We start from the raw sequence: 115,343 nt of genomic DNA on the forward strand, positions 1-115,343 counted from the left end.
GCCGTTGTTCTCGCCGATCCAGTTCCCCTCGTAGGCCTCCTCGGGGGTGTAGACGTCGAACGGGCCCTTCTTCGCCCGCATCAGGATCCGCTGGGCCCGAGGCCGGCGGACCCGAGGCCGGCCGGTGCAGCCGGTGGCGACCGCTGCCCGAGATCAGCGGACGGCCGGGTCCGGCGCCGGGAACAGGGCCGGCAAGAACCCGGGCGACGGGCACGCAGCAGAACGCCGTCTGGCCGCCCCGCACCACGACTCGGGCGCGGCGGCGCGGGAGCCACTGGTACCGGGGGCGGGCGGTGCGGCGTACCGTCGCGGTCGTGGACGAGGGCGACGGCCTGGAGTGGCGGGAGCGGCAGCGACGGGCGGTGCGGGCGCACGCGGCGGCCGACGAGCGGCGCCGGGCGGCCGAGCAGGCGGAGGCGGCGGAACTCGTGGCCTGGTTCGTCGCCGAGGCGATCCGGCGCGGGCTGCCGACGGAGCGGCTCACGGCCCGGGCCTACGACGGTCGCGGCCGTTACCGGACGCGGCTGCGCGGCTGGTACGTCGACCGGGCCCGGACCCGGGCGGTCGACGTGGACGGGCGGTTCCACCTGCTGACCGTGTCGGGCAGCCTGCGCGCCCGACTGCTCGGGGCCGAGCCGCAGCCCAGCCCGCCGCCGCTGGTCGTCGGCGCGGGTGGCCGGGACGGCGAGTCCATCCCGCTACGAACGCTGCTCACCCGCCGGCTGAACGGCGGTGACGAGGGGCCCTGACGGGGGTCAGCGACGGGCCCGGCCGGGCCGGTGCCCGGGGCCGCGCCGGGCCAGGTACCACCACCACGACTGCTGCACCACCAGCGTGACCAGGCCGGCGAGCACGATCGCGCAGAGGTTGATCACCAACTGGAGGGCCGAGCCGGCCGCCTCGTGCCAGACGCCGTACGCGGCGGCGACGGCCACGTTCGCGGCCGCCGGCACCGTGGTCACCGAGATCAGCACCCCGACCAGGCTGCCGGACTTCTTCGAGGTCAGCGAGAGCATGCCGGCCACACCGGCGAGCAGGCCGACCACCCAGGAGAGCGCGTCCGGCCGCCAGATGAAGTCCGTGAGCGGGCGATCGGCCAGCAGCATCCCGCGGTCGACCAGGCCGGCGGCGGTCAGCGCCCAGGTGCTGAGCACGGTGACCACCATGGCGACGAGGAAGCCGACCACCAGCGCCTGCACCGACCGGGTGATGACCGGCAGCCTGCGGCGCAGCAGCGCCACGCAGAGCGCGGCCAGGGGGCCGAACTCGGGACCGACGACCATCGCGCCGACGATGAGGATCGGCTGGTCGAGCAGGACGCCGATGCCGGCGAGCATGGTGGCGACGGTGATCAGCACGAGGTAGGTGGCGGACAGTTCCGTCTGCTCGCCGGTCTTGGCGGCGATCTCGTCCCAGACCACCGCGTCCGCGCCGCTGCCGGGCGCCGTCCGGGCCGCCCGGTCCGCCGCCGCGGAGATGGCCAGCTCCACGTCGTCGGCCGCGATGGCCCCACGTGCCTCCACGCCGAGCTGCCGCAGGTCGCGCAGCACGCCGTCGGCGCTCTCCCGGACCACGTCGCAGAGGATGAGGTCGCCCTCGGGCTGGCGGGCGGCGCCGGCGAGCACGGCCAGATGGGTCACCCCGCAGTCGGCGGCCAGCAGCTCGGCCACCGCGGCGGACTGGTCCGGTGGGGCGATCACCCTCAGGTGCAGCACGGCCCTCCCCCTCGCCCTGTCGACGGTCGGGCACTCTACTGCCGGTCGGGCCGGACGGAAGGTCACGTCTTGGTAGCCGGCCGAGTCCTGTCGGACGGTTGGGCGGTTGACCTGTCGGGATCAGAACCTGGTGTCGCGATTCTGGCCTCTTGACGCTTTCATGCCTGATACAACCTGTCTGTTCCATGATGACTCGATTGGCTGGGAGGTCGACAGCGTGCATGGTTCCGTGAACGCGCCGGGGGATCTGGCGGAGCGGCCCCGACCGGAGGGCCTCAAGCGGGCCATCGACCTGGCGGCAGCCGTGGTGCTGCTGGTGCTGACCGCGCCGCTCGTCCTCGTGGTGGCGGCGCTGGTGGCCACGGGGCTCGGCCGGCCGGTGCTGTTCCGGCAGCCCCGTGCCGGCCGGCACGGCCAGGTGTTCGAGCTGGTCAAGTTCCGCACCATGCTCCCGCCCGATCCGCGGCGGGGACGGGTACGCGACGGGGACCGGCTGACGCCGCTGGGGCGGTTCCTGCGCTCCACCAGCCTGGACGAACTGCCGACGCTGTGGAACGTGCTGCGCGGCGACATGAGCCTGGTCGGCCCCCGCCCCCTGCTCACCGAGTACCTGCCGCGCTACTCCCCCACCCAGGCCCGCCGGCACGAGGTCAGGCCGGGCGTCACCGGGCTGGCCCAGATACGTGGACGCAACAGCCTGGGCTGGGGGGAGAAGCTGGACCTTGACGTCTGGTACGTCGACCACCGCAGCCTGCGGTTGGACCTGTCGATCCTCGCCGCGACCGTCCGCACCGTGCTGCGCCGCGAGGGGATCTCCGCGGCGGGCTCGGCCACCGCGCCCGAGTTCCTCGGCACGCCCTCGCCCGTTCCCGCCGTGCCAGGCCGGGAGGCCAACCTGACCGTTCCCGCTGGAGGTGGCCGATGAGCCGGACGATCCACCTGTCCCCGCCCGACGTCGGGCCGCTGGAGGAGTCGTACGTCGTCGCGGCCCTGCGGTCCGGCTGGGTCGCGCCCGTCGGGCCGGACCTCGACGCGTTCGAGTGCGAGGTCGCTGCGCGGGTGGGCACCCGCGGGGCCGTTGCCGTGAGTTCCGGCACGGCCGCGCTGCACCTGGCGCTGCTCGGGGTGGGGGTCGGGCCCGGGGACGCCGTCATCGTGCCGACGCTGACGTTCGTGGCGACCGCGAACGCGGTCCGGTACGCCGGCGCCCGACCGGTCTTCGTCGACTGCGACCCGCACACCGGCAACGTCGACGTCACCCTCGTCGCCGAGCTGATCCGAAACCTGACCTTCCGGGGCCAGCGTGTCGGGGCGGTCGTCCCGGTGGACCTCTTCGGCAGCTGCGTCGACTACACCGCGCTGCTGCCGGTCTGCGACGCGGCGGGCGTCCCGATCGTCGAAGACGCCGCCGAGGCCCTCGGCGCCACCCATCGCGGCCGGCCCGCCGGCTCCTTCGGCCAGGCGGGCATCCTCTCCTTCAACGGCAACAAGATCATGACCACGTCGGGCGGCGGCATGCTCGTCTCCGACGACACGGCCCTGCTGGCCCGGGCCCGTCACCTCGCGACCCAGGCCCGCGAACCGACGCCGCACTACGAGCACCGCGAGACGGGCTACAACTACCGGCTGAGCAACCTGCTCGCCGCGCTCGGCCGCGCCCAGCTCGTCAGGCTGGACGGGATGATCGCCCGGCGCCGGCAGCTTCGCGACCGGTACGCCAAGCTTTTCGCCCCGGTCCCCGGCGTACGCCTGATCGGCATGGAGGACGCGGGCTCCAACTGCTGGCTGACGACCATCGTGGTCGATCCGGATCGGTCCGGGTGGCGGGCCGCCGACCTGGCGGCCCACCTGGCCCTGCGGGACATCGAGACCCGACCGGTCTGGAAACCGATGCACCTGCAACCGGCGTACGCCGCCGCCGAGCGTCTCGTCACCGGCGTGGCGGAGCGGTTGTTCGCCGACGGGCTGGCCCTGCCGAGCGGCAGCGTCCTTGACGAGGCGCAGATCGGCCGCGTCCTCGCCGCCGTGGACGAGTTCCTGACGGTGCGGGCGGGGGCGTCGACGGCGTGACGATTCCCCTGGTGGTCGTCGGCTGCGGTGGCCACGGCCGGGAGATCCTGACGATCGCCCGGGCGACGGACGCCGCAGCCGGTCGGCGGCGCTGGCGGCTCCTCGGGTTCGTCGACGACCGCCCGTCCGAGGAGAACCTGAAGCGGGTGCAGCGGCTCGACGTCCCCTACCTCGGCGGAGTCGCCTGGCTGCGCGACGCACCCCCGGAAACGCACCACGTCATCGGCATCGGCGACCCGCGCGTCCGGCGGGCCGTCGCGGGGCGCGTCGACGCGTACGGCGTGCCGGCGGCGAGCCTCGTGCACCCGGCGGCGACGATCGGGCCGGACACCGTGCACGGTCCCGGCTTCGTCGCCTTCGCCGGGGCACGCGTCACCACGAACGTCACCGTCGGCCGGCACGTGCACCTCAACCAGAACGCCACCGTCGGCCACGACTGCACCCTCGCCGACTTCGTGTCGGTCAACCCACTCGCCGCCGTCTCCGGCGACTGCCACCTGGCGGAGGGGGTGCTCGTCGGCACGACCGCAGCCGTGTTGCAGGGCCTGCGGGTGGGCCGGCACAGCACCGTCGGAGCTGGCGCCTGCGTCGTCCGGGACGTGCCGGACGGCGTCGTCGTCAAGGGCGTACCCGCCCGTTGACCCGACACGACCTCGACTCCTTGGGCAGAATTCGGTCATCAAACCTGAAAACCCCCAAACATCGCTTTCGGACATGTATCAACTAAAGGAGCTCAAAGCTCCTTCCGCCCCGCGGCGGAAGCGGTCGGAGACGGACAGGGAGCACATATGCCGCCGGAGACAGAGACGACCCGACTCAGCGATCAGGGGTCACACCGGTCCAGGGCGCGCCGCCGGACCATCGGATTTCTCGCCACCGACAGCACCGCCTGGGTTTGCGGGTTCGTCGCCGCGGTCTGGTTTCGTTACGAGTTCGACCTGACGTCCGACCAGCTCGCGCGCGCCGTCGCCTGCGGCGCCCTCGCCGCCGTCGTGCACGTGGCCGTCGCGGCGGTGCGCCGGATCTACTCCGGACGCCACCCGCTGGGCAGCCTCCAGGAGGTGCAGGGGGTCGCCGGCACCGCGGCCACCACCGCCGCGATCCTGCTGGTCGGGCTGCTCCCGGCCGGCGTACGGCCGGTGCCGGCGAGCGCCCCGCTGGTCGGGGGTGCCCTGGCGCTGCTGTTCATGCTCGCCGCCCGGTTCACCTACCGGCATCGCCGCGACCTCGCCATGCGACCGGACGTCCGGTCCTCGAACCCGGTGCTGCTGTTCGGGCTCGGCGACGCCGGGCAGGGACTGCTGCGGGCCATGCTCAGCGACCCACGCGGGCGGTACCGGCCCGTGGGCGCCCTCGACGACGACCCCGACAAGCGGGACCTGCGCATCGGCGGAGTACGCGTGCTCGGCGGCCGGCGGGACGTCGCGGAGGCCGTCCGGCGTACCGGTGCGACGACCGTGATCTTCTCCGTCGCGAACGCCGACGCCGCGCTGATCCGGCAGATCCGGGAGGCCACGCTGCGGACCGGGGCGGCGTTCAAGGTGCTGCCCCCCGTCCGGGACCTCGTCGACCACCGGATCGCCGTCACCGACGTCCGCGACGTGCAGATCGGCGACCTGCTCGGGCGCCGGCAGGTGGTGGCCGACATGCCGATGAGCACCAGCGGGCTCACCGGCCGACGGATCCTGGTCACCGGCGCCGGCGGCTCCATCGGCTCGGAGCTGTGCCGGCAGGTGATGAAGGCGGACCCGGGCGAGCTGATGATGCTCGACCGCGACGAGTCGGCCCTGCACGCCCTCCAGATGTCACTGGCCGGGCGGGCCCTGCTGGACGGTCCCGAGCTGATCCTCGCCGACCTTCGGGACGACGAGGGGATCCGACGGATCATCCGCGAGCGCCGGCCGGAGGTCATCTTCCACGCCGCCGCGCTGAAGCACCTCACGCTGCTCCAGCGGCACCCCGGCGAGGCGGTGAAGACGAACGTCTGGGGCACGCTCTCCGTGCTCGACGCCTGCCGCGACGTCGCCCGGTTCGTCAACATCTCCACCGACAAGGCGGCCGACCCGATCAGCGTCCTCGGCTACTCGAAGCGGATCACCGAACGGCTGACCGCGCACGCCGCCTCCCGCTTCCCCGGCACCTTCCTCAGCGTCCGCTTCGGCAACGTGTTGAGCAGCCGTGGTTCGGTGGTGACGGCGTTCCAACGGCAGATCGAGCTGGGCCGACCGCTCACCGTCACGCACCCCGAGGTGACCCGCTACCTGATGACGGTGCAGGAGGCGGTGCACCTGGTGTTGCAGGCCGCCGAGATCGGCCGCGACGGGGAGGCGCTGGTGCTGGACATGGGCGAACCGGTCCGCATCGCCGACCTGGCGCGGCAGATGGCCGAGCAGGCGGACAGCAGCGTGCCGATCGTCTACACGGGGCTGCGGCCCGGCGAGAAGCTGCACGAGGACCTCCTCGGTACCGGGGAGGTCGACACCCGGCCGCTGCACCCGCTGGTCTCGCACGTGGCGGTGCCCGCGCTGGACCCGATGGAGGTCAGCGGCCTCGACCCGTACGACGACCCCGAGAAGGTCGTCGCCCAGCTCGCCCAGCTCTGTGCCCACCCGACCGGACCTGTCCACGCCGCCTCGGTGCAGGTTCCGTTGTCCCGCTGAAGTCTCCCCGTGGACGCCGCCGACCCAGCCGGGTCGGCGGCGTCCAGACGTCTAGGCCTACTACGGGCCCGCGGCGGTCCTGTCGGGACGGGGCACGAGAAGGCCGGCGACCGGAGCTCCGGTCGCCGGCCCTGTCGTACCTCAGCGGCGGATGCCCGCCCAGTCGTGGTGCCGCCGAACGGTGGAGAGGACGAAGTCGACCACGCGACGGGAGGTGTCCGGGACCCGGTAGTCGACCGGGCACGGCACCCCCTGGGCGGCGACCTGGTCCACGGTCACCTCGACCGCCTCGACCACGCCCTGCGGGTCGAGCCCGGTCATGATGATCCCGCCGGCGTCCAACGCCTCGGGACGCTCGATCGACTCGCGCAGCGTCACGGCGGGGAAGCCGAGGATCGCGGCCTCCTCGCTGATCGTGCCGCTGTCGGAGAGCGTGCAGTAGGCCCTGGTCTGGAGGTGCACGTAGTCGAAGAGGCCGAACGGCTCGTGGAACGCGATCCCCTCCAGGGCGGTCGCGTCCGGCGCCAACGCCTCCAACCGCTTGCGAGTACGCGGGTGCGTGGAGACCAGCACCGGATACCCCCACCGGTCACGGACCGCCCTGAGGCAGTCGAGCAGACGCTGGAGGCGGGCCGGCTGGTCGACGTTCTCCTCGCGGTGCGCGCTGACCACGAAGTACCGGCCGGGCGCGAGGTCGAGCTGGCGCAGGACCGCCGACGCGGCGATGTCCGACCGGTAGTGCTCCAGCACCTCCCGCATGGGCGAGCCGGTGTGCAGGATCCGGCGCGGGTGCAGCCCCTCGGCCAGCAGGTTGCGCCGGGCGTGCTCGGTGTAGACCAGGTTGAAGTCGGCGACGTGGTCGACCAGCCGCCGGTTCGTCTCCTCCGGGACGTTCAGGTCGAAGCAGCGGTTGCCGGCCTCCATGTGGTAGACCGGCACCCGCATCCGCCGGGCCATCAGTGCGGCGATGCAGCTGTTGGTGTCGCCGAGCACGAGCAGCGCGTCCGGCCGCTTCTCGGTGATGGCCGCCTCCATGCCGACCAGCACGCCGCCCAGCACGCGACCGAGCGACGAGGTGTCCACCCGCAGGAACCGGTCCGGCTCGCGCAGCCGCAGCTCCTTGAAGAAGACGTCGGAGAGGGTGCTGTCCCAGTTCTGCCCTGTGTGCACCAGCAGGTGGTCCACCGTGTCGTCGAGCCGGGCGATCACCCGGGACAACCGGATGATCTCGGGTCGGGTGCCGACCACCGTCATGATCCGGGTCATGCCCGTCCTCTCTCTGCTGCCAGCTTGCTCATGATGTCCTCGAACTGGTCCACGCCCACCCGCAGCGACATGCGCTCCTGATAGACGCGCCGGGCCCGCAGACCCAGCTCCGCCCGCGCCGCCGCGGACTCGGCCGCCGCGACGGAGAACCGCGCGGCGAGCGCCTGCCAGTCCCCCGGCGGGGAGACCAGCCCGACGCCGGTCGAGCGGACCAGGGCCGCGGCGTCGCCGCCCACGGAGGCGATCACCGGGGCGCCGCAGGCCAGGGCGGCCTGCAGCTTCGACGGGATGCTGCCGCGCAACGCGGGCAGGTCGCGCAGGCAGACGAGCTGCCAGTCCGCGGCGGCGTACAGCTCGGCCATCTGCTCGGCCGGGCGCCGGCCGACGAAGCGGACGTTGTCGGCGCCGAGGTCTGCGGCGAGCCGCCGGGCGGCGTCCTCGTCCGCGCCGGAGCCGACCAGCACCAGGTCGATCCGGTCGCGGGCGGCGGCCGCCGCCCGGATCGCCGTCTCGATGCCCTGCAACAGGCCGATGTTGCCGGCGAACATCACCGTGCAGCGTCCACGGTGGCCGAGCGCCGCGCGGGCCGCGTCGGTGGCCGGCACCGGCCGGAACAGCGCGTCGTCGGTCCAGTTCCACACCACCCGGACCCGGGCCGGGTCCGCGCCACGGGCCACCACCAGATCGGCCATCGCCGGCGAGATCACCACGACGGCGCTGGCCAGGCGGTACGTCGCGCGCATCAGCGCGGCGATCCCCCGCTGCAACGACCGGCCGGCCCGGCCGGTCGGCGCCATGCCCGACCCGAGCACGGACTCCGGCCACAGGTCCTGCACGTGGAGCACGATCGGCGTACGCCGGGCCGCGCGGGCGATCGCCGCCGCGGCGAACGAGGTGGGCGGCGGGTGGTAGACGTAGGTGACGTCGGCGCCGGCCAACCAACGGACGCCGCCCAGCGCGCTGCTGGCCCCGAAGGAGAGGTGGCTCAGCGCGCGCCGGGCGGCGGACGTGTCGTGGCTGGGATAGGCGGGGACCCGCCGGACGGTGACCGGGCCGTCAGCCTCGGTGTGCCGCCAGCGTTGCCGCCAGCCAGGGAAGATGCGGCCGTGCGGGTAGCTCGGGAAGGTGGTGAGCACCCGCACCTCGTGGCCCCGCTCCGCCAGCTGGCGCGCCAGGTTGCCGGGGATGAACACCCCTTCCGGCGGGTACCACTGGCTGACCAGGCCGATCCTCACGCGTCGACCACCGGCTGCTCCGCCCGGGGACCCTCCACCGGCTCGGGCCAGGTGTCCGGCCGGCCCGGGTCGAACACCTCGTTCGTCCAGAACATGGTGACCAGCTCGTCCAATCCGGTGTTGACCAGCTTGTGCACCCACATGGTGGGCATGTCCACCAGCACCGGCTCGTCGCCGGAGACGGGAAACCGCACCACCTCGGTGTCGCCGACCCTGCGCAGGCTGATCTCGGCCGTGCCGTGCAGCACGACGAACCGCTCCATCTTGGCCAGGTGGAAGTGCTCGCCCCGGGTGATGCCGGGACGGGTCGTGGAGCAGAAGGTCTGGCCGCCTCCACCGTGCGCCTTGACCGTCTCGACCAGCTCGCCCCGGGTGTCGGCCCGGCGCGGCAGCGCCAGCGGATAGTGCGCGGGGAAGCAGTGCGACCGGTACGTGTTGAACAGCCGGACGTCGTGCCGGTCCAGCAAGGCCGGGATCTCCCCCGTCCGGTAGGTGGCGGCGACGTCGGCGAGCCGGTCGGCGAGGGCCCGCACGCCGATCCGCAGCGCCGGCATGGCCGGATCCCACGATCCCCCGGCCGGAACGCCGACGAGTCGGGCCGCCGCGTCGGTGACGTGCACCAGGCTCAGCTCCCGGTCGGCGTGCACCTCCGGCCGGCCGCCCTCGGCGAGCAGCCGGCAGAAGGTTGCGACCGCGGAGTTGTAGAACGGCCGCCCGTGTTCCCCGTACAGGTTCGGCAGCAGGACGTCGTCGACCGGCAGGCCCGTGTCGGCCAGGATGCCGGCGGCGGCGGCTTTCGCGTCGCCGTAGGGCGTGCCGTTGCCGGCCTGCACCGAGTTGGCGAAGACCACCGTCCCGGGCGGCGTCGGGCAGTGCTTGAGACCCTGCGCGAGCTGGGCGGCGAGCTGCACGTTGCCGGCGGACACGTCCGCCGGCTCGCCCCGGTTGACCCCGGCCAGGTGCAGCACCCGGTCGACCCCGCCGACCTTCGCCGCGACCCGCTGCGGGTCGGCCAGTTCTGCCCGGGTGACGACGACCGGCTCCGGCCAGCCGAGGACGCGCAGCAGCACCCGTACGTGCCAGCCGAGGAAGCCGCCGGCTCCGGTGACCGCGAGCCTCAGCATGCCAGCACCGGGTCCCGCAGGGCCAGCTCCGCGCGCACCTCGGGCAGCGTCTTCAGCAGCTCGATGATCTGCGGTACGCCCATCCGCGGCGCGTTGGCGGAGTTGAAGTCCTCCGTCGGCCCCTGGCCCAGCTCACCCTCGTCCACGTAGAGCGCGTAGTTCAGGTCGCGCGCGTCCAGCGGCACCCGGAGGAAGTCGCCGAAGTCGTCGGCCTGGGCGAGTTCCTCCCGGCTGGCCAGCGTCTCGTCCTGCTTCTCGCCGTGCCGTACGCCGATCACGTCGAGCTTGGGGGGCACGTCGAACAGTTCGCAGACCGCCTCGGCCAGGTCGCCGATCGTGCAGGCGGCGGCCTTGCGGACGAAGATGTCGCCGGGCCGGGCGTGCTGGAAGGCGTGCTCGACGAGTTCCACCGAGTCGGCCAGCGACATCAGGAACCGGGTCATCCCCGGGTCCGTCACCGTGGGCGCCCGGCCCGCCTTGATCTGCTCGATGAAGAGCGGGATCACCGAGCCGCGCGAGTACATGACGTTGCCGTACCGGACACAGGAGACCGTGGTGGCGCTGCTCGGGTTGTTCCGGGCGTGCGCCTGGGCCACCTTCTCCATCAGGGCCTTGCTCATGCCCATCGCGTTGACCGGGTAGACGGCCTTGTCGGTGCTCAGCACGACCACCGACCCGACCCCGTTGCGCTCCGCGGCCTCGACCACGTTGGCGCTGCCCAGGACGTTGGTACGCACCGCCTCCAGCGGGAAGAACTCGCACGAGGGCACCTGCTTCAGGGCCGCCGCGTGGAAGATGTAGTCGATGCCGCGGCTGGCCCGCAGCACCGAGTCGTAGTCGCGCACGTCCCCGACGTGGTAGCGGACCCGGTCGTCGCCGAGCACGCGGCGCATGTCGTCCTGTTTGGCCTCGTCGCGGCTAAGCACCCGGACCTCGCCGACGCCGCGGTCGAGGAGCCTGCGCACCATCGTCTTGCCGAAGGAACCCGTGCCGCCGGTGATGAGGACCCGGCGGCCGGTGGTCGAATACGTCACTGGTTGCTCCCCGTCTGGCTCGTAGCAGATCTTGTTGCCGGTGCGGCAGGTCAGCCGGCCCGCCGGCCACACCACGGGCAACGAGTCCAGGCAGCCGCAGAAACGCCCAAAACACTCAAAGAAGCACCGTCGAGCCCAAGAAGGTTGCCGCAGGCCCTCGCTCCCCGGCCATGCGAAACAGTGACGGTACGAAATTCGTGAAAGTCCCAATCGGCACCACAGAACCTGGTAGGACTCAGACAGCGTCTTTCCCACGCATTTGTGGTCTCTGTTGGCGCCCCATCGGTGCACGTCGCCGCACCCCGACAGCCTCGCCAAGACATAGGAGCACCATGCTCGACAGCAGTCCCGAGCCAGCACCGACGCAGGCGGGCTTCCCACCCCTGGACGAGCCGTACGAGCCGGGTGGACGACTCGACATGAAAGCTCTGATCGCCGTCGAAGCACGGTTCGCCCGGACGCCGGATGGCGCGATCTGGACGCGAGAAGGGCCGGGGTACGGCTTCTTCACCCGCTACCTGTCCGCATTCGCCGAGGTGGTGGTGCTCGCGCGCGTGGCGGAGGTGCCCTCCATGCCGCCGGACTCACATCGAGTGGACGGGCACCGCGTGCTCGTGCGGCCGATACCTCACTACCTCGGGCCCTGGCAGTACGTCCGCCGTCGAGCGGCAGTCGTTCGCGCACTGCGCGACGCCGACGACCCGCATGCGGTCCTCATACTGCGTGCGCCCACGGTACTGGGCTCGCTCCTGGCTGCGGCGCGGGAGCGCTCGGGTCTGCCCTATGCCGTCGAGGTCATGGCGGACCCGTACACGGTCTACGCACCGGGCGTCGTCAGCCATCCCCTCCGGCCGTGGTTGAGGTGGCGTCACACGACGTTGTTGCGGCACCAGTGCCGCACCGCGGTCGGAGTCTCCTACGTAACGGAGCGGTACCTGCAACGACGGTATCCGGCCGGGAAGAACGCCGTGACCGCGGCGTACTCGAGCGTGGAGTTGCCACCGGACGCTTTCGTGACCGAGCCTCCTCAGCTCGTGCAACGCGATGAGTACGTCGTCGTCTCGGTCGGCTCGGTGGAGATGCTCTACAAGGGCATCGACACCCTGATAATGGCTCTTGCTCGACTCGTCGCGGCGGGATTGCCGGTGCGGTGCGTCCATCTGGGAACGGGCCGGCAACAGGCCCGGTTGGAGCAACTGGCCACTCAGCTCGGCGTGCGTCACCGGATCGATTTCGTCGGATCCGTTCCCGCGGGAGCGCAGGTCCGGCGATACCTCGACCAAGCCGACCTGTTCGCGATGCCGTCGCGCACCGAGGGCCTTCCCAAGGCATTGATCGAGGCGATGGCTCGGGGTCTACCTGCCGTCGGATCCTCGGTGGGAGGCATCCCCGAGCTTCTCGCGAGTCAGGACATCGTTGCTCCGGACGACCACGTCGCCTTGGCCGATGCGATAGGGCGTCTGCTCAACGAACCAGCACGGCGAGCCCAGGCTTCTGCCCGCAACCTCACTCGCGCCCGCGACTTCTCCGAGGAGACTCTCAGACGACGGCGCGACGTCTTCTATCGAGCCTTGGGCGACGCCACCGCCAACGGTCACGGCTCGTCGGACCAGCGCCGCACCCGCGAGACCTCGCGTCGTGGCGCGTCGACCGTGTCCACCTCGAAGGGGAACTAGTCTGATGACGATCCCTCCGACGTTCGGTCCCGCTGTCCTTGTGACGGAGGACCAACGACGAACCTTCCCTCCCCCCTTTCCGCATCACGCTTCTCAGCGACGCGAAAACGGCGCCGGCACAGGGCGACGACCGAACGGGCTGTTTCCCGCCAGAGAACTCCCGGGACTGGTGTTGATCTGTGCGGTGGCCTTTGTTGCCGCCTGGTCGCCGAAGCTGGCCGCCACCTACGGTGGCGCAGCCGCAGTGATCGCAATCCTGGTCAGTTGCCGTCTGCCGCGCCTCCGCCTCGCCGATGTCCTGGCAGGTCTCACCGCCGTGTGGGCCCTTGCCAGCACGATGCTCGGCACGGTCGACCCCTCGATCACCTGGTGGCTCGCCTACCTGTACGCCTCCGCGTGCCTGGTCTTCATCGCAGCCCGACACGTCGTTAGCAACAGGACCCACCTCCTTACCGTGGCCTTCGCCCACCTGGCCGGTTGCGCCGCCACATCTGTCACGTTGATCCTCGGCGCCCGCAGCAACGCCGACCACCGCGATGCGCTCCTCGACTACAACATCCGCTACGGCGTGGACGGCATCAACATCAACTACACCTCGTACACGTTCGTGACGGGGGCGGTGCTCGCAGTCGCCCTTCTTCGGGTCGGTCTGCGGTCGCACGTCATACGAGCAACGCTTGTCGGAGCCCTCCTGGCATTCGTGTACGGCGTTCTGCTGACGGGATCCAAGGGCGCCACGCTCGGGCTCATCCTGGGCGCGTCGTTCCTCGCCCTGACAGCGATCAGCTCGCCGCTGGCGTGGGCGGTGGCACGCCTTTGCGTTCCCGTGCTGATCCTCCTGGTTCCGTTCACGGCCGCCAGCAGATTCAGCGCAATCGCGCAACGGCTCGACACCCTCTTCGGCCGCGAGACCGGTGACCTGTCCGGCAGACTCGAGGTGTGGCCGCTCGGCGTATCGGCGTGGATGGAGCAACCCTTCACGGGGCTCGGCCCCGGAGTCTTCCGCATGGTCAACCCGTTCCAGATCGGCCCGCACAATCTGCTTCTCGCCGTAGGCACCGACCTCGGTCTGGTCGGTGTTCTCCTCTACGGCTCAGCCGTCGCCGCAGCCCTCGCCGCAGCCGCCCGACAAGCGGGACACGTCGGCAGGATAGCGGCCGGCCTCTTCGCGATGAGCCTGCTGCCGATCTGGATGAGCGGCCACTGGGAGTACGCGCAGGGCTCGTGGCTGGTGCTCGCGCTGCTCTCCTCCGTGGCGATCGCGACAAATAGAACCGGGCGGAAACCCGGGCGGCATCGGTCTCCGACGGCTCGGGGACAGTTCGCGGCAGGCACCGCCCGCCAAGCGTGAGTCGTTCTCCGACGCGCCACTGACGGAGACCTGGCCGGCTCGGAGCCGGGCGGACGACCCGCGACATCGGCTGCCCGCGCGGTTTGGTGACCACTTCCGCCGTCAGGGGCGGGCCGACTCCAGGAGCGTGGCGAGCCGAGGAGCGTAGGCTCGGTAGTCGAACGAATCCAGCGCCTGCACCCGGGCGGCTTCTCGCATGGCCTCCCGCTGCGTCCGGGTCAGCTCCAGCGCGGCGTGTAGCGCAGTGGCCAGTTCCGCTTCCGACCAGCCGTCGCACACCAGGCCCTCGACGCCGTGACGCAGATAAGTGCCAAGATCACTGGTCAGGTTGGCGATCACCGGTGTGCCGTTGGCGAGGCTCTCACAGAACTTGGTGGGGAACCCAGCCTGCGCGAACCGCTCGGGTCGACGCAGAATCACGCTGAAGTCGGCGTCCCGTAGGGCCAGCGGTACCTCCTGCTGGGCCAGCCGACCCCGCACGTCGACTCCCTGCGGGAGGCGGCCGAGGCCCGCCAGGTCCCGTACCTGCGTCACGGTAGGGCCGTAGACCCGCAGTTCGATCGCCGCGCCCCTTCGCTCGATCCGGTCGACCGCGCGGACCATCGTGCCCAGCAGGTCCTTTCGGCCTGGCGTACCGGAGTAGACCAGGGACAGGTCGACCCGCTGCCGAGGGGCCGCCGGGCCGACCCGCAGGGTGCGCACGTCGAGCGTCGGCGGCACCCGGACGACGTTCGTGCCGAGCTGCCGGTAGTAGTCCTCGAGATAGGAGCTGATCGCGATGATCCCGGCGCAGCGCGGGTAGAAGTACCGCATGGCCGTCTCTGAACTGAGATGCAGCGGGCCGAGGAAACCGCCCCGCAGGTGCCGGGGGTCGTACCACTCGACCACGTCGGCCAGCAGCGGCACCGCGTGCCGCCGACACCAGCGGCGCAGGTGAAGCATGTACTGCGCCGCGCCGCCATAGACGACCACGTGCGAGGGAGGCGTCGGCTGGGCGTCCAACCAGTCCACGGTACGCCGGCCGAGCCGCACGGCGAAGTGCACGGTCCGGGCCAGGAGCGAGCCGCCGGCCGAGGTCGTCTCCCCGAGCCCGAGGTACGAGACGGAGCCAGGCCCGTCAACGCCCTCCAACGTGGTGACCACTCGGGGGCTCTCCTCACCGCTCGCGACCACCACGTGGTACCCCGCGTTGGCGAGGGAGCCGGCGATACCGAAGACGCGCCGGGATCCGGGCTGTCCCCAGGGAAACTGGAACGGGCCGACGTACGCCACCCAGTCCCGCCGGCGAACCGTGGACTCACCCATCTTGGCCCTCCCGGTCGGTCGGATCCTTGCCGGCGCCCGCGCCCGTACCGCTGGCCTCGCCCAGGAACTCGGCGAACCGTCTGCTCAGCGTCTCCCGGCGGTGGTGCCGGCGGGCGTGATCCAGGCCGTTACGTCCCCAGGTGTGGCGCAGGCCGGCGTCCCTGAGTTGGCGCAGGGCCCGCGACAACGGCTCCGGGTCGTCCTTCCCCACCACGACACCGGCCTGCGCGTCGGCGATGTGCCGCATGGAGGCAACCTCGGCGGGCCCGAAGCCGAGGATCGGCCGCCCCGCAGCCAGGTACTGCGGGATCTTCGTGGACAGCGAAAGCCGCGTGTACCGCCGGTGGGCGGGCGCGAAAGACTCGACGTGCACGAGCACGTCCGCCGTGTGCAGGACCTTGGGCACCTCGTCGCTGTGCAGCCATCGGTCGAGGCGCACCGACCGACGTCCGCCGAACGCCTCCCTGAACTGCGACAGGTCGTGCTCCGGCGCGTATACGGTAAGCCGGAGCACGGGCGGCTCCTCTTGGGCCGACCGGTCCAGCACCTCGGCGATCCGCGCCAGCGTCTGCCAGCGGCCCAGATGCAGTCCGCCGACGTAGACCAACTCCACCGGCCAGGACGACGGCCGCCCGGTGTCGTCCGGCGGGCCGTCCGCGAAAGCGGTGTCGTCGACGCAGTTGGCGAAGGCGCCAAAGGGAATGCCGTACTGGCGTTGGTATTCATCTGCCATCGGCTGGCTGATGCACATGCCGCGGGGCGCCATCCGCACTGCGGCGCGCAGCGTGCGCAGCAGCGACGCCCGGGCCAGCCCGAACAACTCACCGGAGCCGTAGTTGGTGCTCGGCCAGTCGTCCATGAAGTGTGGTACGAGGGGAACCCCGAGATCACGGGCGATCCGCACGGCCAGCCTGTTCACACGGACGCTGCCCAACAGCGAGTAGACCAGGTCGGGCCGATGCCGGCGCAGCCACGGCGCCAGGTCGTCGGGGAACCGGCTCGGGGTCAGGTCCGCCGCGGCCCGCAGCTGAGTCATGAGCCGAGAGGAGCTGCCTCGACGCGCGGCTGCCGTTCCGCCTGACGCCGCGACGGCGCCGGTCGGCCCGCCGACCGCGCCGAGCACCCTGCGCAACGCGTGGTCGACGGGGAAGTTCCGCAGCCCGAAGTGGTAGAACGACGCGCATACGTCCGCGGAGCGGACTCCCTCGACGGTGTGCACCTGAGCGAGCCGGTCGACGGGCCATCCCTGGAAGAGGTTCGACAGAGTGATCCCCTCGTTCGTCGATCGACTGAACGGTTTTGCTCCCACCACCAGCACTCGTGGGTAGTCGTCATCGAGCCGCACGCGCCACCTCCGGGTCTGCCGTCGGCGAGCTGGACATTCTCAGTGCCTTCCGGTAGCCGTAGATGGCGGCGGGCAGCACCGTGACCAGATAGGTGGCCACGGCAACGTACGGCAGCGCCGTGATCCCCCACCGGGTCGCGGCCCACCACTTACCGACCAGGGAGACGACCAGGTACGCCACCCAGCCGAGCAGTTGCGGTCGGACCAGGCCCATCGCGTTCTGCACCATGAATCGGGGCGAAATGCCGGCAAGCAGCACCCACCACAGCGCCAGACCACCGAGGAGCCACCGGTCCCCGCCCAGGGGAACGGAGAGCCAGGCGGAGAAGAACGGGCCGCCGACGATCACCAGACCGACCGAGGGCACCAGCGTGACGGCCGTGGAGATCAACGTCATCCGACGTACGGTCCGGTAGACCCAGGCCAGGTCGCGCCGGGCGAGGGCTTCGCCGTTGGCCGGCCACAGCGGCACGTTCACCAGCCCGACCAGCATTCCGGCCTGCGCCAGAACCTTGGCGGGCACGGCGTACGCCGTGACCTGCTCCAGCCCCAGTGTCCGCGCGATGATCAGGGTGTCCGCGTTGTTGGCCGCCGACATCACGACAGTCAGCACGAAGAACATCCCACTGAGTCCGAGCAGGCCCCGGGCGAGACGCCGGTCCACGAGGCTGAACCGGGGGCGGATCTCCGGCATCCGGTATCCGTACACCCACACGGAGTTGGCGAGGTTCGTCAGGAGCGGACCGATGACTGCCGCCCCGACCACCACGACGGGCGGCTGCCCGGACCACACCGCGAGCAACACGAGCGGCAGGGCCAGCACGCTGCCCGCTGCCTGCCACATGTTGCTTGCCGATACCTGCTGAAAGGCGTACTGGACGCGGGTTATCAGCGACAAGGGGATGTTCAGCAGGATGGCGGTCAGGCCCACCAGGACCATGCCGCGAACCTCTCCAGGACTCATGTTCCCCGGCAGCCCGAGCAGGGACGACCACGGCAGGGCCGGAGCCGTCAGCCAGAGCAACGCACACAGCGCCGCCGCCACCGCCAGGATGAGGAGGTACGCGCTGGAGAGGTAGCGGCGCGCACCTTCGCTGTCGCCGGTGCCGTGGCACAGGGTCAGCTTCGTCATCAGGCCGTTGCCGAGGCCCAAGTCCGCGAAGGCGGCCATGCCAGCCAGCGCCAGCACGGCGGACCACAGGCCGTAACGCTCCGATCCCAGGTAGGAGAGGGTGACGGGGATCAGCAGCAACGGGACGACGACCCCGATGGCCCGGCCGAGAACGGCGGTGGCGATTCCGGAGGCGAGACGGCGACTCCGGGCCGCGCCGTCCCGGTCCGCAGAGGACGGGTTCGGTGGCTCGCCGGTCGGGACGTCGCGGTCGAGGGTCCTGGGGGGTGTGGGGAGCATGGCCAAGTTCAGTGACGGACCAGAACGCGGTCGGACATCCAGTCGACCGTCGCTTGGAGTCCTTCCCGCGTGGTGTACCGACGGGGGGAAGGGAAGAGCTCACGCAGGCGGGTCGAGTCGGCCTGGGAGTCACGCACGTCTCCCGAACGCGGTGGCTCGTGCACCCGGTCGAGCGGGCGCCCCAGCACGGACTCCAGTTCCGCCACCAGGTCGAGTAGTGAGACCCGCTCCCCGAAGGCTAGGTTCACCACGTCGGGCGCCGAGACCCGCCGGACAATCGCATCCGCGATAACCGAGGTGACGCTGCCGACATAGGTGAAGTCGCGGGTCTGCCGGCCATCGCCGTGAATCCGCACCGGTTCGCCGACCAGCGCCGCCGACACGAATCTCGGCACCACTGCGGCATACGCATGGTGCGCGGCCTGCCGGGGGCCGAAGACATTGAAGAAGCGGAACGCCAGTACCGCTTGGTCGTAGCAGGAGGCGTGGGCGAGGGCGTAGGCCTCTGTCGCCAGCTTCGACACGGCGTACGGGCTCACCGGCATCGGCCGGAGCGCTTCCTGCCGGGGCAGGACGGGGTTGGCGCCGTAGACGGACGACGACGAGGCGACGATGACGTGCGGAACATCGTGCCGCCGTACCGCCTCCAACACCATCAGGGTGCCGGTCGCGTTGGCATGGTGACTGGCCAGCGGATTGTCGATCGACCGCGGCACTGACCCCAACGCGCCCAGGTGCACGACGCAGTCCGCGCCGGCCAGCGCTGCGTCCAGCACCTTCGCGTCCAGAACGGTGCCACGCAGCAACCGGACCGGCAGGTCGGTGAGGTTGTCCAGCGACCCGGTCGAGAGGTCGTCGACGGCCACCAACTCGTCCATCAGCGGGTTGTCGACCAGCGTATGGAGCAGATTGGCGCCGATGAAGCCAGCGCCCCCCGTCACGACTACCTTCAACGATGTTCTCCTCGCCTACCCCGCGTCGTGTCGACCCGGAGCGCCGGGTCCGTCTCCTGGAGACAACGAACAGGGTCTGCGCAGGTCACGGCGGGGACGCTGGGCAACCGGGCAGCTCCTGAAAGGCGCGGTCACCTCCCGGTACACCCACCGACCGGCACACCGGTGTGATGAGCTGTACGCATGGACCGCACCCTGCTCGGGCTGGTGCTCCACCCCACGCGGGACGCCTCCGAGATCGTCGAGATCATCGCCGACTGGGCGGCTCGGCACCGCACCGACGTCGCCGTGCGTCTCGAGGACCAGCACCGGGTGCCGCCGACGGTGCAGGCGGTTCCCGCCGCCGAACTGGCTGCGCGCGTGAGCGCGCTGATCAGCGTCGGCGGGGACGGCACCATGCTCGGCGCGCTCCGGTCGCTGGTTCGCGATCCGAAACCGGTGCTCGGGGTGCACCTGGGCCGGCTCGGGTTCTTGGTCGAGGTCGAGCCGCACGAGCTGCCGGAGGCGCTCGACCGGCTGGCCAACCGCGACTTCACGGTGGAGGCACACAGCTGCCTGGTCTGCGATGTCTGCGGGGACGACGTCGTGGCGTTCAACGACGTCGCGCTCGTCCGCCAACCCGGCTCCGGCTTCGTCACGGCCTCCCTCGCCGTGGACGGCCAGCAGTACGGCTACTACCGCTGCGACGCGCTCGTGGTCAGCACTCCGACCGGATCGACCGCATACAGCTACGCCGCTGGCGGCCCGCTGGTGTCCCCGGCCACCCAGGCCGTGGTGGTCACCCCGTCGGCGCCGATGGCCGGCATCTCCCGTTCGCTGGTGCTGTCCCCGGAGGAACGGATCCGGCTGGAGCTGACGCCCGACTCCGCTCCCGTGGCGGTGGAGATGGACGGCCTGGTGATCCGGGAGGCGGCCACTGAGGGCACGATCGACGTCAGCTACCGCCGGGAGGCGGGGCTGGTGGTCCGCCTGGATCCGCGCCGGTACCAGGAGCGCAATCAGCTCAAGCTCAGTCTGCTGGACCTGCCGCTGCTGCCCGACCAGCTGCGCGAGCTGCTCCCCGAAGGGATGCGCGAGCAGCTCAACCGCCGGGAGCTTCCCCCGCCTCGCTGACCGCGCCGTCAGACCCGTCAGCCGGTCACGATGCCGTAGATCTTCTTGATCGCCTCGGCCTTCGCCTGCGCCGGCAGATGACCGACCCGCAGGGACTTCGCCTTGAGCCGATCGAGGTACTCGTCGGTGGTACGGATCGGCCGGGCTGGGACGCCCACCGCCACGGTGTTGTCGGGTATGTCGGTGGTGACGACGGAGCCCGCGCCAATCACACACCGGTCGCCGATACCGACCCCCGGGAGGATGAGCGACCGCATCCCGATGTAGACGTCGTCGCCGACGGTGATCGGGGCGGTCCACTCCAGGTCGGGATGTTCCTTACGAAGGATGAGCGTCCCGCCGTCATGGGTGACGAACTGCACGCCGGCCGTGATGTGGACGTTGTCGCCGAGCGTTATCAGCCAGGGTTCGGAGCCGAACATGCCCAGGCTCATGCCGTAGAACGTCACCCGGCCCTTGAGGTTGACGCCGATCATCCGGGCATAGGCCTGCGGATCTCGGGCGGCGACCCACCGGCGCCGGATCATCCGGGCAGCGGTGCGAAGAGGTATGGACACTGCTCTCCCTCGGCTCGGAGCCCGGTGTGAACACCAGAGCTAACGACCCGCGCGGAGTTGGGTGATGTGAGTCGCCCGGTCAGGCCTTCGCGAGGACCTCGGTCACCAGGTCCTTCGCCTCCTGCTGGATGCGTTCCAGGTGCTTCGGCCCCTGAAACGACTCGGCGTAGATCTTGTAGACGTCCTCGGTGCCCGACGGCCGGGCGGCGAACCAGCCGGACTCCGTGGTGACCTTGAGCCCGCCGATCGGCGCGCCGTTGCCCGGCGCGGCGGTGAGGGTCGCGGTGATCGGCTCGCCGGCCAGCTCGGTGGCGGTCACCTGCTCCGGCGAGAGCTTGCCGAGCACCGCCTTCTGCTCCCGGGTCGCCGGCGCGTCGATCCGGGCGTACGCGGGCGCGCCGAAGCGCTCGGCCAGCTCCGCCCAGTGCTGGCTCGGCGTGCGGCCGGTGGTGGCGATGATCTCGGCGGCGAGGAGGCAGAGCAGGATGCCGTCCTTGTCGGTGGTCCAGGTGCCCCCGTCGCGGCGCAGGAACGACGCGCCTGCGCTCTCCTCGCCGCCGAAGCCGACCGCGCCGTCGAGCAGCCCTGGGACGAACCACTTGAAGCCGACCGGCACCTCCAGCAGCGGGCGGCCCAGGTCGGCCGCGACCCGGTCGATCATCGAGGAGGAGACCAGGGTCTTGCCGACCGCGGCGGCCGGGCCCCAGTTCGTCCGGGTGCGGAACAGGTGGGCGATCGCCACCGTGAGGTAGTGGTTGGGGTTCATCAGGCCGCCGTCGGGGGTGACGATGCCGTGCCGGTCGGCGTCGGCGTCGTTGCCGGTGGAGACGTGGTAGTCGGCGCGGGCCGCGATCAGCGAGGCCATCGCGTTCGGCGACGAGCAGTCCATCCGGATCTTGCCGTCGCCGTCGAGGGTCATGAACCGCCAGGTGGGGTCGACGGTCGGGTTGACCACGGTCAGGTCCAGCCGGTGCCGCTCGGCGATCTCGCCCCAGTAGGCGACACTCGCCCCGCCGAGCGGGTCCGCGCCGATGCGCACCCCGGCGTCGCGGATCGCGTCGACGTCGATCGCCGCCGGCAGGTCGTCGACGTAGCCGGCGAGGAAGTCGTACGACCCGGTGGTGTCGGCGGTCCGGGCCCGCGCGTACGGGATCCGGCGGACCTCCTTCAGTCCGTCGGCCAGGATGGCGTTGGCCCGGTCCTGGATCCACTTCGTGACGTCGCTGTCCGCCGGCCCGCCGTGGGTGGGGTTGTACTTGAAGCCGCCGTCGTCGGGCGGGTTGTGCGACGGGGTGATCACGATGCCGTCGGCCAGCCCGCTGGTGCGCCCCCGGTTGTGGGTGAGGATGGCGTGCGACACCGCCGGGGTGGGCGTGTAGCCGTCCCGGCTGTCCAGCAGCACGGTGACCTCGTTGGCGGCGAGCACCTCCAGCGCGTCCACCGCGGCGGGGGCGGAGAGGGCGTGGGTGTCGCGGCCGACGAACAGCGGGCCGTCCAGGCCCCGCTCGCGGCGGTAGTCGCAGAGCGCCTGGGTGACGGCGAGGATGTGGTCGGAGTTGAACGCGTTGCGCAGGCTCGACCCGCGGTGGCCGGACGTGCCGAAGGAGACCTGCTGCGCCGGGTCCTGCGGGTCGGGGTGCTCGGCGTAGTAGGCGGTGACCAGCCGCGGCACGTCGACGAGGTCGGCGGGCTGGGCGGGCTTGCCGGCCCGGGGATGACTGCTCACGGTTCCACCTTCTGTCCCTTGCCGATCACCACGATGCCGTTGTCCGAGACGGTGTAGCGCTGCCGGTCCTTCTCCAGGTCGACGCCGATCTCGGCTCCCTCGGGCACGACCACGTTCTTGTCGAGGATGGCCCGGCGGACCACCGCGTGCCGCCCGATGTCCACCCCCTCCATCAGCACCGCGCCGTCCACGTGCGCCCAGGAGTGCACCTTCACCTTCGGCGACACGACCGAGTTCTCCACGAGCGAGCCGGAGATCACCGCGCCGGGCGAGACCATCGAGCCCACCGCCCGGCCGACCCGCTCGCCCCACTGGTGCACGAACTTCGCCGGCGGGTACGGCGGCTGCTCGGTGTAGATCGGCCACTCGAAGTTGTAGAGGTTGAACACCGGGTGCACGTTGATCAGATCCATGTGGGCGTCGTAGAAGGAGTCGAGCGTCCCCACGTCGCGCCAGTAGCCGCGGTCCCGGTCGGTGCTGCCCGGCACCTCGTTGTCGCGGAAGTCGTAGACGTTGGCCTCGCCCCGCTCGACCAGCATCGGGATGATGCTGCCGCCCATGTCGTGCTTGCTGGTCTTGTCCTCCGCGTCGCGCTCGACCGCCTCGCACAGCGCCTTCGTGCTGAACACGTAGTTGCCCATCGAGGCGTAGATCTGGTCGGGGGCGTCGGGCAGGCCGACCGCGTCGGTGGGCTTTTCGCGGAACGCCCGGATCCGCCGGCCGTCCTCGCCGACCTCGATCACGCCGAACTGGTCGGCCGTCGACAGCGGCTGCCGGATGCCGGCCACGGTGACCCCGGCGCCGGAGGCGATGTGGTCCTCCACCATCTGCCGCGGGTCCATCCGGTAGATGTGGTCGGCGCCGAAGACGATCACGTGGTCCGGCTGCTCGTCGTTGATCAGGTTGAAGCTCTGGTAGATCGCGTCGGCGGAGCCGGCGAACCACCACGGGCCGCGCCGCTGCTGCGCCGGCACGGGGGTGACGTAGTTGCCGAGCAGCGTCGACATCCGCCACGTCTTGGTGATGTGCCGGTCCAGCGAGTGCGACTTGTACTGGGTCAGCACGACGATCTTCAGATAGCCGGCGTTCGCCAGGTTGGAGAGGACGAAGTCGACCATGCGGTACATCCCGCCGAACGGGACGGCCGGCTTGGCCCGGTCCGTGGTGAGCGGCATCAGGCGCTTGCCCTCTCCGCCGGCCAGGACGATCGCGAGCACCTTGGCAGCCATGTTCCGACGCTAACCATCCGCCGGGGACTTCACCACTCGTACGGGCACACTTCTGCACTAGGGTGCGGGGGATGACGGACTCCGCGCACCTTCGCGTCGACCTGCTGACCCGGGAGTACCCGCCCGAGGTGTACGGCGGCGCCGGGGTGCACGTGGAGTACCTGGCCCGTGAGCTGCGCCGGCTCGCCGACGTGCGGGTGCACTGCTTCGGCGCGCCGCGCACCGAGCCGGGCGTCACCGCGTACGCCGAACCGGCGGGCCTGGGCGGCGCGAACGCCGCGCTGCGGACGATGGGCGTGGATCTGGAGATGGCGGCGGCGTGCGCCGGCACCGACGTGGTGCACAGCCACACCTGGTACGCCAACCTGGCCGGGCACACCGCGAAGCTGCTGCACGGCGTGCCGCACGTGGTGACCGCGCACAGCCTGGAGCCGCTGCGGCCGTGGAAGGCCGAGCAGCTCGGCGGCGGCTACGCGCTCTCGTCCTGGTGCGAGCGCACGGCCTTCGAGGCCGCCGACGCGGTCATCGCGGTCAGCGAGGGGATGCGGCGCGACGTGCTGACCGCCTACCCGGCGGTGGACCCGGACCGGGTCCGGGTGGTCTACAACGGCATCGACACCGACGAGTACTCCCCGGACCACGGCACCGACGTGGTGGACCGGCTCGGCATCGACCCGGCCCGCCCGAGCGTGGTGTACGTCGGACGGATCACCCGGCAGAAGGGGCTGCCCTACCTGCTGCGCGCGGCGCGCGACCTGCCCGCCGAGGCCCAGCTGGTGCTGCTCGCCGGCGCGCCGGACACCCCGGAGATCGCCGCCGAGGTGGAGGCCCTGGTGGCCGAGCTGCGAGCGGGCCGCTCGGGCGTCGTCTGGGTGGCCGAGATGCTGCCCAAGCACGAGGTGATCCAGGTGCTCACGCACGCCACGGTCTTCGTCTGCCCGTCGGTCTACGAGCCGATGGGCATCGTGAACCTGGAGGCGATGGCCTGCGAGACGGCGGTGGTGGCCACCGCGACCGGCGGCATCCCGGAGGTGGTCGTCGACGGCGGGACCGGGCTGCTGGTGCCGATCGAGCAGGCCGCCGACGGCTCCGGCCGGCCGCTGGACCCGGGCCGGTTCGTCGCCGACCTCGCGGCCAGGGTCAACGAGGCGCTGGCCGACCCGGGGCGCGCCACGGAGTTCGGGCTCGCCGGCCGGCGCCGGGCCGTCGAGCAGTTCTCCTGGGACGCCGTGGCGCGGCGGACGCTGGAGGTGTACCGGTCGGTGGGCGCCGCCGGCTGAGCCGCGCGGGAACTGATCTCGCGCAGTAGGTTGGCGGGGTGACTGGACGGTTTCCGATCGAAGACGTCTCCCCCGTCGTCTCCTGCGGTCGCTACCCGGCCAAGGCGGTGGTGGGCGAGCCCGTACCGGTGTCGGCCCGCGCCTACCGCGAGGGGCACGACGCGCTCGGCTGCAACGTGGTGTGGCTGGGCCCCGACGGGCGGGGCCGGCCGTTCACCCGGATGCGCCCCGGCGAGCCCGGCCAGGACCGCTGGCACGCGGTCATCCGCCCGGACGCGGTCGGCGAGTGGGTGTTCACCGTCGAGGCGTTCCAGGATCCCTACCTGACCTGGCAGAACGCGGTCACCAAGAAGCTGGCCGCCGGCCAGGGGCCGGCGGAGCTGGCCAACGACCTCGCCGAGGGCGCCCGGGTGCTGACGGCCGCCGCCGCGCTGGTGCCGGCGGGCGACGTCGACCGGGTGTCGGCGGCGGTGGCGGCGCTGCGCGACGACCGGCTGCCGTTGCCCCGGCGGGTCGCTCCGGCGCTGGAGCTGGCCGGCCTGCTCTGGGAGCACCCGGTCCGGGAGCTGGTCACCACCGGCGCGGAGCACCGGCTCTGGGTGGACCGCCCCCGCGCGCTCTTCTCCGCCTGGTACGAGTTCTTCCCCCGCTCCGAGGGGGCCGTCCCGGCCACCGTCGACGCGCCGGCCCGCTCCGGCACGTTCGCCACCGCCACCGAGCGCCTGCCGGGCGTCGCCGCGATGGGCTTCGACGTGCTCTACCTGCCGCCGATCCACCCGATCGGCCGGGTCAACCGCAAGGGCCGCAACAACTCGCTCACCGCGGGGCCGGACGACGTCGGCTCGCCGTGGGCGATCGGCGCCGCCGAGGGCGGCCACGACGCCATCCACCCCGACCTGGGTACGCCGGAGGACTTCCGGGACTTCGTCGCCGCCGCCGCCGAGCAGGGCCTGGAGGTGGCGATGGACCTGGCGTTGCAGTGCGCGCCGGACCACCCGTGGGTGACGGAGCACCCGGAGTGGTTCACCACGCGGGCCGACGGCAGCATCGCGTACGCGGAGAACCCGCCGAAGAAGTACCAGGACATCTACCCGCTGAACTTCGACAACGACCCGGAGGGCATCCGGGCGGAGATCCTGCGGGTGGTGCTGCACTGGGTGGGCGAGGGCATCCGGATCTTCCGGGTGGACAACCCGCACACGAAGCCGTTCGACTTCTGGCACTGGCTGATCGCCGAGGTGAAGAAGGTCGAGCCGGACGTGCTCTTCCTCGCCGAGGCGTTCACCCGGCCGGCGATCATGCACGGCCTGGGCAAGATCGGCTTCACCCAGTCGTACACGTACTTCACGTGGCGCACCTCGGCGGCCGAGATGCGGGCGTACTGCGAGGAACTGGTCGCGGCGGCCGACCACATGCGACCCAACTTCTGGCCGAACACGCCGGACATCCTGCACTCCTCGTTGCAGCACGGCGGCCCGCCCATGTTCAAGATCCGGGCCGTGCTGGCCGCGCTGCTCTCCCCCTCCTGGGGCATGTACGCCGGCTACGAGCTGTTCGAGCACGTGGCCCGCCCCGGCGCCGAGGAGTACCTCGACAACGAGAAGTACGAGCTGCGCCCGAGGGACTGGGCGGGCGCGCAGGCGCAGGGCCGCTCCCTGGCGCCGTTCATCGCCACCCTCAACCGGGTACGCCGGGAGAACCCGGCCCTGCACCAGCTCCGCAACCTCGTCTTCCACGAGATCGACAACCCGGCGCTGCTCTGCTGGTCCAAACACGACCCGGACACCGGCAACACGGTCGTCGTGGTCTGCTCGTTCGACGCGCAGGGCGTGCAGTGGGGCAACACCACGCTGGACATGCCGGCGCTCGGCTTCGACTGGCACGACCGGTTCACGGTGCACGACGAGCTGACCGGCGCCAGCTACGACTGGGGGCAGCACAACGCGGTACGCCTCGACCCGTACCTGCAACCCGCGCACGTGCTGACCGTGCGGCGGCCCGCTCCCCCGGCCGGCCCGGCGGCACAGGCGCCGGCGGCGCAGGGCCTGACCGTCGAGAACGTTCCCGACGACCTCTCGGGCGGCACCGCCCCCACCGTTCCCGCGCAGGAGGACGACCCCCGATGGACGAGTTGATCGCCGGCGCGACGCACGACCCGCACGCCGTCCTCGGCGCGCACCCGGCCGACGGGCGGACGGTCGTCCGCACGCTGCGCCGCGGCGCCGCCGACGTCGCTGTCCTCGTCGACGGCCGGCGGCACCCGATGCGTCGGGTGCACGACGTCGGCGTGTTCGAGACCACGGTGCCGGGCGAGGTGCTCGACTACCGGATCGAGGTCGACGGCGGGGTGCACGACGACCCGTACCGCCATCCGCCCACGGTCGGCGAGCTGGACCTGCACCTGATCGCCGAGGGCCGGCACGAGCGACTCTGGGAGGCGCTCGGCGCCCGGGTCCTCGACGAGGGCGTCGCGTTCGCCGTCTGGGCGCCGAACGCGCGCGGCGTCCGGGTCGTCGGCGACTTCACCGGCTGGGCCCCGGACGACGGCTGGCCGATGCGCTCGCTCGGCGCCAGCGGGGTGTGGGAGGTCTTCGTCCCGGGCGCCTCGGCCGGGGCCCGCTACAAGTACCGGATCCTCGGCGCCGACGGGCACTGGCGCGACAAGGCCGACCCCCTGGCGGCGTACGCCGAGGTGCCGCCGGCCACCGCGTCGGTGGTGCACCGGTCCACGTACGAGTGGGGCGACGCCGCCTGGCTGGAGCGGCGGGCCCGGCGGCAGCCGCACCAGGAGCCGATGAGCGTCTACGAGGTGCACCTGGGCTCCTGGCGTCCCGGGCTGGGCTACCGGGAACTGGCCGAGGAGCTGACCGCGTACGTCACCGGGCTGGGCTTCACGCACGTGGAGTTCCTGCCCGTGATGGAGCACCCGTTCGGCGGCTCCTGGGGCTACCAGGTCACCGGTTACTTCGCGCCGACGTCCCGGTTCGGCGACCCGGACGACTTCCGTTACCTGGTGGACCGGCTGCACGCCGCCGGCGTCGGCGTGCTCCTGGACTGGGTGCCGGCGCACTTCCCCAAGGACGAGTGGGCCCTCGCCCGCTTCGACGGCACCCCCCTCTACGAGCACCCCGACCCGCGCCGGGGCGAGCACCCCGACTGGGGCACGTACGTCTTCGACTTCGGCCGCCGCGAGGTGCGCAACTTCCTGGTCGCCAACGCGCTCTACTGGTGCGAGCAGTTCCACGTCGACGGGCTGCGGGTGGACGCGGTGGCGTCGATGCTCTACCTGGACTACTCCCGCCCCGAGGGGCAGTGGGCGCCGAACGTGCACGGCGGGCGGGAGAACCTGGAGGCGATCGCGTTCATGCAGGAGGTGAACGCGACGGTCTACAAGCACCACGCCGGGGTGGTGATGATCGCCGAGGAGTCCACCGCCTGGCCGGGGGTCACCCGCTCCACCGACGACGGCGGGCTCGGCTTCGGTTTCAAGTGGAACATGGGCTGGATGCACGACACCCTGCTCTACACCTCGAAGGACCCGATCTACCGGCAGCATCACCACCACCAGCTCACGTTCTCCCTGGCGTACGCCTGGAGCGAGAACTACGTGCTGCCGATCAGCCACGACGAGGTGGTGCACGGCAAGGGTTCCCTCGCGGGCAAGATGCCCGGCGACACCTGGCAGCGGCTGGCCACCGTCCGCGCCCTGCTGGCGTACATGTGGGCGCACCCGGGCAAGCAACTGCTCTTCATGGGCTGCGAGCTGGCCGACGACCGGGAGTGGAGCGAGGAGCGGGGGCTCGACTGGCACCTGCTGCACGACCCGGCCCGGGCCGGCGTGCAGCGCCTCGTCGGCGACCTGAACACGGTCTACCGGGACACCCCCGCGCTGTGGGCGCAGGACACGGACCCGGCCGGGTTCCGGTGGATCGCCGCGGACGACGTCGCCAACAACACCGTCTCGTTCGTGCGGATCGCCCCCGGCGGCGCGACCCTGGTCTGCGTGGCGAACTTCTCCGCCCGTCCGCTGTCGGACTACCGCATCGGGCTGCCCGCCGGCGGCACCTGGGCGGAGGTGCTCAACACCGACTCCCACCACTACGGCGGGTCGGGGGTGGGCAACCTGGGCGAGGTGCACGCCGAGGACCTGCCGTGGCACGGCCTGCCGGCGTCCGCCGCGCTCCAGGTGCCGCCGCTCGGCGTGCTCTGGCTGCGTCGGGACTGAGCGCACGACGCTTCCCCCGGGACGCCGTGACGTCCCCGGGGAAACGGCGCGCTCAGAGCCGGGTGATCCGGACGGCGTCGGCGACGACGTAGCCCTGCGCGCTCGTCCACCGGCTCACCCCGACCACGGGGCGCTCCCCCGCGGCGAGCTGGTAGGTGCCCAGCACCCGCCACTGCCCGCCGCCGGACCGCTGGTCGACGGTGACCGTCACGGTCCCGTTCGCCGTCGCCACCAGGTAGGGCGTGGCGCTGTTGTAGCCGGGGTCGGCCGGGTACCAGACCTCGACCCGGTAGCTGCCGGTGGCGGGCAGCGCCGCGCTGAACCAGGCCGGGTCGCTGACCGCCTGCGGGTTGGCGTACCGGTAGTTCGCGCCGTACCGCGCCGAGGAGTACGACGAGGTGCCCCAGGTGGCGGCGGCGGTGAAGCCGCCGGCGGTGGCGTTGTCCACGACCACGCTGAACGTCCCGCCGGCCGCCGTCACCAGCCGCACGTTGCTGGCCGCGCTCTCGTGGTGCAGCCGGTCCAGCGCGGTCACCAGGTACCGGTACGTGCCGCCGGCAGCGGCGGTGGCGTCGGTGAACGTCCCGGTGCTGCCCGAGGCGCGGACGGTGCCGAGCAGGTGCCGGCCATCGGCGAGGTCGCAGGGGTCGACCGCGCCGTCGCCGGGCAGCCGGTACACGGCGTACGCGGTGGTGCCGCCCGTGGCGCCGCGCTGCCAGCTCAGGGCCACCCCGCCGGTGCCGCGCACCGCCGAGGTCAGGTTCGGCGCGGCGGGCGCGGCACCGCCCAGCCCGGCGGCGAGGGGCACCAGCGCCGGCCGGCGGTAGTGGTCGGCCACGAGCCGGCTGACCGCACCGATCCGGTCGGCGCGCACGTCCTTGGCGCTGAACTGGATGTCGCCGACGACGCGGGGGTACGCGCGGTTGACCGTCAGGTGGTCGGTCAGCTCGGCCGGATCCTGCCAGGCCGCGTCCTGCCCCGCCGCGCCCGCGCGGTAGGTGCCCTGCCCGACGAGCAGTTGGACGTCGGTGCCGCTCACCGTCTCGGACCACCAGCGCACCAGCTCCGCGTAGTCGGCCGCCGGGTGACCGATGTGCCAGTAGAGCTGCGGGGCGATGTAGTCGACCCAACCCTGGCGCACCCAGCGTCGGGTGTCGGCGTAGATCGCGTCGTACGACTGGAGGCCGGTGGTGCGCGAGCCGAGCGGGTCGGTGCCGGCGTTGCGCCAGATGCCGAACGGGCTGACCCCGAACTTCACCCACGGCTTCGCCGCGTGGATCTTCGCGTCCATCTCCTGCACCAGCAGGTTCACGTTGTTGCGCCGCCAGTCGGCGATGCTGCCGAAGCCCGCGCCGTACTGGGCGTAGGTGGCCTGGTCGGGGAAGGCGACCCCGCTGACCGGGTACGGGTAGAAGTAGTCGTCCCAGTGCACCGCGTCGATGTCGTAGCGGCGAACGGCGTCCATCATCGCGTCCTGCACGAAGGCGCGGACGGCGGGAATGCCCGGGTTGTAGTAGAGCTGGCCGCCGTAGGCGACCGCCCAGCCCGGGTTCTTGCGGGCCGGGTGGTTGGCCGCCAGCCTGGTGAGGTCGGTGTGGTTGGCCACCCGGTACGGGTTGAACCAGGCGTGGAACTCCAGGTTGCGGGCATGCGCCTCGGCCACCATGAAGGCCAGCGGGTCGTAGCCGGGGTGGGTGCCCTGGGTGCCGGTGAGCCACTGCGACCAGGGCTCGTACGGTGACGGCCAGAAGGCGTCGGCGGCGGGGCGGATCTGCACGACGACGGCGTTCATCCGCTGCTGGCGCGCCAGGTCGAGCCAGGACCGGTACTCCGCCTGCTGGGCGGCCGGGGTCAGCCCGGTGCGGCTGGGCCAGTCGATGTTCGCCACGCTGGCCATCCACATGGCCCGGGACTGCCGCTTCGGGGTGGCCGGATCGGTCACGCAGGCCGTCTGGGCGGCCACCGGCACGGCGGGCCGGGAGACGGGGGCGCCCGTGGGGACGGCCGCGCCGATCACCAGGGTCGCTACCAGCGCCAGCCCGGAAAGGAATCGACCATAGCCTCTGCGCACGAAAATATATTCAGCCCTGTCGAGCAACTACGCAAGTATCCTTCACGGCCTTCACCGTTCGGGGGTCGCCCCCGCAGCCCACGGCGAGGATCGCCCCGCACACCCGGTTCGTCAGACCAGGCCGGCGTCGCGCAGCAGCTTCCACAGGCCGGCGCCGTCGGGCGCGGAGAGCCACTTCTGCCCCACCGGCCCCGCCGAGGAACTGCCGGCCGGGGCGGGCATGCTACCGGCCAGCACCGCCTGGGTGGGCGAGAGCCGGCGGATCGCCACCCCCGCCACGTTCTGCGGGTGGGCGGCGGCGAACTCGCGGTAGATCTCCGGGTCGTGCTGCCCGTCGTCGCCGACCAGCAGCCACTTCACGTCGGGGAACTCCTTGGCCAGCCGGGCCAGGGTGACCCGCTTGTGCTCCCGGCCGCTGCGGAACCAGCGGTCCGCGGTCGGCCCCCAGTCGGTCAGCAGCAGCGGCCCGGCCGGGTAGAGGTGCCGGGACAGGAACCGGGTCAGCGTCGGCGCGACGTTCCAGGCGCCGGTCGACAGGTAGAAGACCGGCGCGCCGGGGTGCGCGGTGGCCAGCCGCTCGTAGAGCACCGCCATGCCGGGCACCGCCGCCCGGGCGTGCTCGTCGAGGACGAAGGTGTTCCAGGCCGCGAGCAGCGGGCGGGGCAGCGCGGTCACCATGACCGTGTCGTCGATGTCGGAGAGGATGCCGAAGCGCACCTCCGGGTCGAGGATGCGCACGGGCGCCTCGACCGGCTCGGCGTCCGGCAGGCTGATCCGCACCGCGCCCCACCCCGGCGACAGGTCCGCCTCGACCACGGTGTCGACGAAGCCGCTGCGGTCGGCCTGCGCCTCGTGGCGCACCCCGCCGGCCTCGACGCTCACCGTCACGTGCTTGGCCGGCAGCGTGGTGAAGCTGCGCCAGCCGCGGACCTTCTCCAGCCGGCCCCGCTGGCGGGTGTCCGGCCGTCCCAGCAGCACCCGGCACATCACCCGCACCCAACCGGGCGCGCCGTAACCGGCGTACGCGATGATGTTGGTCCGCCAGCCGGTGCGCCGCAGCCGACGCTCGACCAGCGCGTGCACGGCGTCCTCGATCCGCGCGGCCCGGTGCAGGTTCGGTACGGCCAACTGGCCAGCGGGAGTGGGTGGCACGTCAGCAACCCTGCCACAACCCGGCGACCTCGGCCACGCGAGGCGATCTTCACCGGCCGCCGGCTGCGCCGATCCGCCCCGCCCGGCCCTGGCGGCGTGTAACACTCCGGTCGGGACGACGACGGGGGCGTTGGTCGTGTCGCAACCAGTACGCAAGCGTGGGCGGTGGCGCCCGCAGCTCGACCGGCCGGCGCTCGTCGCGCTGCTGTTCGGGCTCGCCGGGGTCGGCTACCGGCTGGTGCTGACCCTGCACACGGTGCCCGTCTCCAACAGCGACGAGGCCACCTTCGGGCTGGCCGCGATGCACATCGCGCAGGGCCGCGAGCTGCCCGTCTTCCTCTACGGCCAGCGCTACATGGGCGTGCTGGAGTCCTACCTGGCGGCGCCGCTGATCGCGGTCGCCGGGCCGAGCTGGCCGCTGCTGCGCCTGCCGCTGCTGCTGCTCTACGCCGTCTTCCTCTGGCTGATCCACCGGCTGACCCGGCGGATCTGCTCGCCCTGGTTCGCCGCCTTCGTCGTCGGGCTGCTCGCCCTCGGCGGGGAGCGGGTGGTCCGGGACCAGTTGACCGTGGTCGGCGGCCGGCCGGAGGTCAAGGTCGCCGTGCTGCTGATGCTGCTGGTCGTGGTGGGACTCGCCCGGGGCACCGTGCGGCACCGCCGGCTGGCCGTCGGGCTCTTCGGCCTGCTCGCCGGGGTGGCCGCCTGGTCGGACTGGCTGATCCTGCCCTACCTGGGGGCGGCCGCGCTGGCGCTGCTCTGGGTGGCCCGCCGGGAGCTGCTCGGCTGGGCCGGGGCGCTGCTGCTGGCCGGGTTCGCCGTCGGGATCGCGCCGATGATCCGGGACAACCTGGTCGCCCCGCCCGGCGAGGACTCGCTGTCGGTGTTGCGCGAGGTCAGCACCCGGGCCGGGCCGACGCCGCCGTGGATTCGGCGGCTCGACGGCGGGCTGTTGGAGGGGGTGCCGCTCGCCGCCGGCCTCTGCCCGGTGGACGGCTGCTCCCGCTGGCAGGGGTGGTTCGGGCTGCTCTACCCGCTGCTGCTGGTGGTCGCCGCCGCGCTCGCCGTGGTCGCGTACCGCCGGGCCGCGGGTGCCCCACCCGGCCGCCGGGTCGGCCCGGTGGTGCACCTCGCGCTGGTCGTGGGCGCGGCGCTGACCCTGCTGTCGTACGTGCGCAGCCCGCTGGCCGCCACCAGCCCGCTGGACAACGCCCGGTACCTGTCGGTCCTCCAGCTCTCCCTGCCGGCGGTGCTGTGGCCGCTCTGGCTGGCGGCGGTCGCCTGCTGGCGGGGCACCGTCGGGGCGCTCGGCCGGCTGGCCGGGGCGCTCGCCACCGCCGTGCTCGCCGCGCTGACCGCGACCACGCTGGTGGTCACCGTGCAGTTCGCCGCCACCGGCACCGAGGCGTCCCGGGTCGAGGAGCGGCAGGCCCGCGAGCTGGCCGACCGGCTCCGCGCGGGCGGCCCCCACGAGGTGTACGGGGACTACTGGACCTGCAACCGGCTGATCTTCAACACCGACGAGTCGGTGGTGTGCGCGGTGCTCGACGGCGAACTCACCCCGGGGCAGAACCGCTATCCCGCGTACTGGCGGCAGGTGGGGCGGGCCGACCGGCCCGGGTACGTGCTCGCGGCCGGCTCGGCGGCGGAGCGGCGGCTGCGCCGGCTGCTCGGCGACCGGGCCGACGCGGCGCTGCTCGCCGAGGTGGGCGGGTATCGCGTGTACCACCCGGAGACGCCGGTGCGGCCGTGGCGGTAGGGACGGGCCGTACGCTGGCCGGGCCGGCGCGCGGGCGCCGCGCCGAGGCGAGGAGTCACCGATGCTCATCCTGCTGCCGCCCTCCGAGGGGAAGGCCGACGCCGGCACCGGCCGGCGGCTGGACCTCGCCCGGCTCTCCCTGCCGGAGCTGACCGGCGCCCGGGAGGAGGTGCTGGCCGCGCTGGTGGCGCTCAGTGACGGCGGCGACGAGGAGGCGGCCCGGGCGGCGCTGGGGCTCAGCGAGGGCCAGCGCGGCGAGCTGCGGCGCAACGCCCGGCTGCGGGCGGCGGCCACCGCCCCCGCCGACCGGCTCTACACCGGCGTGCTCTACGAGGCGCTCGACCTCGCCTCGCTCCCGCCGGCCGCGCAGCGGGCGGCCCGCCGGTCGGTGCTGATCAGCTCGGGCCTCTGGGGCGCGGTACGCCTCACCGACCGCATCCCGCCCTACCGCTGCCCGGTCGGGGCGCGGCTGCCCGGGGTTGGCGCGTTGTCGGCGTACTGGCGGCGGGCCCTCGCGCCGGCGATGGACGCCGCGGCCGGCGCCGGGCCGGTGCTCGACCTGCGCTCCGGCGCGTACGCGGCCACCTGGGCGCCCCGCGGCGAGGTGGCCGCCCGCACCGTGACGGTCCGGGTGCTGCACGAGCGGGAGGTCGACGGCGTGCCCGTCCGGTCGGTGGTGAGCCACTTCAACAAGGCGACCAAGGGTCGGCTGGTGCGGGACCTGCTGACCGCGGGCGCCCGGCCGCGCTCGGCCGACGGGCTGGTGGCCGCGTTGCGCGACCTGAAGTACACGGTGCTGGAGCAGCCCGGGCCGTCCCACCGGCCACGCCAGGTCGACCTGGTCGTCACCGAGTTGTAGGGCTGCCGCAAGATTTCCTCAAGGCTGGGGCGGATCGGTTTCCCCGTCGGCGTCTTCGGGCCACCGTAGGGGGACCCCGACGCCGACAAGGAGTGCCTGAGTTGGCTCCCGAACCGATCCTGCTCGACCGGCCGCGCCTCCCGTCGACCCCGCCGCCGCTGGACTGGCTGACCCTGGCCGACGCGTTCGAGGCCGCCTGCCTGCTGCGCTGCATGCCCCCGCCGGCCGTCGCCGGCGCCCGCCGCCCGGTGCCGCACCACCGTCCGGCGACCGTCGAGTTCAACCGGGAGGAGGCCGCCCTGCGGTTCCGGCAACTGCTCGGCCGGTTGGACGTCCCGATCGAGCACGAGGTGACCGTCGGCGGGCTGCGCCGCCGGTACGAGCTGCACCGGCTCTCGGTGCCCCCGGCGGACCGGCCGGCGTACGCGCGGACGCTGGAGGCCGGCTGGCGGCAGGGCCGGCGCGAGCTGCTGGGCGGCCCGGTCCCCGGCGCGTCGACGGCGCGGCGGGTGTGGCGGCCCCGGCTGGCCGCGGCGGCCTGGCGGGCCGCCCTGCTCGCCGGGGGGCGGCACGTGCGCCGGCACATCCTCGGCGTCCGGCTCACCGACCGGGAACTGGCCGCCGTCCTGGTGCGCGGGGCCGCTCTGCTGGACGTGCCGGCGCTGCTGCGCCCCGGCACCGGATGCTTCCTGGTCTGCGTCGCCGACGGCCCGGACCGCGAGCGGATCCTGCACAGCGCCGCGCTGGAGCCCGCCCGGGCGGCCGAGCCGGCATGATGGGCGGATGACCGCGACCGGCATCGTCCGTGAATTCCACGCCGACGAGGGGTGGGGGGTGATCGACGGCGACGACGTGCCCGGCGGCTGCTGGGCTTCTCCGTCATCGAGACGCCCGGGCACCGGGCGCTGACCGCCGGGGAGGTGGTGTCGTTCGAGGCGGAGCCGGTCCGGCAGGGCGGCCACCCGCACCGCGCGGTCCGCGTCTGGCGGGGCACCGGCGGATCGCCCGGGACCGCCGTTCCGGCCTCGGTCGCGTACGGCAGCGAACTGACCCTCACCGTCGACCCGGCGCCGGGGCCGTAGTCCGACCGGTGGGCCGCGGGTTGCGGTGACGCCCCGCGCGGCGCAGAGTGCAGCCCGTGAGTCGAACCCGGTCCTGCCGCGCCCGCGCCGTGCGCCCGTCGTCCTGGTTCCGGCATGGCCGCCCGGCGGCGCTGCTGTCGCTGCTGCTGGTGGTGACGCTGCCCGGCCTCGCCGGCTGCCAGGACTCCCCCGAACCGCCGGTGCGGATCCGGATCGCGACCGGCAGCCCGACGGCGGTCTACCACGCCTTCGGCCGGTCGCTGGCCGACATCCTCAACCGGGAGATGCCGAACGTCGAGGCCAGCGTGGTGGTCACCGCCGCCTCGGCGGAGAACGTCCGGCTGGTCGGCTCGGGCGAGGCCGAGCTGGGTTTCACCCAGGCCGACGTGCTGCCGGCCGCGCCGGCGACGCACCCGTCGGTCGTCGCGGTCGCCCGGGTCTACGACGACCTGCTGCATCTGGTCACCACCGCCGGCGGGCCGGTCCGCAAGCTGGCCGACCTGGGTGGGCGGCGGGTCTCCGTGGGCGCCCCCGGCTCCGGCACCGAGATCACCGCCTCCCGGCTGCTGGAGGTGGCGCGCCTGGGCGGCGACCGGGTGCACCGGGAGCGGCTCGGCCTCGACGACTCGGTGGCGGCGCTGCGGGCCGGCACGATCGACGCGTTCTTCTTCTCCGGCGGGCTGCCGGTCAGCGCGGTGAAGCAGCTCGCCGACGACAGCGCGACCCGGATCGTCGACCTCGGCGAATGGACAGAGCTGCTGCGCGGCAGCAACCCCCAGGTCTATGTCTCCCGGGACGTCCCCCGCTCGGTGTACGGCACCGACCCGGTCACCACCGTGGCCAACCCGAACTTCCTGATCGTCCGGGCCGACCTGCCGGAAGCGCTGGTCCGGGAGGTGACCCGGCTGCTGATGGAGCGCCGGCAGGAACTGGCCGCGGCTCATCCGGCCGCCGGCCGGATGAGCCCACGCTCGGCCATCGCCACCTCCCCGCTGCCGCTGCACCCCGGCGCCGCCGGCTGGTACCGCGCCGCCAAGCCCTGACCCTGGCGGCCGACCGCCGGCCGGCGGCGGTCACGGGACGCCCGGCCGGCGGGCGATCAGGAGGACCTCGGTCGGACGGCGGCGACGTCGCCCGGGCGGAGCGTCACCCGGTCACGGCGTGCCGCGGCCCGGCGGGGACCGGTGCGGCGGGCGCGTCGACGGGCGACGCGGGAGCACCGGCGGGGACCGGCTCGGCCGGATCCGTCGGGTCCCCCGGATCCGTCGGGTCCCCCGGGTCTGCCGGGTCCGCCGGCCGGGTCGGGGCCGGGAACCAGAGGCCGGCGACCAGGCCGCGCGGCTCGCCCCGGCGCATGGTGAGCCGCCCGTCCGAGGCGTCGACCAGCACGGCGACGATGGCGAGGCCCAGCCCGGCGCCGTCGACGTTCTGCACCTCCGGCGCCCGCCAGAACCGCTCGGTCGCCTGGCCGAGCTGGCTCTCCGTCATGCCCGGGCCGGTGTCCCGGACCTCCAGCGCCGTGCCGCCCTCGCGGTGCCGCACGGTCACCGTCACCGCCCCGCCGTCGCCGCTGAACTTCACGGCGTTGTCGATCAGCGCGTCCAGGGCCTGGTCGATGGCGGTCGGCACGGTCCGCGCGTACGCCGGGGAGTCCTCCGCCGCGAGCCGGAGGGTGACCGCCCGGTGCCGGGCGAGCGGCTCCCACGCGGCGACCCGGGACGCGGCCACGGCCGCCGCGTCGACGGTGACCCGCTGGTTCTCCCGCCGCTCGGCGCGGGCCAGGGTGAGCAGCGCGTCCAGCACCAGGGTGAGCCGGTCGGTCTCCTCCAGGGCCAGCCGGTGCTCGGCCTGGCCGTCCGGGTCGGTCAGGCTCAGCCCCAGCTCCTCCACCCGCAGTCGCAGCGCGGTCAGCGGGTTGCGCAGCTGGTGGCTGGCGTGCGCCACGAAGGCGCGCTGCCGGTCCATCACGTCGGAGACGACGTCGGCCATGTGGTTGAAGCTGGCCGCCAGCCGGCGCAGCTCCGGCGGGCCGAGCCGGTGCTGCACGCGGGCGCCGCGGTCCCCCTCGGCGATCTCGTGGGTGACCGCGTCCAGCTCGGTGACCGGGCGCAGCACCCAGCCGGCCAGCCCGAACGCCGTGAGCACGCAGGCCAGGACGGCGAGCAGCCCCGTCCCGGCCAGCACCAGCCACCAGACGGTGACCGCGCGCCGGACCGAGTCGGTCGGGGTGGTGGTGACCACCGCACCGAGCACCTCACCGCCGTCGTTGATCGGCACCGCCACCACGATCGGCCGGTCGACCCACGGCCAGACCGACTCCGGCCCACTGGCCTGCTGGCCCGAGAGCGCGGTGTCCAGCGCCTCGCGGGTCCCCGCGGCCGGCCGCCAACTCTCGGAGGCCGCCACCGTGCGGCGATCCCGATCGACCACCGCCGCGCCGATCCCGTACAGGTCGTCGTAGCTGCGCAGCTCGTTGTCGAGCGGGCCGGGGGTCCCGCCGCGCAGCGCCGGACCGGCCAGCGAGGCGAACCGGGTGGCGTCGGCGAGCCGGTCGGCGCGTACCCGGTCGGTCTCCCGGGTCGCCAGGGTGGCCGCCAGCGGGGTCTCCAACGCGATCAGCACCAGCACCATCAGCAGCAGGTAGCTGATCACCAGCCGACGTCGCACGGCATCGCCTCACTCGCCGCGCAGCCGGTAGCCGACCCCACGGACAGTCTCCACCAGGCCGGGGTCGCCCAGCTTGCCGCGCAGCGACCCGACGTGCACCTCGACCGTGTGCCCGTCGCCCCAGGTGGTGCCCCAGGCGTCGAGCAGGATCCGCTCGCGGGGCACCGCCACCCCGGGCTGCCGGGCCAGGGAGAGCAGGACGTCGAACTCCTTGCGGGTCAGCGCCACCGGCCGGCCGGCCACGGCGACCGTCCGCGCGGCCACGTCGATGCGGACGGGGCCGGCCTCGATCAGGTTGCGCTCGGGCACCGTGTGCGCCGCGCGGCGCAGCACCGCCTCGATGCGGGCCTGGAGCTCGGTCATGGAGAAGGGCTTGACCACGTAGTCGTCCGCGCCCAGCCGCAGGCCGAGCACCCGGTCCCGCTCCTCGCCCCGGGCGGTCACCGCGATGATGCCGAGCTGGCTGCTGCGCCGGCGCAGCTCGCGGCACAGGTCGGTGCCGTCCCCGTCCGGCAGGGTCAGGTCGAGCAGCACCAGGTCGCAGGGGGCGGCGGAGAGGGCGGCGGCGACGGTCGCCGCGTGCTCCACCTCGTACCCCCGGCGGGTGAGGGCGGAGGAGAGCGCGGCGGCCACCCGACGGTCGTCCTCGACCAGCAGGATGCGCACCCGGGGCCCCCATTCGTCGGTGTGTCGACCCCGAATGGTGACAGAAGCCGGCCGGGAGCGGGAGGGTAGGCCCCGCGTCGACCGCCGTGCGGACGGCGGCCCGGCCCCTCTCCGGCCCCGCCGGGAGCGGGCGGCGGGCCCGGGTCGGAGCCCGGACACCCCCACCGAGAGCGGCGGCGGCGCGGGCGGTACCGCGGAGAACCGGGCCGGTTCTGCGTAGGCTGCCGGGGTGATCTACAAGCTGCTGACCACCGTCGAATGGGACGACGCCCTGGCCGCGGGCCACTTCGCCGGCACCGCCACGGACGCGCAGTCCGGGTTCATCCACCTCTCCGGGCCCGACCAGGTGGTCGAGACGGCCCGCCGGCACTTCACCGGCGCCACCGGGCTGACCCTGCTCACCGTGGACCCGGCCCGGCTGGGCGACGCGCTGCGCTGGGAACCGTCGCGCGGCGGCGCCCTCTTCCCCCACCTCTACGGGCCGCTGCCGGTGCCGGCGGTGGTGGCCGCCGACGCCCTGCCGGCGGACGTGCCGGTCGCCGACGCCGTGGCGGAGCTGCTCGACTGAGCGGTCGATATGCTACGCCGAGTCCGCGCGCCCCGGCCTCACTCTCCGTGCCCGGGGCCGGCGCGGCAGCCCGGACCCGCGCGGGCGGCCGCCCCTCCCGGCGTACGCCGAACGCGGGTCACCGACGGCGCCCGGCGCGCCCTGCGACCCATGCGAGTTGAAGGATGACTGACAGCAGTTCCCCGTCCCCCTCGGTCTTCGTCCACCCGACGGCCGACGTCGAGGAGGGTGCCCGGGTCGGCGACGGCACCAAGGTCTGGCACCTGGCCCACATCCGGTCCTCCGCCCAGGTGGGCGCCGGCTGCGTCATCGGCCGCAACGTGTACGTCGACGCCGGCGTCACGGTCGGCGACCTGGTCAAGATCCAGAACAATGTCTCCGTCTACCAGGGGGTGACCCTGGAGGACGAGGTGTTCGTCGGGCCGTGCGCCGTCTTCACCAACGACTTCCGGCCCCGCGCGCAGAACCCGGACTGGAAGATCACCCCGACGGTGGTCCGCCGGGGCGCCTCGATCGGCGCGAACGCGACCCTCGTCTGCGGCATCGAGGTCGGCGAGTACGCGATGATCGCGGCGGGTTCCGTGGTGACCAAGGACGTGGCGCCGTACCAGCTCGTGGCGGGCAACCCGGCGCGGCCGAAGGGCTGGGTCGACGAGCGGGGCGAGGTCGTCTCCCGGGACGTGGACACCCCGCCGCAGCGGCAGGGCTGACTCCGACGAGAAACGGCGGTGGACGGGCGCTCCCGTCCACCGCCGTCGCGCGTACGCGCCGGTGCTCAGCGGCAGAGCCGCGCGATCTCCTCCCGGAACCGCTCCATGGGGTTCGCCTCGGCCGGGCCGAGCAGGTAGGTCTTCAGCTCCCGCCGGGCGTCGGTCATCGGGTCGTCGCCGGCCCGGGTGACGGACACGATCTTCTCCAGCTCGCCACAGTCCCGGGAGAGCAGGTACGCCGCCCGCGACGTCGGGTACTCCCGGCGGAACTCGTCCTCCGGCAGGCCGCCCGGGTTCGCCACCACGTACGGCCGCTGGCTCTGGACGAAGTCCGAGACCACACTGGACACGTCGCTGATCAGCAGGTCGGTCTGGTTGAAGCAGTCGAACAGCGCCGGCGTCCGGCCGGTGACCACGAGGTGCCGCGTGCCGTCCAGGGAGGTCGCGTCCGGGTCACCGCCCGCCGCGCGGATCCGCTCCACGATCCGCTCGTGCACCGTCTTCGCCTCCTTGGCGCGGGAGCCGGTCAGCGGGTGCGGCTTGTAGATGAGCCGGACCGCCGGCGCGGTGGCGAGCAGCCCCTTGACGATCCGCTCCCCCATCAGCACCAGCGAGGTGTGGTACGGATCGTCGTCCAGCCACCCCTCCCAGGTCGGGGCGTAGAGCACCGTGAACGGCCGGTCGACCGACTCCGCGCCGAACGTGTGCACCCCGGCGAGCTGCGGCCGTCCGATCTCGACGATGTCGGAGTCGAGCACGCCCACCCCGGCCCGGGCGTACCGCTCGCGCCCGGCCAGGCCGGCGACCCACACCTCGTCGTACACCTTGCTGTACGGGTTGACGCTGGCCTGCTTGTCGCTGTCGCCGTGCCCGACGAAGACGTGCTTCATGCCGGGCTCGCGGAGCATGTGGATGTTCGCGCCGACGTTCGCGGCGTAGAGCGCGGCGCGCACGCTGCCCAGTTCGAGGTTCATGAAGTCCACGCCGGCCGGCACGCAGATCACCGGCAGCCGGGTGTCGGCCAGATCGAGGAACGCCTCCTTGTTGCGCAGCAGCACCACGCCGCGCTGGTCGAGCGCCTCGGTCGGGGCGAGCCACATGTTGGCCTGGTAGACGTCCTTCGCCGGCCCCGCGAAGTAGAGGGCCACCTCCGGCCGGTAGCTGTCCAGCCAGCGCTGGACGGCGGGCAGCAGCGGGCTCTGGCCCATCCCGCGCCCGCGCAGCCAGGTCAGCGCGACGATCCCGCCCACCAGCGCGGCGGCGAACACGGCCACCACTCCCGCGCCGATCACCGGGGCGGCGTTGCCGAGCACCGCCGCGAACACGGCGGCCGGCGCCAGCACCACGTTGACCAGGGCCAGCCGGTCGCCGGCGAGCCAGGCCGCCCAGTCCGGCGGGCGGGGTGCGGCCCGCATCGGGCCGAGGTCGATGTTGCGCACCAGCGCCGACAGGGGGTTGCGCCGGTCGATCATCGTGGCCAGCGCGCCGGCGAAGACCGAGATCAGCCAGACGGTCGACGGCAGCACCAGGACCAGGCTGAGTTCCCACGCGCTCGGCCGGACCTCGGCGACCACCAGCAGGACGACCGCGAGGTCGCGGGCGAGCTGCCGGTAGTCGCCCCGCAGGCCGACCTTCTCGAGCAGCGTGTGTGTGGCGGGCGACCAGCGGGCGAGCGCGTACTCGCCGGCGAGCGCGGCCAGCCCGGCGACGGCGAAGACGCCGATCCAACCGAGCGCGCCGGCGGCGAGCATCACCAGGTAGGCCAGCAGCAGCAGCGCGCCGCGGGCGGCGACTCCCGCCGGTCCCATCAACTTGCCGAACAAGGACTAGCTCCCTACGAGATCGACGACTGGCTCACCGACCGTCACTGGCGCCGTGACGGCAGCGTTCCCCGCTTCGGCGACCGTCGGCGCCCGGACGCCACCGGCGCGCCCCGGCGGAACGCGACGGGACGGAACAGCGGTCGCGGCGACCCGCCTGTCCGTCCATCGTCGCTGACCAGCGACGGCACCGGCGCCCGCGGCCACCCGCCACCACGCCGGTGTGACCTTAACGCGAAGGAACACGCCGGTATCGCTCGGGTACCGCCACACCGGGACGATTTGGTCCCTCCTGGCCACAGCCGTCACGTCGGCGGGATGATCCACCGCAAAAGCGACGCCGGTGACGACGCGTCGCCGACGCCGGGTTCGCCGGGTCAGCGCGGCGGGCTCCCGTTCCTATACTGGTCCGGCCGCTCGCCGACCGGGTGGCCGCACGGGCGGCCGCACCTCGGCTCCGCGCACCAGCCGCCGCGGGGCAACCGCGAGTTCCGTTCGAAAGGATCCACGGTTTGACCAGCCTCATCGCGCTCGCCGTCGCCGTCGTGCCCGGCGCGCTGCTCGGATTCGCGCTGCCCCCGGGACGCTACCGGTGGGCCACCTGGGCCGCCGCCCCGGCGTTGACCCTGGGCCTGGTCACCCTCGCCATGACATGGCTGCCGAAACTCGGGCTGCCGGACGGTCCGCTGGCGGTGCTCGCCGCCGAGGTGCTGCTCGCCGGCCTCGCGGTGCTCGCGTCCCGGCTGGTGACCCGCGGCCTGGTCGAGCCGGACGCCGCCGACCGCACCGCCACCGTCGACGGCGACGCCGCCGGGCGGCCGACCGACGCCGGGTGGCGGGCGCGGATCACCCGGCTGCGGCTGCCGGCGGTACGCCCCGGCCGCGCCGACGTCCTCGGGATCGCCGTGCCCGCCGCGGTCAGCGTCGCCTTCGGCTGGCTGATGCTGGGCCGGCTCGTCGCCCCGCCCGGGTGGGACGCCATGAACCACGGCTTCCTCACCCGGCGGATCATGGACACCGACAGCGTGCTGATCTCCTCGGCCTGCACCAGCGGTTCCACCGATCCGGCGCTGTCCTGCTCCTTCTACCCGCTCGCGGCCAACGTGGCCTGGGCCCAGGCGGCGGAGATCTCCGGCGGGCGGATCAGCACCGTGCTGAGCGCCTGGTCGATCCTCGTCGGGCCGCTCGCGCTGGTGGCGGCCGTCTACGCCTGCGTCCGGGCCCTCGGCGGCAGGCCGGTGGTGGCCGCCAGCGCCGCCGCCGCGCCGGCCGTGCTCGGCCCGATGTGGATGTCGGTGATCACGGGTCGGATCACCGAGCAGACCGCCCCCTGCATGGCCGGGGCGATCGCGCTGCTGATCGCGCTCGCCGTGCGTGGCGCCCACCCGGTCCGGCTGGGCCTGCTCGCCGGCCTGTGCGGCGCCGGGATCGTCATGACGCACACGTACGACGTGCTGTTCATCGCCGTCCTGGCGATCGGCATGCTGCTGGCCGTACGCGGCCGGTGGGTGCTGCGCCGGGTCGCCGCGTCGGCCGGCGCGATGGTGCTGGCCGCGCTGGTGCCGCTGCTCCCGCTGCTCGGGGTGCTGGCCGGCGCCAACGGCGAGCGGCTGTCCAACCCGCCCGCCCTGCTCGGCAGGTACGGCGACTCGTTCGAGTACTGGGTCACCGACCCGCAGCGGTACGTCCTGTTCGCCTACCCGGGGGTCGGCGGCGCGGACTTCCAGCTCAGCGAGCCGACGATCCAGGTCGGCCTCTGGCTCGTCATCCCGTGCCTGCTGCTCTCCCCGCTCTGCCTGGTGCTGCCGCGGCTGCGGTGGGCCCGGCCGTGGTTCGCCGCCGGCGTGGTCTGGACGGCGATCGGGGTGTGGACCGCCGCGTCCGACTCGACGGCCGCGATGACGCTCTCCAGCCTGTGGTACGGCGTCCGGGAGCGGGTCCGCTCGATGATCTTCCCGGTGTACGGGCTGCTGGCGGTCGCCGGCGCGGTGGTGCTGGGGCTGGCCGTGCAGTGGCTGCTGACCCGCGTCGCCGCGAAGGCCGGGGCGCTGCGCGGGTCGGAGGCGCCGACGGCGGTCGCCGCGGGGGTGCTGGTGGCGGTGCTGCTCGGCCTCGCCGCGGTGCCGGCGAGCTGGCAGCCGCTGCGCGGCGCGTTCAAGGGCCGGGCGCCGGTGGGCGCCTCCTACGAGAAGGCGTACGAGTGGCTGGCGGAGAACAACCCGCCCGGCGCCACCGTCGCCTACGACCGGCACCACGAGTTCATCACCTGGGCCTACGCCGACTACGAGGTGCCGCTGCTGTTCGGCATCCCGCCGTTGCCCGGCCTGCCGACCGAGAACTACGAGCGGCGGTGGGACGCGTGGAACTGGCTGGTGAACAACGCCGACGCCCGGCCCGCCGGGTGCGAGGTGCGCCAGTTCAACATCTCGTACGTGGTGGTCGGAAAGCGGAACATGCCCGGCGCCTGGGACAAGCACTACGAGCGCGAGCGGCTGGAGGCCAGCGACCGGCTGGAGCTGGCCCACACGATCGGGCGGATCAGCATCTACCGGGTCACCGAGGCCGGCCGGAGCTGCGCCACCGGGGGCTGAGCGCGACGGGCCGGAGGACGACGAAGGGGCGGGGCGACCGTGGTCGCCCCGCCCCTTCCGTGTCGGTCCGTCAGCGCCCGTTGTCGGCGAAGAGCCGGCCGACCACCCGGTGCGCGGGCAGGATGCGCTGCCGCTCCACGTCGGCGTCGGCCGTGCCGGCGACGATGTCCAGGAAGTGGTCGAGCTGGGCGGCGAGCGGCTCCCGGTTGGTGAGCAGCTCCGGCACCTCGATGATGCTCTGCTGCCGGTAGCCGCGCCCGTCCGGCGTGGCCGCGTCCGACGAGACGTGCCGGTAGATGGTCACGTCCTTGCGGATCAGGTCCGCCTCGATCAGCCGGTCGACCTCGCTGATCACCAGCGTCCGCACCTTGCGCTGCCCGATCCGGCTGGCCGAGACGTTGGCCAGGGCGCCGCTGCCGAAGTTCAGCACCGTCTCCGCCACGTCCTCCGCCTCGGCGAGCGAGTCCGGGTGGAAGTGGCCGAAGGTGCCCCGGACCCCCACCGGCTCCTCGCCGCCGAACGCCTGGATCGCCAGGTCGACGTCGTGGATGAGCAGGTCCCAGGCGACCCCGGTGCGGATCCGCGGCGCGTACGGCGAGTGCCGGGTGGCGGCCAGGTGCACCGGGCGGTCGACCAGGGCGAGGGCGGTCAGCACCGCCGGGTTGAACCGCTCCAGCAGGCCGCACAGCAGCGGCACGCCGCGCTTGCCGGCGGTGGCCACGATCTCCTCGGTCTCGGCGAGGCTGCCGCAGACCGGCTTCTCGATCAGCAGCGGCTTGTCGGCGGCGAGCACCTGGTCGGCGAGGCCGTGGTGGAACTCGGTCGGCGCGGCGATCACCACGGCGTCGACGTCGGAGAGGTCGTCGGCGTTCGGGGCCCAGCCGGCCCCGTACCGCTCGGCGATCTGCTGGCCGACGGAGCGCCGGGGCTCGATCACCCGGGCCAGCTCGGCCCGGTCGGACTGGGCGATCACCCGGGCGTGCAGCGAGCCCATCATCCCGGTGCCGACCAGGGCGAAACGCAGCTTGGCGGTCATGCGCCCACCGCCGCGCGGACGGCCTCGACGACCTGGTCGACGTCGCTGTCGGAGAGGTGGTGGTGCACCGGCAGCGAGACGCACTGGCGCACGACCCGGTCGGTCACCGGCGCCGGGTCGGCGACCACGCGGGGGTGGTCCCGGTAGCAGTCGTAGTCGTAGACGGTCTTCGGGTAGTAGATGCCGCAGCCCACGCCGCGCTCGGTCAGCCGGGTGATCACCTCGTCGCGGCTCACCGGAGCCTCGTCGGTGACCAGCACCGTGTACTGGTGCCAGACGTGCGAGCGGCCGGGCAGCTCGGTCGGCAGGCGCAGCCCGGGGACGTCGGCCAGGCCGGCGGAGAGCCGGGCGGCGTTGTCCTTGCGGCGCTTGACGTTCTCGCCGTACGCGGCGATCTGCGGGATGCCCAGCGCGGCCTGCAGGTCGGTGAGGCGGTAGTTGTGCCCAGCCACCTCGTACTGGTAGCGCTGCCGCATACCCTGGTTGCGCAGCACCCGCAGCCGGTCGGCGAGGCCGGCGTCGTCGGTGGTGATCATGCCGCCCTCACCCGTGGTGAGGTTCTTGGTGGCGTACAGCGAGAAGGTGCCGAGCCCGAAGCTGCCGGCGCCGCGCCCGGAGATCGTGGCACCGAGCGACTGGGCGGTGTCCTCGACGAGGCCGAGGCCGTGCTGCCGCGCCAGCGGGGCGATCGCGTCCATGTCGGCGGGCTGGCCGTACAGGTGGACCGGCATGAGCACCTTGGTGCGCGGGCCGACGGCGGCGGCGAGGGCCTCCGGGTCGACGCAGAAGTCGTCCTCGCGGATGTCGGCGAACCGGGCGGTGGCGCCCGCCTCGAGGATCGCGTTGAGGGTCGCGACGAAGGTGAAGGGACTGGTGACGACCTCGTCGCCAGGCTGGAGGTCGAGCACCTGGAGCGCGGCCACGAGCGCGGTGGTGCCGTTGTTGACGGCCACCGCGTGCTCGACGCCGACCAGGTCGGCGAACTCGCGCTCCAGGCGGGCCACCATCGGTCCCTGCGCGATGACGCCCGAACGGATCACCTCGACCGCCAACCGTTCGGCCGCCTCGTCCAGCTTGACGACGGAAATCGGGATCACAAGCGCTCTCCTTGGGGTGTGGGGCAGCGTGCAGACGGTAGCAGCGCGCGAGGACCCCGGCACATCTGGACCGCCCCGGCGAGAACCCGCGCACGCCCGGCGACGGCCCGACTCGCCGACCGGGCTGGGTTCGTGGTACGCCCCGCGCTGCGCTAGTCTCGGCGAATTGTGCAGGCGACCCCAACGGGTCAGGGCGACGCGGAGGCAGGACGGCCGTGGCAGAGACCGCGACGCAGGTCGAAACGGTGACCGCACCGGCCGAGCAGGCCGGCGCGGCGAAGGGTCCGTCCCGCTGGCTCTCGCTGGGCGTACGGGTCGTGGTGATCGCGGCGATCGCGGCGGGCATGACCTGGAGCGTCGTCAGCCAGTGGCCGGACGTCCGGCAGACCTGGCTCGACCTGGCGTGGCCCTCGGTGGTGCTCGCCGTGCTGGCGGTGCTCGCCGGGATGTTCGCCAACTCGATGGCGTGGCGGGCCGCGGCGGAGGACCTGGAGCACCGGGTGTCCGTTCCCGCCGCCCTGCGGATCTGCATGGTCGGGCAGCTCGGCAAGTACATCCCGGGCAGCGTGTGGGCGTACGTCCTGCAGATGGAGCTGGGCCGGCGGGCCGGGCTGCCGCGCGCGCGGGCCTTCCTGGCCACGCTGGTCGCGCTGGGGCTCGGCGTGGTCGCCGCGCTCGGCGTCGGCCTGCTGAGCCTGCCCTCGCTGCTGGACGCGACCGCCGAGACCGGGGCCGAGTACGCCGAGCCGGTCCGGGTGGCGCTCTACATCGTCGCCGTGCTGTTCCCGATCGCCCTGATCTGCGCGATCCCGGCGGTGCTCACCCGGCTGATCCAGATCGTCCTCAAGGTGCTGCGCCGACCGCCGCTGCAGCACCGGCTGACGCTGCCCGGCGTGCTGCGGGTGGTCGGCTGGAGCGCCCTGGGCTACACGCTGTTCGGCGTGCACCTGTGGCTGCTGGCCAACGCCCAGGCCGCTCCCGGCGTCGGCGGCCTGCTGCGCAGTATCGGCTCGTTCGCCATCGCGATGACCGTCGGGATGTTCGCCTTCCTCTCCCCCTCCGGGCTCGGCGTCCGGGAGGCCGTGCTGGTCGCCACCATGGCGCCCTTCCTCGCCGGCGCCGGGGGCATCGGGGCGGCGACGGGCATCGCGCTCGCCTCCCGGCTGATCTTCACGGTGGCCGACCTCCTCGCCGCCGGCATCGCCGCCCTGTCCGGGGTGCGGCAGCTCCGTCGGGGGACGCCCGACGAGGCCGCCCCCGACGAGGCGGTCGCCGTCGAGCAGGTTCCGGCGCCCCGCTCCGCCGCCGACCCGGCCGCCGCGCCGGTCACCACCCGCTGACGCCGCCCCGCCGGCCCGTGCCCGGCGGACACCGTCCCGCGAAACGCCGGTGCCCCCGACCACTCTCGTGGTCGGGGGCACCTTCTCGTCGTACGGTCAGCGGCGGCGGGCGGCCGCCATCTCGCCGAGCACCTCCAGGTGCCGGTGCAGCACCCGGTCGAGGCTGAAGCGCTCCCGGATGAGCGACTGGCCGTTGACGCCGATCTGCTTGGCCAGGGCCGGGTCGGTCAGCGCGGCGATCAGCCGCTCGGCCAGGCCCGACACGTCGCCGGGCCGGCAGAGCAGGACGTTCTCGCCGTCGCGCAGCGAGATGCCGGGGAAGTTGTCCGCCCGTGCGGGCGCCACCACGGGCACGCCCGCCGCCATCGCCTCCAGGGTCGCCGTGCCGAGGCCGAGCCCCTGCTCGTGCGACTCCACCGTCGCGGCGGCCAGGTAGTCGGGGATCTCGCTCTTGGCCACCTTGCCGGCCGCGATGACGGCGTGCTCGACGCCGAGCGCCCGGGCCCGCTCCGCGAACACCCCGTAGTAGACCTGGCCGCAGATGAGCAGCTTCGCGTCCGGCACCTTGGCCAGCACCTCGGGCAGCGCCTCGACCAGCGCGATGCGGTCGCGCAGCGGGATCACGTGCCCCACCGACAGGATCACCGGCGAGGTGCCCAGGTCGTGCCGCTCGCGGACCCGCTGGGCGTTGCCGCCGACCACCCAGTCCGGGTCCACCCCGACCGGGATCGGCACCAGGCCGGAGTGCGCGCCCCGGTAGCGGTCCTCGATGTACTCCTGCATGAGCACGTCCATCACCACGAGCCGCGGCTTGGACCGCCACATGAACGGCTTGACCATGGTCGCGTCCAGCCCGCGGAACACCTTCGCGTAGCGGGCCTGCGGGTTCTCCAGCCGGGTGTGGATCGACAGCAGCGCCGGCACCCCGCGCTTGCGCGCGTAGAGCGCGGTCGCCCAGGTCAGGTCGAAGAACTGGCCGTGCTGGTGGATGACGTCCGGCCGGAAATCGTCGAGCAGCTTGCGGACCCGGCGCAGCAGGCTGGGCCGGGTGGTGAACGAGATGTCGAAGCTCACGGCGAGCCGGGTCTGCGGCAGCATCCACGCCGGCAGCCGGACGATCCGCAGCCCGTCGCGCTCCTCGACCGCCGGGGCGTCCTGGTAGGCGGCCGTGAGCACCAGCACGTCGTGCCCCTCGGCGGCGTAGCCCTTGGCGAGCGACTCGGACAGGTGCGAGCTTCCGCCCGCGCGCGGCGGGAAGAAGTTGTTGACCACTGCGATACGCACGGGAGGGGTGCTCCTAGCTCTCCGCTACAGGGACGAACCGGACATCGCCGCCGTCCAACTCGACTGTGGAGACCACCCGGGCGGGGACCCCCGTCACGACCGCCCCCGGTGGCACGTCTCTGGTGACCACGGCCCCCGCGCCGACGACCGCACCGTCACCGATGGTGACGCCCATCATCACGGTCGCGTTCGCCCCGATGAACACCCGGTCGCCGATCACCACCGGCGCCCGGTCCACGGAAGCATGGGCACGCCCCGACACGCAACGCCGGGCGGTGGAGTGGGTGTAGATCTGCGCGCCGCAGCTGATGTCGCAGCCGGCGCCGATGGTCAGCCCGCCGGAGCCGTCGATGACGGTGAACGCGCCGATCCACGTGCCCGCGCCGATCACCGGCTCGCCGATCACCCACGCGTGCGGGTTGTACGGGTTCGCCGGGAGCCCGTGCGACGACGGACCCCCGGCGGACGGCGACTGGGTCACGCGACCTCGGTCTTGATGAGGTCGGTCATCCCGTCCTCGACGGCGATGGTGGGCTCCCAGCCGAGCACCTCGCGGGCCCGGGTGATGTCGGCGGCGCGCCGGCTGACCAGCACCTCGCGCGGGTTGAACTGCGGCTGCACGTCGACGCCGACAGCCTTGATCAGGATCTCGGCGAGGGTCGCGATCGAGGTGTCGATGCCGGTGCCGATGTTGACCGGCACGTTGCCCTGCTCGGCCTCCATCGCCGCGACCACCGAGCGGGCGATGTCGTGGACGTGGATGAAGTCCATCGACTGCTCGCCCTTGCCGTCGATGACCGGCGGCTCGCCGTTCTTGAGCCGCTTCACGAAGTGGTTGATCACCGAGGTGTAGTAGGCGGTCGGCTTCTGGCCCGGGCCGTAGACGTTGAAGAACCGCAGGGCGATCCAGTTCAGGCCCTTGCTGCGCTGGTAGAAGCCGAGCAGGTCCTCGCCGGCCCGCTTGGAGATGCAGTACGGGGTGAGCGGGTCGAGCCGGTCGTCCTCGTGCATCGGCAGCTTCTTCGGGTCGCCGTAGACCGAGGCCGACGACGCGAAGACCAGCCGCTTGACGCCGTGGTCGGCGGCGGCGGCGAACACGTTGTGGTTGCCGACCATGTTGATGTCGATCGACTCGTACGGGTCGGCCTGGCTCTTGTTGATCGAGACCGCGGCCAGGTGGATCACGTAGTCGCAGCCCTTCATGGCCGCGTGCACGGCGCCGCCGTAGCGGACGTCCTGGTCGATCAGCTCGACGTCGCCGGTGGCCACCAGCTCCGCGACGCGGTCCCGGTCACCGCGGAACATGTTGTCGAAGATGCGGACCTTGTAGCCCTTCTCCAACAGCATCGGCACCACGTGCAGGCCGATGAAACCCGCGCCTCCGGTGATGAAGACGGTCTGCTTCGACATGGCGGAGCGTGTCCTTCCTTGGGGAGTCAGCGGCTGGTGGCCGCGGTGTTGACGACGTCCACCAGCGTGGCCGCGACGGTCTCGACCTGGGCGTCGGTGAGGTTGGCGTGCATCGGGATGGCCAGGTGCCGGGCGAACAGGTCCGCCGAGACCGGGCAGGGCGTGCTCTGGCCGTAGAGCGGCTGGACGTGTGAGGCGTACGTGCCGAAGGTGCACTGCACGCCGCGCTGCCGCAGCGCCAGCGCCACCGCGCCCCGGTCGACGGAGGGCGCCAGCGTGACGACGTACGACTGCCAGGGGTGCTCGCGGTCGGGCGCCTCGTACGGGGTGGTGATCAGCTCGTGGTCCTTGAGCAGCTCGCCGTAGCGGGCCGCGGTGCGGCGCTTCGCGGCCAGCAGGTCCGGCAGCCGGTCGAGCTGGGCGAGCATGATCGCCGCGGAGATGTCCGAGAGCCGGTAGTTGTAGCCCAGCTCGGTGAAGGTCGGAATCGGCAGGTTCGACAGCTCGGCGCGGGTGAGCGCCCCCTCCACCCCGTACGTGTGCAGCTTGCGGGCGTGGGCGGCGAGGTCGTCGCGGTCGGTGACGTAGGCCCCGCCCTCGCCGGCGGTGATGCCCTTGCGGCCGTGGAAGCTGAAGGTGGCGACGTCGGCCAGGCTGCCGGCCGGCCGGCCCTTGTAGGTGGCGCCGGCGGAGCAGGCGGCGTCCTCGACCAGGAACAGGCCGTGCTTGTCGGCGATGGCGCGCAGCTCGTCGTAGTCGGCCGGCTGCCCGAACGCGTCGACGGCGATGATGCCGACGGTGCGCGGGGTGATCGCGGCCTCGACGGCGGCCGGGTCGACCGTCCAGGTGTCGGGCCGCACGTCGGCGAAGACCGGCGTGGCGCCGGTCCACATCACCGAGTGCCCGGTGGCCGGGAAGGTGTAGTCGCCGACGATCACCTCGTCGCCCGGCTTGACACCGAGCGTGATCAGCGCCAGGTGCAGCGCCGAGCCGCAGTTGCTGGTGGCGAGGGCGTGCCGGGTGCCGACGGTGGCGGCGAAGCGCTCCTCGAAGCGGCGGCAGGTGGGCCCGGAGCCGGCGAGCCAGCCGGAGGCGAAGACCTCGGCGATGGCCGCGAGCTCCGCCTCGCCGACCGTGGGCTGGCCGAGCGCGATGACCTCAGACATGTGACCCCCAGAGTGATGGACCCGGAGCAGTCTAGGCCAACCGGGCGGGTCGTCCGCGAGTCGGGCACGCGGGACGGCTTGGTTACCATCGGTCGCGGCGTCGGCAGGGGAGATGAGATGACCAGGTTCGTGGTGGTGGGTGGCGGCATCGTCGGGCTCGCCGTGGCACACCGGCTGATGACCGACCGGCCCGGGGACCAGGTCACCGTGCTGGAGAAGGAGGCCGGCTGGGCGGCCCACCAGACGGGGCACAACTCGGGCGTCATCCACGCCGGCGTCTACTACAAGCCGGGCAGCCTGAAGGCCACCATGTGCAAGGCCGGCAGCGCGTCGATGGTCGAGTTCTGCGAGCAGCACGGGCTCGCGTACGACATCTGCGGCAAGCTGATCGTCGCCACCGACCCGGAGGAGCTGCCCCGGCTGCACGCCCTGCACGAGCGGGCCACGGCCAACGGCCTGCCGGCGCGGCTGATCGAGGCCGCCGAGGCGGCCGAGTACGAGCCGCACGTCGCGGCCGTCGCCGCGCTGCACGTCGCCTCGACCGGCATCGTCGACTTCGGGGCGGTCTGCCGCAAGCTCGCCGAGCTGCTCGCGGCGGGCGGGGCGGAGCTGCGCACCGAGACCGAGGTCACCGGCGTGGCCACCCGACCCGAGGGCGTGGTGGTCAGCACCACCAGGGGCGAGGTCGTCGCGGACGTGCTGGTCAACTGCGCCGGTCTGCACGCCGACCGCATCTCCCGGCTGGCCGGGGTGCCCACGCCGGTGCGGATCGTGCCGTTCCGGGGCGAGTACTACGAGTTGGTGCCGCAGCGGCAGGGCCTGGTGCGGGGGCTGATCTACCCGGTGCCGGACCCGCAGTTCCCGTTCCTCGGGGTGCACCTGACCAAGATGATCGACGGCAGCGTGCACGCCGGCCCGAACGCCGTGCTGGCGACCGCCCGGGAGGGCTACTCCTGGGGCCGGATCAGCCCGCGCGACATCTGGGACGAGCTGACCTACCGGGGCCTGTGGGCGCTGGGCCGCCGGCACTACCGCTACGGGCTGACCGAGGTGGCCCGGTCGTTGTCGAAGAAGCGGTTCGCGGCGAGCCTGGCCCGGCTGGTGCCGGAGCTGACCCCGGCGGACATCGTCCGGGCCGGCGCCGGCGTCCGAGCCCAGGCGATCCTGCCCGACGGCGGGTTGGTGGACGACTTCCTCATCGTCGAGGCGGACCGGCAGGTGCACGTGCTCAACGCGCCCTCCCCCGCCGCCACCAGCTCGCTGGAGATCGCCCGGCACATCGTCTCCCGGCTGCCGGTCGACGCGCCGCGCTGACCCCGGCGGTCAGGCCGGCGTGGCGTCCGCCGCGCGGGGGCGGGGCACGCCGGCGCCGGCGCCGAGCCCGATGGCCACCGCCTCGACCAGCGTGTCCAGGTACGCGTCGGTGAGCGGGGTCCGCGCGATCGCCAGCCGCCAGTAGAGCGGGCCGACGATCAGGTCGACGGCCGCCTCGGGGTCGGTGTCGGGCGGCAGCTCGCCGCGCTGCACGGCGCGGCCGATCAGCCGGCCGCCGATCTCCTGCTGCCGCGCCCGCAGCACCTGCTGGAGGGTCTGGTCGATGGTCGGGTTGCGGGCCGCCTCGGCGAGCAGGTCGGGGATGATCTGCGAGGCCAGCGGGTGCCGCAGCGCGTGCGCCACGACCTGGAAGAGCAGTTGGAGGTCGCCGCGCAGGGTGCCGGTGTCCAGCGCCGGCAGCTTGCCGGTGGCCGCCGCGGCGACGATCTCCAGCACCAGTTCGAGCTTCGAACTCCAGCGCCGGTAGATCGCGGTCTTGCTCACCCCGGCCCGACGGGCCACCGCCTCGATGGAGAGCCGGCCGTAGCCGACCGCGGCGAGCTCCTGCATCAGCGCGCGGCGGATCGCCGTGGTGATGTCGTCCCGCAGCACCGCCGCGCCGGCCGGCGCCCGCCTCTTTCCGGTCGTCACCTGGAGCTCGTCTCGGCTGTCACGAGGAACAATGTAGCGCAACGACGGTACGGTTGCGTCCCGACGTGTTTCGGACTACTGTCCACGCAGCGGCGAGGCGGCGCTCCCCGCTTGGTTCCATCGTCGCGCCTCATCCGTCGTCACGAAAGATCGGAGCGCCCATCCCATGGCCAACACCGCGCTGGCCGACCCCGACTCCGGCCTCACCCAGGCGCAGCTGGCCGCCCGCCACGGGCTCCGGGTCGCCGGCGAGCGGCCGCCCCTGGGCGAGTACGCCCGGCGGCTCTGGCGCTACCGGCACTTCATCGCCGCGTACGCCAACGCGAAGCTCGTCGCGTCGTTCAGCAACGCCCGGCTCGGGCAGCTGTGGCAGGTGCTCACCCCGCTGACCAACGCGGCGGTCTACTACCTGATCTTCGGCGTGGTGCTGAAGCAGGACAGCATCCCGAACTTCATCGCCTACCTCTGCACCGGTCTGTTCATCTTCAACTTCACCCAGACCGCCGTGCAGAACGGCACCCAGTCGATCACCGGCAACCTAGGCCTGATCCGGGCGTTGCACTTCCCCCGGGCCTGCCTGCCGCTGGCCGTCACGGTCACCCAGTTCCAGCAGCTCCTCGGCTCGATGGTGGTGCTCCTCGCCATCGTGCTGGTGACCGGCGAGCCGATCACCTTCGCCTGGCTGCTGCTCGTCCCGGCGATCATCCTCCAGGCGGTCTTCAACGCCGGCCTCACCATGACGGTGGCCCGGATGGGCGCGAAGCTGGCGGACCTCAAGCAGGTCATGCCCTTCGTCCTGCGCACCTGGATGTACGGCTCCGGCGTGCTCTACAGCGTGGCGCTCTTCGAGGAGCAGCTGCCCGCCTGGGCCTCCCGGCTGGTCGAGTTCAACCCGGCGCTGGTCTACATCGAGCTGGCCCGCGTCGCGCTGCTGGAGCAGGCGCCGCTGCTCAGCTCCTCCGTGCTCCAGCTCTGGCTGGCCGCGGTGGGCTGGGCGATCGTGATGGGCGTCGGGGGTTTCATCTACTTCTGGCGGGGCGAACAGGAGTACGGCCGTGGTTGAGCAGTTCGAGTCGTCCAACGACGTGACGGTGACGCTGCCCCGGGTCCAGGACCGGGTGCCGACCGTGGTGGTCGACGACGCGCACGTGATCTACCGGGTGCACAAGGGCGGCGGCGGGGGCGGCGGCCCGGTCGGCGCGCTCAAGCGGATGGTCAGCCGCACCTCGGCGCCGAACATCCGGGAGGTGCACGCGGTCAAGGGGGTCAGCTTCACCGCGTACCGGGGCGAGGCCATCGGGCTGATCGGCAGCAACGGCTCGGGCAAGTCGACCATGCTGCGGGCGATCGCCGGCCTGCTGCCGGTCAACCGCGGCGCGGTCTACACCCAGGGACAGCCCTCGCTGCTCGGCGTGAACGCGGCCCTGCTCAACGACCTCTCCGGCGAGCGCAACGTGGTGCTGGGCTGCCTGGCCATGGGGATGCCGCCGGCGGAGGTGCAGCGGCAGACCCCGGAGGTCATCGAGTTCTCCGGGATCAACCAGCGGGGCGACTTCGCCTCGCTGCCGATGCGCACCTACTCCTCCGGCATGGCGGCCCGGCTGCGCTTCTCCATCGCCGCGGCCAAGAAGCACGACGTGCTGCTCATCGACGAGGCGCTCGCCACCGGCGACAAGGGCTTCCGCAAGCGCAGCGAGCAGCGGGTGCGGGAGCTGCGGGAGAGCGCCGGCACGGTGTTCCTCGTCAGCCACCAGCTCTCCTCAATCAGGGACACCTGCGAGCGGACGATCTGGCTGGAATCGGGCGTCCTGCGCATGGACGGCCCGACCGACGAGGTCCTGCGGGCGTACGAGGCGTTCGCCAACGGCAAGTAGCGCGCCGGACGGCATCGACGGAGATGCCGGCGGACCGCGTCGTCCCGTTGGGGCGACGCGGTCGGCGCGTTAAGGTTCATCCGGTCGCCGCGCGGGCGGAACCGTCTGTTCACGCACCCCTGAGAGTGAGGATTCGGCAATGACGCAGGACCACACCACTGGCCCGGACGCCACACCGGAGACCCCGGCGCCGTGGCGGCCCTCGCGGACGGTGGCGGTGGTGCTGGCCGGCGGCACCGGGACCCGGCTGGGTCTCGGCATCCCGAAGCAGCTGCTGAAGATCGCCGGCAAGCCGATCATCGAGCACACCCTGGCGGTCTTCGAGGCCGCCCCCGAGATCGACGAGATCATCGTGCTGATGGCCACCGGCCACGTCGCCGAGGCCCAGCAGATCGTCGACAAGGCCGGCTTCCGCAAGGTCACCAAGGTCATCGAGGGCGGCGACACCCGTAACGCCACCACCCGCATCGCGCTGGACGCGGTCGGCGAGGGCGACTGCAACATCCTCTTCCACGACGCGGTGCGGCCCCTGGTCAGCGGCCGGATCGTCCGGGAGTGCGTGAACGCGCTCTGGACGTACTCCGCGGTCGACGTGGCCATCCCGTCGGCCGACACGATCATCCAGGTCGACGAGGACGACTGCATCACCGACATCCCGGTGCGCTCGTCGCTGCGCCGCGGCCAGACCCCGCAGGCGTTCCGGTCGGGCACGATCCGCGAGGCGTACCGGATCGCCGGGGGCGACCCCCACTTCGCCGCCACCGACGACTGCGGCGTCGTGCTGCGCTACCTGCCGGGCACGCCGATCAAGGTCATCGACGGCTCCGACGAGAACATCAAGGTCACCCACCCGGTCGACGTGCACCTCGCGGACAAGCTGTTCCAGCTCGCCGCCGCGCAGGCCCCCCGGGTCACCGACCACCGCAGCTACACCGAGGAGCTGACCGGCCGGACCATCGTCATCTTCGGCGGCAGCTACGGCATCGGCCACGACCTGGCCGAGCTGGCCCGCCGCTACGGCGCGCAGGTCTTCCCGTTCAGCCGCTCCAGCACCGGCACCCACGTGGAGCGCGCCGCGGACGTCGAGGCGGCGCTGAAGACCGCCTTCGAGGCCACCGGCCGGATCGACCACGTCGTGGTCACCGCCGGCATCCTGGAGAAGGGCGCCCTCGTCGAGATGGACGAGGAGACCATGGACCGGGTGCTCCAGGTCAACTTCGTCGGGCCGGTCATCGCCGCCCGCCAGTCGTTGCCCTACCTCCAGCAGACCAAGGGCCAGCTGCTGCTCTACACGTCCAGCTCCTACACCCGGGGCCGGGCCCAGTACGCCCTCTACTCCTCCACCAAGGCGGCCCTGGTCAACCTCACCCAGGCGCTCTCCGACGAGTGGGCCGAGTTCGGCGTACGGGTCAACTGCATCAACCCCGAGCGCACCGCGACCCCCATGCGCACGAAGGCGTTCGGCGAGGAACCGGAGCACACCCTGCTCGCCGCCGAGACCGTCGCCCAGGCCTCGCTGGACGTGCTGATCTCGGACCTGACCGGTCAGGTCATCGACGTGCGCCGCGCGCCGGGCGAGGTGCCGGCCCAGCCGGTGCCGGGGCAGGCCGAGCGGGCAGCCAGCCCGGCCAGCGCCGGCTGACGCGGGTCTCGGGCCACGGCGGGGAACGGAGCCGACATGCGTGGTGACCTGGTCCGGAAGCTGATCGCCCGCGCCCTGGCCACCGGCCTGGCGGTGCTGGCGTTCCTCGTCGTCGCGCTGACCGGCGCGACCGGCTGGGGGCTGGGGCTGGCGGTGGCCGCCCTCGCGGCGGCCGCCTGGGAACGGCGGGTCCGCCCGGGCGCCGACAGCGCCGCCGAGACCGCGCTGGTCGCGGCGGCGGTCCTGGTCGGGTACGCCCGGCGCCTCGACGCCGGTTTCGACCCCGCGCTGGCCGCGACGGCGCTGGTCCTGCTGGGGCTGGTGCTGCTCGTGGGGCCGCTGCGGGACGCCGGCGGCCTGGAGGTGCGCGCCGCGAACCTGCCGGTGCGCACCTGGACGCCCCTGGTCGCCGCACGCCTCGGCGACGCCCTGCTGGGGCTGCTCGCCGTGGTGGCGGCAGCCGCCGCGGCGACCCTGCCGGCCGGTGTGGCACTGGGCGCCGTCGCGCTGGTCGCCGCCGGCGCCGGGGCCGTCGGGCTGGACCTGGCCCGGCGGCGGTTCCGGCCGGGGGCCGGCGGGTCGGCGGTCTCCCGCGCGCTGCGCCGGCACCAGCCCGAGTTCCTGCTCCACTTCTCCGCCCCGCCCGGCTCGGAATACCAGGTCACCATGTGGCTGCCGTACCTGGAGCGGATCGGCCGGCCGTTCCTGGTCATGGTGCGGGAGCCGGAGTTCCTGCCCACCGTCGCCGCGGCCACCACGGCGCCGGTCGTCTACTGCCCCACCACCAAGGCGATGGACGAGGCGCTGGTGCCGAGCCTGCGGGTGGCGTTCTACGTCAACCACGGCGCGAAGAACAGCCACTGCATCCGCTTCACCCAGCTCACCCACGTCCAGCTGCACCACGGCGACAGCGACAAGGCGCCCAGCGCCAACCCGGTCTCCGCCATCTTCGACCGGATCTTCGTCGCCGGTCAGGCCGCCGTCGACCGGTACGCCCGCGCGGGCGTGGACATCCCGGCGGAGAAGTTCGTGGTGGTCGGCCGGCCGCAGGTCGAGTCGATCGAGGTCCGGCCGGAGCCGGTGCGCGGCCTGCCGAACCCCACGGTGCTCTACACGCCGACCTGGACGGGCCACCACGCGGACGCCAACTACTGCTCCCTGCCGGTGGCCGAGGCGCTGCTGCGCGGGCTGCTGGCGCGGGGCGCGACGGTGATCCTGCGGGCCCACCCGTACACCTCGCAGAACCCGGCCTCGGCGCGGCAGTTGGGCCGGCTCACGGAGCTGCTGGCCGCGGACCGGGCCCGGAGTGGCCGGCAGCACGTCTTCGGCGCCGCCGCCACCCGCGAGCTGACCCTGACGGAGTGCGTGAACCGCTCGGACGCGCTGGTCTCCGACGTGTCCGGGGTGATCTCCGACTACCTCTACTCCGGCAAGCCGTACGCGGTCACCGACATGGGCGACGAGGGCGACCGGTTCGCCGAGCGGTTCCCGCTGGCCGGCTCGGGCTACGTGCTGCGCCGCGACATGTCCAACGTGGACGAGGTGCTGGCCGCGCTGCTCGACACCGACCCGCTCGCCGCCGCCCGCTGGGCCACCCGGAGCCGCTACCTGGGCGACTTCCCGGCCGAGTCGTACGCCGAGGCGTTCCTGGACGCCGCGCGGCGGCAGCTCGACGCGGACTGGAACCCGCCGACGCCGCGCGCCGTTGGCGGGACCGGCCTGCCGGTCGAGCCGGACGAGGCGACCCTCTCCGCCACCACCTGACCGGCCGGCACCTCGCGGGTCAGCGGTACGGGTCGACCAGCTCCAGGACGGCCTCGGGGGCCTCGACGTGGGCGTTGTGGCCCAGGCCGGGCAGGGTGGCGACCGGCACGCCCAGCTCCTTGAGCTGGGCGTCGGTGACCATGGGGTCGTGCTCGCCGCGGGCCAGCAGCACCGGCACGTCCGTCGCCGCCAGCAGGGTCGGCAGGTCCGGCTCCCCCACCCCGAACGCGGCGGGGTCCATCGCCAGCCGCCAGCGGCCGTCGACCTGCCGCAGCCCGGCCTCGACCACGGGGTGGTCCGGCGCGAAGAGCCCGGTCAGGCCGGCCACCCGCAGGTACCGGCGGGCCGCCTCGTCCCGGCTGGCGAACCAGGTCACCGGCCGGGCGGCCAGCTCCCCGGCCTTCGCCAGCTCGGCCGGGGACCAGACGGCCTTGATGCCGAGCCCGACCACGGCGTCGACCGGCAGCCCGGCGCGGCGGGCGGCCAGCGCCAGCCCGACCACGCCGCCGAGGGAGTGCCCCAGCACGACGAGCCGGTCCCCCGCCGCGAGCCCCGCGGCGATCCGGTCGGCCAGCCCGGCGAACGAGTACGCCGACAGCGGCGGCGACCAGCCGTGGCCGGCGAGGTCCGGCGCCAGCCACCGCCCCGTCCACCGGCGCTCCAGCAGCGGCGCCCAGGGCAGCCACACGTCCCCGGTCGCGCCCATGCCGTGCAACAGCAGCAGGACGCGCCGGCCGTCCCGGTCACCCGATTCGTCGACCATAGGCCGCAGTGTGCCACCCGCCGTACGCCCCGGCGAGGGCCGTGACCCGGAGACGACATCGGGCGCCGGCTCCCGGGGTGGGGAGCCGACGCCCGACGGGTGTCTTTGTCAGGCGGAGTAGCCGCGGGTGGCGGCCCAGTTCGCCAGGGCGATGGTGGACATCCAGTACGACGCGGTCGCCGGGTTCGCCGAGTCGGCGATCTTCACCAGCCGGCCCTCGTCCTGGTAGCCCACGACGGCGATGTAGTGGCCGCCGGGGAAGGAGTGCCAGCCGCCGTCGGTGTCCGTGGCGCTGCCGGCGACGTTGACCACGACGCCCCGCCCGTCCGTGATGGCGGCGACCACGTCGGCCTGGAGCTGGTCCATCTGCGCCGGGGTCGCGGCACCGCCCGGGATCATCCGGGTCCGGTACGGGTCACCCTTCACCGTCGCGTTCAGCACCCGGGTGGTGTCCTCGGCCGAGTCGGTGCCCATCTCGTCGGTGCCCAGCTGGGCGCCGAGGGCGTCCTGGCTGCGCGCGATGCCGGCGGCGCTGAGGGCGTGCCGGACGGCGGCCGGACCGCAGTTGTAGAAGGTGGTCTGGGCCTGGTAGTCGTAGTCCAGGGACTTGGACTTCGGCGGCTCCGGCTTGCGGGTCAGGTCCGGGTTCGGGGCGGCGCTGGTGGCGCTGGCCGACGGAGCGGCGCTGGACGCGGCCGGGGCGCCGGCCGACGGGGCGGTCGCGATGCGGGCGTCGCCACGCGAGGCGACGCTGCCGTCCCGCAGCTCGCTCACGGCCACCGGGGCCTGTGCGGCGGCGGGTGCCTCGTCGGTGCCGGCCAGCAGCGCGCCGGTGCCCGACGCGAGCACGAGCGCCGCGGCCGACGCGGCGGCCACCTGGTACGGACGCTCGGACGTGAGGCGACGGAGCTGTCGCTTGAGGTGGTGCTTCACGGTTTCCTCCACGGGCTCGGGGGGTGAGCGGCCGCCGGTCCGCGCAGGGGGGACCGACCGCGCGGACGGCGTCCGGCGGTGGTGGACCACTCAGGGGATGCGCCCGGAATGCCGGGCGACGGGCGGTGACCGGTGAGTCAGCTCGCGGCGTGCGGCCGGGCGAGCGCGGGCACCGCGGCGCCGTGGAGGCGCCGGAACGACCGGGGGGCGGGTGGGTGCTGCACGAGGATGGAACTCCTTCCGACGCCGCCGACCGGGTTAGCTGACGGATTCGGGCGGGAAGAACGCCCTACCGCGGGGCCGTGGCCCGCGGATTCACCCCGATGTTGCACTGGGTCCCCGGCTCGCCTGTTCACGATTAGGCGGGTCGGCGCGGCGTCGCCTCTTGCGATCGGGTACCGCACCGGACGGGCCGACACTACTGGTCGGCCCGCGCCCTGCCAACCCGCTCCCACCTGCTTAAACCTTGATCGAGAGACTTTTTTTGCGGTCAGTTCGACACTGACGCGACTCAATGGGACGACCGTTTCCCGACGCACCTTGCGTCGACAACCGGACGAGCGGCGGACATCGGCGCGGAATCGCCGGCGGGAATCGGCCGGGCCGCGCCGGATGACCGGTTCGGCACCGCTATGACCGGCGTCACGAAATTGCCCGGCGGTTCAGCCCACCCGCGCGGGCCGCCAGCGCGCGGCGAGCGCGGGCCGGCGCCCGGCGGACACGGGCCGGGCCGCCGGGAGCCGGCCCGGCCGGAGCCGGACCGCTGCGGCGTACGCCTCCCCGGCCAGGGCCCGCGCCGCCTCGGCGGCCAGGTCGGCGTCCCGCCACGCCGACCGTTCCCGCTCGGCGGCGGCCCGGTGGTCGGCCCGCTTCGCGTCGCGTACCGCCCGGGCCAGCGCGATCTCCTGCTCGACCGGGTGCCGGCGGGGATCCCAGCCGGCCCGGCGGCCGAACACCTCGCGGAGTTGGCGGGTGGAGAGGTCGCCGCGCCAGTGGGCCGCCACCGCCGCGTGGTGCAGCCAGCGCTCGCGGGCGGCGTACTCGGCGGGCGTGCGCGGGGTGCGCGGGGCGGGCAGGGCGGCGGCGCCGGTGAAGCGGCGGGCGGCGGTCTCCGCCTCGTCGTACGCCCGCCAGGCCCGGTCGGCCTCCTCCTGGGCGGCGAGCCAGTCGGCCCGCCACCGTCGGGCGGCGTGGGCGGCCCGGCCCGCCGCGACGGCCACCTCCTCGGCGTAGCGGCGCAGGTCGGCCGCCTCCGCCACGGGGTCGACCGCGGGCGGGGCGACCGGCTCGTCGGCGGGACGGACCCGCTCGGGGTGGGCGACCAGCACGGCGAGCACGGTCAGGGCCAGCAGGAGCAGGGCGGACCAGATGGCGGCGGCCCGCGGCACCTCGATCAGGAACTGGTAGACGACGGTCTCCATGGTCGGCACCTCACGGGGAGCGAGTGCGGCAGCGGGGCGCACGCGGCGCCCGGGTGGCGGGGCTCGGCGGTGCCACGTCCCGCCGCCGGGATGTGGCGCGGGTGGTGGAGAGCGGAGGACGGGCACCCTTGTCAACGCCTGCGGTGGCGAAAGGGGCCCTTCCTACGCCGTGCGGCGGGCGCGGTCGCGGGGCGCGCGGGCCCCGCGGGGTGGTGCGGATCAAACGTGCGGCGGGCCCCGGGGGCCGGCCGTCACCGGGGTGCGCCCGACCGGCGCGGGGGCCGGGCCGACGGTGACGGCCCCGGCGGCTGCGCCCGGGTCGGCCAAAGCGGCGGGGTGGCCGGGGCCGGTGGCGGCCCGGTCGACGGCGGCGGCCCGGTCGGGGTCGGCACCGTCGGCGACGACGCGGTGGTCGGCGACGGCCACGGGCGGGTCGGCGGGTGCCATCGTGACGGGGAGTGCCGGGGCCGGGGGCGCCCAGGCGTCAGCCGGGGGCACCCAGGTGTCGGTCGAGGGCACTCCGGCCTGGGCCGGGGCAGCGGGGAGGGCCCCGGCGCCGACGGCGAACGCGACCGCGACGGCGAGGCCGGTCAGCAGCCGCGCGGCCCACCGCGCCACCCACCACAGGGGACAGGTGAGCGCGACGGGAAGCACGCGACCACGCTACCGCCGATGCCGCCGGTCCGCATCGCCGCCGGGCGTGTCCCGTGTGCGGCGGTCTCGGCGGCCCTCCGGCCCGATGCTCTGCGCGTCCGGCCGCCCACCCCGGACCGCACGGACCAGGGTGGACGGGTAGTCCGGCTACTCCGGTTGGTCGACCTGCGTCAATGGACGCGGTCGTCCTACGCCCGGGGGAGCGGCCGGCCGGCCGTCGCACGGGGCTCGGCGTACGCCGGTCGATGGTCCGCCTCCGGCTCGGCATGCCGGGGGCGCGGCACGACGCGCCCCCGCTCCCCCGGCGGCCGCTGCCGCGGGGCGGCCACACCCTCGACCGGCGGCAGCGCCCGGGCCGGGCGGCGCGGGCCGAGCAGCCGCATCATCGGCGTCTCGACGAAGCGGTGCAACGCTCCGGCGAGGGCCAGGTTGACCAGCAGGAAACCGAGCACCGCGGCCAGCCCCCACCAGCCGCGGTAGCCGACGCCCCAGTCGCTGGTGAGCCGGAGCACGGTCACCATCACCAGCACGTGCACCAGGTAGAAGGCGAAGGAGACCTCGCCGAGCCAGACCATCGGCCGGGACCGCCACGGCGACCGCCGCCCGCGCACGTCCGCGTCCGCCGCCGCGGTGATGACCAGGATGTACGCCACGGCGAGCAACGCCGCCCACAGCTCGGCGCGCACCCACTGCGCGGCGACCACCCAGGTGGCCACGAAGACCAGGCTCGCCACCGGCAGGCCCGGCCCCCGCCACCGGCCGCGCCGCATCAGCTCGGCGGCGGCCACGCCCATCCAGAACTCCAGGGACCGGACGGGCGGGAAGATCTGGGTGAACCACCAGCGGCTGTCCTCGGGCACCAGGGCCTGGGCCGGCCAGAGCGCCAGGATCAGCAGCGGCACCGCGACGACCACGGTCCACAGTGCCCATGGCCGGGCCCGGCGGAGCAGCGGCAGCGCCAGCGGCAGGCAGAGGTAGAAGAAGAACTCGCAGGACAGCGACCAACTGACCGTGTTGATGCTGTAGAACGCGCCCGGCCGGGGGTCCCACGCCTGGAGCAGGAAGAGGTTCTCCACCGCGACGGCGCGGTCCACCGGGTCGGCGAACCAGGCCGCGACCAGCAGGGCGAGCGCCCACAGCGCCACGTGGCTGGGCCAGATCTTGGCGATCCGGCGACGCCAGAACGCCCGGCGGGAGTCGGTCGGTCGGGCCGACCACACCAGCACGAAACCGCTGAGGATGAAGAAGAACTGCACGCCGGACAGGCCCAGGGTGAAGACCCAGTTCACCACTGCCCGGTGGTCCGGCTCGGCGATGATCCCCATCGTGCCGGCGTGGAAGCCGAAGACGAGCAGGGCCGCCACCCAGCGCAGCCCGGTCAGCGACGGCAGCCGACCGGCCGGGGGCGCGGGCCGGGCCTCCGGCGCGACGGTCGCGGCCCCCGTCATGCCGGCGGCCCGGCGGTCCGCAGGGTCACCAGCACGTACGTCTCCTCCTCGGGCGTGGGCGGGCGGCGCAGGACGGCCCGCGGCGGCCTCCGGTCGGCGCCGCCGCCGGGCACCCTACCCGCCGCCCCGGATGTCCCCCTGTGTCCCCGTCCACCGCGTGACGGTTCCGTCCCTCCGCGTGGCGGAGTGACGCGCGTCTGTGCCGGGGCCGGCCGGTGGCCTAATATTCCGTGACCCGGAGGTGACGAGAGGCGGGGACGGATGCACCAGCGGATCCTGATGCGGGCGAAGAAGGGCCCGTTCGACGTCTACTCCCCCGAGGAGGCCTTCGAGGGGAACTGGATCGGCGAGAACAACGGCAACCTCGTCTTCAGCCACGCCGCGCACAAGCTGCTGCAGACCAGCACCACCGAGATCACCCCGACCGAGTTCAAGGTCAACCCGCGCGACGCCGACATGATCAACGAGCGGTACGACGTCTACGTCGTCCCGCTCGCCAACGCCTTCCGGCGCAGCTACGCCCACCGCATCGAACTCATGACGAAGCTCGTCGAGCGGCTGAAGATCCCGGTGGTGGTGCTCGGGGTGGGCGTGCAGACCGACGTCAAGGGCGACCGGGAGTACCTGCGCCCGATCGACGACGCCGTCACCCGCTTCGTCCGGGCCGTGCTCGACCGCTCGCACAGCATCGGCGTACGGGGTGAGATCACCGAGGGCTACCTGCGCACGCTGGGCTTCTCCGCCGTCGACGTGATCGGCTGCCCGTCGATGTTCCTGCACGGCGACAGCCTGCGGGTGGAGAAGCGGAAGGCGGCGCTGGCGCCCGACGACCGGCTCGCGCTGACCGTCTCGCCGTACGTGAAGTCGATGGCGAAGATCATCGCCCGGCACCACGAGCGGTACCCGAACCTGCGCTACCTGCCGCAGGACCTCAAGACGCTCGGCACCCTGCTCTACGGCGACGCCCCCGACGACCGGGGCAAGTCCAGCGCGATCCCGATCCACACCTCGCACCCGCTGTTCACCGAGGACAAGGTGCGGATGTTCGTCGACCCCTGGACCTGGATGGACTACCTCTCCGGGTTCGAGTTCGCCTTCGGCACCCGGATCCACGGCACCATCACCGCGCTGGTCGCCGGCACGCCCGGCTACCTCTTCGCGCACGACTCGCGCACCCTGGAGCTGGCCCGGTACTTCGACATCCCGCACCGGGTGATGAAGGAGGTGCCGGCCGACGTCGACGCCGCCCAGCTCTACGACGAGGCGGACTACACGGCGCTCAACGACGGCCACAAGGCACGCTACGAGACCATGCTCGCCTTCCTCGCCAAGCACGACCTGGGCAATGCCTTCGCCGACGGCGACAGCGCCGCCCGGTTCGACGCGCGGGTGCGGGCCACCACCTACCCGCCCGCCGTGCGTCCGGCCAGCGCGACCGCGCCGGACGTGCTGCTGGAGCGGATCCAGTGGCTGCGGGACCGCAACGCGGAGCTGCACCAGGACGCGGAGACGCTGCGGGAGCAGCGCCTGCGCACCCGGGTCAAGCGGGTGGTGGGCGGCCCGGTGAAGCGCATCCTGAACCGTTAACCCCGCGCTGGGCGGCTGTTCAGGGACTCCACCTTCGCCGGCAACGTGAGGTTCCGGGGCCGTCCATCCGCGCGGTCGATGGTGTCGGCGTGGTCATTGAGCCGACGCAAGCACCGCTGCTGAGCATCGTCGTGCCCGTGTACGGCGTCGAGCCGTACCTGTACCAGTGCCTCGAGTCGATCCGCGCCGACATCCCGGCCGGCGAGGCGGGCGCGGTGGAGCTGATCGCGGTGGACGACGCCTCCCCGGACCGTTGCGGTGAGATGCTGCGGTCGTACGCGGCCGGGCGGGTCGGCATCCGCACCGTCCACCTGACCGACAACGTCGGCCTCGGCCTGGCCCGCAACGCCGGTCTCGACGTGGCCACCGGCGCGTACGTCTGGTTCGTCGACAGCGACGACTGGCTGCCGCCGGGCACGATCCCGGTGGTGCTGGACCGGTTGCGCCGGGACCGGCCCGACGTGCTGATGCTGGACCACCTGCGGGTGCACGAGGGCGGCCGGCGGGAGGTCGACGCGAGCAGCCACCTGCTGCGCGGAGTGCCGGGCGTGGTCCGCCTCGCCGACCGGCCGCAACTGCTGAAGGTGCAGCACACCGCCTGGAACAAGGTGGTCCGCCGCGGGTTCATGGCCGAACTGGAGCTGCGCTTCTTCCCCGGCTGGTACGAGGACATCCCGTTCAGCCACCCGCTGCTGATCGGCGCGGAGCGGATCTCCGTGCTGAACCGGGTCTGCTACCTCTACCGGCAGGGCCGGCTCGGCGCGATCACCTCCACCCGCAGCCGCCGGCACTTCGACGCCTTCGACCAGTACGAGCGGCTCTTCGACTGGCTGGACCGGCACGCCCCGGACGACCGGCTGCGGGCCGAGCTGTTCACCCTGATGATCAGCCACTACCTGGTGGTGGCGGGCAACGACGGCCGGCTGCACCCGCGGCTGCGCCGCGCGTTCTTCCGCCGGGTCGCCGAGCACTACCGCCGCTACCTGCCCGACGCGGGCTACTCCCGCCCCTCCGGAGTCGCGGGGCTCAAGCACCGCCTGGTCGGGCGGAACAGCTACCTCGCGTACGCGGCGCTGCGCCGGGCCCACCGGGCGGCGGGCCGGGTGCGGGGCGCCCGGCCCGGCCCGCCGGCCCTCCCCTCGCCGGAGGCCGACCAGGCGGGGCAGGTCGCGGAGACCGGGCAGGTCGCGGAGACCGGGCAGGTCGCGGAGACCGGGCAGGTCGCGGAGACCGGGCAGGTCGCGGAGACCGGGCGACCCGCGACCGGGACGGCGGCGGACCAGACCACCGCGATGGCGAGCCGCCGATGACCGGGCTTCCGACGACCGAGCCTCCGGTGGCCGGGCCGCTGCGGCCGGCAGACGGCGGCGACCTGCACCGGATGCTGCTCTGGCGCAACCACCCGCAGGTGCGCGCGGTGAGCCTGACCAGCCACGAGATCGGCCTGGTCGAGCACACCGCCTGGTGGGCGAGGGTCCGGGTCGACCCGGACCGGCGGGTGCTGGTGCACCTGCACGACGAGGTGCCGTCCGGCATCGTCACGTTCTCCGGGGTCACCGCCCCGGAGCGGGCTCTCACCTGGGGCTTCTACCTGGACATCGACGGCCTGGACGCCCGTGGGCAACTGCTGCCGGCGTGGCTGTCGCTGGAGCGGGCCGCCATCGCGTACGCCTTCGACACCCTCGGGGCGGAGACGCTGGGCGGCGAGACGCTGGCCGCCAACAAGCCGGTGCTGGCCCTGCACCGGCGCTTCGGATTTCGCGAGGTCCGGCGCTACGAGCGGGACATCGACGGCACGCCGCACCAGGTGGTGTGGACGGAGAAGAGCAGAGGAACATGACGGCGACAGTCAAGATCGGCCCGTACGCGGTCGGCCCCGGCGAGCGGCCCCTCGTGGTCGCGGAGATGTCCGGCAACCACAACGGCAGCCTGGACCGGGCGCTCGCCATCGTCGACGCGGTGGCGGCCAGCGGGGCGCACGCGCTCAAGCTCCAGACGTACCGGCCGGACACCATCACCATCGACGTGGACGCCCCCGCGTTCCGCCTCTCCGACGGGCACGACCTGTGGGGCGGCGAGCGCCTCTGGCAGCTCTTCGAGCGTGCCCACACCCCGTACGAGTGGCACGCGCCGATCTTCGAACGGGCCCGCCGGCACGGTCTGACGGTGTTCTCCTCGCCGTTCGACGCGACGGCGGTGGAACTGCTGGAGGAGCTGGACGCGCCCGCGTACAAGATCGCGTCGTCGGAGCTGGTGGACCTGCCGCTGATCCGGCTCGTCGCGGCCACCGGCAAGCCGCTGGTCATCTCTACCGGGATGGCCACCGTCGGCGAGATCGACGCGGCCGTCCGCGCCGCCCGGGAGGGCGGCGCCGGCGGCATCGTGCTGCTCGCCTGCACGGCGTCCTACCCGGCGCCCCCGCAGGACAGCAACCTGCGCCGGCTGCCCGTGCTGGCCGACACGTTCGGCCTGCCGGTGGGCCTGTCCGACCACACGCCGGGCATCGGCGTCCCGGTCGCCTCGGTGGCGTTCGGCGCCTGCCTGATCGAGAAGCACGTGACGCTGCGCCGCGCCGACGGGGGCGTCGACTCGGACTTCTCGCTGGAGCCGGCGGAGCTGACCGCCCTCACCGTCGAGTCGGAGCGGGCGTGGGCGGCGCTGGGCGGCACCGCGATCGGGCCCACCCCGACCGAGCGGGAGGGGCTGCGGTTCCGCCGGTCCCTCTGGGTGGTCGAGGACGTCCGGGCCGGCGACCCGGTCACCGCGGCGGTCGTGCGCTCGATCCGGCCGGCCGGCGGACTCCCCCCGGCCGACCTCGACCGGGTGCTCGGCCGCGCCTTCAGCCGGGACGTGCCGAAGGGGACGCCGCTGAGCTGGGACCTCGTCTGAGGCCACCCGCACCGCGAAGGGGGCCCGGTCCGCGCGCGCGGACCGGGCCCCCTTCCTCGTGCGACCGCCCGGACAGGCGCCGGCTTCCTCGTGCGACCGCCCGGGCGGGGCACCGGGGTACGGAGTCAGTCGGCGACCGTGACCAGCCGGACAAACTCGCGGAGCAGGTCGTGGCCGTCCCAGACCGGCGCGAAGGTCAGCGCCGCGCCGAACGGCACGATCCGGTCGATGCCCCGGCCGCCGAGCTGCCGGGCGAAGTCGACCAGCTCGGACCGGGTGAACCCGAAGTGGGTCAGCGTCTGGTCCCGCCGGCGCACGAACGGCGCCAGCTCCGCCAGCTCTCCCAGGGTGACGAAGCCGAACGTCCCCGCGCCGAGCCACTCCCGGGGCGCCGCCGCCGGCCCGTCCAGCTCCAGCGTGGCGACGAGGTTGTCGTGGAACACCATCCGGGCCACTCCCCCGTCGGCGGCCAGCCCGTACGCGCCGACCCGCTTCTCGACGGCCATCGCCGCGTCCACGTCCCAGCCCCGCTCCCGCACGGCCTCGCCGAGCAGGGCCACGAACTCGGCCCGGACGGCGTCGGCGCGCCGCTCGTCGCCGACCAGGAACACCGCCCGGGGCGACGCGCAGGCCGCCTGGTCGAACCAGTAGGCGTCGTTGGCGAACCGCGCCACGGCGTCCCGCCGGTCGGCGAGCGGGGCGGCCTCCCAGCCGGCCACCGAGAGTACCGCGAACGACGAGCGGTCGGGGAAGGTGAGGTCCCGCGCCGCGGGGGCCAGCGGGTGCCGACGCACGGCGGTCACCGCCCGGTCGCCGCCCCAGATGACCCGGACGTCGCAGCCGGCGCTGAGCCGGCCGGTCACCGCGTCGTCGTGGCCGTACGTGACCATGCGCTGGGTACGGCCCACGACCGGGTCGGCGGCGGCCAGGCTGTCGTTGAGCACGTCCAGGATCGTGTCGGCCGCCGCCGCCGAGCGGGGCGACACCCGGACGACGTTGGTGTTGCCGGCCAGCGCGGACAGCGCCCAGGAGTAGACGAAGATGGTGTCCACGTTGGCGGGCGGGATGTGGAACACCACGCCCCGGGGGAAGGCGAGCACCCCGTCGTCGAGCCCGGCGTGCAGCCGCTCCACGCCACGCAGCAACTCCCGGCGGCGCAGGAAGAACCCGAGCGAGCCCAGCTCCGGATGGCGGCGGGCCAGCGCCGGGGCCAGCAGCCGCCGGGAGACCGAGGTCAGGAAGTCCACGATCCGCTCGTCGCCGACGGTCAGCGGCGGGTCGGCGGCCGGGGGCAGCAGGTCGTCGACCGGCACCTCGGGCCCGGCGGGGAAGCGCATCCGTACCGTCATGCCTGACCTCCGACGTAGGTGTCGCTGCAACCCCGGGCCTCGGCGCGCGGCAGCCGGCCCAGCACGCTGAACCGCTTGCCCGGCCAGTGCCCGTCGTCGACGCCGTGCACCACCCCGAGGTCCTCGGTGAGCAGCACGTTGCCCGGGTAGGAGGTGGGCAGGGTGCTGAGCACCTCGATCACACCGGGCGTGCCGATCGGCGCCTCCCGCCAGGTGACCGGGTCGCGGACGATGACGTCGGCGAAGTCCGGGCAGTAGAGGGAGCCGCCGTCGGGCCCCTCCAGGAAGACCGTGCCGATCTGCTCGACCATCCCGTAGAAGTTGTGGATCCGCTCCAGACCGGTGTCCGCGCCGAGCCGGCGGCGGAACTCGGCGTTGTCCACCGCCTGGTCGGCGAGCTTCTTCCAGCCGCCGGAGTGCACCAGGATCCCGTTCGACAGGTCGAGTCCGTGGTCGCGGGCCACCTCGTAGAGGTAGCGCCAGACCATGAAGGTGAAGCCGAAGACCAGGAACGGCGCGTCCCCGTGCCGGGCCAGGAAGTCCTTGAGCGCCGCGACGTCCGGCCGGTCGTCGGCGTCGAGCAGCCACAGGTGGTCGCGGCCGAAGTTGACCATGCCGAGCGCCCCGGCGCCGCGCGCCGAGTAGGAGCGCCGGTCGCCGACCACGCCGGCCCGGTCCACCACCACCATCGGCAGCCGGCGCGGGCCGAGCACGGCGCCCAGCGTGCGGGCCAGCATCCGGGACTGGGTGGCCGCCGCCTCCCGGTCCAGGTGGATCCGGCTGACCTCGCCGGTGGTGCCGCTGGAGGTGAGCACCCGGATCACCTCGTCGTCCGGCACGCTGGCCAGCTTGCGGGTCTTGAACAGCCGCACCGGCAGCCAGGGCAGGTCGGCCAGCGTCTCGACGTCGCCGTCCGCGCCGCCGAGGGCGTCCAGGATCCGCGCGTACGGCGGGCAGTGGCGGCGGTGGTGGGCCAGCAGCCCGACCAGTTCGTCGCGGAGCCGGTGTTCCTTCTCGGGCTGGGTGAGCGTGAACACCTCGGTCAGCACTGTGCCTCCAGCGCGCGGTAGTCGGGCTTGCCCGTCGGGGTCAGTGGGAGGGCGTCCACGCCACGCACCTGGACGCCGGACGAGTGGGTGCCCAGCGCCTCCGCCACCTCGGCGCGGATCCGGGCGAGCCGGTCGGCGTCGGCGCCCTCGGCCACCACCACCAGCCGGTCCGCGCCCGCGATCGCGGCGACCGGCCCGTGGTGGCCGAGGGACCGTTCCACGTCGTCGAGGTTGACCCGGACTCCGAACACCTTGGCGATCCGCTTGATCCGGCCGGTGACGTGCAGGAACCCGTCGGCGTCGAGCCGGCCCAGGTCGCCGGTGGCGAGCACGCCGCCCAGCTCGTCGGGGCGGGCCAGGTCGGCCGCCGTCTCGGCGTAGCCCATCATCACGTTGGGCCCCCGGTAGACGATCTCGCCGGTCCGGTCGGGCGCGGTCGTCTCCGTGCCGTCGTCGGCGCGGACCGACAGCGCCCCGCCGGGCACGGGCAGCCCCACCGAGCCGAGCTTCTCCGGCAGCCGGTCGGCCGGCAGCACCGTCATCCGGGCGGTCGCCTCGGTCTGCCCGTACATGACGAAGAGGCGGCCGGCCACCTCGGCCATCCGGCCGTGGAAGTCCGCCACCAGCTCCGGGTGCAGCCGACCGCCGGCCTGGGTGAGCGTCCGCAGCCGTTCGTGCCGGGCGGGCGCGAAGCGCAGCCGGCGCAGCATCTCGTACTGGTAGGGCACGGCGGCCAGGGAGGTGACCCGGTGCCGGTCGACGGCGGTCCAGAACTCGCGGGAGGTGAGACCGGAGCGCTCCAGCAGCACGGTGGCGCCGGCGTGCAGGTGGCTGGTGAGCACCGACAGCCCGTACGTGTAGTGCAGCGGCAGGGTGGTGGGGGCCACCTCGTCGCCGTCGATGCCGAGCGCGGTGGCGATGGCCGCCGCGTTGGCCCGCACCGCCGCGCCGGAGAGCCGCACGAGCTTCGGGTTGCCGGTCGAGCCGGAGGTGGTCAGCAGCAGCGCCAGGTCGGGGTGGGGCGCGGGTCCGGCGGGGCCGGTGCGCCGCCAGGCCGGGCCGAGGCCGACCGGGCCCGGCTCGTAGCCGTCGACCGGCTCCGGGCCGGTGAGCAGCACGGCGGGGCGGAACCGGTCGACCAGCTCGCGCAGCGTGCCCGGCGCGACCTGCGGGTCGAGCAGCGCGACCGCGCGGCCGGCCTGCCAGGCCGCGAGGATCCGCAGCACCGCGTCGATCTCGGCGGGGGCGGCGGCGAACACCACGCCCGGTGGTTCCCGGTCGAGCAGCGCGGCGAGGTCGGCGACCCGGGCGGCGAGTTCGACGCCCCCGACCTGCCGGCCGGTCACCGCGTCCACCAGCCGGGCGTCGGGGTGCGGCAGACCGGCCGCGTCGGGGTACGGCAGGCCGACGGCGTCGGGGTACGGCAGACCGGTCACAGGGTCAGCCCGCCGTCCACGCCGAGCACCTGGCCGGTGACGAAGGCGGCGGCCGGGGAGAGCAGGAACGCGACCACCTCGGCCACCTCCTCCGGCTCGCCGAGCCGGCGCAGCGGCGTGGCGTCCACGCGGGCCCGCCGGCCCGGCTCGTCGAGGTCGGCCAGCAGGTCGGTGCGGATGAAGCCCGGCGCGACCGCGTTCACCCGGATACCGGCCGGACCGAGCTCCTTCGCGGCGGCCCGGGTGAGCCCCTCGACGGCGGCCTTGCTGGCCGCGTAGACGGCCTGGCCGGCCGCTCCGGCCGAACCGACCAGCGAGGCGGTGAGCACCACCGCCGGCCGGTCGCCCCGGCGCAGCAGGCGCGACCCCTGTTGCAGCGTGTGCGCGGCACCGGCCGCGTTGACCGCGAACAGCCGGGTCACCGTCTCGTCCGGCACCGAGCCCAGCAGCCCCGCCTCGTGCACCCCGGCGTTGACGACCAGCGCGTCCAGCCCCCGCCACCGCGCGAAGACGGTACGCATCGCCGCCCGGACCTGGTCGGGCTCCGCCACGTCGCCGTGCACCGCGAGGTGCGGTCCGCCGGGCAGTTCGGCGGCCACCTCGTCGGCGGAGCCGGGCAGCCGGCCGTGCACCGCGACCGCGCAGCCCTGCGCGGCGAGCCGCCGGGCGACGGCACGGCCGATGCCCCGGGTCGACCCGGTGACCAGGACCCGACGGGCGGGCGCGTCCCGGCCGGCGCCCGGCCGGGACGCGGCGGCCGTGCCGGTGTCAGTCGGTGAGGACGACACCGTGCTTCTCCAGGATCTGCCGCGCGCGGTCGAAGGAACTGAGGTCGATCACTTCGTCGGTGTCCAGCATGACGCCGAACTCGTCCTCGATGGCGGCCACCAACGACATGTGCGCGAGCGAATCCCACTTCTCGATTCCGCGATATTCGAGACTGTCCACAACGGCGTCGTCGGAAAGCTCCAACGCCGCACGGAAGACGACCCTCAGTCGCTGAAGTTCCACCGCGATTTCCTCCGTAACTGGTCCGCACGCCTCAACGTGCGGGCCGAGTGTAGCCGAGGCCGAAGGCCCCTCAACCTGGCCCTGAACTGGCGAAAAGTGTTTGCCTGCAAGGTGTTCCGCATTCACTCCAGGCGCGGCGACCGTTCACCGAAGGGCGTCGAGGTGTTAACCCGCCGGGTCTAGCGTCTCGATCCGGTCGACCGGGCAAGGTCGCCGCGGAAACAACCACGACCACGGGAGCACCAATTGAGCGAGTTGAATGGGTCTTCCATTCTGATCACCGGCGGAACCGGTTCCTTCGGGAAGACGTTCCTCCGGCACGTCCTCACCGAGGCAGACCCGGCCCGGGTGGTGGTGTTCTCCCGCGACGAACTCAAGCAGTACGAGCTGCGCCAGCAGCTCGGCGACGACCCGCGGCTGCGCTGGTTCATCGGTGACGTCCGGGACCGGCACCGGCTGACCCGCGCGATGCACGGGGTGGACCACGTGGTGCACGCCGCCGCGCTCAAGCAGGTGGACACCGCCGAGTACAACCCGTCAGAGTTCATCGCCACCAACATCACCGGCTCCCAACACGTCGTGGACGCGGCGATCGAGGCCGGCGTGCAGAAGGTCATCGCCCTCTCCACCGACAAGGCGTCCAGCCCGATCAACCTGTACGGCGCGACGAAGCTGGTCGGCGACAAGCTGTTCGTCTCGGCCAACCACTACGCCGCGCAGCACCCGACCCGGTTCGCGGTCGTCCGCTACGGCAACGTGGTCGGCAGCCGGGGCTCGGTCGTCCCGCTGTTCCGCCGGCTGGCCGCCGAGGGCAAGAGCCTGCCGGTCACCGACAAGCGGATGACCCGGTTCTGGATCACCCTCGACCAGGCGGTCCAGTTCGTCATGGACTCGTTCGACCAGATGCAGGGCGGCGAGCTGTTCGTCCCGCGGATCCCCAGCATGCGCATCCTCGACCTGGTCGAGGCGGTCGCCCCGGAGGCCACCACGCACGAGGTCGGCATCCGCCCCGGCGAGAAGCTGCACGAGGAGATGATCGCGCCGGACGACAGCCGCCGGACCCTGCGCGCGAAGGACCGCTACATCGTGCAGCCGACCATCGCCACCTGGGGCTACCAGCCGCCCGTCGGCTGCGAGCCGGTGCCGGACGGGTTCGCGTACCAGTCGGACAGCAACGACGAGTGGCTCAGCGTGGAGCACCTGCGCGACATGCTCGGCATCGCCGCATGACGGGGCTGCTCCCGTACGGCCGGCAGTCGGTGACCGAGGACGACGTCGCGGCCGTGGTCGCCGCCCTGCGCAGCGACTGGCTCACCACCGGCCCGCAGGTCGACGGGTTCGAGGCCGACCTGGCGGCGTGGACCGGCGGCGCCGGCTGCGCGGCGGTCTCCAACGGCACCGCGGCGCTGCACGTGGCGTACGCGGCGGCCGGGGTCGGCCCCGGCGACGAGGTGGTCGTGCCGCCCATGACGTTCGTGGCGACCGCCAGCAGCGCGGTCGTCCTCGGCGCGAAGGTCGTCTTCGCCGACGTCGAGGACGAGACGTTCACCCTCGACCCGGCGGCGGTCGCCGCGGCGACGACCAGCCGGACCCGGGTGGTGTCCGCGGTCGACTACGCCGGCCACCCGGCCGACTACGACGCGCTGCGCGCCGCGACGGCCGGCACGGACGCGCTGCTGCTCGCCGACGCCGCGCACTCGATCGGCGCCACCTACCGGGGGCGGCCGGTCGGCTCGCTGGCGGACCTGACCACGTTCTCGTTCTTCCCGACGAAGAACCTCACCACCGCCGAGGGCGGCGCGGTCGCCGCCACCGACCGGCACCTGCTGAAGCGGGCGCGCCGGTTCCGCAACATCGGCCTGGTCCGGGAGCGCGACGAGCAGCGCTGGCCGGACGAGGGCGGCTGGCACCAGGAGGTGCACGAGTTCGGGCTGAACTACCGGCTGCCCGACGTGCTCTGCGCGCTGGGCCGCAGCCAGTTGCGCCGGCTCGGCGACTTCCTGGCCCGCCGGGCCCGCCTGGTCGCCCGCTACGACGAGGCGCTGGCCGACCTGCCCGGCGTGCTGACCCCGGGCCGGCGGTCCTGGGCCGCCCCGGCGTGGCACCTCTACCCGATCCGGGTGCTCGACGGGCGCCGCCGCGAGGTGTACGACCGGATGCGCGCCGCCGGCATCGGGGTGCAGGTCAACTACATCCCCGTGCACTGGCACCCGGCCTTCGCCGACCTGGGCTACCGGCGCGGGTCCTGCCCGGTGGCCGAGTCGTTCTACGAGCAGCAGCTGTCCCTGCCGCTGTTCCCGGACCTCACCGAGGCCGACCAGGACCGCGTCATCGACGCCCTCGGCACGGCGCTGCGCGCCGCCACGGCGCGTTCCGCCGCCTGAGGGGACCCGATGCACCACGCGAACCACTTCTACGGCCACGCCCACGTGCTGGCCCGCTACGTCGGGCTGGGCGACGGCCATCCGCCCCGGATCAACGGGTACGTCCAGCACGGCTGGAACATCGGCGACGGCCTCGCCCCCGGCCACCCGTACGCCGAGCGGACCCCGAGCCTGCTGTGGTCGGAGCAGACCCGGCGGCGGGCCTGGTCGGTGGGGCGGCGCAACGTGACCGTCATCGGGGCGCCCTTCGCGTACCTGCTGGCCGTGCGGCCGGAGGACCCGCCGGAGTCGGAGCGGGAGGGCACCATCTGGTACCCGTTCCACGGCTGGGAGGGTCAGCACGTGCGGGGCGACCACCGGGAGCTGATCGCCCGCATCCGGGACACCGAGCCCGGCCCGGTCACCGTCTGCCTCTACTGGCACGAGTACGGCATGCGCCGCGTGCGCCGGCTCTACGAGAACGCCGGCTTCCGGGTGATCTGCCACGGCTACCGCGGCCACTGGTGGAAGGACACCGACCCGCTCTTCCTCGACAAGCAGCTCACCGAGCTGCGCCGGCACCGGCGGGTGGCGTCGAACCGGCTGACCAGCGCCATCTTCTACGGCATCGCCGCCGGCTGCGAGCCGGCCGTGTACGGCGACCCGATGGTGCTCGCGGACGAGGACCCCACCTTCGGCGGGACCGCCCGGATCCGCCGTCAGTGGCCGGAGCTGCACGGCGAGCAGGTGGACCTGCCCACCGCCGTCTCGATCGCCCGCGCCGAGCTGGGCACCGACCACCGCTGCACGCCGGCCGAGCTGCGCGAGCTGCTCGGGTGGGCGAACCTCCAGGAGGAGAAGAGTGACGACTGAGACGGCGCCGCGGATCGCGCTGCCGGGCGGGGAGATGCTGGCCTGGTCCGACCTGCCGGCGGAGCGCCTGGCCGAGGGCGGGCCGCTGGCGGCGCTGGCCGCCCGCGTGGTGCCCGACGGCGCGCGGGTGCTGCTGGCCGGGCCGCACGACCCCGCGCTGCTCGACCGGCTGGCCCACGCCGAGGTGACCTGCCTGCTGCGCAGCCACCCCGACGGGGTCGCCCTCGCCGAGCGCGCCACGCAGGTCGTGGTGGCCGGCCCGGCCGGGCTGCCGGCGGGCGAGCGGTTCGACGTGGTGATCGCCGGCGCCGGCCTGGACGCGGTCGAGTCGGTGGAGGGGACGCGGCTCGGCTGGGCCGGCGTGCTCGACCGGCTGACGGCGGCGCTGCGCCCCGGCGGCGTGCTGCTGCTACGCCTGGACAACCCGCTCGGCCTGCACCGGCTCGTCGCCACCTCTCCCTGGTACGCCGGGCGTGACGACTCCGCCTGGGTGGTCGGCGGGGTGCTCGACGCGGACCGCCCGGCCAACCTGGAGCAGTTGCGCGGGCGGCTGGGCGCCCGGGGGCTGCGCGCGGACGCCTGCTTCGCCGCGTACCCGCACCCGGCGACGCCGACCGCGCTGGTCGACACGGGCGCCCTGGCTCGGCGGACCACGTCCGGGTTCCTCGACGCGGCGCTGCACGGGGCGTGCTCCCGCACCGTCGCCCGGGGCACGGTGCTCCAGGACCCGGCCCGGCTCGCGGTCGACGCGCTGCACACCGGCCGGGCAGGCGAGCTGGCGCCGGCCTGGCTGGTGCTCGCCCACAAGTCCGACGCCCCGGCCGCGGACCGGGCGACCACGAACCCCGCCGGCGCGGACCTGGCCGCCGCAGGCCCGGCCGGCGCGGACCCGGCCGGCGCGGGCCCGGCCGCTCGGGGGCGCGCCGACCTGCCCGTGGCGCTGGTGCAGACCGGACCGCCCGGGGCCGGCGTGGTCGAGGTGGTCGACGGCCCGGACGGCTGGCGGTGGCGGGCCGCCAAGGCGGAGACCCGGGGCGGGCCGGCGACGGCGCCGTTCGCCAGCCGGCTGGCCGCGTACCGGGACCCGGGAGCGCTCACCGGGCCGGTGCCGGACGGGCGCCTGCTGCGCACCCTGCTGCTGGACGGCTGCCTGCGGCGGGACACGGACGCGCTGCGCCGGCTCCTGCGCGGGTACGCGCGCTGGCTCGCCGGGCAGGTCGACGCCGACGGCCGGCTCGCCGGCCCGTTCGGGCTGGCCAGCGTGGACAACGTCGTCGTGGCCGGGGACGCCTACGCGGTGCTCGACCCGAGCTGGCGGGCCGCCGAACCGCTCGCCGTGGACGTGGTGCTCGCCCGGAGCCTGTGGCGCTTCGCCGCCGAGCTGCTCACCGGCGGGTACGCCCACCCGTGGACGTCCACGCTGGACGTGGCGGGCCTGACCGTGGTGCTCGGCGGCGTCGCCGGCCACGACCTGGACCGGCCGACCGTCGCCGCGGCCGTGGAGGCCGAGGCGGCCATCGCCGCCGCCCTGCACGGGCTGGACGCCGACGGGCGCGTCGCCCTCGCCACCGAGCTGCGGGCCGTCGAGCCGACCGACCCACCGATCGGCAGTCGCAGCTACCAGCAGTTGCGGGAGGCGTGGCTGCGCCAGCGCGAGGAGCTGACCCGGCTGGCCGCGCTGCTCAAGTGGACCGAGGAACTGCTCACCTCGCGGGAGCGGGCGTTGCGCCGCGCCGACGCGACGATCCACCTGCTCAGCGGCTCGCTCAGCTACCGGGTGGGCCGGTTGGCCATCGCCCCGGCGCGGATCGCGAAGCGGGGCGCCCGGGCGGCCAAGCGCCGGGCCCGGCAGGCCCTCGCCCCGAAGCCTGAGGAGAATCAGTGACCGACGCACCGGCCGCCGGCATCCCGGCGGCGCCCGAGCCCACCGGCACCGCCTCCCCGTCGACGGCGGGCGAGACCGGCACCGGGCACCGGCTGGCACCCGAACCGGCAGGAGCCCTCCAGCCACCCGAGGCGGCCGCGACCGTCTCCGGCCCGCGGATCGTGGGCGTCGTGCAGGCCCGGATGGGCTCGTCCCGGCTGCCCGGCAAGGTGCTCCGGCCGCTCGCCGGGCGCAGCGTCCTCGGTCGGGTGGTGCGGGCCGCGCGGGAGAGCGCCGTCCTCGCCGACCTGGTGGTCGCCACCAGCACCGAGCCCGCCGACGACGCCGTGGTGGCCGAGTGCGACCGGCTGGGCGTGGCGTGGCACCGGGGGCCCGTCGACGACGTGCTCACCCGCTTCGTCGGCGCGTTGGACGCCCACCCCGGCGACGCGGTGATGCGCTTCACCGCCGACTGCCCGCTGCTCGACCCCGAGATCATCGCGCTGGTCGCGGCGGTCTGGCGCGCGGTGCCCGGGCTCGACTACGCCAGCACGTCCATCGCCCGCACCCTCCCCCGGGGCCTGGACGTCGAGGTCGTCCGGGCGGACACGCTGCGGACGCTGGACCGGCTCGCCACCGATCACCACCGGGTGCACGTGACCTCGTACGCGTACTCTCGCCCGGAGCTGTTCCGGGTGCTCGGGGTGACGCTCACCCCGGACCGGTCGGACCTGCGGCTCACGCTCGACACCGAGGCCGACTGGACCCTGGTGCGGGCGGTGACCGACCATTTCGGGGACGTCAGCGTGCCGCTGGCCAAGCTCGCCGACTGGCTCGACGGGCAACCGGCGCTGCGCGCCGTCAACGCCGGCGTACGACAGAAGCGGCTGGAGGAGTCCTGAGCACCGTACGCGTCGGACTGCGCTGCGACGCCGGGCCGCGGCGCGGCGTCGGGCACCTGGTCCGCTGTCTCGCCCTCGGCGAGGAGTTCCTCGCCCGGGGGGCCTCGGTCGAGATGTTCGGCACCGTCGAGCGGGTCGGCTGGGCGGGCGCGCAACTGGCCGCCCGCGGCATCCCGCTGCACCCCGGCCCGGAGACCCCGCAGGAGCTGGTGGCGACCGCGCGCCGGCACGCGCTGGACGTCATGGTGCTCGACTCCTACGAACTGGACCCGGCCGGCGCGGGCGCGTTGCGCGCGGCGGGCGTGCTGACCCTGGCCGTCGTCGACGGCGACACCCGGGGGCAGGACGCCGACCTCTACCTGGACCAGAACTTCGGCGCGGCGACCGTCGCGCCGGCCGGGCGGCTGCTCGCCGGCACCGCGTACGCCCTGCTGCGGGACTCGGTGGTGGCCGCCCGTCCGGCGGTGCCCCGGCCCGCGACGGCGGTGGGCCGGCCCCGGGTGCTGGCGTTCTTCGGCGGCACCGACGCGGTCGGCGCGGCCCCGGTGCTGACCCGGGTGCTGCTCGCCACCGGGCACCCGATGGACCTCACCGTCGTGGTCGGCCGCCCCGAGGTCGAGGCGGAACTGGCGGCGGTGCCGCCGGGGCGGGGGCAGTCGCTGCGCCCGGTGCCGCCCACCGACGAGCTGCCCGCGCTGATCGGCGCGGCGGACCTGGTGGTCAGCGCGGCCGGCACGTCGACGTGGGAGCTGTGCTGCCTCGGCTCGCCGTCCGCGCTGGTCTGCGTGGTGGACAACCAGCGGGAGTCGTACCAGCGGGTGGTCGCGCACGGTCTCGTCGCCGGCCTCGGCGAGCTGCCGGAACTGGCCGCCGCCGGGGTGCCGGGGCGGGCGGCGCGGGCCGCCGCCGCCCGGACCCTCACCGGGCTGCTCGCCTCCCCGGAACGCCGCGCCGCACTCTCCGCCCGCGCCTGGTCCACCGTGGACGGCCTGGGCCGCGGCCGGGTGGTCGACGCGGTGCTCGCCGCCCGCGCCGCGACGCCGGCCTGATCCCGGAGGGGAGCCGCCGGCACTGCTGGGGTCAGACGAGGCGTTGGATGCGCACCTTCGGCCTCTCGTTCCTCAGGTGGCCTTGCTTATGTTGGCGGACCTGCTCGTTCCAGACCTCCTGGTCGTAGTCCGGGTCCGGCGGGATCCACCGGTGGGAGCCGTCGCTGTAGTGGAACTTCTCGTCGCCGGCCCGCAGGATGCTCACCGGGTCCAGCCGAGGAAGCGTCGGTGCAGGGTGCCGGCCGGAGCCCAGGTCAGATCCTCGGCGGCGCGGACGAACTGCGCCCCCATGTACAGCGCCAGTGACATCGGCGCGTCCGCGAACTCCGCCCGCAACTCCTGTCTGCGGGTCCGGCAGGGCCAGGGAGCCCCGCACCCGCCGCAGCTCCAGATCGACAGCATCGGGCCGTGGGTGGTCACGCTTCAACCTCCAGGAAGCGGGCCATGATCGCCCGGGCCTGCCGGCTGGTCGCCCAGTCCATCTGCCAGCACGGGTACGGCACCAGCCGCGACCACCACACCCGGCAACCGATGCACATTCCGTCGAGTCCACGGACGTGAGCCGCGAAGATCACTCGTTCGTCGTCGTTCACCTGGCTTCCCCTGCCGACCAGTCGCCGTTGTTCCGCAGCCGCTTCGCCTGGTCGAGCAACCGCCGCTGCGCGGCCGCCTGTTCGGCGGCCTGGTGGCGCTGGCCGGACGACGGCGGGGGCGAGTCAGACCGCCGCAGCAGCCACCGCACGATGCCACGCAGCTCGGACCGCATGACCACAGGCTCCGCCTTCCTCTCGTCAGGGAGGGTGGCGACGGCAGCGCAGACGTCGGGCGTCGCGCCAGGGTTGACAGCGCAGCCACCCGGCGGACACGACCGACAAAGCGTGCTTCCTGCTGCCGCGTCCTGATCGGGACGCTATGGACGGCACGGTGCGTGATGGAACACCTACGCACCACTATGGGCCGGAGACCCCCATGCGCTCGCACAGGCCCCGCAGCTCACTGGAGACGAGCCCTCGGCGCAGCAGCCCGCGCGCGATCTCCCGCGCCGCCGTCGATGACCGAGCGTGCTGCGGGCCAACCCGTTCGGCGGCCAGCAACATCCGCACCGCGTCTCGCTCCCGGCCGGCCGCCACCACCGCACGGGACATGTCCAGCCAGAAGTACACCTGACGCACCGCCGGCAGCTCGGCCACGACCACTCCGGCGGCTGTCCGCAACGCCTCCTGCGGGCGCCCCGTGTCGAGCTGGTACGCCATCCGCCACAACGCCACGTTGCGCGGCCCCCATGCCAGATCCCAGCTCGTCGTCTCGCCGGTGTGCGCGGCGATCCGGGCCGCCTCGGCGAGGTGATCCTCTGCCGCGGTCTGGTCCTTCATGCCAGCCAGGTGATGCGCGCGGGCCAGGTGCAGGAACCCGATCACGTCCAACGCCGTGGCCGCGCCACTGCCATTCAGGTCCGCCCCGGCTCGGTCGCAGAACGCCCGGGCCGGACCGTACGCGCCGGTGTATGCCGACACCCGGGCGCGGTTCGCCGCCGCCACCCCCACCGCAACCGGATCGTCGAGCAGGGCCGCCGCCTCGGCACACCGCTCGGCAGCCAACCAGGCGTGGGCCGCATAGCCGATGTTCAGCAACGAACCCATCGCCACGCCGTAGACCGGCACCATCAACCGGTACGCCGCCCGCTGGTCGGTCACGCCGTGCAGGGCGGGCAGCAAGTCCACCAGCCGACGCAGGGCTCCGGCGTAGTCACACCGGCCGTACAGATCGCGCACCAGCGCCGACTCCCGGGCCACCTGCTCCACAGTGGCGGCCCCGACGACCGGCGGCGCGGCGAACGGGTGGGCCATCATCATCCGCCACACCCGCTCGGCGTCGATACGCGCGCCATCAAGCTGCCGATCGGCAGGCGTGTACGACTGCCCCGTCAGGTCGAACACCGAGCACTCCAGGGCAGCCGCCAGGTCGACCACCATGTACCGATCCGTGCGCTGGACACCACGCTCGATACGCGACCACGTCGTGTGCGAGACGCCCGCGCGACTCGCGGCGTACCGGATGCTCCAGCCGCGCAACTCACGGCGGGCCCGGATGCGGTCGCCCACGGACGGATCAGCGGGTATGGCTCGGCGAGGCACAGCCATCTCCTCGGACAGCGGTCACTGCGGCGGGCAGCCGAGCACGGCAACCGGCAACCGCGCCGCCACCGACGGTACCCCTGACCGATGGCGCTTCACAGACCACCACCAGCCCGGCTGGCAGGCTGGATCGAGAAGGGCAGTCTCCTGGAAAGCGAAACACCCCGTCGACGTGGCCCTCGGCCAACGCCGCTGACTACAGCTCGCGCCGGGCCTTGCGCGCGACCAGCTCCAACACCGCGATCACCGTGCCGGCGCCCACGATCTCACCCCGGGACACCAGATCCCGCGCCTCCTCCAGCGGAATCCACGCCACCCGCTCGGCCTCGTTGACATCCACCGGAGCGCCGATGTGCTCCGCCTCGCGGGCAAGGAACAGCAGGTTCTCCGCGTCCGCAGTAGCCACCCACGGCTGGAACGACAGCAAAGGTTCCACGGCAACCGGACGCCAACCGGTCTCCTCCTCGACCTCCCGGACCGCGCACGCCGCTGGCTGCTCCTCGTCATCGACGTAGCCACCCGGCAGCTCCCACACCCACCGGTCGAACACGAACCGATGCCGCCGCATCAGCAACAGGCGCTCCTGCTCATCGAGCACGGCGACCATCGCCGACCGGGGCGCGCGGATCACGTACTGCTCGAACCTGACACCGTCCGGCAGTTCCACCTCAGCGATGCTCAACCGCGCCCGCCGGCTGCCGTCCACGACCCGCTCGCCATGAATCGTCCACCTGGTCAACTCGGTAACCTGCTCCTCCGCCACCCGACCAGTATCCGGTTCTGTGCAGGTTGTCCGGCCGTCGTCCGTCCGGGTCCCGACCCCGGGGCATTGACCGCACCCGTCCGACGTCGGTCTTCTCGTCCGGGCCAGTTGCTGTCAGCCCTGCTGTCGTCGCCTCAGGGAATCAGTCGGACTCGGCAAACCCTGCGACCAGGCGAGCAGCCGGCGGACCACAGCCAGGCTCAGCCCCTCGGCAGGATCGATATCGACAAGGAGAGTGGGTGCCGCACGGGCTTCGGCCCAGGCCCGCGCCTCCGTCGTCAGCGCGTCGTCAATCCAGGCCACCGGACGTGAGCCGACGTACGCGGCCACGGCGGGCACCTTCTCGCGCGGTTCGAACGGGCCCGGCGGAAGACCGATGACCGGCAGTTGCGGAAGACGCAGTACCGGCGCGAGAAGCCGGTTCGCCTCCGCGCCCCACCCGGTGGCCCACACCATCTCGAACCGTTCGCCCAGCTCTCGGAGCCAATCCGCGTGAGCTGGGCACAGCCGTACCGGAGCCTCCCCCGGAAAGAACTGGAACTCCTGGTAGCTGACCGGGCACTGGTCTCCCGCGAACGGATTCAGGACACCGTCCACGTCCAGCAGAAGCAACGGGAGGTCGCGCGCCACGGCCCTCAGGATACGGAGTCGGGCGTACCGGTCAGCCTCAACCGGTGCGGAAGGGCGACGCCGTCAGGGCAGCAGGTCGAGGGTGACCCGGGAGCGTAGTTCTGGGCGCTCGGCGAGGAGCCGCTCGACGACGGCCGCGGCCTCCGGGCCGGTGGCGAGGAAGCGGATCGGCCGCCGTTCCTGCTCGACCAGGGCCGCCGAGCGGGCCGGCTCCGACAGGGGCAGGTTGTAGAACGCGGGCGCGGAGGCGCCGTGGGTGCCTTGGAGGGTGGCGAGGAAGAGCGTCTCCAGGTAGCCCTCCCGCCGGTGCTCGCTGACCACGACGGTGACCTCCCCGGCGCGGACCGGCGCGTGGGCCAGCGCGCGCACGGTCACGTCGGCCTGCCTCGGCCGGTCCAGCAGGCCCGACCACCAGGCCGCCGCCCAGGTGGTGGTGCGGGCGCCGAACGGCTGGGCGAAGATCCCGCCGCCGCGCGCCAGGCCGGCCGCCCCGGCCGTCGCCGCCACCAGCGACAGCGCGACGAGCGCCCGGGCGACCGGGCCGGACCGGCCCGGGTGCCGCCGCGCGCGCCACGGGACCGGCCGCAGCAGGAACACCGCGCCCACCCCGACGAACAGGACCACCAGCAGCAGGTGCAGGGTCTTGCCGTAGTAGTAGCGCGGGTCGGTGCCCTGCGAGGTGAACCAGAGGTGGAAGCCGGCGGCGAAGGCCAGCGCCGCGGCCAGGGCGCCCGCGTACCGGCGCCACACCGGCAGCCGCAGGCCGCCGGCGAGCAGCCCTGCGGCGACCACGCCGGTCAGCGCCAGGTAGGCGTCGTAGCGCGGGAAGACGCCGCCGCCGGTGGCGGCGTTGTCGACCTGGTCGGTGAAGAGCAGGCCCGCCACGCTCGGCAGCGGCGTGAGCACGGCCGTGGCCAGGGCCACCGCGCCGGCCAGCCAGGGCCGCCGGCGCACCGCCCGCCGGTGCCGGACCAGCCAGGCCAGCACCAGCGCCCCGACCACCGGCAGGAACATCAGGTACGCGAATCCGACCCCGACGCAGAGCGCCCCGAGCAGGCAGAGCTGGGTGCCGGTGCGGGCCACCGGGCGGCACACCAGCGCGACCAGGATCGCGGTCAGCGCCAGGCCGAGGCTCTCCCCCGGGTAGCCGTACACCACGAAGCGGGCCAGCTCCGAGCCCAGGGCGAGCGCGGTGACCGCGCCGGCCAGGGCGGCGGCGCGCAGCGGGTCGAGCAGCCGGCCGGCGATCCGCGCGGCGGCCCAGAGCACCGCGAGCACCAGCAGGGCGTACGCGGCCAGCGACCAGCCGAGGTAGTGGTCCAGGGTGCTCGTCGCCGAGCCGGGCTCGGTCGAGGAACGCAGGAAGCCGTCCAGCAGCGCGGCCGTCACGTGGAAGCCCTGTGGGTACCAGACCATCGCCTCGGGCGCGATCCGGGCCGCGCCGTCCGGGTCGCTGAACAGGTAGCCGCCGACCGCCCGGATGCCCTCCACGGCGGCCAGGTGCCGGCTGTTGTCCTCGCCCGTCATCGCGTACGCGAGCCGGCCGGCCAGGCCGTCGGCGCGCAGGTAGGGCCAGGCCAGGGCCAGGGTCGCCAGCGCCGCCGCGACGACCGGCGCCACGTCGGCCGACGCCGGGCGGGGCAGGCGCGGCCGGACCCCGGTGACCAGGGCGAGGCCGAGCAGCGCGGTCAGCGCCGTGCCCGCCACCGGGACCGGGTGCAGGCCCCACGGCCAGACCGAGAAGAGCAGGGCGGCGGCGCAGAGCGCCCCGAGCAGCAGCGCCGTCGCCAGCACCAGCCGGTCCAGCAGGGTGCGCCCGACCCGCAGCAGCGCGGCCGTCAGCACGAGCACGAGCGGCGGGAGCACGGCGGCCACGCCCAGCGCGTACGCCAGCACCGGGACGACCCAGGCGGCGGCGAGCCAACCGACGACGGCCGCGGGTCGGCGGGCCGGGCGGACCGGGGTCGCCTGCGGCGGGGCCGCCGGGCGCGGCGCCACCGGCACGCGGGTGGAACTGCTCTGCACTGGTCGTCTCCTCGGCGCGCGGCCCGCCCGGGCCTGGACGGAGCCGCCTCACGGTAGGGGCGGCCCGCCGACGCCGGGCGACGCCGACGTGTGCGCCAGGTGACGGACGGGCGACGAGATCCCCCGCGTCGTACACCTGTGCCAATCAGGCCGGTACGCTGGGCGGATGACCGGGGCCGCCTACCAGCCGTCGATGCTGGACCTGACCGACGCGGGGCCGTCGCTGGGGCCGCTGGCCGGTCGGCTGCGCCGGCACCCGCTCACCCGGGGCGCGTGGGTCGACCACCTTCCCGGCTGGGTCACCGGCTCCGACCAGGTCTTCGACACGCTGCTGCGGGACGTGCCGTGGCGGGCCGAGCGCCGCACGATGTACGACGCCGAGGTCGACGTGCCGCGGCTGCTGTGCTGGTATTCCGGCCACCGGCCGCTGCCGCACCCGCTGCTCACGCAGGCGCGCGCCGCGCTCACCCGGCACTACGCGCCCGAGCTGGGCGAGCCCTTCGTCACCGCCGGCATGTGCCTCTACCGCTCCGGCCGGGACAGCGTCGCCTGGCACGGCGACACCCAGGGCCGCTCCGCGCACACCGACACGATGGTCGCCATCGTCTCGTTCGGCTCGCCGCGCACGCTGCTGCTGCGGCCCCGGGGCGGCGGCGACAGCCTGCGCTTCCCGCTCGGGCACGGCGACCTCGTGGTGATGGGCGGCTCCTGCCAGCGCACCTGGGAGCACGCGGTGCCGAAGACCGCCCGCCCCGTCGGGCCCCGGGTCAGCGTCCAGTTTCGACCCGCCGGCGTCGCCTGAGCCGCCCTCGGGTCCGGGTCGGTGCACCCACCGTCACCGGTCACCGTGCTAGCTTGACCATTCAATCACTCTCCGCTGTCTCCTGGAGCTTTCCGTGCTCGTTGGACGCCCGGCCGCACGGCGGGCCGGCGCTCGTTCCCTCCCCGCCCTGCTGCGTCGCCACGTCGGGCTCGTCGTCGTGCTCGCCGCCGGCCTCGCGCTGAGGATCACGACGATGGCGGCGTACCCGCCCGCGCTGTGGTTCCAGGGCGACTCCGGCACGTACCTCCGGCTCTCCGCACAGTGGCCGGACATGCCGGCCCGGTGGACGTACCCGTGGCTGCTCAAGGCCTTCGAGTGGACCGGCACGGTCGCCTCCGTGGTGGCCCTGCAGCACCTCGCCGGGCTCGCCCTGGGCGTCGCGTCCTACCTGCTGCTGCGCCGCCTGGGCGTCGGCCCGTGGCCGGCCACGCTCGCCGCGACGCCGATCCTGCTCGACGCCACCCAGCTCACGCTGGAGCAGTACCTGCTCACCGAGACGCTGTTCACCACCACGCTGGCCGTCGCGGCGCTGCTGCTGGTCCGCCGGGAACGGCCCGGGACGCTCGCCGCCCTGGGCGCGGGCGTCGCCGTCGCGCTGGGCATGGCGACCCGACCCACCGGCGTGGTCGCCCTCGGCGCCCTGCTGCTGTTCCTCCTCGTGCCGTGGCGCGGCTGGCGGGCGCCCGCCGCGTACCTGCTCGGCATCGTCGTGTTCTTCGGTGCCGCCTTCGCCGGCATCGGCACCGTGAAGGGCGCGCTGGGGCTGGAGGGCGGGAAGTTCCTCTACGGACGGACCGCGCAGATCGCCGACTGCGACCGGCTGGAGCTGCGGCCGGGGCTGCGCAAGCTCTGCCCGACGCAGCCGCTGGACCAGCGCCCCGCCCGGCCCGACTGGTTCATCTGGAACCGGGACAGCCCCATCCGCGACGCCGAACGCCCCGAGGACCTCGACGAGTTCGCCCGGGAGGTGCTCCGCCAGCAGCCCGGCGACTACCTGGCCGCCGTGGCGTCGGACACCGCACGCTACTTCTGGCCGACCCCCCTCGCGCCGACCGAGTCGTGCCTGGCCAACTGGTGGCGGCCGCAGCCCGCGCCGACCGACTGGGCGGCCGACCGCGACTGCGTGCCGCGCACCGCCAGCCCCGGCTACGAGTGGAAACCGGCGCCGTCGCGGGACGTCGAGCCGAACGCGGCCAGCCGCTTCCTGCACGGCTACGGCCGGTACGGCGTCACCCCGCCGCCGGTCCTGGCCGCCATGGTGCTGATCGCGCTGGTCGGGGCGGTGTGGCCGCGCCGGGGCCGGCTGCGGCTGAGCCTGATCGCCCTGCTGTACGCCGGCATCGGCCTCGGGATCATGGTCTTCTCGGTGGCCACGTCGATGTTCGACCACCGCTACGGCCTGCCGGCCCTGGCGTTCCTCCCGATCGCCGCCGCCCTCGGCTGGCAGCGGCTGCGCTCGACATCCCATCCGACGGATCGGCCCGCGCCGGCCGACGGCGAGCCGGTCAGGCGCCCGCCGGCCGACGACGATCCGGGCGGGCTCATCTCGGCTGACGGCGAGCCGGACAGGCTCGCGCCCACCACGGCAGAAAGCAACGGGGAGCATGACGAACGAACCGGAGATCGAGGTCACGGTGCTGCTGCCGTGCCTCAACGAGGCTGAGACGCTGGAGGTCTGCGTCCGCAAGGCGCTGCGCTCGCTGCGGGAGTGCGGGGTCGTCGGGGAGGTGCTGGTCTCCGACAACGGGTCCACCGACGGGTCGCAGGAGATCGCCGAGCGGGCCGGCGCCCGGGTGGTGCACGCCCCGATCCGCGGCTACGGCGGCGCCCTGCTCAACGGCATCGACCAGGCGCGCGGCCGGTACGTCATCATGGCCGACGCCGACGACTCGTACGCGCTGGCCGACCTCGGCCCGTTCGTCGAGGCGCTGCGCGCCGGGCACGACGTGGTGATGGGCAACCGGTTCCGGGGCGGCATCGCACCGGGCGCCATGCCGCCCCTGCACCGCTACCTGGGCAACCCGGTCCTGAGCTGGCTCGGCCGGCGGCTGTTCGGGCTGCGCGAGGTGCGGGACTTCCACTGTGGCATGCGCGGCTTCAACGCCGAGCGGATCCGCGCGCTCGGGCTGTGCATGCCGGGCATGGAGTTCGCCTCCGAGCTGGTGGTGCGCGCCGCGCTGGCCGGGTACGACATCGTCGAGGTGCCGACCACCCTGTCGCCGGACGGCCGGTCCCGCCCGCCGCACCTGCGGACCTGGCGGGACGGCTGGCGGCACCTGCGGTTCCTGCTGGTGTTCGCGCCGCGCAAGACCCTCGTCCGGCCGGGCGCCGCGCTGACCGCGCTCGGGCTGGCCGGCGTGGGGGCGCTCACCCCGGGCCCGCTGACCCTCGGCCCCGTCCGGCTCGACGTCAGCACGCTCGTGTACGCCTGCCTGATGGTGCTCGTCGGGATGCAGCTCGTGCTCTTCGGTGGCCTCGCCGAGATCTACGGCCGGCAGGAGAGGCTCGTCCCGCAGCGCGCGTCCGACCGCTGGATCCGTCTGCTGCGGCTGGAGACCAGCGTCACCGTCGGCCTGCTGCTGCTCGTCGCCGGCGTCGCCGGCACCGTCGGGGCGGTCGCCTACTGGGGGCTGGACGGGTTCGGCGACCTGAACCCGCACGACACGCTGCGGGTGGTGCTCCCGTCGGCCACCGCGATCGCGCTCGGCGTGGTCGTGCTCTTCTCCGGCCTGGTGGGCAGCCTGCTCACGCTGCGCCCCACGCATCCGGCACCGACGATCGTCCGCCAGTCCGGCCCCGACCACGACCGGGTCCTCACCGGCAGCTGACTCCCGTCCCGGTCCCCGCCCGCCGATCTTGCACCTCCTGTCCGGACAAAACGCCATCGGCCGCATGACAGGGACATCAGGTGCGGGACCGATCGTGCCTGGTGGCCGGGGTGGCGGGTGGGGCGGGGCGGCGCTCTGCTAGAAACGACTCCTGGGTTTCGTCAGCGCCCCCGTCACCTCTTGACGACGCGAAGGGCCACCCATGACAGAAGCTTCCACCGAGCCGCGCTCCCGCTGGTCCGCCTGGACGGTCCACGGCGACGGCCGGTCCGTCCGCCCCGGCGACGTGGTCCACCCCGGCGAACGGCTGTCCTGGCCGCGCACGCTCGGCGTCGGCGTGCAGCACGTCGTGGCCATGTTCGGCGCCACCTTCACGGTGCCGCTGATCACCGGTTTCCCGCCGGCCACCACCCTCTTCTTCTCCGGGATCGGCACGCTGCTGTTCCTGCTGATCACCGGCAACCGGCTGCCCTCGTACCTCGGCTCGTCGTTCGCCTTCATCGCGCCGGTGCTGGCCGCGAAGGCCGGCGGGGACATCGGCCCGGCGCTGGGCGGCATCGTCGTGGCCGGCGTCGCGCTGGCCGGCGTCGGGCTGGTCGTGCAACTCGCCGGGTCGCGCTGGATCGACGCGCTGATGCCGCCGGTCGTCACCGGGGCGATCGTCGCGCTGATCGGCCTGAACCTCGCCCCGGTCGCGTGGGACGGCGGCGGCAGCGGCACCGGGGTGAAGGCGCAGCCGCTGATCGCGGTGGTGACCCTGGCCGCGATCCTGCTCGCCACGGTCGCCTTCCGGGGCTTCCTGGCCCGGCTGTCCATCCTGCTGGGCGTGCTGGTCGGCTGGCTGCTCGCCGCCGCGCTCGGCGACCTGGACCCGAAGGCGGTCGACGGGCTGCGGGACGCCGCCTGGGTCGGCCTGCCGCAGTTCCACGCGCCGAGCTTCAGCCTGCGCGCGGTGGTGCTGGTGATCCCGGTGATCCTGGTGCTGATCGCCGAGAACGCCGGGCACGTCAAGGCCGTCGCCGCGATGACCGGCCGCAACCTGGACCGGGACATGGGCCGGGCGTTCCTGGGCGACGGGCTGGCCACCGTCCTCGCCGGCTCCGGCGGCGGCTCCGGCACCACCACGTACGCGGAGAACATCGGCGTGATGGCCGCGACCCGGGTCTACTCCACCGCCGCGTACTGGGTGGCCGGCGTGGCGGCGGTGTTGCTGGGGCTCAGCCCGAAGTTCGGCGCGCTGATCCTCACCGTGCCGGCCGGCGTGCTCGGCGGCGCCACCACCGCCCTCTACGGCCTCATCGCGATCCTCGGCGCCCGGATCTGGATCGAGAACCGGGTGGACTTCCACGACCCGGTGAACCTGATGACGGCGGCCGTCGCGGTGATCGTCGGCGCGGCGAACTACACCCTCACCGCCGGCGACCTCTCCTTCAACGGCATCGCCCTGGGCACCGCCGCCGCCCTGGTCGTCTACCACGGCATGCGCCTGGTGGCCCGCCTGCGCGGCACCACCTCCGCCCCCCGCCAGACCCCCGAACCCGAACTCTGACCCCGGGCCGGAGCCCGTTGATCATGAGGTTGTTGTCCTCGGCACCGGCGGTCGCGCAACAACTTCATGATCAACGCGGGGAGTAGTCGGGTGGGGGGACGGGCGAGGGGGCGGCTGCGTCAGCAGCGGCCCCCTCGCCCGTCCGGGGGGTCAGTCGCGTTCGACCTGATGGCCGACGACGGTCGGGCCGAGCATGACGGCGAAGCCGGAGCCGTCGCGGCGCGGGTCCGCCGCCGGCAGTTCCACCGGCTCGCCGGTGGCGGTCGCGCCCACCGGGCGCGACCCGACCCAGGCGACCACCACGTCGGTCTCGCCCTTGAGGAAGCGATGGGCGCGCACCCCGCCGGTCGCCCGCCCCTTCGCCGGGTACGCCTGGAACGGCGTCACCTTCACCGTGGCTCCCGTGGAGGTGACCACCATCGGCTCGCCGTGACCCAGGTCGTCGGTGCGGACCGCGCCGAAGAACACCACCCGGGCACCGGCCGGCAGGTTGATGCCCGCCATGCCGCCGCCCTTGAGGCCCTGCGGACGCACCAGCCCGGCGGAGAAGCGCAGCAGCGACGCCTCCGAGGTGACGAAGGTGAGCGTCTCCGCCCCGTCGGTCAGCCAGGTCGCCCCGACCACCTCGTCGCCCTCGCGCAGGCCGATCACCTCGAACTCGTCGGAGCGGACGGGCCACTCCGGCGCGCAGACCTTGACCACGCCCTGCCGGGTGCCCAGCGCCAGCCCCGGGGAGCCCTCGGCCGTCGGCCCCAGCGGCGCCAGCCCGACCACCGTCTCCCCCGGCTCCAGCGGCACCAGCTCGGCGGCGGCCATCCCGCCGCGCAGCGACACCGTCCCGGCCTGCTCGGGCAGCACCGGCAGCGGCAGCACGTCGACCTTGAACGCGCGGCCGGCGCTGGTCACCAGCAGCACCCGACCCCGGGCGGTGGAGTGGACGATGGCGCGTACTGCGTCGTGCTTGACGCGGCCGTGCCGCCGGCGCCCCTCGGACGCCTCCTCCGACTCCGCCGCCGTCCGGGCGACCAGCCCGGTCGCGGACAGGATCACCTGGCACGGGTCGTCGGCGACCTCCAGCGGGCCGGCCGGCGCGGACGCGGCCAGCACCTCCTTGAGGTCGCCGTCGACCAGGGTGGTGCGGCGCGGGGCGCCGAACTGCTTCACCACCGCCGCCAGCTCGTCCGAGACGACCTTCTTCAGCACCTTCGGGTCGTCGAGGATCGTGGAGAGCTGGGCGATCTCCGTGCGGAGCTTCTCCTGCTCGGCCTCCAGCTCGATCCGGTCGTACTTGGTCAGCCGGCGCAGCGGAGTGTCCAGGATGTAGGTGGCCTGGATCTCGGAGAGCCTGAACTTCTGCATCAGGCCGTCCTTGGCGGCCTGGGCGTCCTCGCTGGCCCGGATCAGCTTGACCACCTTGTCGATGTCGAGCAGGGCGATCAGCAGACCGTCGACCAGGTGCAGCCGCTCCTCGCGCTTGCGGCGGCGGTAGGAGCTGCGCCGGGTCACCACCTCGTAGCGGTGGGCCAGGAACACCTCCAGCAGCGCCTTCAGCCCGAGGGTCTGCGGCTGCCCGTCGACCAGCACCAGGTTGTTGACGCCGAACGACTGCTCCAGCGGGGTGAGCCGGTAGAGGTCGGCGAGCAGGGCCTGCGGGTTGACCCCGACCTTGCACTCGATGACCAGGCGGGTGCCACTCTCCCGGTCGGTGAGGTCCTTGACGTCGGCGATGCCGGTGAGCCGCTTGGTCTTGTTGACCTCGTTGGTGATCGCGGCGATGACCTTCTCCGCGCCTACGCCGTACGGCAGCTCGACGACCGTGATCGCCTGCCGGCCCCGGCTGCCCTCCAGCGGGCCGATCTCCACCTTCCCCCGCATCCGGACCACGCCGCGCCCGGTCTCGTACGCACGGCGCACCTCGTCGAGCCCGAGCAGCAGGCCACCGGTGGGCAGATCGGGCCCGGGGACGAACTCCATGAGCTTGTCCAGCGTGGCGTCCGGGTGGTTGATCAGCCAGCGGGCGGCGGAGACCACCTCGCCGAGGTTGTGCGGGATCATGTTCGTCGCCATGCCGACCGCGATCCCCGACGCGCCGTTGACCAGCAGGTTGGGGAAGGCCGCCGGCAGCACGGTGGGCTGGGTCAGCGAGCCGTCGTAGTTGGGCTCCACGTCGACCGTGTCCTCGCCCAGCTCGCCGACGAGCAGCATGGCCTCCCGCGACATCCGGGCCTCGGTGTAGCGCGCCGCCGCCGGCCCGTCGTCCGGGCTGCCGAAGTTGCCGTGCCCGTCGATGAGCGGAGCGTTGAGCGAGAAGTCCTGGGCGAGCCGGACCATCGCGTCGTAGATCGCGGTGTCGCCGTGCGGGTGGTACTTGCCCATCACGTCGCCGACGATGCGGGCGGACTTCACGTGCCCCCGGTCGGGGCGGTGCCCCTGCTCGTACATCGACCAGAGGATGCGCCGGTGCACCGGCTTGAGGCCGTCGCGGGCGTCGGGCAGCGCCCGCGAGTGGATCACCGAGAAGGCGTACTCCAGGTAGGAGTCGGAGACCTCCGTGACCAGCGGGTTGTCGAAGACCCGCGCGCCGGCCTGGTCGAAGGCGGACAGGTCCACCTTGGCGCGGTCGTCCTTGCGGCGTGCCATCGGTCAGCTCTCTTCCGGACGGGTGGTGGCGGGCCTGGTCATGCGTCGATCGCCTCGCGGTCGACCCGGTCGGCAGAGTCGATCAGCCAGTTGCGGCGCGGCTCGACCTTCTCCCCCATCAGCAGTTCGAGGATCCGCTCGGCGGCGTCGACGTCGTCGAGGGTGATCCGGCGGACCGCCCGGGTGGCCGGGTTCATCGTGGTCTCCCACAGCTCGTCGGCGTCCATCTCGCCGAGACCCTTGAAGCGCGGGATCGGGGTGACGATCTGCTTGCCGGCCTTTTCCAGCTTGCGGACGGTCGCCTCCATCTCGGCCTGGGTGTAGGTGTAGATCGTCTGCGGGTTGCGCCCCTTCGTGGTGATCTTGTGCAGGGGCGGCATGGCCGCGTAGAGCCGGCCGGCCTCGATCAGCGGCCGCATGTAGCGGGCGAAGAGCGTGATCAGCAGGGTGCGGATGTGCGCGCCGTCCACGTCGGCGTCCGCCATGATCAGCACCCGGCCGTACCGCATGGCCGAGAGGTCGAAGGTGCGGCCGGAGCCGGCACCGAGCACCTGCACGATGGCGGCGCACTCGGCGTTGTCGAGCACCTGCTGGAGGTTGGCCTTCTGCACGTTGAGGATCTTGCCCCGGATCGGAAGAAGCGCCTGGTATTCGGCAGATCGGGCAAGTCGACCTGTCCCGAGGGCGCTGTCGCCCTCCACGATGAACAGCTCGCTGCGCTCGATGCCCGCCGCGCGACAGTCGACCAGCTTGGCCGGCATCGACGCGCCCTCCAGGGCGGTCTTGCGCCGGGCGGCGTCCTTCTGCTGCTTCTGGGTCAGCCGCACCCGGGCCGCGTCGACGATCTTCTGCAGGACCGTGCGCGCCTCGGCCTTGGTCCGCCGGTCCTCCAGCCAGGACTTCAGGTGCTGCTCGATCAGCGACTGCATCACCTTGGTGATGCCGGCGGTGGAGAGCTCGTCCTTGGTCTGCGAGGTGAACTGCGGCTCCGGGATCCGGACGTGGACGACCGCCGTCATGCCCTCCAGGACGTCGTCCAGGGTGGGCGGGTCCTCCTTGGCCTTCAGCAGGCCACGCGTGTTGCGGACCGCGTCGGCGAGGGTACGTGCCAGGGCCCGCTCGAAGCCCTTGCGGTGGGTGCCGCCGTGGGCGTTGCGGATGGTGTTGGTGAAGCACTCGACGGTGCGCTCGTAGCCGGTGCCCCAGCGGAAGGCCACCTCGACCTCGGCCCGCCGCTGCACGTTGGACTGCATGACCCCGTTGGCGTCGGCGGCGTTCTCCCGGTAGGTGCCCTCGCCGGTGACCAGCAGCGTGCCGGAGACCGGCCGGTCGCCGGCCGGGGCGAGGAACTCCACCATGTCCGTCAGGCCGTTGGGGTAGTGGAAGCGCTCCTCGGTCGGCTCCTCGCCGGTGTGGTCGCGCAGCGTGTAGCTCACGCCGGGGACCAGGAAGGCCGTGTTGCGCAGCTTCATCCGGACGGCGTCCGCGTCCAGCGCGGCGCCGGTCTCGAAGTAGCGCGCGTCGTGCCACCAGCGGATCGAGGTGCCGGTGCGCTGGCCGCGCTTCATCGCGCCGACGATCTGGAGCCCGGGGCCCGGGGTGAAGGCCGCCTCGGGGCCGTCGCCGTCGAAGATTCCCGGCACGCCGTGCCGGAACGACATCGCGTGGATCTTGCCGCCCCGGCGGACCGTGACGTCGAACCGGCGGGACAGGGCGTTGACCGCCGAGGCGCCCACGCCGTGCAGGCCGCCGGAGGTCTTGTAGCCGGAGCCGCCGAACTTGCCGCCGGCGTGCAGCCGGGTCAGCACCAGCTCGACGCCGGAGATGCCGGACTTGGCGTGCACGTCGGTGGGGATGCCCCGCCCGTCGTCGTCGACCTGGACGGAGCCGTCGGCGTGCAGCGTCACCTCGACCTTCGCGGCGTGGCCGGCGACGCCCTCGTCGGTGGAGTTGTCGAGGATCTCGTTGACGAGGTGACCCACGCCACGGCTGTCGGTGGAGCCGATGTACATGCCGGGCCGCTTGCGGACGGCGTCCAGCCCCTCGAGGTGCGTGAGGTCGTCGGCTCCGTACAGGGTCTCAGGCTCTGCGGTCAACTGGTCGTACTCCCAGGTCTCGGCGGTGTGGTGCCGCGTCCGACATCGGCGGTCGGCCGGCGCGCCGCAGCGAGCCTAACCGGGAGATGCGACAGGACGACGGCGCCCCGCAGCAAGGCCCGCACCACGTCGTGTGGTGCGGGCCTCGGCGGCGTCGTCGCGTGCTCTGTCCGGATCCGGCGCCCGGCGGCGCCGTGACCGGTTCGCGGGTCAGCCGGCCGCGGGCGGGTCCACCTGGACAACAAGGGAGCCGTACCCGACGTTCCCGGCACTGTCCACGGCCGCCACGTACAGGGTGTTCGTGCCGTACGCCGGGGTGGTCAGCGTCACGGAGACGGTCTTCCCCGGGTAGCCGAGAGTGGTGCCGGCCTCCGCCTCCTCCGTGGGTGGGCTGGTCCAGCCGTAGCGGAAGGTCACCACGTCGGAGTCGGGCGAGCGGAGCTTGTAGGTGTAGAACTGGCCGGGCGGGGCGGGGTTGGTGACCGGGTCGACGGTCACCGTCGGGGCGTTGTCGTCGACGGTGAACTCGCACCACGCCGACCAGGGGCTGAGCAGGCCGTACGGCGCGGGGTCGGTGCTGCGGGCGCGCCACGCGTACGACTTGCCGCCACTGACGCCCGTCACGGGCGCCGTGGTGGAGCGGGCACCGGCGGTCACCGCCGAGCCGGCCGGCGGGGTCAGCCGCGGCGTGCTGCTGTCGTAGCTCCCCGAGGCCGGGATCTCCAGCAGTTCGTACGCGGTCTGCAGGGTCTGGCCGGCGTCCTCGTCGGGGAAGACGGCCGACAGGGTCGGCGGGGTCGCGAGGGCGACCCGACCGCCGGTGACGCAGGCCTGCCCGCCGACCTGCAGGCCGGTCGGCTGGCCGGGCAGGGAGTCGTAGTCGACCACCAGGCGGGCCTCGTCCGGGTAGAACTTCTTGTACCGGTTCTGGTCTCCCTCGCCGGCGCCGGCCGAGTCGCTGCACGCGCAGAAGCCGAACGTGATCGAGGTGGCGCCGGTGGTGGCCTGGGTCCGGATGGCCGCCGTGACGTTGCTCCCGGCGAAGTTCATGATGGCGTCAGGCTGCGGACTGGTGCCGCTGGCGCACGCGCTGGCGCTGGCGCTGGCCCTGAGCGTGGTCAGCGCCGGCGCCCAGGCGGTGCGCGGGGTGGTCGCGATGGGCGCCGACTGGTGCATGTAGGTCGGCGTGGCGAAGCAGCTCCAGGAGTGGTCCAGCTTCATCCGCACGTATGCCGACTCGATGTGCTTGCCGACCAGGGTGCTGGTCGGGAACTCGAAGTACGAGCGGTAGGTGCGGTTGCTGTCGGGGAGGTATCCGACGATGGCCCGCGTGGTGTCGCTGTTGGTGAAGTTGTCGCTGGTGGCGTACGCCCAGCGGCTCCGGCCTACGGACCAGGCCGGGTCGATGTAGACCGGGAAGCTGGCCCGCGCCGGGTCGAGCAGGCCCGGCGTGGGGCGCAGCACCAGGTCGCCGGCGGCGTCGATCGCGGTGGCGACCGGCGCCGTCCGGGCCCCCGCGCCGGGACCTGCGGCGGAGGACTTCCCCGCGGCCGACCGGCCGGTGGCGGAGGTCGTGGTCGAGTCCCACATCTCGGCCGGCGCGCTGCGTGCCACCTCGGCCGCCCCGGCCAGCGCCCGCAGCGAGCCGTCGGCGTCGCGCCGGACCCGCACGTCGCCGTCGAGGTCGAAGCGGATCTCCCGCAGGGCCGGGTTCGCGGCCGCCTGCGGGGTCTTCACCGTGAACACATGGGTGAAGCCGGTGTGGGTGGCCCGGAGCACCAGGTCCACCCCGGGCAGCACCTCGGGGTAGGTCGCGGCGTCCCCGCTGACCACCGGCGCGGGCAACTCCCCCGGCCAGGCGAGGGTCAGGGACTTCCCACCGCTGGTCAGCGTGGTGGCCGGGCCGCGCCCGCCGGCCGAGAACCGCACGTCGGCCGGGGAGACCGCCGGGCGGAACCCGCCCGCGCCGTCGCGGCGCAGGGTGAGGTCTACGTCGGCCCACGACCCGTCGCCCTGGCGGACCCGCTGCGGGACGGCGGCGGTCTCGGCGACGAAGCCGCCGGAGGGCTTGGCGAAGACCTGGGTCAACTCGGTGCGGGCGGAGAGGACCTCCACCCGCTGGCCGGTCCGCTCGGCCGCCACGGCGGCCCGCGCGGCCTCGGTGGCGGTGCCCGTACCGGCGGCGGCCGGCGGCGCGGCCGACACGGGCGGGGCCAGCACGGTGGCGCCGAGCGCCGCCGCGAGCCCGCTGGCCATCAGGCGGCGTACGGATCGTTTCTGGACTTGGACAGCGTGCATCGAGCGGCCGACGGCCACCGCAACCCCCGTGGAAGTAGAAAGCCGGACGCCGGAACTGTAGAGACGCACTTCGACCGGTGTCCATAGCCGTCACATCCTGTGAGCACAAGCGGGACATAGACCGCCAGGGCAAACCCCGGGCCGCCCGATGATCGACGCTCCGTCATGGGCACCCGATGCCCGCCGGCCACCGGGACCCGGTGTGGTCGACGCCGGGAGGGGCTGCTGCCAGGTGGAAACGCCCCGGTGCACCGGGGCGGGCGCGTCCCGCATCGGACCATTCCGTGCCGAGCCATTGACGTCCGTCGTACCGAGGTGATGGGATCGCGGCCGAGAGGATCTTTCACATTTCGATGTGCAGATGGAGGACGTCATGTCCAGGTTCCGTCGTACGACTCTCGCGGCGGCGCTCGCCGTCGCCGCCGCCGCACTGTCGACCGCCGTCGGGCTGCCCGCCCCGGCCGCGGCGGCGCCACCCACCGCCGCGGTCGCCCTCGGCGACAGCTTCATCAGCGGCGAGGGCGCCGGCGCGTACACCCCGGTCGTCGACGTCGCCGGGGTCGCCCAGGGATTCCCGGGTTGGACCGCGCCCAACAGCAACGCGTTCTTCTGCCACCGCTCGGCGAACGCCTCGCTGCACCGGGCGAGCCTGCCGGGCATCCAGGACCGGTTCAACCTCGCGTGTTCCGGCGGCCAGCCGCACGACATCGCCACCGCCTCGTCGGCCCGCGCCGGCGGCCGGCAGGTGGCCGCCCAGCTCGACCAGCTCCGCGCGGTCGGTCGGACCCACGACATCGACCTGGTGCTGCTCGGACTCGGCTCGAACAACAGCTCGTTCACCTTCGGCGACGTCGCCGAGAAGTGCGCCAACCGGTTCATCGCCGACGCCTGGACCGGCTGGTGGGAGTTCTGGGCCTACCTGGGCGGGCCGGTCGAGCAGGAGCCCTGCACGGACGGCGACCTGGCCACCGCCGCCCAATGGAGCGCCGCGACCGCGGAGACCACCTCGGCCGTACGCCAGCTGCTCACCACGCTGCGCGAGATCGACGCCGACGGCCAGCACCGGATCGTCTTCCAGGACTACACCAACCCGCTGCCGTTCGACCTGGAGCCGAGTTTCCACAGCGAGGACAGCCGGGACGACACCCGGGACAAGTTCCGCGCACTGGGCGCCGAGCGGTACGCGGCCGGCTGCCCGATCCACCGGGCCAGCCTGCTGCCGGGGCACCGCTTCTCGCAGGGCCTGGGCACCCTGGTGCGGTCCACCCGCGACGCCCTGGCCGCCGAGTTCCCCGGCGCGGACCTGGTCCACCTCAACGTGCAGCGGGCCTTCGACGGCGCCCGGCTCTGCGAGTCGGGGGCCAGCCCGACCGGGGCGCTGGCCACCCCGATCCGGCTCCAGGACAGCCCGCCGAACGGCGTCTTCGTCACCAGCCTCGCCGGCAAGGACAAGATCGCCATCCAGCGGATCGCGAACACCTGCGTGAGCTACTTCCAGACCTGCCAGGAGTCGTGGCACCCGAACGCCGCCGGCCACCAGGTGCTCGGGCAGTGCCTGACCGGCGCGGCCGCCACCGGCGCCCGCTCCGTGGCCTGCGTCCGCGCTGCCGACGGCTCCGTCACCGTGTCCTGACCCCGACCGCGTCCCGGAACCCCGTGCCGCCCGGCGCGGGGTTCCGCCGCGTCCGCGCCCGGATCAGTCACGTCCCGGGGCGGGGCGGGCGCGGGGCATGCCGAGGGCGAGCAGCACCGGACCGGTCGGCCCGTCGACGAGGCCGCCGAGGGTCACCCCGTCCAGCGCGGCGAGGAAGGCGTCACGGGCCCGACGCAACTCGTCCCGGAGCCGGCAGGCCGCGCGCAGCGAGCAGGCCGGCTCGTCGCAGGACACCACCTCGTCGTCGCCCTCGAACGCCCGGACCACCCGCCCGACCGTGGTCTCGTGGCCGCCCTCGGCGAAGGCGACCCCGCCGGAGCGGCCCCGGATCGTGACCAGCACGCCGAGCCGCTGCAACCGCTGCACCACCTTCGCCACGTGGTTGCGGGGCAGCGCCAGCTGGTCGGCCAGCTCGTCCACGGTCATCCGCCGTGGGTTCGCGGCGGCGAGCATCGCGATCCGCAGCGCCATGTCGGTGGACCGGTTGAGCTTCACGTCCCGACCCTAGCCAGCGCCGACGCGCCCCACCACGGGCCGACGGACGCAATCTGTGATCCACCCGACCCTCGACCCGGGACCTTCGGCCCTAAAGAGGTATCTCGAATGCCTGTTTTGCTGGCATGGTCCGAGCGGTTCAGCGCATAAGGAGACAAGTCGTGCTCTCGGAGTCCTCAACAGCAGTGGTGACGGCGACCCTGCCCGCCGTGCAGGCGCACGGCGAGGCGATCACCGGCCGGTTCTACCAGCGGATGTTCGACGCCCACCCGGAGCTGCTCGACATCTTCAACCGCGGCAACCAGGCGACCGGGGCGCAGAAGGCCGCGCTCGCAGCCTCCGTGGTCGCGTACGCGGAACACCTGACCGGCGGCAGCGACGCGCCGTGGGGCCCGATCCTGGACCGGATCGCGCACAAGCACGCCTCGCTCGGCATCACCCCCGACCAGTACACGATCGTCGGCCGGCACCTGCTCGCCGCCGTCGGCGAGGTGCTCGGCGACGCGGTCACCCCGGAGGTCGCGGCGGCCTGGGACGAGGTGTACTGGCTGCTGGCCTGCGAGCTGATCGCCCGGGAGGCCCGCCTCTACGTCGGGGCGGGGCTCGCCGAGGGCGCGTCGGTCTGGCGGGACTGGCGGGTCACCGGTCGGGTCACCGAGGCGGTGGACGTCGTCTCGTTCACCCTGGTCCCGGCCGACGGCGGCCCGGTGCCCGCCTTCGTCCCGGGCCAGTACGCCTCGGTCGCCGTCGACCTCGACGAGGGGCGCGGGCAGCAGATCCGCCAGTACAGCCTCTCCGGCCGGCCGGGGGCCGACCACTGGCGGATCACCGTCAAGCGGGTACGCGGCACCGGCGCCGGCCCCGACGGCATGGTCTCCACCTTCCTGCACGAGCACGTGGCCGAGGGCGACACCCTCCGGCTCAGCCCGCCCTTCGGCGAGGTCAGCGCGGTGGCCGGGGAGGGCCCGCTGCTGCTGGTCAGCGCCGGCATCGGGCTGACCCCGGCAATGTCCGCCCTGGAGCACCTGGCGGCCACCGAGCCGCACCGCCCGGTGGTGCTGGTGCACGCCGACCGGGCCGGCGCGGCGCACGCGTTCCGCGGCGAACTGCCACGCCTGCACGCCGCGCTGCCCAACCTGCGCACCGCCCTGTGGTACGAGGACGTCACCGACGCCGAGCTGGCCGGGCTGGCCGCCGAGGTGGCCGGCGGCCGGGTCGACCCCGCGTTGATCCCGCTCTCCCCCGACGCCCACGTGCACCTCTGCGGGCCGCTGCCGTTCATGAACACCGTCCGGGGTGGCCTGCTGCGGCGGGGGGTGCCGGCGGAGCGGATCGCCTACGAGGTGTTCGGCCCGGGCATGCTCCGCGACGACCGGAACTGACCTCCGCGACCGACCGGCCACCGGTGGTGAGGCGTTCGCCCCACCACCGGCCGGGTCCGCGCCGCCGGCCGGGCGGCCCGTTGGGAACTCGGCGGGCCGGCGGTTAGGCGACAAGGCCGGGGGTAGGGACTCCGCATGCGGGTGCGACGGGCTCGCGGGGCGGCACCGTCCGCGGCGCGACCCGTTCCCCGACGACCGGGCCGGCCGATGGAGGAAGACATGCGCATCGCGATGATCTCGGAGCACGCCAGCCCGCTCGCCGTCCTCGGGGAGGCCGGCGGGCGGCACACGCGGGTGGCGGAGCAGGCCACCGCACTGGTGCGCGAGGGGCACGACGTCCGCGTCTACACCCGCCGGGAGTCCGCCGCCCAGCCCGACACCGTCTCCACTCCGGACGGCTACCAGGTGTGCCACGTGCCGGCCGGGCCGGCGCTGCGGTTGCCCGGAAGTGAGCTGATGCCGCACCTGGGTGAGTTCGGGCGCTGGCTGGCCGGTCAGTGGCGCGACGGCGACTGGACGCCGGACGTGGCGCACGCCCATCACTGGATGAGCGGCCTGGCCACCCTGCACGCCGGCCGGCGCACCGGGGTCCCGGTGGTGCTGACGTACCACTCGCTCGGCACCGTCGCGCGGCGGCAGCAGGGCGCCCAGGACACCAGTCCACCAGGCCGGATCGGCTACGAGCGGGCCCTGGGCCGGGCCGCCGACCGGGTCGTCGTGCAGTGCCAGGACGAGATCGGCGAGCTGGTCCGCCTCGGCGTGCCCCGGTCCCGGATGGTGCTGGTCCCCTGCGGGGTCGACCAGGAGGTCTTCCGTCCCGACGGGCCCGTCGCCCCGCGCGACCCGACCCGCCGGCGGATCGTCACCGTCGGCCGGATGGTGGAACGCAAGGGCTTCCAGGACGTCATCCGGGCCCTGCCGGCCGTGCCCGAGGCGGAGTGCGTGGTGGTCGGCGGCCCGCCGGCGCGGTTGCTCCCCGCGGACGGCTTCGCCCGCCGGCTCCGGGCGCTCGCCGAGTCCTGCGGGGTGGCCGACCGGGTGAAGCTGGTCGGCGCGGTGCCCCGCGCGGAGTTGGCCGGCTGGTACCGCTCGGCGGACCTCCTGGTGGCCGCCTCCTGGTACGAGCCGGTCGGGCTGGCCCCGCTCGAGGGCATGGCCTGCGGCGTGCCCGTCGTTCGGCTCGAATGTCGGCGGCATCGCCGACACGGTCGTCCACGGCCTCACCGGCGACCTCGTGCCGCCCCGGGACCCCCGGGCGTTGGGTACCGCGATCCGCCAGCTGCTCGCCGACAAGGTCCGCCGCTTCGCGTACGCCACGGCGGCGCTGGACCGGGTCCGCAGCCGGTACTCGTGGAAGCGCTGCGCCGAGCAGTTGAGCACGGTCTACGCCTCGGTCAGCACGGTCGGCCGGACGGCCCCGGCCCTGGCCTGACGGCCAGCGGCGGCGACGCGGGTGATCCCCCCACCACCCCTCGGTTACCCGCCGGTAGCCTCGGGCCGTAGCCTGGGGCGATGAACGCGACGGGGGAATACCGGCAGGAGTTCGTCGAGGTCGACGGTGCCCGGATCGGGCTGCAGGTCTACCCCGAGCCGGACGGCGTCGCCGACGCGCCGCTGGTGCTGGTCGCACCCGCGATGGGGGTGCGCGCACGCTACTACCGGCCGTTCGCCGCCGAGCTGCGCGCCGCCGGCCTCGCCGTGGCGGTGGCCGACCTGCGGGGCACCGGGGAGAGCACGCCGGCGCCGAGCCGCGCCTGCCGCTACGGCTACGCGGAACTCGCCGCCGACGTGGGCGCCGTGCTGGCGGCGCTCAAGGCCCGGCGGGACGGTCGGAAGACCGTGCTGCTCGGGCACTCCCTTGGCGGGCAGGCCGCGCTGCTGCACCTCGCCGTGCACGGCGCCCACGACGTCGACGGGCTGGCCCTGGTCGCCGTCGGCATGCCCTGGTGGCGCAGCTACCCGGGCCTGCGCGGGTACGGCGTCCTGCCGTACACCCAGGGGATCGCGGCGACGGCCCGGCTGCTCGGCGTCTGGCCCGGCTGGGGCTTCGGCGGCCGGCAGGCACGCGGGGTGATCCGGGACTGGGCGCACACCGCGCGGACCGGCCGCTTCCCGCGCCTGGGCGGGGTGGACGCCGAGGCGGCCGTCCGGGAGCTGCGCAGCCCCGTGCTCGCGGTCAGCGTCGACGACGACCAGTACACGCCGCACGAGACGCTCGACCACCTCTGCGCGAAGCTGGCCGCGGCGCCCGTCGTGCGCGAGCGCTACACCGCGGCGCAGGCCGGCGCCCGGATGGACCACTTCACCTGGGTACGCGCCGCCGCGCCGCTGGCGGCCCGGGTGGCCAGCTTCGCCGCGGACCTGCCGGCCCGCTGAGACGTCCTCGGCCGATCGCGGCGCGCCACGGCCGGGTCGGTCCCGCCGACGTCACGCCGTCGCCCGCACGCCTCCCCGGGCGGCGTGCCGCATGCCCGCCGCCCGGGGCCCGGTCACTCGTCGGTCTCGACGGGCACCATCTTGCCGTCCCGCTCGACGCGGGTCTCGCCGCGCTCGGGCGGCGGCGGCACCTGGGACGTCGTCTTGCGCGGATCGTTGCCCGGGTGCATCAGCACCGCGTCGGTGGAGGCGGTCTTCTCCCGGCTCTCGTCGGGCTGCGACATCCTCTTCCCCTCTCGCTCGGATCGTCCGTCCCGCGATCTACCCGCACCGGCCCCGCCGACTCCTCCCGGCCGCGCCCCGTCGCCGGCGCGACCGCCGTACCCGCCGCCGCCCGGACGGGTCCGCGCCGCGGCGACGCCACCGGTTCCCGGTCTTCCCCGGTCTTCCCCGGTATCCGCGTGACCGCGCCCTATCGGCGGGTGACGGACGGGCATAGCCGACCGGGCGGCGGGTATGCCGCAGCGCCCGACACGGTGGAAGGGGATCAGATGTCCGAACGGCACACCGCACTGCGCTCGATGCACGATCTGGGCCTGGCGGCCTGGTTCGGGGGCTCCCTGATGGGAGCGTTCGGCGTCAACGGCGCGGCGGCACAGATGAACGACTCGACCCAGCGGTTGCCGATGGCCTCGGCCGGCTGGGCCCGGTGGACGCCGGTGAACGCCGCCGCCATCGGGGCCCACCTCGCGGGCGCCGTCGGCGAACTGGTGACGGAGAGCCCCCGGGTGGCGGCGCAGTCGGGAGTCGCCCGGGTCAGCACCCTGAAGACCGCGCTGACGGTCGGCGCGCTGGCGGTGACCGGCTACAGCCGGTTGCTCGGCATGAAGCTGGAGAAGGCCGGCGGCCCGTCGGTCGAGGGGGTCACCGAACCCAATTCGCAGACGCCGTCGAACGTGGCGTCCTGCCAGCGGAAGATGCGGATGCTCCAGTGGGCGGTGCCCGCGCTGACGGGGGCGCTGATCGTGGTGACCGCGTACATGGGCGAGCAGCAGAAGCCCGGCGAGGTGTTCCGGGGGATGCTCGGACGCGCGGGCGGGCTGCCGAAGGGGATGGGAGCAGTGATGGCGATGGGCGCGGCGGCCAAGAAGAGGCGGATGGCGATGTCCGGTCGCTGACCGGACGACGTGCCCACCGGCGCCCCGCCGACTCCTCGGCGGCGGGGCGCCGCTCCGCGTCCCGAGTCGGGCGGGGCGAGTCCGCCCGGCACGACCCCGCCGGGGCACCCGCGCAGGCATGACCGGCCCCGGGACGGGCAATCGGGGCCGGTAGCGGCGGACCCGACCAGCGAGGTGACCATGGCGGCAGGAGACGGACGCAGCGGGGGCAGGCGCACACCGGAGTCGATCACCCCATGGGTGACCAGGGACGGCTTCGACGCGGAACCGCCCTGGGGCACCGGCGAGCACGACCCGATGGACGAGGGAAGTGAGGAGACCGCCGTGCCGGAGGGCCGGCGCGGGGACCGCCGCGCCGGCGAGCCGGCGGGGCCGGCCGGGAAGGGGGGCCGGCACGGATTCGGGCCGGTCGAGCCGACCCGTACGCTGCCGGCCGGACCCGGCGCGCCCCCGGACCCGGCGCCGTCCCGGCGGTCCTTCCCCGACGCCGCCGACGTCGAGGAGCGGACGGAGGACGCGCTACGGACCAGGGGCCGGCGCTCCTGAGCGACGTGGGCGGCGGCGCGGTACGTCCCGGCCGTCACCGGCCTCGGGGCGCGGCCCGGTCAGGCCCCGGGTCCCGCCGCGCGCAGCAGCCGGAGCTGACCGATCTCGGCGACGTTCTTCATCAACTCGGCGTTGACCCAGCCGAGCATGTGCGTCACCGTGTGCTCGGTGTCGTCCTGCCAGGGGAACGATGCCGTGCGGTCGAGGTCGGCGTCGGTGAGGCGGTCGAGGACACCGAGCCACTCGGTACGCAGGCCGCGCAGCCACGCGACCGTCGGCTCGCCCGCGCCCGGCCACTCCACGTCGGCGCGCTGTCGTGGCGGCTGCCCCCGGAGGTGGTCCGTGGTGACCGTCCACCACCAGCCGATGTGCCAGGTCAGCCAGCCGATCGTCGGGACCGGCACCGGGTCGGGTTCGGTGTCGGCCCAGTCGGGCGTCCAGCCGCCGTCGGGGCCGCGACGCACCGTCCAGCAGTGCCCGGCCGGCTCCCAGAGGAAGTCCGCCGGGTCGAGGCGCTCGAGGTGGTATTCGAACAGCGACCACGTCAGGTCGAACTGCCAGCGCAAGAGCGCGCGAGAGGGTGCCGCCACCCGGCGATCATGCCGGAGCCCGCGCGGCCCGGTCGACGCAATTAGTCCCGGTCCTGCCGACACGGGTCGCACGCCCGCCGTCAGGAGGGCGACGCCGCCCCCGCCCGCGCCGGGCGGCCCCGCCCCACCGGTTCGACGCCCAGCAGTTCGGCCAGCCGGTCCGCGTCGCGCTGGGCCTGGTCGCCGCAGCAGTTGTTGAACAGCACGTGCAGCTCGCCGGCCTGCCCGGCCAGCTCGGTCAGCAGCTCCGACCAGCGGCCCAGTTCCTCGTCGCCGTACGCGTAGCGGAACTTCTCCTGCTTGTCCCCGGTCCCCCAGGCGCTGCTGTGCCCGTGGAAGCGGACGACCGCCAGCTCCGCCGTGGCGAACAGGATGGGCGGCACCGACGACGGGTGCCCCTGGGGCATGTCCACACAGACGAACGACAGGTCGCGCTCCCGCAGGAAACCCAGCGTGTCCAGTGCCGCCGTGCCGTCGAACCAGGACCCGTGGCGCAGCTCGACGGCGACCCGCCACGGCCGGCAGCGCTCGGCCAGCTCGGCGATGCGGCGCTCGGCGGCGGTGCCGCGGGCCAGCCACGGCGGGAACTGGAGCAGGACCGCGCCGAGCCGGTCGGCCGCCGCGATCGGGTCGAGCGCCGCCCGGAACCGGTCCCACAGCTCGTCGTACGCGGTCGCCGCCAGGTCCCGGCGCCGGATCCGGCTCGGGCCGCCGGCCGGGCGCAGGTCGCGGGGCAGCGCCGCCACCGGGGTCGGGTGGCCGGTGAAGAGGCTGAACGCCTTGACGTCGAAGGTGAACCCCTCCGGCGTGGCGTCGACCCACCCCTGCGTCGTCTCGGGCACGGGCACGGCGTAGTAGGAGGTGTCGACCTCGACCAGGGGAAACCGCCCGGCGTAGAAGCCGAGCCGGCCGGCCGGGGTGTTCGCCGCGCGCGGGTACCACCCCGAGCGCAGCAGCATCTGGTCCGCCCAGGACGCCGTGCCCACCTTGATGACACCCATGTGGTTCAGTGGATCGCGGATCGGACGAATCGGCAACCGCTGGCGGAAACCCGGCACGACAGGACGCGGTTTCTGTCGGTGGCCTGCCCTACCCTGAGCCCGTTCGGACGTCCGTGAAGAGGGGTGGCGGAATGACCACGACAGAGCAGCTGACCGGCGAGCGGGCCGACCTGGTGGAGACGCTGCGCCTGCACCGCGGCTTCCTCCGGCAGACCGTCGCGGGGCTCACCGACGAGCAGGCCGCGACCCGCAGCACGGTCAGCGAGCTGTGCCCGGGCGGCCTGATCAAGCACGTGACGCAGGTCGAGCACCGGTGGATGCGGTTCGCCGTCGGCGGCGCCGAGGCGATGAACAGCGAGCCCCTCGACTGGGCCGGCCAGTTCCGCATGCACGACGGCGAGACGCTCGCCGGGCTGCTCGCCGACTACGACCGGGTGGCCGCCGCGACCGACGAGCTGATCGCCACGCACGACCTCGACGCCGCCCACCCGCTGCCGCAGGCCCCCTGGTTCGAGCCCGGCGCGAGCTGGACGGTCCGCCGCGTCCTGCTGCACCTGATCGCCGAGACCGCCCAGCACGCGGGGCACGCCGACATCCTCCGCGAGGCCATCGACGGCGCCAAGACCATGGGCTGAGGTCCCCGCGCGGCCCCGCCCCGCCCCTCTTCCCGGCCCGGTGGTTGTCGGACGTCACACTCCACCCCGTGTGACGTCCCGGCATCCGGCGGCGCTGAGGGACACGAGATGAAAGCACACCGGATGGACCAGGAGACCGTCGAGCGACTGCTCGGCGGTCCGGTCGTCGACCCGCGGGACGCTCCGCAACCGGTCGCGTCGCTCCTGACGGCGGTCCGTGCCGCACCCCGCGCCGCTGAGCTCGCCGGGGAGGACGCCGCGGTACGGGCGTACCGGCTGGTGCGGGCCGGCACCCCCGTCGGCAGTCCGGAGCGGAGTCGTCGGGGCCGCGCCCTCGCCGGCTTCGGCGTCCGCGCCGCGCTGGCCGGTGTCGCTCTCGCCGTCACCGGCGGGGTGGCCTTCGCCGCGGCCGGGGGCACCCTGCCCGGACCGCTGCGTGGCCCCGCCCCCACCACCGCCACACCCGCGCCGCCCCCGGCCGTCTCCCCCACCGCGGGTCCCGGCCGGCCGTCCGCGCCGCCCACCACGACGGAGGGTCGGCCCGACCCGAGCTCGTCCGTGGCAGAGCTGTGCCGCGCCTACCGGACGGACGGCGACGGCCCGGGCCGTGCCCTGGACAAGCCGGCCTTCGACGACCTCGTCCGCGCGGCCGGCGGCCGCGGCAAGGTGGCCGGCTACTGCGACCGCCTGCTGCCCGGCGAGTCGGCGGGCGCCGGGTCATCGGGCACACCGGTCGACCGGCCCGGCGGCACCCCGGCCCCCCAGCCGTCCGGGCGACCCACGACATCACCCTCCGTCCCGGCCGGCCGCCCCTCGGCGCCCGGCAACGTCCAGATCTCGCCCGGCAACATCCAGGTCTCGCCCGGCAACATCCGAATCTCGCCCGGCAACATCCAGGTCTCGCCCGACCACGGTCGCCCCACACCGGGCAACGGCGACGGGCGCTGACCCCCACGCCATCGCGCCGCGGGGCACGACGGACCACCGCTGTCCGGGGTCACGCACCGCCCCGGGGCGCCGTCGGGAAGGGGCCGCCGCGCACGTGACGAACGCGCCGCGCGGGTGGCTCGGCCAGCCGGTGGGACGCCGACGTACACCGGCCGGCGCTCGCCCGGTGACCCAGATCGGCCCGGCTGATAGCTTGCCCCGATGAGTCTGCGGCGTCGACGCGTGGCGATGCTCTTCCGCGTGGTGATCGTGATCAGCGTGCTGGCCGGGATCGTGCTCACCGCGCTGGGTCCCGCCACCGTCACCGGCCTGCTGCCGTACTTCACCATCCAGAGCAACGTCGCCGTCGGTCTCCTCGCCGGATACGCCGCCTGGCTGGCCTGGCGGGACCGTCCCGAGCCGCCGTCGCCGCTCAAGGGCGCGGTCACCCTCTACATCACCATCACCGGCGTGGTCTACCACCTGGTGCTCGCCAACCCCGCCAGCCCGTTCGCGATGCCGCAGCCCGACCGCGCGTTCGGCGAGGCGCTGGGCAACCAGTTCCTGCACACCGTCGTGCCGCTGCTCGCGGTGGCGGACTGGGCGCTGTTCGACCGGCGGGGCCGGCTCCGCCCGCGGTATGCGGCGTGGTGGCTGGCGTTCCCGCTGGGCTACCTCGGTTTCGCGCTGGTCCGTGGGCTGGTGGTCGAGCGGTACCCGTACCCGTTCCTCGACGCCGGGGAGCTGGGCTACGACGGGGTGGGCGTCAGCGCGGTCTTCTTCGCCGTCGCGTTCTGGCTGCTCGGCCTGCTCTTCGTGGGCGTCGACCGGGGCCTGGCCCGCCGTGCCGGACCACCGGCCGCCCCCGCCACGCCCTCGTCCGGGATCCCGGCGCAGCGGTCGGCGGCCGTCGATTCCGCCCCGGTGTCGGGCGCCACCCCGGGCGGCCGGCCCGACGCGCCGGCCGTTCCGTGACGACCGCGCTCCCGGCGACCGTCGCAGAGCCGTACGCGGTCTTCGACCAGTACCCAAGGCCAGCGGTGCGGGCTCGGCATCGGGCCGCACCTGTCGGTGTGGGCAGCCGACGGTTCGGAGCAGGACACCGGCGGGGGTGAGCCCGACTCACCCGGACGGGGTGAGACGCGGGAGGCGGCCAGCACCGTGCCGCTCGACGTGGCGCAGCGCTGCGGCCACCGGAAGGCGGATCGTTTGACCGGGCGCTGAGCGGGCAGGCGGCGGGCGGAGCGGGAAACCGGAGGACAGGAGACATTCATGCGCGCGCTACGGTTGCCGAACTGGAAGTCGGAACCCGAGTTGGTCGAGGTCGACGAGCCGACCCCGGGCCCCGGGCAGGTGGTGGTGAAGATCGGGGCCGCCGGCGCGTGCCACTCCGACCTCCACCTCATGCACGACTTCGAGGCCGGCGCCGTGCCGTGGAACCCGCCGTTCACCCTCGGCCACGAGAACGCCGGCTGGGTGCACGCCCTCGGCGACGGGGTCACCGGGCTGACGGTGGGCCAGCCCGTGGCCGTCTACGGCCCGTGGGGCTGCGGCACCTGTGCGCGCTGCCGGGTGGGCATCGACCCGTACTGCGAGAACATCGCCGAGGCGCCGGTGCCCGGCGGTGGCGGCGGGCTCGGCCTGGACGGCGGCATGGCCGAGTACATGCTGGTGCCGCAGGCCCGGCAGGTCGTGCCGCTGCCCGAGGGGCTCGATCCGGTGCTGGCGGCGCCGCTGACCGACGCGGGCCTCACCCCGTACCACGCGATCCGCCGTTCGTGGGCGAAGCTCGGCCCGACCAGCACCGCCGTGGTGATCGGCGTCGGTGGGCTCGGCCACGTCGGCGTGCAGATCCTCAAGGCCACCACCTCGGCCCGGGTGATCGCGGTGGACACCCGCGAGGAGGCGCTGAAGCTCGGCGAGGAGTGCGGTGCCGACCTGACGATGCTCTCCGGCGCGGACACCGCCCAGGAGATCCGCCAGGCCACCGGCGGCCGGGGCGCCGACGTGATCCTGGACTTCGTCGGGGCCAACCCCACCCTCGCGCTCGGTGCCGCCGCCGCCCGCACCGTCGGCGACCTCACCATCGTCGGCATCGGCGGCGGCACGCTGCCGGTGAGCTTCTTCGGCGTGCCGTACGAGGTGAGCATCCAGACCACGTACTGGGGCAGCCGGCCGGAGCTCATCGAGGTGCTGGAACTGGGCGCCCGGGGCCTGGTGAAGCCGAAGGCCAGCACCTTCCGGCTCGACGAGGCGGTCGACGCGTACCGGAAGATGGCCGACGGCACGCTGGAGGGCCGGGCCGTCGTCGTGCCGTGACCACCGCGACCTTAGAGTGATCATGTGGTCGCGGCGCTGGAGCTCTACCTGGACACCGACGCCACCCGACGGATCCGGGTGCTCTGGGACGCGCTGGAGGCCGAGGGAGTGCAGAGCATGCGGTCGCTGCTGGAGCAGCGCCACCGGCCGCACGTCTCGCTCGCCGTCGCGCCCCGCTTCGACCCGGACCGGGTCGCGGCGGCGCTGCGCGGAACGGTGGTGGCCGCGCCGCTGCGGCTGAGCTTCCAGCACGCCGGTCAGTTCGTCGGGCGGGTGCTCTGGCTGGGCCCGACCCCCACCGCCGAGCTGCTCGCGCACCACGCCGAGGTGCACGGCCGGCTGGCCGAGGCCGGCATCGGGCTGGTCGAGCACTACCAGCCTGGGCGCTGGGTGCCGCACTGCACGCTGTCGATGCGGGTGCCGAACGCGCTGATGGCCGCCGCCGTGCGCCGCTGCCTGGAGGTGCTGCCGCTGGAGGCGACCGCGGTCGGCGCGGCCCTCACCGACCACGCCCGGGGCATCTCGGTCCCGCTGCCGTAGCGGCTCGGACCGGATAACCGCCGGCACCGCGTCGAGCCCGCCGGCGCGCCACCCCGCCCAAGGCCCTCGCGGAACGCCGCAGCCCGCCGGGTGCGTCGTCATGACCGGGCGGCGACGGGGTGCGGCGGGTTCCCGGCGGGCGGGGCGTCCCGGGCCGCCGCGCAGCGCCGGGTCAGCGCCACGCCGGCGAGCACGACGAGCATCCCGCCGACCGTACGCGGCGTCAGGCCCTCGCCCAGGAACACGGCCCCCAGCGCCACGGACACCACCGGCAGCAGGTATCCGACGGCGGCGGCGTTCGTCGCGCCCTCCTCCGCGACGACCCGGAAGGTGAGGTGAAAGGTGACCGCCGTGCAGAGCACGCCGAGGACGACGACGGCGGCGGCGGTCGCCGGGGTGGGCCGGGGTACGACCAGGCCGCCGGCGGGCAGGGCGAGAACGCTCCACCCGGTGGCCGCCACGAGCTGGGCGGCGGACAGCGCGATGGTGGGGGTGCCCCGGCCGGCCAGCTCGCGGCCCATCCAGGCGAAGCCGACCGCGTAACTCGCGGCGGCACCGAGGATGGCGAGCGAGTCCACGCTGACGAGCCCCGCCCGGCCCCAGGGCGCGAATATCGTCAGTACGCCCACGAAGCCGAGCAGCAGTCCGGTCAGTCGGACCGGACGCGGCGCCCGCTCCGTGCCGAGGGCGACCCCGAGCAGCACCGACCAGAGGGGCGTCGTGGCGTTCAGCACGCCGGCCACTCCGGAGTCGACGGTCCGCTCCCCCACGCTGAACAGGGCGAACGGCAGGGCGTTGCAGAAGAAGGCCGCGACCACCAGGCGGCCCCACGTCGCCCGGTCGCGGGGCAGGGGGTGCCCCGCCCAACGGCAGGCGACCAGCAGCGCGGCGGCCCCGAGGGCGCACCGGGCGACGGTGACCTGGGCCGGGGACAACCCCTCCAGGGCCACCTTGATCCACAAGAAGGTCGAGCCCCACAGCAGGGCCAGTACGCCCAGCCGCAGCACCGCCCACGGTCCCCCGCCCATCGCCGCCCCCATCTCGCCCGCTCCGCCGTCCCGGTCCACCGTGCCCGGGGCAACCCAACAGCACAAGTGAAGGTTTCTGCCGCACTGTTAAGGTCTGCTACATGCTCGACGTACGGCGGATGCAGGTCCTGCGCGCGGTGGTGACCAGCGGATCGGTGACGGCCGCCGCGGCGCACCTGGGCTACACGCCGTCCGCCGTCAGCCAGCAGATCGCCGCGCTGGAGAAGCAGGCCGGCACGACGCTGCTGGAGCGGTCCGGTCGGGGCGTGCGCCCGACGGCCGCCGGGCGGCTGCTCACCGAGCACGCCGCCGTCATCGGCCGGCACCTCGCCGAGGCGGAGACCGCCCTCGCCGAGTTGCGGGCCGGACGCACGGGGCGGCTGGCGGTCCGCTACTTCGCCACCGCCGGAGCCGCCCTGGTGCCACCGGCGTTGGCCCGCTTCCGCCGCGAGCACCCCGACGTCCGCGTCGACCTCCGGCTGGTCGACCCCGACGATCCGCTGCCCGAGGTGGAGCGGGGCGAGGCCGACCTGGCCATCGTGGTCCGCCGCCGGGGGCAGGCCCGCGACGGCGTACGGCTCGTCCACCTGCTCGACGACCCCTACCTGGTCGTCCTGCCACGGGCGCACCGGCTCGCCGGCGCGCGGGTGCTGGACCTGACCGACCTCGCCGACGAACCCTGGGTGGGCAGCGAGCCCGCCGGCCCGTGCCGGGAAGCCGTGCTGGACGCCTGCGGCGCGGCCGGCTTCAGCCCGGCCGTCGCCGTCGAGAGCGAGGACTACCCGACCACGCAGGCGTTCGTGGCCGCCGGGCTCGGGGTCGGGGTGGTCCCGCGCACCGCGCTGGACAGCCCGCACCCCGACGTGGTGGTCCGCCCCCTACGCCATCCGCGGCCGGTCCGGGCGATCCACGCGGCCGTCCGGGAGACCACGCTGGACCAGCCCGCCCTGCGCGGCCTACTCGACGCGCTCCGGCACGCCGCCGCCGCGCGCCACTGACACCTCCGCGGCCGACGCCGCGCGCCGCTGACACCTGCCCGGCCGACGCCGCGCGCCGCTGGCACCTGCCCGGCCGGCACCGCCGCCGCGCGCCGCGTTCGCCGGCGTCAATCCTCGTCGGCGGCAGCCCCCGATAGGACTCCGGCGGGTCGCAGACTGCCGCGACCCGTGGCTTGTCCGCGTCAGGCCCGCGGGTGGATCCTGTAGGGGATCGACAGAGACGAATCTATTGGAGGTTCGGATGCGTCGTCTCCCGCTCGCCCTGCTCCTGCTCGCCGCGCTGCTGCTCGGCCTGCCGGCGCCCGCCCACGCCGGCCCCGACCCTACCGCCACCGTGCCCGCCGACCGCGCCGCCGCCGTGCTCGCGGCGGTCCGCACCCCCGGCACCGCCTGGGGGCTCGACCCGGCCACCGGGCGGATGACCCTGACCGTCGACGACACCGTCCCGGCCCGGGACGTGGCGGCGCTCCGGGCGACCGCCGCCCGCGCCGGAGCGCTGCT

At 73.8% G+C, this 115,343-nt stretch carries 98 protein-coding genes, 4 pseudogenes and 1 riboswitch (1 of these 103 running past the window's edge); of the genes and pseudogenes, 52 read left to right on the forward strand and 50 right to left on the reverse strand.

Going from position 1 to position 115,343, the window contains the following annotated elements:
• Positions 1 to 314: 314 nt before the first annotated feature.
• On the forward strand, positions 315 to 749 hold the full coding sequence (locus AB0G14_RS07465; RefSeq protein ID WP_357694720.1) for a hypothetical protein: 435 nt from the start codon (positions 315 to 317) through the stop codon (positions 747 to 749).
• 6 nt (positions 750 to 755) lie between these two features.
• On the opposite strand, the gene AB0G14_RS07470 is transcribed toward AB0G14_RS07465, so the two are convergent.
• The gene (locus AB0G14_RS07470) at positions 756 to 1,715 is read right to left on the reverse strand and encodes a DUF389 domain-containing protein (protein ID WP_357694722.1); all 960 of its coding nucleotides are present in this window, start codon (positions 1,713 to 1,715) and stop codon (positions 756 to 758) included.
• Between the two features lie 217 nt (positions 1,716 to 1,932).
• Here AB0G14_RS07470 and AB0G14_RS07475 point away from each other — a divergent pair, with 217 nt between their 5' ends.
• The 4 genes from AB0G14_RS07475 (at position 1,933) to AB0G14_RS07490 (ending at position 6,445) form a co-directional block, all read left to right on the forward strand.
• On the forward strand, positions 1,933 to 2,640 hold the full coding sequence (locus AB0G14_RS07475) for a sugar transferase (protein WP_357694724.1): 708 nt from the start codon (positions 1,933 to 1,935) through the stop codon (positions 2,638 to 2,640).
• Entirely contained in the window at positions 2,637 to 3,785 is a 1,149-nt protein-coding gene (locus tag AB0G14_RS07480; RefSeq protein ID WP_357694726.1) for an aminotransferase class I/II-fold pyridoxal phosphate-dependent enzyme, read from the forward strand. The genes AB0G14_RS07475 and AB0G14_RS07480 overlap by 4 nt, the downstream gene beginning before the upstream one ends.
• Positions 3,782 to 4,426 carry an acetyltransferase gene (locus AB0G14_RS07485; protein ID WP_357694728.1) on the forward strand — a complete coding sequence of 215 codons (645 nt, stop codon included), beginning with the start codon at positions 3,782 to 3,784 and terminating at the stop codon, positions 4,424 to 4,426. Before AB0G14_RS07480 ends, AB0G14_RS07485 begins: the two co-directional genes overlap by 4 nt.
• Positions 4,427 to 4,573: 147 nt before the next feature.
• A complete protein-coding gene (locus AB0G14_RS07490) occupies positions 4,574 to 6,445 on the forward strand; it encodes a polysaccharide biosynthesis protein (RefSeq protein ID WP_357694730.1) in 1,872 nt (623 codons plus the stop codon).
• 141 nt (positions 6,446 to 6,586) lie between these two features.
• Here the strand turns inward: AB0G14_RS07490 and wecB are convergent, their stop codons facing one another.
• Genes wecB through AB0G14_RS07510 form a run of 4 tightly spaced genes read right to left on the reverse strand, consistent with a single transcriptional unit; the run spans position 6,587 to position 11,104 of the window.
• A complete protein-coding gene (gene wecB, locus AB0G14_RS07495; protein ID WP_357694732.1) occupies positions 6,587 to 7,711 on the reverse strand; it encodes a UDP-N-acetylglucosamine 2-epimerase (non-hydrolyzing) in 1,125 nt (374 codons plus the stop codon).
• Entirely contained in the window at positions 7,708 to 8,946 is a 1,239-nt protein-coding gene (locus AB0G14_RS07500) for a glycosyltransferase family 4 protein (protein ID WP_357694734.1), read from the reverse strand. Before AB0G14_RS07500 ends, wecB begins: the two co-directional genes overlap by 4 nt.
• On the reverse strand, positions 8,943 to 10,070 hold the full coding sequence (locus AB0G14_RS07505; RefSeq protein WP_357694736.1) for a capsular biosynthesis protein: 1,128 nt from the start codon (positions 10,068 to 10,070) through the stop codon (positions 8,943 to 8,945). Before AB0G14_RS07505 ends, AB0G14_RS07500 begins: the two co-directional genes overlap by 4 nt.
• The gene (locus AB0G14_RS07510) at positions 10,064 to 11,104 is read right to left on the reverse strand and encodes a polysaccharide biosynthesis protein (protein WP_357694738.1); all 1,041 of its coding nucleotides are present in this window, start codon (positions 11,102 to 11,104) and stop codon (positions 10,064 to 10,066) included. The genes AB0G14_RS07505 and AB0G14_RS07510 overlap by 7 nt, the downstream gene beginning before the upstream one ends.
• 332 nt (positions 11,105 to 11,436) lie before the next feature.
• Between AB0G14_RS07510 and AB0G14_RS07515 the strand changes: the two genes are divergently transcribed.
• Positions 11,437 to 12,780, forward strand: coding sequence for a glycosyltransferase (locus AB0G14_RS07515; protein ID WP_357694740.1), 1,344 nt, complete (start codon positions 11,437 to 11,439; stop codon positions 12,778 to 12,780).
• 184 nt (positions 12,781 to 12,964) lie between these two features.
• On the forward strand, positions 12,965 to 14,131 hold the full coding sequence (locus tag AB0G14_RS07520; RefSeq protein WP_357694742.1) for an O-antigen ligase family protein: 1,167 nt from the start codon (positions 12,965 to 12,967) through the stop codon (positions 14,129 to 14,131).
• Positions 14,132 to 14,233: 102 nt separating this feature from the next.
• Here AB0G14_RS07520 and AB0G14_RS07525 read toward each other — a convergent pair whose 3' ends face one another.
• From AB0G14_RS07525 to AB0G14_RS07540, 4 genes are read right to left on the reverse strand one after another with little or no spacing between them, the layout of a single operon-like run.
• The gene (locus tag AB0G14_RS07525) at positions 14,234 to 15,436 is read right to left on the reverse strand and encodes a glycosyltransferase (protein ID WP_357694744.1); all 1,203 of its coding nucleotides are present in this window, start codon (positions 15,434 to 15,436) and stop codon (positions 14,234 to 14,236) included.
• The gene (locus AB0G14_RS07530) at positions 15,429 to 16,781 is read right to left on the reverse strand and encodes a glycosyltransferase (RefSeq protein ID WP_357694746.1); all 1,353 of its coding nucleotides are present in this window, start codon (positions 16,779 to 16,781) and stop codon (positions 15,429 to 15,431) included. Before AB0G14_RS07530 ends, AB0G14_RS07525 begins: the two co-directional genes overlap by 8 nt.
• The gene (locus AB0G14_RS07535; protein ID WP_357694748.1) at positions 16,768 to 18,192 is read right to left on the reverse strand and encodes a lipopolysaccharide biosynthesis protein; all 1,425 of its coding nucleotides are present in this window, start codon (positions 18,190 to 18,192) and stop codon (positions 16,768 to 16,770) included. The genes AB0G14_RS07530 and AB0G14_RS07535 overlap by 14 nt, the downstream gene beginning before the upstream one ends.
• Before the next feature lie 8 nt (positions 18,193 to 18,200).
• Positions 18,201 to 19,145 (reverse strand): NAD-dependent epimerase/dehydratase family protein, encoded by a 945-nt coding sequence (locus tag AB0G14_RS07540; RefSeq protein WP_357694750.1) that lies wholly within the window; start codon positions 19,143 to 19,145, stop codon positions 18,201 to 18,203.
• A gap of 183 nt (positions 19,146 to 19,328) precedes the next feature.
• On the opposite strand from AB0G14_RS07540, the gene AB0G14_RS07545 reads away from it, so the two are divergent.
• Complete coding sequence (locus tag AB0G14_RS07545; protein WP_357694752.1) at positions 19,329 to 20,258, forward strand: NAD(+)/NADH kinase; 930 nt, start codon at positions 19,329 to 19,331, stop codon at positions 20,256 to 20,258.
• A 17-nt stretch (positions 20,259 to 20,275) separates the two neighbouring features.
• Here the strand turns inward: AB0G14_RS07545 and AB0G14_RS07550 are convergent, their stop codons facing one another.
• The 3 genes from AB0G14_RS07550 to glgC form a co-directional block, all read right to left on the reverse strand.
• The gene (locus AB0G14_RS07550; RefSeq protein WP_357694754.1) at positions 20,276 to 20,815 is read right to left on the reverse strand and encodes a DapH/DapD/GlmU-related protein; all 540 of its coding nucleotides are present in this window, start codon (positions 20,813 to 20,815) and stop codon (positions 20,276 to 20,278) included.
• Positions 20,816 to 20,894: 79 nt separating this feature from the next.
• On the reverse strand, positions 20,895 to 22,541 hold the full coding sequence (pgm, locus tag AB0G14_RS07555) for a phosphoglucomutase (alpha-D-glucose-1,6-bisphosphate-dependent) (RefSeq protein ID WP_357694756.1): 1,647 nt from the start codon (positions 22,539 to 22,541) through the stop codon (positions 20,895 to 20,897).
• Positions 22,538 to 23,770: a glucose-1-phosphate adenylyltransferase gene (gene glgC, locus AB0G14_RS07560; RefSeq protein ID WP_350706479.1), complete on the reverse strand. Its 1,233-nt coding sequence runs from the start codon at positions 23,768 to 23,770 to the stop codon at positions 22,538 to 22,540. Before glgC ends, pgm begins: the two co-directional genes overlap by 4 nt.
• 71 nt (positions 23,771 to 23,841) lie before the next feature.
• Between glgC and glgA the strand changes: the two genes are divergently transcribed.
• The 3 genes from glgA to glgB are packed head-to-tail and all read left to right on the forward strand — an operon-like array spanning position 23,842 to position 29,275.
• Positions 23,842 to 25,050, forward strand: coding sequence for a glycogen synthase (gene glgA / locus AB0G14_RS07565; protein WP_357694759.1), 1,209 nt, complete (start codon positions 23,842 to 23,844; stop codon positions 25,048 to 25,050).
• A 38-nt stretch (positions 25,051 to 25,088) separates the two neighbouring features.
• Positions 25,089 to 27,185, forward strand: coding sequence for a maltotransferase domain-containing protein (locus tag AB0G14_RS07570; RefSeq protein WP_357694761.1), 2,097 nt, complete (start codon positions 25,089 to 25,091; stop codon positions 27,183 to 27,185).
• Positions 27,173 to 29,275 carry a 1,4-alpha-glucan branching protein GlgB gene (glgB, locus tag AB0G14_RS07575; RefSeq protein ID WP_357694763.1) on the forward strand — a complete coding sequence of 701 codons (2,103 nt, stop codon included), beginning with the start codon at positions 27,173 to 27,175 and terminating at the stop codon, positions 29,273 to 29,275. The genes AB0G14_RS07570 and glgB overlap by 13 nt, the downstream gene beginning before the upstream one ends.
• A gap of 52 nt (positions 29,276 to 29,327) precedes the next feature.
• Here the strand turns inward: glgB and AB0G14_RS07580 are convergent, their stop codons facing one another.
• Both AB0G14_RS07580 and AB0G14_RS07585 read right to left on the reverse strand, forming a co-directional pair.
• Positions 29,328 to 31,178, reverse strand: a complete 1,851-nt coding sequence (locus AB0G14_RS07580) for a family 10 glycosylhydrolase (protein ID WP_357694932.1) — start codon at positions 31,176 to 31,178, stop codon at positions 29,328 to 29,330.
• A 279-nt stretch (positions 31,179 to 31,457) separates the two neighbouring features.
• Entirely contained in the window at positions 31,458 to 32,498 is a 1,041-nt protein-coding gene (locus AB0G14_RS07585) for a phosphatase domain-containing protein (protein ID WP_357694765.1), read from the reverse strand.
• 136 nt (positions 32,499 to 32,634) lie between these two features.
• On the opposite strand from AB0G14_RS07585, the gene AB0G14_RS07590 reads away from it, so the two are divergent.
• The 5 genes from AB0G14_RS07590 (at position 32,635) to AB0G14_RS07610 (ending at position 37,238) form a co-directional block, all read left to right on the forward strand.
• Positions 32,635 to 34,254 carry a hypothetical protein gene (locus AB0G14_RS07590; RefSeq protein ID WP_357694767.1) on the forward strand — a complete coding sequence of 540 codons (1,620 nt, stop codon included), beginning with the start codon at positions 32,635 to 32,637 and terminating at the stop codon, positions 34,252 to 34,254.
• A 61-nt stretch (positions 34,255 to 34,315) separates the two neighbouring features.
• Positions 34,316 to 35,113 (forward strand): peroxide stress protein YaaA, encoded by a 798-nt coding sequence (yaaA, locus tag AB0G14_RS07595; RefSeq protein WP_357694769.1) that lies wholly within the window; start codon positions 34,316 to 34,318, stop codon positions 35,111 to 35,113.
• A gap of 101 nt (positions 35,114 to 35,214) precedes the next feature.
• Entirely contained in the window at positions 35,215 to 35,889 is a 675-nt protein-coding gene (locus tag AB0G14_RS07600) for a hypothetical protein (RefSeq protein WP_357451847.1), read from the forward strand.
• Positions 35,890 to 35,940: 51 nt separating this feature from the next.
• Complete coding sequence (locus AB0G14_RS07605) at positions 35,941 to 36,195, forward strand: hypothetical protein (protein ID WP_357694771.1); 255 nt, start codon at positions 35,941 to 35,943, stop codon at positions 36,193 to 36,195.
• Positions 36,196 to 36,284: 89 nt separating this feature from the next.
• A complete protein-coding gene (locus tag AB0G14_RS07610; protein WP_357694934.1) occupies positions 36,285 to 37,238 on the forward strand; it encodes a TAXI family TRAP transporter solute-binding subunit in 954 nt (317 codons plus the stop codon).
• Positions 37,239 to 37,473: 235 nt separating this feature from the next.
• Here AB0G14_RS07610 and AB0G14_RS07615 read toward each other — a convergent pair.
• Both AB0G14_RS07615 and AB0G14_RS07620 read right to left on the reverse strand, forming a co-directional pair.
• Positions 37,474 to 38,862: pseudogene (locus tag AB0G14_RS07615) on the reverse strand (ATP-binding protein); the annotation flags it as partial.
• A gap of 9 nt (positions 38,863 to 38,871) precedes the next feature.
• Complete coding sequence (locus AB0G14_RS07620; RefSeq protein WP_357694773.1) at positions 38,872 to 39,528, reverse strand: response regulator transcription factor; 657 nt, start codon at positions 39,526 to 39,528, stop codon at positions 38,872 to 38,874.
• A gap of 229 nt (positions 39,529 to 39,757) precedes the next feature.
• On the opposite strand from AB0G14_RS07620, the gene AB0G14_RS07625 reads away from it, so the two are divergent.
• A complete protein-coding gene (locus AB0G14_RS07625; RefSeq protein ID WP_357694775.1) occupies positions 39,758 to 40,096 on the forward strand; it encodes a DUF952 domain-containing protein in 339 nt (112 codons plus the stop codon).
• 164 nt (positions 40,097 to 40,260) lie between these two features.
• On the forward strand, positions 40,261 to 40,806 hold the full coding sequence (locus AB0G14_RS07630; RefSeq protein ID WP_357694777.1) for an acyltransferase: 546 nt from the start codon (positions 40,261 to 40,263) through the stop codon (positions 40,804 to 40,806).
• A gap of 65 nt (positions 40,807 to 40,871) precedes the next feature.
• Here AB0G14_RS07630 and AB0G14_RS07635 read toward each other — a convergent pair whose 3' ends face one another.
• Positions 40,872 to 42,629, reverse strand: coding sequence for a CDP-glycerol glycerophosphotransferase family protein (locus tag AB0G14_RS07635; RefSeq protein WP_357694779.1), 1,758 nt, complete (start codon positions 42,627 to 42,629; stop codon positions 40,872 to 40,874).
• Positions 42,630 to 43,138: 509 nt separating this feature from the next.
• Here AB0G14_RS07635 and AB0G14_RS07640 point away from each other — a divergent pair.
• Complete coding sequence (locus AB0G14_RS07640) at positions 43,139 to 45,217, forward strand: DUF6541 family protein (RefSeq protein WP_357694781.1); 2,079 nt, start codon at positions 43,139 to 43,141, stop codon at positions 45,215 to 45,217.
• Positions 45,218 to 45,287: 70 nt separating this feature from the next.
• Here the strand turns inward: AB0G14_RS07640 and AB0G14_RS07645 are convergent, their stop codons facing one another.
• The gene (locus AB0G14_RS07645; protein ID WP_357694783.1) at positions 45,288 to 46,253 is read right to left on the reverse strand and encodes a Gfo/Idh/MocA family oxidoreductase; all 966 of its coding nucleotides are present in this window, start codon (positions 46,251 to 46,253) and stop codon (positions 45,288 to 45,290) included.
• Positions 46,250 to 47,350: a DegT/DnrJ/EryC1/StrS family aminotransferase gene (locus AB0G14_RS07650; protein ID WP_357694785.1), complete on the reverse strand. Its 1,101-nt coding sequence runs from the start codon at positions 47,348 to 47,350 to the stop codon at positions 46,250 to 46,252. Before AB0G14_RS07650 ends, AB0G14_RS07645 begins: the two co-directional genes overlap by 4 nt.
• 215 nt (positions 47,351 to 47,565) lie before the next feature.
• Between AB0G14_RS07650 and AB0G14_RS07655 the strand changes: the two genes are divergently transcribed.
• Positions 47,566 to 48,690 carry a lysylphosphatidylglycerol synthase domain-containing protein gene (locus AB0G14_RS07655; protein ID WP_357694787.1) on the forward strand — a complete coding sequence of 375 codons (1,125 nt, stop codon included), beginning with the start codon at positions 47,566 to 47,568 and terminating at the stop codon, positions 48,688 to 48,690.
• 96 nt (positions 48,691 to 48,786) lie between these two features.
• Here AB0G14_RS07655 and AB0G14_RS07660 read toward each other — a convergent pair whose 3' ends face one another.
• The 4 genes and pseudogenes from AB0G14_RS07660 to AB0G14_RS07675 all read right to left on the reverse strand — a co-directional run bounded on the left by AB0G14_RS07660 (position 48,787) and on the right by AB0G14_RS07675 (position 52,550).
• Positions 48,787 to 49,974: a glycosyltransferase family 4 protein gene (locus AB0G14_RS07660; RefSeq protein WP_357694789.1), complete on the reverse strand. Its 1,188-nt coding sequence runs from the start codon at positions 49,972 to 49,974 to the stop codon at positions 48,787 to 48,789.
• Positions 49,975 to 49,987: 13 nt separating this feature from the next.
• Positions 49,988 to 50,200, reverse strand: a pseudogene (locus AB0G14_RS07665) (DapH/DapD/GlmU-related protein); the annotation flags it as partial.
• A 251-nt stretch (positions 50,201 to 50,451) separates the two neighbouring features.
• The gene (locus AB0G14_RS07670; RefSeq protein WP_350677830.1) at positions 50,452 to 51,384 is read right to left on the reverse strand and encodes an NAD-dependent epimerase/dehydratase family protein; all 933 of its coding nucleotides are present in this window, start codon (positions 51,382 to 51,384) and stop codon (positions 50,452 to 50,454) included.
• Between the two features lie 26 nt (positions 51,385 to 51,410).
• On the reverse strand, positions 51,411 to 52,550 hold the full coding sequence (locus AB0G14_RS07675; protein WP_357694792.1) for a DegT/DnrJ/EryC1/StrS family aminotransferase: 1,140 nt from the start codon (positions 52,548 to 52,550) through the stop codon (positions 51,411 to 51,413).
• 117 nt (positions 52,551 to 52,667) lie between these two features.
• Here AB0G14_RS07675 and lhgO point away from each other — a divergent pair, with 117 nt between their 5' ends.
• Complete coding sequence (gene lhgO / locus AB0G14_RS07680; protein ID WP_357694794.1) at positions 52,668 to 53,864, forward strand: L-2-hydroxyglutarate oxidase; 1,197 nt, start codon at positions 52,668 to 52,670, stop codon at positions 53,862 to 53,864.
• A 9-nt stretch (positions 53,865 to 53,873) separates the two neighbouring features.
• On the opposite strand, the gene AB0G14_RS07685 is transcribed toward lhgO, so the two are convergent.
• Positions 53,874 to 54,515: a TetR/AcrR family transcriptional regulator gene (locus tag AB0G14_RS07685; RefSeq protein ID WP_357694796.1), complete on the reverse strand. Its 642-nt coding sequence runs from the start codon at positions 54,513 to 54,515 to the stop codon at positions 53,874 to 53,876.
• A gap of 166 nt (positions 54,516 to 54,681) precedes the next feature.
• Here AB0G14_RS07685 and AB0G14_RS07690 point away from each other — a divergent pair, with 166 nt between their 5' ends.
• The 4 genes from AB0G14_RS07690 (at position 54,682) to AB0G14_RS07705 (ending at position 59,795) form a co-directional block, all read left to right on the forward strand.
• Positions 54,682 to 55,578, forward strand: coding sequence for an ABC transporter permease (locus AB0G14_RS07690; RefSeq protein WP_357694798.1), 897 nt, complete (start codon positions 54,682 to 54,684; stop codon positions 55,576 to 55,578).
• Positions 55,571 to 56,389: an ABC transporter ATP-binding protein gene (locus tag AB0G14_RS07695; protein ID WP_357694800.1), complete on the forward strand. Its 819-nt coding sequence runs from the start codon at positions 55,571 to 55,573 to the stop codon at positions 56,387 to 56,389. Before AB0G14_RS07690 ends, AB0G14_RS07695 begins: the two co-directional genes overlap by 8 nt.
• Before the next feature lie 139 nt (positions 56,390 to 56,528).
• On the forward strand, positions 56,529 to 58,031 hold the full coding sequence (locus AB0G14_RS07700) for a bifunctional cytidylyltransferase/SDR family oxidoreductase (protein WP_357694802.1): 1,503 nt from the start codon (positions 56,529 to 56,531) through the stop codon (positions 58,029 to 58,031).
• A 36-nt stretch (positions 58,032 to 58,067) separates the two neighbouring features.
• Positions 58,068 to 59,795 (forward strand): CDP-glycerol glycerophosphotransferase family protein, encoded by a 1,728-nt coding sequence (locus AB0G14_RS07705; protein ID WP_357694804.1) that lies wholly within the window; start codon positions 58,068 to 58,070, stop codon positions 59,793 to 59,795.
• Between the two features lie 19 nt (positions 59,796 to 59,814).
• Here the strand turns inward: AB0G14_RS07705 and AB0G14_RS07710 are convergent, their stop codons facing one another.
• From AB0G14_RS07710 to AB0G14_RS07730, 5 genes are all read right to left on the reverse strand, one after another.
• Positions 59,815 to 60,558 carry an alpha/beta hydrolase gene (locus AB0G14_RS07710; protein ID WP_357694806.1) on the reverse strand — a complete coding sequence of 248 codons (744 nt, stop codon included), beginning with the start codon at positions 60,556 to 60,558 and terminating at the stop codon, positions 59,815 to 59,817.
• Between the two features lie 108 nt (positions 60,559 to 60,666).
• Positions 60,667 to 61,503, reverse strand: coding sequence for a C39 family peptidase (locus AB0G14_RS07715; protein WP_357694808.1), 837 nt, complete (start codon positions 61,501 to 61,503; stop codon positions 60,667 to 60,669).
• Positions 61,504 to 61,723: 220 nt separating this feature from the next.
• Positions 61,724 to 61,866, reverse strand: a riboswitch (cyclic di-AMP (ydaO/yuaA leader).
• A gap of 287 nt (positions 61,867 to 62,153) precedes the next feature.
• On the reverse strand, positions 62,154 to 62,912 hold the full coding sequence (locus tag AB0G14_RS07720; protein ID WP_357694810.1) for a hypothetical protein: 759 nt from the start codon (positions 62,910 to 62,912) through the stop codon (positions 62,154 to 62,156).
• Between the two features lie 219 nt (positions 62,913 to 63,131).
• Positions 63,132 to 63,566 (reverse strand): hypothetical protein, encoded by a 435-nt coding sequence (locus AB0G14_RS07725; RefSeq protein ID WP_357694812.1) that lies wholly within the window; start codon positions 63,564 to 63,566, stop codon positions 63,132 to 63,134.
• A 188-nt stretch (positions 63,567 to 63,754) separates the two neighbouring features.
• On the reverse strand, positions 63,755 to 65,014 hold the full coding sequence (locus AB0G14_RS07730) for an acyltransferase (RefSeq protein ID WP_357694814.1): 1,260 nt from the start codon (positions 65,012 to 65,014) through the stop codon (positions 63,755 to 63,757).
• Between the two features lie 261 nt (positions 65,015 to 65,275).
• Between AB0G14_RS07730 and AB0G14_RS07735 the strand changes: the two genes are divergently transcribed.
• The 4 genes from AB0G14_RS07735 (at position 65,276) to pseI (ending at position 69,490) form a co-directional block, all read left to right on the forward strand.
• The gene (locus tag AB0G14_RS07735; protein ID WP_357694816.1) at positions 65,276 to 66,601 is read left to right on the forward strand and encodes a polysaccharide pyruvyl transferase family protein; all 1,326 of its coding nucleotides are present in this window, start codon (positions 65,276 to 65,278) and stop codon (positions 66,599 to 66,601) included.
• 89 nt (positions 66,602 to 66,690) lie between these two features.
• Complete coding sequence (locus tag AB0G14_RS07740) at positions 66,691 to 67,911, forward strand: glycosyltransferase (protein ID WP_357694818.1); 1,221 nt, start codon at positions 66,691 to 66,693, stop codon at positions 67,909 to 67,911.
• A 26-nt stretch (positions 67,912 to 67,937) separates the two neighbouring features.
• Positions 67,938 to 68,441: a GNAT family N-acetyltransferase gene (locus AB0G14_RS07745; protein WP_357694936.1), complete on the forward strand. Its 504-nt coding sequence runs from the start codon at positions 67,938 to 67,940 to the stop codon at positions 68,439 to 68,441.
• Positions 68,438 to 69,490, forward strand: coding sequence for a pseudaminic acid synthase (gene pseI, locus AB0G14_RS07750; protein WP_357694820.1), 1,053 nt, complete (start codon positions 68,438 to 68,440; stop codon positions 69,488 to 69,490). Before AB0G14_RS07745 ends, pseI begins: the two co-directional genes overlap by 4 nt.
• Before the next feature lie 125 nt (positions 69,491 to 69,615).
• Here the strand turns inward: pseI and AB0G14_RS07755 are convergent, their stop codons facing one another.
• The 5 genes from AB0G14_RS07755 to AB0G14_RS07775 all read right to left on the reverse strand — a co-directional run bounded on the left by AB0G14_RS07755 (position 69,616) and on the right by AB0G14_RS07775 (position 74,335).
• Entirely contained in the window at positions 69,616 to 70,839 is a 1,224-nt protein-coding gene (locus tag AB0G14_RS07755) for an acyl-CoA reductase (protein ID WP_357694822.1), read from the reverse strand.
• Entirely contained in the window at positions 70,836 to 71,888 is a 1,053-nt protein-coding gene (locus AB0G14_RS07760) for an acyl-protein synthetase (protein ID WP_357694824.1), read from the reverse strand. Before AB0G14_RS07760 ends, AB0G14_RS07755 begins: the two co-directional genes overlap by 4 nt.
• Complete coding sequence (locus AB0G14_RS07765; RefSeq protein WP_357694938.1) at positions 71,882 to 73,315, reverse strand: AMP-binding protein; 1,434 nt, start codon at positions 73,313 to 73,315, stop codon at positions 71,882 to 71,884. The genes AB0G14_RS07760 and AB0G14_RS07765 overlap by 7 nt, the downstream gene beginning before the upstream one ends.
• Before the next feature lie 5 nt (positions 73,316 to 73,320).
• Positions 73,321 to 74,031, reverse strand: a complete 711-nt coding sequence (locus AB0G14_RS07770; RefSeq protein ID WP_357694940.1) for an SDR family oxidoreductase — start codon at positions 74,029 to 74,031, stop codon at positions 73,321 to 73,323.
• Between the two features lie 61 nt (positions 74,032 to 74,092).
• Positions 74,093 to 74,335 carry a phosphopantetheine-binding protein gene (locus tag AB0G14_RS07775; RefSeq protein WP_350685077.1) on the reverse strand — a complete coding sequence of 81 codons (243 nt, stop codon included), beginning with the start codon at positions 74,333 to 74,335 and terminating at the stop codon, positions 74,093 to 74,095.
• A 246-nt stretch (positions 74,336 to 74,581) separates the two neighbouring features.
• Between AB0G14_RS07775 and pseB the strand changes: the two genes are divergently transcribed.
• The 6 genes from pseB (at position 74,582) to AB0G14_RS07805 (ending at position 81,386) form a co-directional block, all read left to right on the forward strand.
• The gene (pseB, locus tag AB0G14_RS07780) at positions 74,582 to 75,565 is read left to right on the forward strand and encodes a UDP-N-acetylglucosamine 4,6-dehydratase (inverting) (RefSeq protein WP_357694826.1); all 984 of its coding nucleotides are present in this window, start codon (positions 74,582 to 74,584) and stop codon (positions 75,563 to 75,565) included.
• Positions 75,562 to 76,719, forward strand: a complete 1,158-nt coding sequence (locus AB0G14_RS07785; RefSeq protein WP_357694828.1) for an aminotransferase class I/II-fold pyridoxal phosphate-dependent enzyme — start codon at positions 75,562 to 75,564, stop codon at positions 76,717 to 76,719. Before pseB ends, AB0G14_RS07785 begins: the two co-directional genes overlap by 4 nt.
• Before the next feature lie 9 nt (positions 76,720 to 76,728).
• Positions 76,729 to 77,571, forward strand: a complete 843-nt coding sequence (locus AB0G14_RS07790; protein ID WP_357694830.1) for a hypothetical protein — start codon at positions 76,729 to 76,731, stop codon at positions 77,569 to 77,571.
• The gene (locus AB0G14_RS07795) at positions 77,561 to 79,456 is read left to right on the forward strand and encodes a class I SAM-dependent methyltransferase (RefSeq protein WP_357694832.1); all 1,896 of its coding nucleotides are present in this window, start codon (positions 77,561 to 77,563) and stop codon (positions 79,454 to 79,456) included. The genes AB0G14_RS07790 and AB0G14_RS07795 overlap by 11 nt, the downstream gene beginning before the upstream one ends.
• Positions 79,457 to 79,614: 158 nt before the next feature.
• On the forward strand, positions 79,615 to 80,337 hold the full coding sequence (locus tag AB0G14_RS07800) for a glycosyltransferase family protein (RefSeq protein ID WP_357694942.1): 723 nt from the start codon (positions 79,615 to 79,617) through the stop codon (positions 80,335 to 80,337).
• Entirely contained in the window at positions 80,334 to 81,386 is a 1,053-nt protein-coding gene (locus tag AB0G14_RS07805) for a spore coat protein (RefSeq protein ID WP_357694944.1), read from the forward strand. The genes AB0G14_RS07800 and AB0G14_RS07805 overlap by 4 nt, the downstream gene beginning before the upstream one ends.
• 31 nt (positions 81,387 to 81,417) lie before the next feature.
• Here the strand turns inward: AB0G14_RS07805 and AB0G14_RS07810 are convergent, their stop codons facing one another.
• The 8 genes and pseudogenes from AB0G14_RS07810 to AB0G14_RS07845 all read right to left on the reverse strand — a co-directional run bounded on the left by AB0G14_RS07810 (position 81,418) and on the right by AB0G14_RS07845 (position 86,939).
• Positions 81,418 to 81,591, reverse strand: a complete 174-nt coding sequence (locus AB0G14_RS07810; protein ID WP_357694834.1) for a hypothetical protein — start codon at positions 81,589 to 81,591, stop codon at positions 81,418 to 81,420.
• A complete protein-coding gene (locus AB0G14_RS07815) occupies positions 81,588 to 81,806 on the reverse strand; it encodes a hypothetical protein (RefSeq protein WP_357694836.1) in 219 nt (72 codons plus the stop codon). The genes AB0G14_RS07810 and AB0G14_RS07815 overlap by 4 nt, the downstream gene beginning before the upstream one ends.
• Positions 81,803 to 81,979 (reverse strand): annotated as a pseudogene (locus AB0G14_RS07820) (hypothetical protein); the annotation flags it as partial. The gene AB0G14_RS07815 and the pseudogene AB0G14_RS07820, both read right to left, overlap by 4 nt.
• Entirely contained in the window at positions 81,976 to 82,152 is a 177-nt protein-coding gene (locus tag AB0G14_RS07825; RefSeq protein ID WP_357694948.1) for a hypothetical protein, read from the reverse strand. The pseudogene AB0G14_RS07820 and the gene AB0G14_RS07825, both read right to left, overlap by 4 nt.
• A gap of 184 nt (positions 82,153 to 82,336) precedes the next feature.
• Positions 82,337 to 83,488: a helix-turn-helix transcriptional regulator gene (locus tag AB0G14_RS07830; RefSeq protein WP_357694838.1), complete on the reverse strand. Its 1,152-nt coding sequence runs from the start codon at positions 83,486 to 83,488 to the stop codon at positions 82,337 to 82,339.
• A 229-nt stretch (positions 83,489 to 83,717) separates the two neighbouring features.
• The gene (locus AB0G14_RS07835; RefSeq protein WP_357694840.1) at positions 83,718 to 84,284 is read right to left on the reverse strand and encodes an NUDIX hydrolase; all 567 of its coding nucleotides are present in this window, start codon (positions 84,282 to 84,284) and stop codon (positions 83,718 to 83,720) included.
• A gap of 114 nt (positions 84,285 to 84,398) precedes the next feature.
• Positions 84,399 to 84,914 carry an HAD domain-containing protein gene (locus AB0G14_RS07840; protein ID WP_357694842.1) on the reverse strand — a complete coding sequence of 172 codons (516 nt, stop codon included), beginning with the start codon at positions 84,912 to 84,914 and terminating at the stop codon, positions 84,399 to 84,401.
• Positions 84,915 to 84,977: 63 nt separating this feature from the next.
• Entirely contained in the window at positions 84,978 to 86,939 is a 1,962-nt protein-coding gene (locus AB0G14_RS07845; protein ID WP_357694844.1) for a hypothetical protein, read from the reverse strand.
• Between the two features lie 166 nt (positions 86,940 to 87,105).
• Here AB0G14_RS07845 and AB0G14_RS07850 point away from each other — a divergent pair, with 166 nt between their 5' ends.
• The 4 genes from AB0G14_RS07850 (at position 87,106) to AB0G14_RS07865 (ending at position 92,139) form a co-directional block, all read left to right on the forward strand.
• Entirely contained in the window at positions 87,106 to 87,741 is a 636-nt protein-coding gene (locus AB0G14_RS07850; protein WP_357694846.1) for an alpha-ketoglutarate-dependent dioxygenase AlkB, read from the forward strand.
• Between the two features lie 94 nt (positions 87,742 to 87,835).
• Positions 87,836 to 89,425 (forward strand): glycosyltransferase family 39 protein, encoded by a 1,590-nt coding sequence (locus tag AB0G14_RS07855; protein ID WP_357694848.1) that lies wholly within the window; start codon positions 87,836 to 87,838, stop codon positions 89,423 to 89,425.
• The gene (locus AB0G14_RS07860; RefSeq protein ID WP_357694850.1) at positions 89,367 to 90,590 is read left to right on the forward strand and encodes a glycosyltransferase family 2 protein; all 1,224 of its coding nucleotides are present in this window, start codon (positions 89,367 to 89,369) and stop codon (positions 90,588 to 90,590) included. The genes AB0G14_RS07855 and AB0G14_RS07860 overlap by 59 nt, the downstream gene beginning before the upstream one ends.
• Before the next feature lie 202 nt (positions 90,591 to 90,792).
• Positions 90,793 to 92,139, forward strand: coding sequence for a solute carrier family 23 protein (locus tag AB0G14_RS07865; protein WP_357694852.1), 1,347 nt, complete (start codon positions 90,793 to 90,795; stop codon positions 92,137 to 92,139).
• A gap of 150 nt (positions 92,140 to 92,289) precedes the next feature.
• Here the strand turns inward: AB0G14_RS07865 and AB0G14_RS07870 are convergent, their stop codons facing one another.
• From AB0G14_RS07870 to AB0G14_RS07880, 3 genes are all read right to left on the reverse strand, one after another.
• The gene (locus AB0G14_RS07870) at positions 92,290 to 94,779 is read right to left on the reverse strand and encodes a DNA topoisomerase IV subunit A (RefSeq protein WP_357694854.1); all 2,490 of its coding nucleotides are present in this window, start codon (positions 94,777 to 94,779) and stop codon (positions 92,290 to 92,292) included.
• Between the two features lie 38 nt (positions 94,780 to 94,817).
• Entirely contained in the window at positions 94,818 to 96,875 is a 2,058-nt protein-coding gene (locus AB0G14_RS07875; RefSeq protein ID WP_357694856.1) for a DNA topoisomerase IV subunit B, read from the reverse strand.
• A 210-nt stretch (positions 96,876 to 97,085) separates the two neighbouring features.
• A complete protein-coding gene (locus AB0G14_RS07880) occupies positions 97,086 to 99,131 on the reverse strand; it encodes a hypothetical protein (protein WP_357694858.1) in 2,046 nt (681 codons plus the stop codon).
• Positions 99,132 to 99,546: 415 nt separating this feature from the next.
• On the opposite strand from AB0G14_RS07880, the gene AB0G14_RS07885 reads away from it, so the two are divergent.
• Positions 99,547 to 100,806, forward strand: coding sequence for a hypothetical protein (locus AB0G14_RS07885; protein ID WP_357694860.1), 1,260 nt, complete (start codon positions 99,547 to 99,549; stop codon positions 100,804 to 100,806).
• Between the two features lie 63 nt (positions 100,807 to 100,869).
• Here AB0G14_RS07885 and AB0G14_RS07890 read toward each other — a convergent pair whose 3' ends face one another.
• On the reverse strand, positions 100,870 to 101,322 hold the full coding sequence (locus AB0G14_RS07890; protein WP_357694862.1) for an Rrf2 family transcriptional regulator: 453 nt from the start codon (positions 101,320 to 101,322) through the stop codon (positions 100,870 to 100,872).
• 125 nt (positions 101,323 to 101,447) lie between these two features.
• On the opposite strand from AB0G14_RS07890, the gene AB0G14_RS07895 reads away from it, so the two are divergent.
• The 3 genes and pseudogenes from AB0G14_RS07895 (at position 101,448) to AB0G14_RS07905 (ending at position 105,080) form a co-directional block, all read left to right on the forward strand.
• Positions 101,448 to 102,704 carry a globin domain-containing protein gene (locus tag AB0G14_RS07895; protein ID WP_357694864.1) on the forward strand — a complete coding sequence of 419 codons (1,257 nt, stop codon included), beginning with the start codon at positions 101,448 to 101,450 and terminating at the stop codon, positions 102,702 to 102,704.
• 219 nt (positions 102,705 to 102,923) lie between these two features.
• Positions 102,924 to 104,136, forward strand: a pseudogene (locus AB0G14_RS07900) (glycosyltransferase).
• Positions 104,137 to 104,216: 80 nt separating this feature from the next.
• The gene (locus AB0G14_RS07905) at positions 104,217 to 105,080 is read left to right on the forward strand and encodes an alpha/beta fold hydrolase (protein WP_357694866.1); all 864 of its coding nucleotides are present in this window, start codon (positions 104,217 to 104,219) and stop codon (positions 105,078 to 105,080) included.
• Positions 105,081 to 105,193: 113 nt separating this feature from the next.
• Here the strand turns inward: AB0G14_RS07905 and AB0G14_RS07910 are convergent, their stop codons facing one another.
• Positions 105,194 to 105,364 (reverse strand): hypothetical protein, encoded by a 171-nt coding sequence (locus AB0G14_RS07910; protein ID WP_357694868.1) that lies wholly within the window; start codon positions 105,362 to 105,364, stop codon positions 105,194 to 105,196.
• Between the two features lie 267 nt (positions 105,365 to 105,631).
• On the opposite strand from AB0G14_RS07910, the gene AB0G14_RS07915 reads away from it, so the two are divergent.
• A complete protein-coding gene (locus AB0G14_RS07915; protein WP_357694870.1) occupies positions 105,632 to 106,258 on the forward strand; it encodes a hypothetical protein in 627 nt (208 codons plus the stop codon).
• Between the two features lie 240 nt (positions 106,259 to 106,498).
• Entirely contained in the window at positions 106,499 to 106,804 is a 306-nt protein-coding gene (locus AB0G14_RS07920) for a hypothetical protein (RefSeq protein ID WP_357694872.1), read from the forward strand.
• A 59-nt stretch (positions 106,805 to 106,863) separates the two neighbouring features.
• Here AB0G14_RS07920 and AB0G14_RS07925 read toward each other — a convergent pair whose 3' ends face one another.
• Positions 106,864 to 107,394, reverse strand: a complete 531-nt coding sequence (locus tag AB0G14_RS07925; RefSeq protein ID WP_357694874.1) for a DinB family protein — start codon at positions 107,392 to 107,394, stop codon at positions 106,864 to 106,866.
• An 80-nt stretch (positions 107,395 to 107,474) separates the two neighbouring features.
• Positions 107,475 to 108,395, reverse strand: a complete 921-nt coding sequence (locus AB0G14_RS07930) for a DUF72 domain-containing protein (RefSeq protein ID WP_357694876.1) — start codon at positions 108,393 to 108,395, stop codon at positions 107,475 to 107,477.
• Positions 108,396 to 108,526: 131 nt separating this feature from the next.
• Between AB0G14_RS07930 and AB0G14_RS07935 the strand changes: the two genes are divergently transcribed.
• From AB0G14_RS07935 to AB0G14_RS07955, 5 genes are all read left to right on the forward strand, one after another.
• A complete protein-coding gene (locus AB0G14_RS07935) occupies positions 108,527 to 109,030 on the forward strand; it encodes a DinB family protein (RefSeq protein ID WP_357694878.1) in 504 nt (167 codons plus the stop codon).
• 123 nt (positions 109,031 to 109,153) lie between these two features.
• Positions 109,154 to 109,978, forward strand: coding sequence for a hypothetical protein (locus tag AB0G14_RS07940; protein WP_357694880.1), 825 nt, complete (start codon positions 109,154 to 109,156; stop codon positions 109,976 to 109,978).
• 201 nt (positions 109,979 to 110,179) lie between these two features.
• Positions 110,180 to 110,932, forward strand: a complete 753-nt coding sequence (locus AB0G14_RS07945) for a Pr6Pr family membrane protein (RefSeq protein WP_357694882.1) — start codon at positions 110,180 to 110,182, stop codon at positions 110,930 to 110,932.
• A 297-nt stretch (positions 110,933 to 111,229) separates the two neighbouring features.
• Positions 111,230 to 112,276: an NAD(P)-dependent alcohol dehydrogenase gene (locus AB0G14_RS07950; protein ID WP_357694884.1), complete on the forward strand. Its 1,047-nt coding sequence runs from the start codon at positions 111,230 to 111,232 to the stop codon at positions 112,274 to 112,276.
• A gap of 24 nt (positions 112,277 to 112,300) precedes the next feature.
• Complete coding sequence (locus tag AB0G14_RS07955) at positions 112,301 to 112,816, forward strand: 2'-5' RNA ligase family protein (protein ID WP_357694886.1); 516 nt, start codon at positions 112,301 to 112,303, stop codon at positions 112,814 to 112,816.
• A gap of 98 nt (positions 112,817 to 112,914) precedes the next feature.
• Here AB0G14_RS07955 and AB0G14_RS07960 read toward each other — a convergent pair whose 3' ends face one another.
• Positions 112,915 to 113,844: a DMT family transporter gene (locus tag AB0G14_RS07960; protein WP_357694888.1), complete on the reverse strand. Its 930-nt coding sequence runs from the start codon at positions 113,842 to 113,844 to the stop codon at positions 112,915 to 112,917.
• Between the two features lie 101 nt (positions 113,845 to 113,945).
• On the opposite strand from AB0G14_RS07960, the gene AB0G14_RS07965 reads away from it, so the two are divergent.
• Entirely contained in the window at positions 113,946 to 114,842 is an 897-nt protein-coding gene (locus AB0G14_RS07965; protein ID WP_357694890.1) for a LysR substrate-binding domain-containing protein, read from the forward strand.
• A gap of 241 nt (positions 114,843 to 115,083) precedes the next feature.
• Positions 115,084 to 115,343: the 5' end (the start) of a S1 family peptidase gene (locus AB0G14_RS07970; protein WP_357694892.1), read on the forward strand. The gene runs 601 nt beyond the window's last position; 260 of the gene's 861 nt are visible here — the first part of the coding sequence; the start codon lies at positions 115,084 to 115,086; the stop codon falls past the right edge of the window.

This window comes from Micromonospora sp. NPDC023814, assembly GCF_040639595.1.
Lineage (GTDB): Bacteria > Actinomycetota > Actinomycetes > Mycobacteriales > Micromonosporaceae > Micromonospora.

Coding starts and splice junctions, on each gene's coding strand:
- AB0G14_RS07480 (WP_357694726.1), top strand. CDS start 2,637: ATGAGCCGGACGATCCACCTGTCCCCGCCCGACGTCGGGCCGCTGGAG.
- AB0G14_RS07490 (WP_357694730.1), top strand. CDS start 4,574: ATGCCGCCGGAGACAGAGACGACCCGACTCAGCGATCAGGGGTCACAC.
- wecB (WP_357694732.1), bottom strand. CDS start 7,711: ATGACCCGGATCATGACGGTGGTCGGCACCCGACCCGAGATCATCCGG.
- AB0G14_RS07505 (WP_357694736.1), bottom strand. CDS start 10,070: ATGCTGAGGCTCGCGGTCACCGGAGCCGGCGGCTTCCTCGGCTGGCAC.
- AB0G14_RS07515 (WP_357694740.1), top strand. CDS start 11,437: ATGCTCGACAGCAGTCCCGAGCCAGCACCGACGCAGGCGGGCTTCCCA.
- AB0G14_RS07525 (WP_357694744.1), bottom strand. CDS start 15,436: ATGGGTGAGTCCACGGTTCGCCGGCGGGACTGGGTGGCGTACGTCGGC.
- AB0G14_RS07535 (WP_357694748.1), bottom strand. CDS start 18,192: ATGCTCCCCACACCCCCCAGGACCCTCGACCGCGACGTCCCGACCGGC.
- AB0G14_RS07545 (WP_357694752.1), top strand. CDS start 19,329: ATGGACCGCACCCTGCTCGGGCTGGTGCTCCACCCCACGCGGGACGCC.
- glgC (WP_350706479.1), bottom strand. CDS start 23,770: ATGGCTGCCAAGGTGCTCGCGATCGTCCTGGCCGGCGGAGAGGGCAAG.
- glgA (WP_357694759.1), top strand. CDS start 23,842: ATGACGGACTCCGCGCACCTTCGCGTCGACCTGCTGACCCGGGAGTAC.
- glgB (WP_357694763.1), top strand. CDS start 27,173: ATGGACGAGTTGATCGCCGGCGCGACGCACGACCCGCACGCCGTCCTC.
- AB0G14_RS07580 (WP_357694932.1), bottom strand. CDS start 31,178: ATGTGGATGGCCAGCGTGGCGAACATCGACTGGCCCAGCCGCACCGGG.
- yaaA (WP_357694769.1), top strand. CDS start 34,316: ATGCTCATCCTGCTGCCGCCCTCCGAGGGGAAGGCCGACGCCGGCACC.
- AB0G14_RS07630 (WP_357694777.1), top strand. CDS start 40,261: ATGACTGACAGCAGTTCCCCGTCCCCCTCGGTCTTCGTCCACCCGACG.
- AB0G14_RS07645 (WP_357694783.1), bottom strand. CDS start 46,253: ATGACCGCCAAGCTGCGTTTCGCCCTGGTCGGCACCGGGATGATGGGC.
- AB0G14_RS07670 (WP_350677830.1), bottom strand. CDS start 51,384: ATGTCGAAGCAGACCGTCTTCATCACCGGAGGCGCGGGTTTCATCGGC.
- AB0G14_RS07675 (WP_357694792.1), bottom strand. CDS start 52,550: ATGTCTGAGGTCATCGCGCTCGGCCAGCCCACGGTCGGCGAGGCGGAG.
- lhgO (WP_357694794.1), top strand. CDS start 52,668: ATGACCAGGTTCGTGGTGGTGGGTGGCGGCATCGTCGGGCTCGCCGTG.
- AB0G14_RS07690 (WP_357694798.1), top strand. CDS start 54,682: ATGGCCAACACCGCGCTGGCCGACCCCGACTCCGGCCTCACCCAGGCG.
- AB0G14_RS07700 (WP_357694802.1), top strand. CDS start 56,529: ATGACGCAGGACCACACCACTGGCCCGGACGCCACACCGGAGACCCCG.
- AB0G14_RS07705 (WP_357694804.1), top strand. CDS start 58,068: ATGCGTGGTGACCTGGTCCGGAAGCTGATCGCCCGCGCCCTGGCCACC.
- AB0G14_RS07710 (WP_357694806.1), bottom strand. CDS start 60,558: ATGGTCGACGAATCGGGTGACCGGGACGGCCGGCGCGTCCTGCTGCTG.
- AB0G14_RS07720 (WP_357694810.1), bottom strand. CDS start 62,912: ATGGAGACCGTCGTCTACCAGTTCCTGATCGAGGTGCCGCGGGCCGCC.
- AB0G14_RS07730 (WP_357694814.1), bottom strand. CDS start 65,014: ATGACGGGGGCCGCGACCGTCGCGCCGGAGGCCCGGCCCGCGCCCCCG.
- AB0G14_RS07735 (WP_357694816.1), top strand. CDS start 65,276: ATGCACCAGCGGATCCTGATGCGGGCGAAGAAGGGCCCGTTCGACGTC.
- pseI (WP_357694820.1), top strand. CDS start 68,438: ATGACGGCGACAGTCAAGATCGGCCCGTACGCGGTCGGCCCCGGCGAG.
- AB0G14_RS07755 (WP_357694822.1), bottom strand. CDS start 70,839: ATGACGGTACGGATGCGCTTCCCCGCCGGGCCCGAGGTGCCGGTCGAC.
- AB0G14_RS07785 (WP_357694828.1), top strand. CDS start 75,562: ATGACGGGGCTGCTCCCGTACGGCCGGCAGTCGGTGACCGAGGACGAC.
- AB0G14_RS07790 (WP_357694830.1), top strand. CDS start 76,729: ATGCACCACGCGAACCACTTCTACGGCCACGCCCACGTGCTGGCCCGC.
- AB0G14_RS07825 (WP_357694948.1), bottom strand. CDS start 82,152: ATGCGGTCCGAGCTGCGTGGCATCGTGCGGTGGCTGCTGCGGCGGTCT.
- AB0G14_RS07850 (WP_357694846.1), top strand. CDS start 87,106: ATGACCGGGGCCGCCTACCAGCCGTCGATGCTGGACCTGACCGACGCG.
- AB0G14_RS07860 (WP_357694850.1), top strand. CDS start 89,367: ATGACGAACGAACCGGAGATCGAGGTCACGGTGCTGCTGCCGTGCCTC.
- AB0G14_RS07865 (WP_357694852.1), top strand. CDS start 90,793: ATGACAGAAGCTTCCACCGAGCCGCGCTCCCGCTGGTCCGCCTGGACG.
- AB0G14_RS07870 (WP_357694854.1), bottom strand. CDS start 94,779: ATGGCACGCCGCAAGGACGACCGCGCCAAGGTGGACCTGTCCGCCTTC.
- AB0G14_RS07880 (WP_357694858.1), bottom strand. CDS start 99,131: ATGGCCAGCGGGCTCGCGGCGGCGCTCGGCGCCACCGTGCTGGCCCCG.
- AB0G14_RS07885 (WP_357694860.1), top strand. CDS start 99,547: ATGTCCAGGTTCCGTCGTACGACTCTCGCGGCGGCGCTCGCCGTCGCC.
- AB0G14_RS07895 (WP_357694864.1), top strand. CDS start 101,448: ATGGTCCGAGCGGTTCAGCGCATAAGGAGACAAGTCGTGCTCTCGGAG.
- AB0G14_RS07905 (WP_357694866.1), top strand. CDS start 104,217: ATGAACGCGACGGGGGAATACCGGCAGGAGTTCGTCGAGGTCGACGGT.
- AB0G14_RS07910 (WP_357694868.1), bottom strand. CDS start 105,364: ATGTCGCAGCCCGACGAGAGCCGGGAGAAGACCGCCTCCACCGACGCG.
- AB0G14_RS07915 (WP_357694870.1), top strand. CDS start 105,632: ATGTCCGAACGGCACACCGCACTGCGCTCGATGCACGATCTGGGCCTG.
- AB0G14_RS07930 (WP_357694876.1), bottom strand. CDS start 108,395: ATGGGTGTCATCAAGGTGGGCACGGCGTCCTGGGCGGACCAGATGCTG.
- AB0G14_RS07935 (WP_357694878.1), top strand. CDS start 108,527: ATGACCACGACAGAGCAGCTGACCGGCGAGCGGGCCGACCTGGTGGAG.
- AB0G14_RS07940 (WP_357694880.1), top strand. CDS start 109,154: ATGGACCAGGAGACCGTCGAGCGACTGCTCGGCGGTCCGGTCGTCGAC.
- AB0G14_RS07945 (WP_357694882.1), top strand. CDS start 110,180: ATGAGTCTGCGGCGTCGACGCGTGGCGATGCTCTTCCGCGTGGTGATC.
- AB0G14_RS07950 (WP_357694884.1), top strand. CDS start 111,230: ATGCGCGCGCTACGGTTGCCGAACTGGAAGTCGGAACCCGAGTTGGTC.
- AB0G14_RS07960 (WP_357694888.1), bottom strand. CDS start 113,844: ATGGGCGGGGGACCGTGGGCGGTGCTGCGGCTGGGCGTACTGGCCCTG.
- AB0G14_RS07965 (WP_357694890.1), top strand. CDS start 113,946: ATGCTCGACGTACGGCGGATGCAGGTCCTGCGCGCGGTGGTGACCAGC.